The 115,343-nt window shown below is 41.3% G+C and carries 81 protein-coding genes (1 of these 81 running past the window's edge); 37 read left to right on the forward strand and 44 right to left on the reverse strand.

Annotation, left to right across the window (positions count from 1 at the left end):
- Positions 1-257: 257 nt before the first annotated feature.
- The 9 genes from G4420_RS20060 to G4420_RS20100 form a co-directional block, all read right to left on the reverse strand.
- Positions 258-641 (reverse strand): VOC family protein, encoded by a 384-nt coding sequence (locus tag G4420_RS20060; protein WP_163325735.1) that lies wholly within the window; start codon positions 639-641, stop codon positions 258-260.
- A 297-nt stretch (positions 642-938) separates the two neighbouring features.
- A complete protein-coding gene (locus tag G4420_RS20065) occupies positions 939-2,588 on the reverse strand; it encodes a DUF4998 domain-containing protein (RefSeq protein WP_204273767.1) in 1,650 nt (549 codons plus the stop codon).
- A 34-nt stretch (positions 2,589-2,622) separates the two neighbouring features.
- Positions 2,623-3,897: a DUF4959 domain-containing protein gene (locus G4420_RS20070; protein ID WP_163325736.1), complete on the reverse strand. Its 1,275-nt coding sequence runs from the start codon at positions 3,895-3,897 to the stop codon at positions 2,623-2,625.
- A gap of 129 nt (positions 3,898-4,026) precedes the next feature.
- Positions 4,027-5,991, reverse strand: a complete 1,965-nt coding sequence (locus tag G4420_RS20075; RefSeq protein ID WP_163325737.1) for a RagB/SusD family nutrient uptake outer membrane protein — start codon at positions 5,989-5,991, stop codon at positions 4,027-4,029.
- Positions 5,992-6,009: 18 nt separating this feature from the next.
- Complete coding sequence (locus G4420_RS20080) at positions 6,010-9,462, reverse strand: SusC/RagA family TonB-linked outer membrane protein (RefSeq protein WP_163325738.1); 3,453 nt, start codon at positions 9,460-9,462, stop codon at positions 6,010-6,012.
- Between the two features lie 75 nt (positions 9,463-9,537).
- Entirely contained in the window at positions 9,538-10,722 is a 1,185-nt protein-coding gene (locus tag G4420_RS20085) for a FecR family protein (RefSeq protein WP_163325739.1), read from the reverse strand.
- Between the two features lie 50 nt (positions 10,723-10,772).
- Positions 10,773-11,393 (reverse strand): RNA polymerase sigma factor, encoded by a 621-nt coding sequence (locus G4420_RS20090; RefSeq protein ID WP_163325740.1) that lies wholly within the window; start codon positions 11,391-11,393, stop codon positions 10,773-10,775.
- Between the two features lie 442 nt (positions 11,394-11,835).
- A complete protein-coding gene (locus G4420_RS20095; RefSeq protein WP_163325741.1) occupies positions 11,836-14,136 on the reverse strand; it encodes a GH92 family glycosyl hydrolase in 2,301 nt (766 codons plus the stop codon).
- Between the two features lie 72 nt (positions 14,137-14,208).
- Positions 14,209-16,431 (reverse strand): GH92 family glycosyl hydrolase, encoded by a 2,223-nt coding sequence (locus G4420_RS20100; RefSeq protein ID WP_163325742.1) that lies wholly within the window; start codon positions 16,429-16,431, stop codon positions 14,209-14,211.
- A 347-nt stretch (positions 16,432-16,778) separates the two neighbouring features.
- Between G4420_RS20100 and G4420_RS20105 the strand changes: the two genes are divergently transcribed.
- Together G4420_RS20105 and G4420_RS20110 are read left to right on the forward strand one after the other, a co-directional pair.
- On the forward strand, positions 16,779-18,818 hold the full coding sequence (locus tag G4420_RS20105) for a DUF3857 domain-containing protein (protein WP_163325743.1): 2,040 nt from the start codon (positions 16,779-16,781) through the stop codon (positions 18,816-18,818).
- Between the two features lie 84 nt (positions 18,819-18,902).
- A complete protein-coding gene (locus G4420_RS20110; protein WP_163325744.1) occupies positions 18,903-20,810 on the forward strand; it encodes a DUF3857 domain-containing transglutaminase family protein in 1,908 nt (635 codons plus the stop codon).
- On the opposite strand, the gene G4420_RS20115 is transcribed toward G4420_RS20110, so the two are convergent.
- Positions 20,805-23,216 carry an alpha-ketoacid dehydrogenase subunit alpha/beta gene (locus tag G4420_RS20115; protein WP_163325745.1) on the reverse strand — a complete coding sequence of 804 codons (2,412 nt, stop codon included), beginning with the start codon at positions 23,214-23,216 and terminating at the stop codon, positions 20,805-20,807. The two genes, G4420_RS20110 and G4420_RS20115, sit on opposite strands and share 6 nt — an antisense overlap.
- A 462-nt stretch (positions 23,217-23,678) precedes the next feature.
- Between G4420_RS20115 and G4420_RS20120 the strand changes: the two genes are divergently transcribed.
- The 3 genes from G4420_RS20120 (at position 23,679) to G4420_RS20130 (ending at position 29,116) form a co-directional block, all read left to right on the forward strand.
- Positions 23,679-27,473 (forward strand): glycoside hydrolase family 2 TIM barrel-domain containing protein, encoded by a 3,795-nt coding sequence (locus tag G4420_RS20120; protein ID WP_163325746.1) that lies wholly within the window; start codon positions 23,679-23,681, stop codon positions 27,471-27,473.
- Between the two features lie 122 nt (positions 27,474-27,595).
- Positions 27,596-28,090, forward strand: coding sequence for a ribonuclease HI (locus tag G4420_RS20125; protein WP_163325747.1), 495 nt, complete (start codon positions 27,596-27,598; stop codon positions 28,088-28,090).
- A gap of 180 nt (positions 28,091-28,270) precedes the next feature.
- A complete protein-coding gene (locus G4420_RS20130) occupies positions 28,271-29,116 on the forward strand; it encodes a class I SAM-dependent methyltransferase (protein WP_163325748.1) in 846 nt (281 codons plus the stop codon).
- Positions 29,117-29,159: 43 nt separating this feature from the next.
- On the opposite strand, the gene G4420_RS20135 is transcribed toward G4420_RS20130, so the two are convergent.
- Positions 29,160-31,466, reverse strand: coding sequence for a glycoside hydrolase family 20 protein (locus G4420_RS20135; protein ID WP_163325749.1), 2,307 nt, complete (start codon positions 31,464-31,466; stop codon positions 29,160-29,162).
- A 27-nt stretch (positions 31,467-31,493) separates the two neighbouring features.
- Entirely contained in the window at positions 31,494-34,664 is a 3,171-nt protein-coding gene (locus tag G4420_RS20140; RefSeq protein ID WP_163325750.1) for a glycoside hydrolase family 2 TIM barrel-domain containing protein, read from the reverse strand.
- 322 nt (positions 34,665-34,986) lie between these two features.
- On the opposite strand from G4420_RS20140, the gene G4420_RS20145 reads away from it, so the two are divergent.
- The 8 genes from G4420_RS20145 to G4420_RS20180 all read left to right on the forward strand — a co-directional run bounded on the left by G4420_RS20145 (position 34,987) and on the right by G4420_RS20180 (position 43,160).
- The gene (locus G4420_RS20145; RefSeq protein ID WP_163325751.1) at positions 34,987-36,234 is read left to right on the forward strand and encodes a tagaturonate epimerase family protein; all 1,248 of its coding nucleotides are present in this window, start codon (positions 34,987-34,989) and stop codon (positions 36,232-36,234) included.
- 59 nt (positions 36,235-36,293) lie between these two features.
- Complete coding sequence (gene uxaC / locus G4420_RS20150; protein WP_246241716.1) at positions 36,294-37,682, forward strand: glucuronate isomerase; 1,389 nt, start codon at positions 36,294-36,296, stop codon at positions 37,680-37,682.
- Positions 37,683-37,772: 90 nt separating this feature from the next.
- Positions 37,773-38,873 carry a sugar kinase gene (locus G4420_RS20155; RefSeq protein WP_163325753.1) on the forward strand — a complete coding sequence of 367 codons (1,101 nt, stop codon included), beginning with the start codon at positions 37,773-37,775 and terminating at the stop codon, positions 38,871-38,873.
- Positions 38,874-38,966: 93 nt separating this feature from the next.
- The gene (locus G4420_RS20160) at positions 38,967-39,638 is read left to right on the forward strand and encodes a bifunctional 4-hydroxy-2-oxoglutarate aldolase/2-dehydro-3-deoxy-phosphogluconate aldolase (protein ID WP_163325754.1); all 672 of its coding nucleotides are present in this window, start codon (positions 38,967-38,969) and stop codon (positions 39,636-39,638) included.
- 43 nt (positions 39,639-39,681) lie between these two features.
- A complete protein-coding gene (locus G4420_RS20165) occupies positions 39,682-40,665 on the forward strand; it encodes a TRAP transporter substrate-binding protein (protein WP_163325755.1) in 984 nt (327 codons plus the stop codon).
- Positions 40,666-40,685: 20 nt separating this feature from the next.
- Positions 40,686-41,156 carry a TRAP transporter small permease gene (locus G4420_RS20170; RefSeq protein WP_204273768.1) on the forward strand — a complete coding sequence of 157 codons (471 nt, stop codon included), beginning with the start codon at positions 40,686-40,688 and terminating at the stop codon, positions 41,154-41,156.
- A complete protein-coding gene (locus tag G4420_RS20175; protein ID WP_163325756.1) occupies positions 41,156-42,619 on the forward strand; it encodes a TRAP transporter large permease in 1,464 nt (487 codons plus the stop codon). The genes G4420_RS20170 and G4420_RS20175 overlap by 1 nt, the downstream gene beginning before the upstream one ends.
- Before the next feature lie 82 nt (positions 42,620-42,701).
- Positions 42,702-43,160 (forward strand): magnesium-dependent phosphatase-1, encoded by a 459-nt coding sequence (locus G4420_RS20180; protein ID WP_163325757.1) that lies wholly within the window; start codon positions 42,702-42,704, stop codon positions 43,158-43,160.
- Positions 43,161-43,862: 702 nt separating this feature from the next.
- On the opposite strand, the gene G4420_RS20185 is transcribed toward G4420_RS20180, so the two are convergent.
- The 3 genes from G4420_RS20185 to G4420_RS20195 all read right to left on the reverse strand — a co-directional run bounded on the left by G4420_RS20185 (position 43,863) and on the right by G4420_RS20195 (position 50,978).
- Positions 43,863-47,246 carry a GEVED domain-containing protein gene (locus tag G4420_RS20185; protein WP_163325758.1) on the reverse strand — a complete coding sequence of 1,128 codons (3,384 nt, stop codon included), beginning with the start codon at positions 47,244-47,246 and terminating at the stop codon, positions 43,863-43,865.
- 154 nt (positions 47,247-47,400) lie between these two features.
- A complete protein-coding gene (locus tag G4420_RS20190) occupies positions 47,401-49,125 on the reverse strand; it encodes a M14 family metallopeptidase (protein WP_163325759.1) in 1,725 nt (574 codons plus the stop codon).
- 2 nt (positions 49,126-49,127) lie between these two features.
- Positions 49,128-50,978 carry a M14 family metallopeptidase gene (locus G4420_RS20195; protein WP_163325760.1) on the reverse strand — a complete coding sequence of 617 codons (1,851 nt, stop codon included), beginning with the start codon at positions 50,976-50,978 and terminating at the stop codon, positions 49,128-49,130.
- Positions 50,979-51,293: 315 nt separating this feature from the next.
- On the opposite strand from G4420_RS20195, the gene G4420_RS20200 reads away from it, so the two are divergent.
- On the forward strand, positions 51,294-54,020 hold the full coding sequence (locus tag G4420_RS20200; RefSeq protein ID WP_163325761.1) for a glycoside hydrolase family 78 protein: 2,727 nt from the start codon (positions 51,294-51,296) through the stop codon (positions 54,018-54,020).
- 183 nt (positions 54,021-54,203) lie between these two features.
- Here the strand turns inward: G4420_RS20200 and G4420_RS20205 are convergent, their stop codons facing one another.
- Positions 54,204-55,223 (reverse strand): pirin family protein, encoded by a 1,020-nt coding sequence (locus G4420_RS20205; RefSeq protein WP_163325762.1) that lies wholly within the window; start codon positions 55,221-55,223, stop codon positions 54,204-54,206.
- A gap of 394 nt (positions 55,224-55,617) precedes the next feature.
- Between G4420_RS20205 and G4420_RS20210 the strand changes: the two genes are divergently transcribed.
- Entirely contained in the window at positions 55,618-56,328 is a 711-nt protein-coding gene (locus G4420_RS20210) for a hypothetical protein (RefSeq protein WP_163325763.1), read from the forward strand.
- Between the two features lie 392 nt (positions 56,329-56,720).
- On the opposite strand, the gene G4420_RS20215 is transcribed toward G4420_RS20210, so the two are convergent.
- The 7 genes from G4420_RS20215 to G4420_RS20245 form a co-directional block, all read right to left on the reverse strand.
- Positions 56,721-57,590, reverse strand: coding sequence for a sugar phosphate isomerase/epimerase family protein (locus G4420_RS20215; RefSeq protein ID WP_163325764.1), 870 nt, complete (start codon positions 57,588-57,590; stop codon positions 56,721-56,723).
- Between the two features lie 133 nt (positions 57,591-57,723).
- The gene (locus G4420_RS20220) at positions 57,724-58,917 is read right to left on the reverse strand and encodes a tetratricopeptide repeat protein (RefSeq protein ID WP_163325765.1); all 1,194 of its coding nucleotides are present in this window, start codon (positions 58,915-58,917) and stop codon (positions 57,724-57,726) included.
- 333 nt (positions 58,918-59,250) lie between these two features.
- A complete protein-coding gene (locus G4420_RS20225) occupies positions 59,251-61,272 on the reverse strand; it encodes an LTA synthase family protein (RefSeq protein ID WP_163325766.1) in 2,022 nt (673 codons plus the stop codon).
- 11 nt (positions 61,273-61,283) lie between these two features.
- Positions 61,284-62,522: a YaiO family outer membrane beta-barrel protein gene (locus G4420_RS20230; protein WP_163325767.1), complete on the reverse strand. Its 1,239-nt coding sequence runs from the start codon at positions 62,520-62,522 to the stop codon at positions 61,284-61,286.
- A gap of 6 nt (positions 62,523-62,528) precedes the next feature.
- On the reverse strand, positions 62,529-63,953 hold the full coding sequence (locus G4420_RS20235) for a glycosyltransferase family 2 protein (RefSeq protein ID WP_163325768.1): 1,425 nt from the start codon (positions 63,951-63,953) through the stop codon (positions 62,529-62,531).
- 3 nt (positions 63,954-63,956) lie between these two features.
- A complete protein-coding gene (locus G4420_RS20240; RefSeq protein WP_163325769.1) occupies positions 63,957-65,417 on the reverse strand; it encodes a hypothetical protein in 1,461 nt (486 codons plus the stop codon).
- Positions 65,418-65,448: 31 nt separating this feature from the next.
- Positions 65,449-65,817, reverse strand: a complete 369-nt coding sequence (locus G4420_RS20245) for a response regulator transcription factor (protein WP_163325770.1) — start codon at positions 65,815-65,817, stop codon at positions 65,449-65,451.
- Between the two features lie 1,400 nt (positions 65,818-67,217).
- Here G4420_RS20245 and G4420_RS20250 point away from each other — a divergent pair.
- Complete coding sequence (locus tag G4420_RS20250) at positions 67,218-68,381, forward strand: DEAD/DEAH box helicase (RefSeq protein WP_163325771.1); 1,164 nt, start codon at positions 67,218-67,220, stop codon at positions 68,379-68,381.
- A 48-nt stretch (positions 68,382-68,429) separates the two neighbouring features.
- The gene (locus G4420_RS20255) at positions 68,430-68,621 is read left to right on the forward strand and encodes a cold-shock protein (RefSeq protein ID WP_038563374.1); all 192 of its coding nucleotides are present in this window, start codon (positions 68,430-68,432) and stop codon (positions 68,619-68,621) included.
- Positions 68,622-68,784: 163 nt separating this feature from the next.
- Here the strand turns inward: G4420_RS20255 and G4420_RS20260 are convergent, their stop codons facing one another.
- The 4 genes from G4420_RS20260 to G4420_RS20275 all read right to left on the reverse strand — a co-directional run bounded on the left by G4420_RS20260 (position 68,785) and on the right by G4420_RS20275 (position 73,781).
- Positions 68,785-69,534 (reverse strand): CPBP family intramembrane glutamic endopeptidase, encoded by a 750-nt coding sequence (locus G4420_RS20260; RefSeq protein ID WP_163325772.1) that lies wholly within the window; start codon positions 69,532-69,534, stop codon positions 68,785-68,787.
- A gap of 144 nt (positions 69,535-69,678) precedes the next feature.
- The gene (locus G4420_RS20265; RefSeq protein WP_163325773.1) at positions 69,679-71,232 is read right to left on the reverse strand and encodes a glucuronyl esterase domain-containing protein; all 1,554 of its coding nucleotides are present in this window, start codon (positions 71,230-71,232) and stop codon (positions 69,679-69,681) included.
- A 176-nt stretch (positions 71,233-71,408) separates the two neighbouring features.
- Positions 71,409-72,281 (reverse strand): PIG-L deacetylase family protein, encoded by an 873-nt coding sequence (locus G4420_RS20270; protein ID WP_163325774.1) that lies wholly within the window; start codon positions 72,279-72,281, stop codon positions 71,409-71,411.
- 99 nt (positions 72,282-72,380) lie between these two features.
- Positions 72,381-73,781: a glycoside hydrolase family 140 protein gene (locus tag G4420_RS20275; RefSeq protein WP_163325775.1), complete on the reverse strand. Its 1,401-nt coding sequence runs from the start codon at positions 73,779-73,781 to the stop codon at positions 72,381-72,383.
- 347 nt (positions 73,782-74,128) lie between these two features.
- Between G4420_RS20275 and G4420_RS20280 the strand changes: the two genes are divergently transcribed.
- Positions 74,129-75,265 carry a cellulase family glycosylhydrolase gene (locus G4420_RS20280; RefSeq protein WP_163325776.1) on the forward strand — a complete coding sequence of 379 codons (1,137 nt, stop codon included), beginning with the start codon at positions 74,129-74,131 and terminating at the stop codon, positions 75,263-75,265.
- Positions 75,266-75,500: 235 nt separating this feature from the next.
- Here G4420_RS20280 and G4420_RS20285 read toward each other — a convergent pair whose 3' ends face one another.
- From G4420_RS20285 to G4420_RS20320, 8 genes are all read right to left on the reverse strand, one after another.
- On the reverse strand, positions 75,501-76,115 hold the full coding sequence (locus tag G4420_RS20285; RefSeq protein ID WP_163325777.1) for a hypothetical protein: 615 nt from the start codon (positions 76,113-76,115) through the stop codon (positions 75,501-75,503).
- A 275-nt stretch (positions 76,116-76,390) separates the two neighbouring features.
- Positions 76,391-77,143, reverse strand: a complete 753-nt coding sequence (locus tag G4420_RS20290; protein WP_163325778.1) for a hypothetical protein — start codon at positions 77,141-77,143, stop codon at positions 76,391-76,393.
- Positions 77,144-77,385: 242 nt separating this feature from the next.
- Positions 77,386-79,071 (reverse strand): energy-dependent translational throttle protein EttA, encoded by a 1,686-nt coding sequence (ettA, locus tag G4420_RS20295; RefSeq protein ID WP_163325779.1) that lies wholly within the window; start codon positions 79,069-79,071, stop codon positions 77,386-77,388.
- Between the two features lie 310 nt (positions 79,072-79,381).
- Positions 79,382-79,900 (reverse strand): hypothetical protein, encoded by a 519-nt coding sequence (locus G4420_RS20300; RefSeq protein ID WP_163325780.1) that lies wholly within the window; start codon positions 79,898-79,900, stop codon positions 79,382-79,384.
- Between the two features lie 119 nt (positions 79,901-80,019).
- Positions 80,020-80,952, reverse strand: coding sequence for a TolB family protein (locus G4420_RS20305; RefSeq protein ID WP_163325781.1), 933 nt, complete (start codon positions 80,950-80,952; stop codon positions 80,020-80,022).
- Between the two features lie 77 nt (positions 80,953-81,029).
- Positions 81,030-82,310 carry a cryptochrome/photolyase family protein gene (locus G4420_RS20310; RefSeq protein WP_246241718.1) on the reverse strand — a complete coding sequence of 427 codons (1,281 nt, stop codon included), beginning with the start codon at positions 82,308-82,310 and terminating at the stop codon, positions 81,030-81,032.
- A gap of 29 nt (positions 82,311-82,339) precedes the next feature.
- Positions 82,340-83,758 (reverse strand): SDR family oxidoreductase, encoded by a 1,419-nt coding sequence (locus tag G4420_RS20315; RefSeq protein WP_163325783.1) that lies wholly within the window; start codon positions 83,756-83,758, stop codon positions 82,340-82,342.
- A gap of 103 nt (positions 83,759-83,861) precedes the next feature.
- The gene (locus G4420_RS20320) at positions 83,862-84,332 is read right to left on the reverse strand and encodes a hypothetical protein (RefSeq protein WP_163325784.1); all 471 of its coding nucleotides are present in this window, start codon (positions 84,330-84,332) and stop codon (positions 83,862-83,864) included.
- A gap of 268 nt (positions 84,333-84,600) precedes the next feature.
- Between G4420_RS20320 and G4420_RS20325 the strand changes: the two genes are divergently transcribed.
- The 4 genes from G4420_RS20325 to G4420_RS20340 all read left to right on the forward strand — a co-directional run bounded on the left by G4420_RS20325 (position 84,601) and on the right by G4420_RS20340 (position 88,364).
- Positions 84,601-85,098, forward strand: coding sequence for a hypothetical protein (locus G4420_RS20325; protein WP_163325785.1), 498 nt, complete (start codon positions 84,601-84,603; stop codon positions 85,096-85,098).
- A 334-nt stretch (positions 85,099-85,432) separates the two neighbouring features.
- Positions 85,433-86,524: a sensor histidine kinase gene (locus G4420_RS20330; protein WP_163325786.1), complete on the forward strand. Its 1,092-nt coding sequence runs from the start codon at positions 85,433-85,435 to the stop codon at positions 86,522-86,524.
- Positions 86,496-87,533, forward strand: a complete 1,038-nt coding sequence (locus G4420_RS20335; protein WP_163325787.1) for a histidine kinase — start codon at positions 86,496-86,498, stop codon at positions 87,531-87,533. Before G4420_RS20330 ends, G4420_RS20335 begins: the two co-directional genes overlap by 29 nt.
- 108 nt (positions 87,534-87,641) lie before the next feature.
- Positions 87,642-88,364 carry a LytR/AlgR family response regulator transcription factor gene (locus G4420_RS20340; RefSeq protein WP_163325788.1) on the forward strand — a complete coding sequence of 241 codons (723 nt, stop codon included), beginning with the start codon at positions 87,642-87,644 and terminating at the stop codon, positions 88,362-88,364.
- On the opposite strand, the gene G4420_RS20345 is transcribed toward G4420_RS20340, so the two are convergent.
- A complete protein-coding gene (locus G4420_RS20345) occupies positions 88,361-88,936 on the reverse strand; it encodes a hypothetical protein (RefSeq protein ID WP_163325789.1) in 576 nt (191 codons plus the stop codon). The two genes, G4420_RS20340 and G4420_RS20345, sit on opposite strands and share 4 nt — an antisense overlap.
- 48 nt (positions 88,937-88,984) lie before the next feature.
- Here G4420_RS20345 and G4420_RS20350 point away from each other — a divergent pair, with 48 nt between their 5' ends.
- Positions 88,985-89,800: an aminotransferase class IV gene (locus tag G4420_RS20350; RefSeq protein WP_163325790.1), complete on the forward strand. Its 816-nt coding sequence runs from the start codon at positions 88,985-88,987 to the stop codon at positions 89,798-89,800.
- 590 nt (positions 89,801-90,390) lie between these two features.
- Here G4420_RS20350 and G4420_RS20355 read toward each other — a convergent pair.
- Complete coding sequence (locus G4420_RS20355; protein WP_163325791.1) at positions 90,391-91,545, reverse strand: iron-containing alcohol dehydrogenase; 1,155 nt, start codon at positions 91,543-91,545, stop codon at positions 90,391-90,393.
- Positions 91,546-91,615: 70 nt separating this feature from the next.
- Here G4420_RS20355 and G4420_RS20360 point away from each other — a divergent pair, with 70 nt between their 5' ends.
- The 3 genes from G4420_RS20360 to G4420_RS20370 all read left to right on the forward strand — a co-directional run bounded on the left by G4420_RS20360 (position 91,616) and on the right by G4420_RS20370 (position 95,322).
- On the forward strand, positions 91,616-92,203 hold the full coding sequence (locus G4420_RS20360) for a hypothetical protein (protein ID WP_163325792.1): 588 nt from the start codon (positions 91,616-91,618) through the stop codon (positions 92,201-92,203).
- A gap of 115 nt (positions 92,204-92,318) precedes the next feature.
- Positions 92,319-93,011 (forward strand): head GIN domain-containing protein, encoded by a 693-nt coding sequence (locus G4420_RS20365; RefSeq protein ID WP_163325793.1) that lies wholly within the window; start codon positions 92,319-92,321, stop codon positions 93,009-93,011.
- Positions 93,012-93,237: 226 nt separating this feature from the next.
- Entirely contained in the window at positions 93,238-95,322 is a 2,085-nt protein-coding gene (locus tag G4420_RS20370) for a S9 family peptidase (RefSeq protein WP_163325794.1), read from the forward strand.
- A gap of 59 nt (positions 95,323-95,381) precedes the next feature.
- Here G4420_RS20370 and G4420_RS20375 read toward each other — a convergent pair whose 3' ends face one another.
- The gene (locus G4420_RS20375) at positions 95,382-96,635 is read right to left on the reverse strand and encodes a M14 family metallopeptidase (protein WP_163325795.1); all 1,254 of its coding nucleotides are present in this window, start codon (positions 96,633-96,635) and stop codon (positions 95,382-95,384) included.
- Positions 96,636-96,647: 12 nt separating this feature from the next.
- Positions 96,648-97,868, reverse strand: coding sequence for a TlpA family protein disulfide reductase (locus G4420_RS20380; RefSeq protein ID WP_163325796.1), 1,221 nt, complete (start codon positions 97,866-97,868; stop codon positions 96,648-96,650).
- Positions 97,869-97,949: 81 nt separating this feature from the next.
- Between G4420_RS20380 and G4420_RS20385 the strand changes: the two genes are divergently transcribed.
- On the forward strand, positions 97,950-99,074 hold the full coding sequence (locus tag G4420_RS20385; protein ID WP_163325797.1) for a Gfo/Idh/MocA family protein: 1,125 nt from the start codon (positions 97,950-97,952) through the stop codon (positions 99,072-99,074).
- Positions 99,064-100,545 (forward strand): 4-alpha-glucanotransferase, encoded by a 1,482-nt coding sequence (gene malQ / locus G4420_RS20390; protein ID WP_163325798.1) that lies wholly within the window; start codon positions 99,064-99,066, stop codon positions 100,543-100,545. The genes G4420_RS20385 and malQ overlap by 11 nt, the downstream gene beginning before the upstream one ends.
- Positions 100,546-100,913: 368 nt before the next feature.
- Here malQ and G4420_RS20395 read toward each other — a convergent pair whose 3' ends face one another.
- Both G4420_RS20395 and G4420_RS20400 read right to left on the reverse strand, forming a co-directional pair.
- The gene (locus G4420_RS20395; RefSeq protein ID WP_163325799.1) at positions 100,914-101,717 is read right to left on the reverse strand and encodes an alpha/beta fold hydrolase; all 804 of its coding nucleotides are present in this window, start codon (positions 101,715-101,717) and stop codon (positions 100,914-100,916) included.
- A gap of 32 nt (positions 101,718-101,749) precedes the next feature.
- Entirely contained in the window at positions 101,750-102,463 is a 714-nt protein-coding gene (locus G4420_RS20400; protein ID WP_045030752.1) for a pyridoxine 5'-phosphate synthase, read from the reverse strand.
- 69 nt (positions 102,464-102,532) lie between these two features.
- Between G4420_RS20400 and G4420_RS20405 the strand changes: the two genes are divergently transcribed.
- The 9 genes from G4420_RS20405 (at position 102,533) to murI (ending at position 112,751) form a co-directional block, all read left to right on the forward strand.
- Entirely contained in the window at positions 102,533-103,195 is a 663-nt protein-coding gene (locus tag G4420_RS20405) for a CBS domain-containing protein (RefSeq protein ID WP_163325800.1), read from the forward strand.
- Positions 103,196-103,208: 13 nt separating this feature from the next.
- Positions 103,209-104,099 (forward strand): NAD kinase, encoded by an 891-nt coding sequence (locus G4420_RS20410; RefSeq protein ID WP_163325801.1) that lies wholly within the window; start codon positions 103,209-103,211, stop codon positions 104,097-104,099.
- A 305-nt stretch (positions 104,100-104,404) separates the two neighbouring features.
- On the forward strand, positions 104,405-105,199 hold the full coding sequence (locus G4420_RS20415; protein WP_163325802.1) for a DUF6089 family protein: 795 nt from the start codon (positions 104,405-104,407) through the stop codon (positions 105,197-105,199).
- On the forward strand, positions 105,199-105,942 hold the full coding sequence (locus G4420_RS20420) for an isoprenyl transferase (RefSeq protein ID WP_163325803.1): 744 nt from the start codon (positions 105,199-105,201) through the stop codon (positions 105,940-105,942). Before G4420_RS20415 ends, G4420_RS20420 begins: the two co-directional genes overlap by 1 nt.
- A 4-nt stretch (positions 105,943-105,946) precedes the next feature.
- A complete protein-coding gene (bamA, locus tag G4420_RS20425; protein WP_163325804.1) occupies positions 105,947-108,655 on the forward strand; it encodes an outer membrane protein assembly factor BamA in 2,709 nt (902 codons plus the stop codon).
- 64 nt (positions 108,656-108,719) lie between these two features.
- A complete protein-coding gene (locus tag G4420_RS20430; RefSeq protein WP_163325805.1) occupies positions 108,720-109,232 on the forward strand; it encodes an OmpH family outer membrane protein in 513 nt (170 codons plus the stop codon).
- A 114-nt stretch (positions 109,233-109,346) separates the two neighbouring features.
- Complete coding sequence (locus tag G4420_RS20435) at positions 109,347-109,871, forward strand: OmpH family outer membrane protein (protein ID WP_163325806.1); 525 nt, start codon at positions 109,347-109,349, stop codon at positions 109,869-109,871.
- 193 nt (positions 109,872-110,064) lie between these two features.
- Entirely contained in the window at positions 110,065-111,903 is a 1,839-nt protein-coding gene (locus G4420_RS20440; protein ID WP_163325807.1) for a glycosyltransferase, read from the forward strand.
- Positions 111,904-111,923: 20 nt separating this feature from the next.
- Positions 111,924-112,751: a glutamate racemase gene (murI, locus tag G4420_RS20445; protein ID WP_163325808.1), complete on the forward strand. Its 828-nt coding sequence runs from the start codon at positions 111,924-111,926 to the stop codon at positions 112,749-112,751.
- A 12-nt stretch (positions 112,752-112,763) separates the two neighbouring features.
- On the opposite strand, the gene G4420_RS20450 is transcribed toward murI, so the two are convergent.
- The 3 genes from G4420_RS20450 to G4420_RS20460 all read right to left on the reverse strand — a co-directional run.
- Positions 112,764-113,861, reverse strand: coding sequence for a phosphotransferase enzyme family protein (locus G4420_RS20450; RefSeq protein WP_163325809.1), 1,098 nt, complete (start codon positions 113,859-113,861; stop codon positions 112,764-112,766).
- Positions 113,862-113,936: 75 nt separating this feature from the next.
- Positions 113,937-114,836 carry a nucleotidyltransferase family protein gene (locus G4420_RS20455; RefSeq protein WP_163325810.1) on the reverse strand — a complete coding sequence of 300 codons (900 nt, stop codon included), beginning with the start codon at positions 114,834-114,836 and terminating at the stop codon, positions 113,937-113,939.
- Between the two features lie 40 nt (positions 114,837-114,876).
- On the reverse strand, positions 114,877-115,343 hold the 3' portion of the coding sequence (locus G4420_RS20460; protein WP_163325811.1) for a gamma carbonic anhydrase family protein. The gene runs 46 nt beyond the window's last position; the window shows 467 of its 513 coding nt (coding positions 47-513); its start codon lies off the right edge, out of view — the gene reads right to left on this strand; the stop codon is at positions 114,877-114,879.

Here is a 115,343-nt window from a genome sequence, read left to right on the forward strand (position 1 = left end):
CAAATCAAAGGCTTAACGATTAGAAAAAGATGGAAGAACTATTATAAAAAAGAAATAAATTTACAGTAATAACCTGTAAACTTTTTTTAGGACGAGTCAAAGCATGCCCCCGTTTTCGCAAAGCCGTCCCCAAGGGGCACAGAATAAAAAGATAGGGGCACACGCTTCGCCCCAAGGGGCACGATCTGAAAAACCAGGGGGAAATTGTAAAATTCCGGAGGACTAAGGCAGATTGCCAAACGCGCAAAATGCCAAATCTACTCCCTTGAGTGCAAAGCAATCCGGTTGCCCTCGGTATCGATAAGCAAGGCCATAAAACCGTAATCGTCCGAGATTTTTGTTTTGGGCTGCAGCACCTGACCTCCCGCTTCTTCAACGCGCGAAAGTTCGTTGCTCAGGTCGCCCGAGTGCGCGGTAAAATAAATAACCACACCATTGGTTGACGGGGTGTAGTATTCGGGATGGCACACCAGCGATCCGGCCGAACCGTAACTTTCATCGGTCATCGGGAACCACGCCATATCCAGCGGTCCCATTTGGTTACGGTCGAGTTTGATGTTTAATACTGTTTCGTAAAATTTTATGGCCCGGTCCATGTCGGTTACCGGCACTTCAAACCAGCCTACTGCGTTACTTTGCATATTCGTTCATTTAAAAGGTTGTTGATGTAAAACGCAAATCAGGACATTAAGGTTTAGTTGGTGGTTTATTTATAGCTCTTGGAGTTAATTGAAAAATGATGATCGAAAGAGTAGGGAGGTGTTTTGCGAAAGGACATTAATTAGAAAGTACTTTCTCCGATAAGGGAATGGGTATTCAACACGAATATTTTCTTTGAACAATAAGGTAATAAAAAGAAAATTCCCTCCAGTTACCTGGAAGGAATCGCCTTATAATTAGAATTTAGTTGGTTTGGGAGCGTTATATGTTATTCTTATTTATTCTTTCTCGAAACGTATGTTTGCGAAATAATAAACTAAATCAACTGGCGGATTGAAATCAACCCAGGGTTCTCCTCCAATGTTGAGTACAATAACCCTGTTATGTCTGTTCATTGCCTCAGATAAATCCAGAGTAATTTCAGTCCATTGGTTAAGTTCATTATCCGGAATATAGAAACGAGGTATTTCCCAGTATTCTTGTCCGTAATTACTATTGCCACCAAATGCCCACATGTTATTCATGATTCGTGGCCATAATCTTTTGAAAGGTTCATAAGTACCAACAAGATCACTTTCTTTCGGAGTATAAACACTAAATTTTAAGTATTTATATTCTTCAACATTAAACTGGTACTCTTTAGGCAATGCAAAAATAAACGACGCACTTGTTCTTCTTGGAATGATTTTATAGATATTTTCAAGTCCATCTCCTGCAGGAGCATCTGTTGCCGGATACTCGTAATCCAACCACCAGTTCCAGTCCTGAACGATACCATCTAAGTGGAACTGGTTATCAAGTAATACCGATTGAGGTGTTTCAACCAATTCAACCACGCCACTTTCAACATAAGGAGCAAGCAAATCATCCAATCCCATTGAATGTGGATAATAGTACACTTTGTCAAGAATACCTGCTTCCAAAAGGTCTTTTAATGCTTGTTGGTCGCCCGAAGATATGTTTCCGGCTTTTCTTATACATGGAGAATAATCGCCTCCACCAACAACGTCCTGAATTGTGTTCCTGTCGTATGCCAGTTCAGGTAATTTAAATAAATCGCTACCCGTGAGATCCAGTACTTTCAAATTCGGAAAGTAAAAAATATCCTGAAGCGAATTCGCATGAACCGGATATACCAATTCCTCAATGTCAGAAACTCCATCAGCAGTAAAAACTGTTACACCATTTGCTTGTAAAATATATCTCTCTGCCGGAGAAAATTCTGACGAGCTCGTTGGCATATTGATGCTTAGTACATCATTGAAAATAACGGTATCCAGAATAGGAGTGCGGTTAACAATTGGAACTATTTTGTATTCCATGTCAATGTTAACAGGTTCTCCTGCTTCAAGATTTCCAACAAAAAATCTTGAATCTTCACCTCTTTCTCCACTTTGTGTTTCGCCGTTCTTATCAGAGTAGCTAAATTTTAAACCGTAGTAGTTCATTAGCACTGATGATATTCCGTTTGGCCAGTCTACAACTGCAGCCGAAGGTGAGGCCATTACTCTTGGCGGGCTAACTGCAACGCGAGCTAAATCGGTGTTGGTATATGGAATCAATGCAATTTCCTGTGGAACAGATTCGTTTCCGTATTCATCAACCGTAGTTATATGGAAACGATAAAGCTTAGATTGAGCAAGCCCCGTAATATTTACCCACGACACCAAAGAGTCAATAATGATTTCCTGATCGTCGTATGTAATTTTAGTTTTTACAGCTTTTCCCAGTTTTATCTCGCTGCTTGGAATTCGTCCAGCACTCATCAGGTCAATCTCAACCCTTTCATATCCGATATAACCAATAACGGTATCGTATTTGGCAGGATAAACAACTTCACCTTCATACATTTCCTGCTTTTCGTACATGTCTTCGCATGACCAAATAAAAGCAGCTAAGATTATTAGTGATAATATTATATTTCTCATATGTTCAGATATTTTTATTCATTGTTAGATAAAACTAACTGCCACTTTTTTTACCGTAGTATGTAATTTCAGACAGACAGTTTCCATTATCAAGCGTATAGTTTCCTCCAAATCCTTTTACCGCCCTGTATCGCACCCAACGTGTAGGTTTTGTATACTGAGGATCATCAGGGAACATGTAGGCCATATCGCCCTCTTTTCCTTGTTTCACGATTTCGAGTTCACTCAATCCAACAGGTACTTCGATTTTATGTTGGGTAACAAGTTCCCATTCCTGGGTTGTATCGTCGAAGATGTAAATTTCGTAGATACCTACGTTTTCACCTCTGTAGTACTGCCCCTGACAAAAATCGCCACAGAAGTCCATGTGTCTTTGATGTGTCACAATGCGACTTAACTCATAGTGGTCACCCAGATCTATAATAATATTCCATGGCATATTACCATCTGCACTGTTACCTGTGCGGCCTCTTCCTCCGGTGTGTATGTAGTTAAGGTTGGTACCTTCATCGATTACTCCATCAACGGCGAGTACTAATCTACCTTCTGAGTTACTTCCAAATCCTTGCGGTATGCCTCCGATTGAATCGTTTGTGAGAGGCAGAAACCAATTGGATTTATCAATTTGGGTGTCTTCCAGAAGTGTGACTTCTCCCATGTCAACCGGATCTGAAATGTTACCGTAAATATCAGAAACACGGATTTCTACATTCACAGGCTCGTCCTGCCCGAGGTTAAGATCTTCAACATAACGACGGTCGGTTTCCAGATTTGAGGAGAATACAGAAGTGAATTGTTTTTGTTCACCATTCTGGGTATAACTAAAATCAACGTAAACATTTATACTTTGTTCCAGCTCGTTTTCCCAATCGATAAAGAAAGCACCAAACGCCGGTTTCAGATTAAGTGATTTTGTAACACGGGCAATAGCCGATTCCAATGGTTTTACAGTAACAATAACCGGTTCTGATCTATTTCCTGCCCTGTCTAAAGCATATAACTCAACGTCGTAGTCGATCGTATCTCCAAATCCGTATATGTCAAGTGAGTCAACAAAATACGATGCTGCAAAAGAGAAAGACTGTCCATCTTTGTTGGTATACCTGGCTTCAACACTCAAAAGGTCTTCATCTTCAGGAACAGTATAGTGAAACCTGGCTCCACCGTAGAGGGGAGTATACGAAACCTGAGTAGGCTGGGCCGGAGGAGTATTATCGTCACTTGTTGCTAAACGCATTGTCTCCTCTTCGCAGGAGAACAATAGGATTACGAATGCAGCAAGTATTAAAAAATTAATTTTGATTTTCATAATATCGCATATTTTATCTTCGAAGAACTTAATGATTTTAGTTACTTGTACACAAGTGGTTTTGTCGATGTATGTATAGAAGTGTTTTATCATCTATTCTCTTCGATCATTAATTAAAATGAATTTTTATTACCATCCAGGATTTTGAACGAGTTTAGAATTGGTATTCATTTCATTCAAATCAATAGGCCATAAACAATCGGTAATTGTAAATCTTCTCGACTGTTTAACTTCAAGATTAAAGAAGTTGGCTCCTGTAGTTCCTCTGTAATCCCAACCCCAAATCGGATTTGAGAATTCCATAACAGCTCTTTTTGTACGTAACATATCCCAGAAACGGCTTCCTTCAAAGGCCAATTCGTTTCCACGTTCTGCGAGAATTATGTCTCTCATACCTTCCTTAGTTGTATGCTTGTTAACTGATTTTACGATACTTGCATCAGACCACACTGTTTCAACATTCGGAACACCAGCTCTTTCGCGTACTAAATTTATGGCGTCGTAAACTTCCTGTGTCGGAGCGTCATAATACTCATTTAGGGCTTCTGCTTTCATCAGGTACAAGTCCGCCAAACGGATAATAGGGTAAGGGTATTTAACTGTTCTTGCCCAGTGTCCCGATTTGGATTCAGGATGAACAAATTTCTTGATACCAATACCGGTTTCAAAGTAGTCGGTAGTATGTTGCGATGAGTTAAAACCGCCATCACTACCTGCATACATTTTTGTGTTGATACGAACACCGTGAGTACGCCAGTAACCTCCGGTAACTGCCAGGTTGGCGTAGAAGCGAGGTTCACGATTCAGGTACAGATTTATAGTTTCGGCACCTGGTTGCATAATGCCTTTCATCTCAGTATATTCCGGATCATCAGCACCGGGAGTTGTCGTGATTTCCCACTTTTTGTCTAGTTCAAAAGTAAGGTCTTCTTCAATTGGTACACCATTTTTTGTGTAATACCTTTCTGCCATGCGGTAGGTTGCAGCCAACCATTGCCATGAATACTGAGGAGTATTGGTTATACCACCACCGTAACCGTCAGGCAGTCTCATGTTTGTTGCGTGTCCAATCTCGCCCTGTTCATATATATCAAGGTTTGAATACCCCCAGATTAATTCGTCATTCCAAGGATCGGTAATGGCCATTCTAAGGTCGTATATTCTCTGTACGTTCTCATCATTTTCAGCATAATCTTCACGATCGAAAACATAAGGCTGCGTATCATAATGATATAACTGAATACCGTTGGCTTCGCATGTTTCGATAGCATCTTCAATCGCATCAATAGCGTCTTTCCATTTTTCTTTATCGTAAACCAGAGGGAAGAATGGTTGGCCATCCTTGTCCATGAAGTCACCAAAATATTCCATGTTCCCATTGTAAAATGGGCTAGCCCTGAATAACATAACCCTTGCTTTCATTGATTTGGCAACAACCTGGTCAATCTGACCGGCCAGGGTTGAAGGAACTTTTTCAACTAAATCAGGAATAGCTTCGTCCATGAGCGTGATAACGTAGTCAAAGCAGTCTTCAACTTTCGAACGTTCCTGGAATAATTCTTCTTTAGAAGCATCCGGCGAGATCAGTTCGTCAGCAATAACGATGGGACCATACTTACGTACCAACAGGAAGCTGTAATAGGCTTTCAGGAATTTTACCTGGGCTTTCCAGTCCGCTTTCTCCTCTTCGGTCATATCCGGGACATTATCAATATTACTAAGAAAAACGTTTGCCTGACGGATTCCTGCATATAGTCTTTTGCCGCCATTTGTACCCGACCAGTTTCCTAACAACGGGTTGTTGGCAGTTTGTAAACCGCGTGTTATTCTTATTCCTCTTAAATCCCCTGTGTTGTCGTTATAATCCAGTCGTCCGATATACTCATCACCGGCCAGCCACATGGTTTCGTGTGTTTTTTCTATCCTTGGCATATAGTTATAAACTTTTGCCAGTGCATCCCATGCCTCTTCTTTCTTTTTAAATAAATCTTCCAGTGTAATGGTATTATCAGGAACAACATCCAGATATCCAGTACACGAAGGTATTATGGAAAGAATGTATATGATTGCGAATATTTTTTTCAAAATTTTCATATCAAATATTTTTAAAAATTAAAATGCTAATTGAACACCAATGTTAAACCTTCGGTTCGGCGGATATCCTAATCCGGCACGTCCCATTTCAGGATCCCATAACTTAAATGGACTGACAACAAACAGGTTTACTCCACTACAATAAATTCTTGCATTTTCGAGTCCTATTTTTTCAAAACCCTTAGTTTTGATGTTGTAGCCCATTTCTACTGTTTTTAAACGTAGAAAAGCACCGTTTCTTAACCACCATGTTGATGTTTGCGTGTTGTTTGCAAGCGGATCAACAGATAAACGCGGCCAGAAAGCGTGTACATCAGGATTTGTTTCAGACCAATGGTCTTCAGCAATTAATGAAAGGGCATTTCTTCTTGATGCAAATGGAGCTATACCATGCCGATTGTTCACATTATCGCTGGCATCGCTGGCATCAATAAAAAATGAAACTCTGGCATTACCCTGGAAGAAGAAGGACAAATCGAAATTTTTGAATCCTCCTGATGCTCCGAAACCATATTGAATCTCAGGAACTGTTGGAAGGCCTAGAGGAACACGGTCGTTCGAGTTTACGATACCATCACCGTTAACATCTTTGTATTTGATATCACCGGCTTGATAAGTTCCAAAGTCTTGTTTTGGAGAATTGGCGATTTCTGCTTCGTCAACAAATAGTCTTTCGGCAATTAATCCCCACCATTGATTAGTGGAATGGCCTTTTTGTTTTAGGTATTCATCGGCATATTCTTTTTCGTCCAGCTCAACATATTTGTTTGTTGCGAATGTAATGTTGGCACGGCCGGTTAGCCACCAGTCTTTGGGTGAAATGTACTGGTAATCCGCAGATGCTTCATATCCCCATGACTCTACTTTACCAACGTTACCACTAATTGCTGCTTCTAAGCCGGCAGAGGCGGGGAAGTTTTGTCTTTGGAGATAGATTTGGTCGCGAACGTCCTTAAACAGGTCTCCCTGGATTTTTAGTGCATCATCAAGGAAGGTCATTTCAAGTCCAAGGTTCATCTTTGTTGATACCTCCCAGGTTATGTCCGGGTTGGCATAACGGTTAATATTGTATCCACCGTATTCATTCATAAAAGTTGTTCCCCAACGGTATCCATTACCGCCTTTTGAAATGTCAGAGAGATAGAAAAAACGATCCTGACGTCCTGCAATAGCATCGTTACCAACCTTACCCCAGGTAGCTTTAAGTTTTAGAGAATTAACAATATCTTTCATTGGAGTCCAGAAGTTTTCGTTGGAGATCAACCAACCACCACCAAAAGAGGGGAAGAAACCATATCTTTTTGATCCGCTAAATTTTTCTGAACCATTGTAACCGTAAGCAAATTCAAAGAAATACCGCGTGTCATAGTCATAGGTTAAACGTCCTGAATTACCCATGTTTCTTTCCGGTAATGTTTCGTAGATTGAAGTACTGTTACCAGCTGTTAGTAGGTATTCTTCGAACATACCCACGGTCATTACGCCAATGCTGTGGTTTCCAAATTCTCTATCCCAGTTCAAGCGTGCTTCATAATAATAATGGGCACTTGCATCTCTACCCGGATCAACATCACCCAGATATACCTGGCCACCTTCCGGATTCAGCTCAAATAATTTATATTCTCCGGTAATTTGGTTGTAGCTTTCCAGGTCATAAAAGAATGGACTGTAAGTTCTTCGGCTTGAATAATAGCTCCAGGTGTTTACCGATGCTTTGGCCTGAAGTTTTAATCCTTCAGTAATAAAATCAAGCTCTTGCGATAGAGTTGCCATTGCAGTGATTGAACTCTCGTTTCTGTCTTCATAACCTCTAACCATTTCAGCATATGGGTTTTGTTTTAGGCCACCATTTACAAAAGTATTTCCAAAAAGTATATGGTCAGAGAGCAGGTGCGCTTCGTCTGGTTCGTAAACTGCCGGAAAGTCAACCGGGTTGGAGTTCATTACCATTCTGAATATGTCGCCTGCTGATGAATTTGGTCCGTTGTATCTTTCAAATCTTCCTTGTAATCTTGTGTCAAGTCTTGTAGTAGGCGTAATTTTTATAATAACGTTGTTACGCAACTGCACGCGATTAATATCAATATTATTGTTGAAATTGTTTTTAGAATCAACTTTTAACAGACCGGTTTCGTTTTCAATTGATCCTGCAACATAATAGGTCGCCACTTTTCCACCACCAGATACATTAAAATTCGCTTTTTTGTTAATTGTCGATTTTTCAAAAAGCTCATCGTACCAGTCGATGTTCGGATAGATCATTGGATCAACGCCATCAGCAGTCGATTGTATTTTTTGCTCGCTGTAATAGGTACCCAGTAATGGATTGCGCGAAATACGGGCCTCGTTATATAGTTTCATGTATTCTACTCCATCCAGCAGCTCATTCATTTGTGTAGGCGTTGCAAGATGTGATTCAAGACGCACATTGATCTTAGCCGGACCTTCACGACCCGATTTTGTTTCAACGATGATAATACCGTTTGCACCCCTTGCTCCGTATAATACGGTTGCTGACGCATCTTTCAAAATTGAGAAACTTTCGATATTGTCAGGTTCCAATCTCGCAAGGTCATCTGATGAGGCTTCAAATCCATCGATAAGGATCAAAGGATTTGTTTTGTACCCGAATGTGGTTACCCCACGAACGAAGAACTGCGCATTATCGGCTCCCGGTTCTCCCGAGGTTTGGTACGAAATAATCCCTGGGATTTTACCGGCCAAAGCAGTTGTTAAGTTCGATGAAGGCTGTTTTAGTTCAGCCGGGCGAACTGTTTCAATTGAAGAGATTACACTTTCTTTTTTCTGCTTACCAAAAGCCACTACCTGTACTTCTTCCAGTTCGGTTTCGTCATCGTAAAGCGTAATGTTTACAACATTCTGATCTTTGATAACTACTTGCTCCGGTTTTTTTCCAACAAAAGAAAATTGCAGGGTATCGCTAACCGAAACACGGATGTTATATTCTCCGTTTACGTTGGTTACGGTACCTCTGGATGTTCCCAGAACCATAATTGAAACACCGGGAATTGGAAATCCATCCACTTCAGTAACAACTCCGCTAACTACTTTTTGTTGGTCTTGCTGGGCTGGAACAACAGCTTTGGCAGGTTTTGCTTTTCGCAGAATAATCTGGTTGTCTTCTATTTCGGCAGTAACAAAAGCTTGTTTGCATAACTCTTCCAGTACATAGTTAATACTTTTGTTTTCAGCCTGAATAGAGATCTTCTGTCCTTCTTGAAAAACCTCGTCCTGATATAAAACGTAATATTCTGTTTGGCTCTCAATTTGCGTGATTAATTCTTTAACAGTAGCATTTCTAAGGTTGAGATTAAGTTTTGCCTGGGCGGCAGAACTTACCCAGCCGGTACTACACAGCAAAATGGAAAGCAAAAGCGTTAGCTTTAATTTTTTAAAATTAAAAACATAATCTTTTCGATCGAAAAGATGTCTCTTTCGTGATTTTCTCATAAATTTGATGGTTTATTAAATTAAGATTAATACTCTTAAAGCCTTAGAGTATTTGCACATACTCTTTGGCTTTTTCTATTTTATGGCATATTCTGTTTCATTTATTTTTACAATCTCTACTGATGCTGTTTTAGCTATTACATTCAACACACTTTCTTTATCCTCTTTCAATTCAAGTTTTCCGCTAATTCGCAGTAAGCCCAGATTCGGGTCGGCGTAACTGATTTTAATGTTATAATACCTTTCCACTTTTCTGAAAATCCGGTTTAAATCCTGAGTCTCAAAAAGTAAAAAACCTTTTTGCCAAGAAATATAATTGTTGACGTTTACTTCGGAAATTGAGGTTTCTTTAGAGTTAATATCAAAAGCAGCTCTTTGATTTGGGGAGAGAATGTACTCTTTTGACGAAAATTGGAAGCCATGCTTTATCATTTTTACTTTTCCTTCAACAAGAATTGTTTCCACAATATTATCTCCGGGGTAAGCCGACAGATCGAATTTTGTGCCCAGAACCTCAATATTTATTTCTTTTGTTTGCACAATAAATGGCATATCCGGGTTGTGAGTAACATCAAAATATCCTTCTCCGAGAAGTGATACAACCCGGCTTGAACCTTCGAACTTTGAAGGATAAATAAGACTCGACCCTGCATTTAAATGTGCAACGGTACCATCAGATAATTTTATAGAAGCACTTTTGCCATAGGGAACAAACAATTGGTTTAAATCATTTTCAATTACTGCTTTCCCTGACTGAACTGTATCTCTCTTATTGATAACAATTTGTCCCTGGTTATTATAAACAATCTCTGATTCTTTGTCAGGTATTTGAACATTTTTTCCATCAGAAAGCGTGAGTGTGGAATAAGGGTAATTATTATCGTTCTTCCCAAAGTATTCAAACTCATTGAAACGAGGCGATTTGATATACTGGTTAACGCCTATTCCCAGTACAAAAAAGATTAGTCCGATGGCCGCATACTTCGAAATGGTAAGCACTAACGTCCGTCTTTTTGTTTTTACTCTTGATTTTACAATTGCCTGCTGAATTGCAGAATAGATGTCTTGTGCGGTTTTTTCGGTGTCGGTAACCGGTTTTGATTTAAGAGATAAAATAAAGGTCCGGGCGAGTTGTATTTGTTCCTTTTCAGATTCATTGCTTTCAATATAAGCAATCCAGAATCTGTCGAGCTTTTTTGAAGGTTTGTTGACCCATTTTACAAATTTTGGATCTTCTAAAAATTTTAATATTTCATTCATAAGAATCGGATATACACCAATAGGTTCCCCTGATTCTTAAAACATGGACATCAAATTGAATTTATTTTTCGAAAAAAGACAAAAAAGATAGTTTTAAACTCTTTTTTATCAATATAGCTTCTTAGTGAAAGCATCGCTCTGTAAAATAATTTACGTGCAGATTCAACGGAGATGCGCATGATTGAGGCGATTTCTTCATAGCTCATTTCTTCCTCAAATTTGAGGTATATAATCTCCTTTTGTTTTGATGGTAGCTTTGCTGTAGCTTGTTGAAGAAGATTTTTTATTTCCTCCGAAATCTCCTCTTGTTCGAGTTTCTCCTGGTAGCTATATTCTATATGAAAATCAAGTTCAACATTTTCTGTACTTGTGTCTAATGTCTCTATCCTGGAATTACGTTGAAGTCTCTTATATATTCTGTTTCGAAGAGCAATGAATAGATATGCTTTGAGGTTTTTTATTTCCGTTTTTTGCTTTTTGGGTTTTAAGAAAAGATCAATGAATATTTCCTGAATACTATCACGAACAGTATGCTGATCCGGACATAGTTTTGAGCCATAAGCAATTAACTGATATATATAGATATTGTAAATGGCAGTAAAACTGTCACTATTGCCCGTCTGAAAGGATTGCCATAAATTGTTTATATCCTTATCACTACTCCGTTTCATAAAATTATAGTTGACAGGTGACGTAAAGATGAAATTTTTTTAATAAATACCAATCTTTACTATGTTTTTTTATAAGAAAATACTCCTGTAATTAGCCTTCTCGTACCATAGTGTTGCAATCTGTTAGGTTTTGCAGAAGTCTTATTGCTGTTAGACAGCCCAATGCCAGCAGTTTACCGTAAAAAAAAAAAGTTTAACAGGTGTTTACTTTTTGTTTGTTTTCAAGTTCGAATTTATTCTAAGTTTATTCAGGTTAATAGGTTTTTAAGAAGCTTTGATCTGTCGCTGCTTGTTCTGTGTATATCGCAAGAAATAATGCCGGATATGGCTAGCGGTTAAAGGGACACGATATTGAATAAACAGGCCTTTTATGCAAACGATACATATTATAATAGATTTTCCCGGAGTAGTAATAGACTACATCCGGGAAAATATTGGTGTTTTATTTTTCGTCAAAAGTCATGGAGTAGGGGAAACTGCTTGTTTCCGTTCCACGCGATTTGTTGGGATGGCTGGCCATGTCAAAAACAATTTCTCCGCCATTTTGAATAGTGGCGTGTTTCAGGAAGTTTTTGTTGTACGATTCGCCGTTCAGCACCACATCGTTTACATAAACGTTTTCCTTTGAGTTGTTCGTTGCATCGATTACAAACTCATTACCGTTTTCAAGTGTAAGTGTAATTTTGTTGAACAGCGGCGATCCCAGCACGTACTCGTCGGTTCCAGGACAAACAGGATAGAATCCCATTGAACTGAAAACATACCATGCCGAAGTCTGGCCATTGTCTTCGTCGCCACAATAACCATCAGCCTGGTAAGAGTACAATTTGGTTAGTACTTCGCGAACATGCGCCTGTGTTTTCCAGGGCTGATCGGAATAATTGTATAGGTAAATCATGTGCTGAATTGGCTGGTTGCCGTGTGCGTAGTTACCCATTCCGGCAATCTGCATTTCACGAATTTCGTGAATAGTACCGCCATAATATGAATCGTCGAAAATAGGTGGAACAACAAATACCGAGTCGAGCATTGCCACAAATTCATCGTTTCCGCCCATCAGTTGTTTCAGGCCTTCAATATCCTGAAAAACGCTCCAGGTATAGTGCCAGCTGTTTCCTTCGGTAAAAGCATCGCCCCATTTGTACGGGCTGAATGGCGACTGGAAAGTACCATCTTCATTTTTACCGCGCATAAGTTTGCTTTCGGCATCGTAAACATTGTGGAAATTGCGGGCACGTTGTTTAAACAGGTCAATCTCTTCCTGTGGTTTTCCCAGTTCCTGCGCCAGTTTCCAAATGCAGTAATCGGCATAAGCATATTCCAGCGTACGGGCAGTATTTTCGTTAATGCCAACGTTGTAGGGCACATAACCCAGCTCGTTGTAATAATCTGCTCCATAACGGCCAACAGAATGAATCTGCTCCATATAACCGTTGGTGTTTTTTATCATGGCTTCGTACAAAGTTTCAATGTCGTAACCACGGATTCCTTTTAGGTACGAATCGGCAATCAATGATGCCGAGTTAGAGCCGATCATACATCCACGGTGACCCGGACTTGCCCATTCCGGCAGCCAGCCACTTTCTTTGTAAGTATTAACAAGGCCTTCCATGATCTGGCTGTTCAGATCAGGATACATGAGCGTAAAAAACGGGAATACGGCTCGGAACGTGTCCCAGAAACCATTGTCGGTAAACATATATCCGGGCAATACTTCGCCGTTGTACGGACTGTAGTGTACGATATTATTGTCGGCATCAAATTCGTAAAATTTACGCGGGAAAAGCAATGTGCGGTACAGACACGAGTAGAATGTTTTTTGTTCGGCTTCGCTGCCACCTTCTACTTTAATCCGGCCCAGTTCTTTCTCCCATATTTGCTCGCCTTCGGCTTTAATCGCCTCAAACGATTTGTCGCCAATCTCCCTGCTCAGGTTCAATTCAGCTTGTTCGGCACTGATAAACGATGAAGCCAGTTTTACATTCACTTCTTCACCTTTTTTTGTTTTGAATCCAACAATACCGCCAACATGGAAACTTTTGGCTTCGGCTGTTTCCTGCAAATCATCGTCTTTCCAGGTTTTTACCACCTCAAAATCTTTATCGAAAACGGCTACAAAGAAGTTCTTGAAATTGGCAGGTACACCGCCGTGATTGTTCTGGCAGTAACCAACAATTTTGCGTTCTTCAGGAATGATCTTCACCATTGATCCGCCATCGAAAGCATCCAAAAGAATGTACGATTCGTCATTTTCCGGAAATGTAAAACGGAACGACACTGCGCGGTCGGTTGGCGTGAACTCGGTAGTAACATCGTAATCGGCCAGGTACACTTTGTAGTAGTGCGGTTGGGCGACTTCGGCTTTGTGCGAAAACCATGATGCACGTTCAGCGCCTTTAAATTTCAATTCTCCGGTAACCGGCATCAACGAAAATGCAGCGTAATCATTAATCCACGGGCTTGGCTGATGGGTCTGTTTAAACCCCTGAATTTTATATGAATCGTAGGTGTAGCCCCAGCCGTCGCCCATTTTGCTGGTTTGCGGTGTCCAGAAATTCATTCCCCACGGACGGGCAATGGCAGGGTAGGTGTTTCCGTTAGAAAGTTTAAATTCCGAATCGGTACCCATTAACGGGTTTACCAGATCCACCAGATTTACTGGCGTGGTCGTTGATTGTATGCTGACTTTTGAAGTGCAGCTAAATAGAATTGCGCCTAGGCAAAACAATAAAAAATACTTCATGGTAGTGAGTTTATTAAGTTGTTGTATAGGTATAAATAAGGCGCAAAAATATAATTATTTTGTTCAAACCTGCTATTCATAGCCTGATTTTGGACGGCTGTCTGCAGCTTGACCAAATTCTTTATTAGGTTCTGCAGCCATAGTAAATTCCAACACTCCACCATTAACAACATCTGTGTGTGTGATATAGCTTTTTGTATAAGGCTCGCCATTCAGTGTAACCGAATCGATATAAATATTTGTCTTATTCAGGTTTTTAGCTTTTACCTCAAATGTTTTCTCGCCCGGTAATTCAATAGTAGCCGATTCAAACAGCGGACTGCCCAAAACATAAACACCATTGGCCGGATTAACCGGGTAGAAGCCCATCGACGATAATACATACCACGCCGACATTTGTCCGCAGTCTTCGTTTCCGCAAAGTCCGTCGGGTTGGTCGGTATACATTTCATTCATAATGAAATTAACTTTTTCGGCCGTTTTCCATTGCTGACCTGCAAACGCGTACATATAAGGGATGTGGTGCCCCGGTTCGTTTCCGTGTGCGTACATGCCAATCAAACCTGAAATGTCGTTTGATGCGCCTTCGTTTAAGGTTTCTTCGGTAGTAAAAAGCTCATCCAGTTTTTCTGTAAAAGCAGTTTCGCTTTCGAAAAGATTAATCAATCCGTTAATATCGTGCGGAACCAGCCAGGTGTATTGCCAGGCATTTCCTTCGCAAAAATCGTCGGCACGATGCTCCGAATGTACCGGGTTAAAAGGAGTACGCCAGCTGTCATCGGCAATTCTACCTCGCATAAAACCGGTTTCCTTATTGAAATATTTTTCGTAATATTTTGCTCGTTTTGAGAATAATTCAAAGTCTTCTGTTTTTCCCAGTTTCTTTGCCATAGCAGCCACACACCAGTCGTCGATAGCATATTCCAGTGCCATTGCAACCGATTCAACTGTTGAATCAGCCGGAATGTAACCTTTCTCTTTTATAAAGTTCAGGCCGCGCTCATCCATCAGCATGGTTGCTTTTACGGCTTTAAAAGCTTTTTCTGCATCAAAACCAGTGTATCCTTTCAGTAAAGCATCGGCAATTACCGGAATGGCGTGGTTGCCCACCATTGTATTGGTTTCGTTGCCGTGCAGGTGCCACACCGGAAGTTTGCCCTGCTGATCGTAAATTGCAAGCATTGTACTTACCATATCGTCAACACGATCCTGATGTACCAGTGTAAACAGCGGATGTGCTGCGCGGTAGGTATCCCACAACGAAAAAGTGGTGTAGGTATCGAAACCCGGATCGGTATAGTTTTTACCATCGGCTCCGCGGTAATCGCCGTTAACATCATCGAACAACGATGGTGCTATCATAGTGTGATACAAAGCGGTGTAAAAGGTAGTTTTAGTTGATGGATCAGTATTTCCAATTTTTATTTTTCCCAGTTCGGTATTCCAATTGGTGCGGGCTTGTGCTTTTGTGGCTTCAAAATCCCACTGGGCCAATTCGGCGTTTAGGTTGTTTTTTGCGCCATCGGTGCTAACCGGAGAAATTGCAGTTTTTACGAGCAATTCACCGTTACCATCAAATTCAATTTCAACGGTGTTAATTCCTTTGTCGTTTTGTCGCAGTATTTCCAGAGTTTTAATGGGTTTCGAAAATTCGGTATGGAAATAAATTTTTTGGTCTGCTGCCCATCCTTTTGAATAGCGAAATCCGCTAATTCTATTGTCGCCTTCCTTTTGAAGATCGGCTTTGGTAAGTGCATCCCAGCCTGTTCCGTAAGCCAGGTCGATAATTAATTTCGAATTGCCCGAAGCGTTAAAGATGTATCGGTGAAAACCTACACGTTCGGTGGCAGTTAGTTCAGCCTGAACATTGTATTTATTGATATTAATGGAGTAATATCCGGGGCTAACCTGTTCGTCGTCGTGGGAGTAAAGGGCACTCCATGGGTACGCATCGTTTGATGCCTGCTCGTAATTGAAATCATCTGAAACGGGCATAAAAAGCAAATCACCAAGATCGCCAATACCTGTTCCACTCAAGTGGGTATGCGCAAATCCGATCAGTACAGAATCGGAATAATGATAGCCCGAGCACCAGTCCCAGGTTTCCTGTGCATTGTTTGGCCCAAGCTGAACGGCACCAAAAGGAATGTTGGCTCCTACAAAAACATGTCCGTGATAATCGCTGCCGATATACGGATCTACATAAGCTGAAAAATCTTCAGGTTTTGGTGCCTGCGAGCACGATAATAAGATGAACGCAAAAAATGCGTTTACAATTAAAAGAAATCGGTTCATTTTGTTGAATTAGGTATGCAATATTAAAAACAAAAAAAGATCAGGACATTCCCGATGCTGCAAAATTAATCAAATTTTGAAACGTGGGGGTGAATCTTGTCATGTAGCGAAATGGTTCGAAAGTAAAATTCTTAATGTTCAGGAAAACGATCGGGTTTCACCTCGTTCTTCATTTCATCAACTTTTCAGAAATTTCAGCAAGAAGGTTTCAGGTATTACCGATGTTTATGTTTAACAACATTTTTCATAAACTTCAAGAAAATAGACCGATTTTATGAAATGTTTCTTTTTTTCGTAAACTTTGTTAGCATAATTAGTCTAATCTTAAAAACCAAAACTTTAAACTTATGAAGTCTTTACTATTGTTACCCTTGTTTCTTCTAATCATTTTATCTGCCAATTGTAACGAGAATAAAATCAAGTTTGGAAAGATCGATAAAGAGGATCTGGAAATGACTCTTTATGAAAAAGACACTACGGCGGTTGCTGTAGTGTTGTATGAGTATGGCGAGAGTGAAATAGAGTACAACCAAGCTGTTGGCTGGAGACTGGTATTTTCGGTACACCGGCGAATTAAAATTTTAAAAAAGGAGGGTGTTGAATATGCTGATTTCCAAATCGGACTTAGTAAAGATGGTATGCACGAGGAGGAGGTAAATGGATTAAAGGCAATAACTTTTAATCTGGAAGATGGAAAAATTGAAAAGACTGAGTTGAGTAATAAAGATGTTCATCTGGATGATGTAAATAAATATTACAAACAGGAAACTTTTTCCATGCCAAACGTAAAGGTTGGTTCGGTTATCGATTTAAAATACTCCATTGATTGTAAGGCCTTTGTTCGAAATATGCGGCCATGGATGTTTCAACACAGTATTCCTACAGTTTATAGCGAGTACATGGTGAAAGTTCCTGAATATTTCAGATACAGAAAGTTTACATTAGGTTTCGAAAAGTATGCAATATTTGAAGAAGATTCGTATCCTGTATCTCAGGTGATAACCTATAAAACAAGTTCCGCAGCAGATTTACAGACTCCCGGGCTCATGAATAACACGCAGTATGACCAAAGTACACTGGCTTTTTCCAATAACAGATACCATTGGATTGCAGAGGATATGCCTGCTTTCGAAAAAGAAGCCTATATTTCAACAGTAGATAATTATATCCAGCAGGTTCAATTTGAATTACAATCTGTTCAGTTTCCGGGTGAAAAGCTTTTTACTTATTCCGAGTCGTGGGAGTCGATCAATAAAAACTTAAAAGAAGATGAAGATTTCGGTAGGATTGTATTTGGAAATGCAAACTTTCTGGAAGATGAAACCAATAAACTACTATCGGGAATAACAGACGATGTGGAGAAAGTTGCTATTCTTTATAACCACGTACGCTCTAACTATAAATTTACAGGCAGAAATTCGATCTATTCAAAAGGACTTCGTAAAACTGTTTCAGATAAGAATGGAAATGTTGCCGATATTAATTTCCTTTTGTCTGCCTATTTAAGAAACGCCGGATTCTCAGTAAAACCAATGGTGCTAAGTACACGGTCTAATGGAATGTTCTTATATCCAACGGTAACTTCATTTAACTATGTGGTTTTGGTTGCCGAGATAAATGGTAAACCGTTACTATTAGATGCAGCTGACAAAGATTGCACAATAAATGAGTTGCCTTACCAGTGTCTTAATGGTAATGGTTTAATTGTTGGCGGTGCAGAACCGGAGTGGGTAAATCTTTACAAGCTGGGAAATGCCAATTCTCAATTTGTGTCAACTATTCAAATATCAGAGGATGGTAAGTTGTCGGGTTCGGTATCTATCGCAAGATTGGGGTACGCAGCTCAGGCATTCAGAACTGAAGTTGGAGAGTTTGCGAATGTGGAAAAGTATATTGAAGATTTTGCTGACAGCAATCTTGACTGGGATATTGAAGAGCACGAGGTTGATGGGGTGAACGAACTCAGAAATCGCATAACCGAGAAATTGGAAGTTAGTCTTACTAATAAGAGCATATCTGCAGGTGACATGATTTATATTACTCCTTTAATTGCCAATGCAACCGACGAAAATCCTTTTAAGCTGGCAGAACGAAAATATCCGGTTGATTTTGGATTTAACTTTAAGGAAAGTGAAATGGTAATATTCAATTTACCCGAAGGTTATGTGGTTGAAGAGATACCTGAAACATTTAATGCAATATTGCCCGGATCGAAAGCATCTTATTTGTTTTCAGTTCAGAAAATCAATGATAAGCAGTTACAGGTCATTTCCAACTTCGCGATAAATCAGCCGGTATTTCAGGCCGAGGATTATGCGGCGTTAAAAGAGTTATTTAATCATATTATCGAAAAACAGAGTCAGCAGATTGTTCTGAGGAAGATTTAATGAAAGCCGTTGGCGTTAAATGCTGAATTTAAATTAACGCTTGTCCGGGGCTTCAATTTGTTCTGTTAAATAATTCGAAAACTAATGAGCTTAAAGCACTACTTTTTAATACTGATTATTGTATGTTCGAGTCTTTCACTTGATGCAAAAGAATCTTTCTATCCGGTTTCAGATATAAATCCGATTTTGTTGCTGAATTCAAACGCCGTAGTTCGCGAGAGCAAAATCTTACTTGAAATATACTCCACAAAGAAAGTGAGTTATAAAGTTAAGGAGGTTATAACTGTGTTAAACGAAAACGGAGAAAGCGAAGGGGTGCTCTATATTCCATATGACTCAAATAGAACTGTGAATATTAAAGAGGCAATTGTTTATGATAAAAATGGATCGTTTGTAAAGAAGTTTAAAAACACTGAAATCTACGATCAGCGTTATTTCGATGGATTTTCTTTGTATAGCGATGCACGTTTCAAACGAATAACTCCAAATTTCAGTTCTTATCCTTACACCGTGATGTACGAGTATACGATAGATCTTAACGGGGTTGTAGACTATTACGATTGGACACCCGTTGATGGCTATTATAAATCAATCGAACAGGCCAGCTATTCGATAAGTTTGCACGATGATATGCAGGTTCGCATTCGGGAAAATAATATTGAATCGATAGAAAAAAATGGAGGGGTAGATGATGATGTTCAGTATTCGTGGCAACTAAAGAATCAACTTGCCATTGAAAGAGAATCTTATGCAATTCCGATTTATGAGCATGTTCCAGCTATTAGTATTGCACCAACAGAATTCTCCTATTTTGGAACGGATGGTGATTTATCGACCTGGGAAAGTTACGGCCAGTGGATATGGGAATTGATAGAAGATAAAACAACATTGCCTGAAGAACGAATACTTTTTCTGAAAGAGCTTGTAAAAGGAGAAGATAATACCTTGGATAAAGTGAAAGCGATTTATAAATACCTGCAGGAAGAAACGCGTTATGTAAGTGTTCAGTTGGGCATAGGCGGTTTTGAACCCCTTTCAGCTGAAAAAGTTGATGAGGTGAAGTATGGTGATTGTAAAGCCCTGGTAAATTATATGCGTGCAATGTTGGAGGCGGTTGGAATAAATTCTTATTATACCCTTGTTAATGCCGGCCGTACGGCAGAGAAAATTGTACCTGACTTTCCGTCGCAGGATTTCAATCATGTTATATTGTGCGTTCCGCTTGAATCGGATACGGTATTTCTTGAATGTACCAGCCAGTTTTCTCCCTTCGGCTTTTTAGGAAGTTTTACTGCTGATCGTATGGTGCTGCTGGTCGATAAAGATAACAGTCGTTTAATCCACACCCCAAAATTCAATCAAAACGACAACCTGTGGAAATCGTCCGTTTCGATTGTATTAGATGCACAGGGAAATGCTGTTGTAAATGATACCGTTGTCTATAGCGGTTTACAATATGAGTTTATTGAAGATCAGTTAAGAAAAACAACCGAAGAACAGATTGAAGATGAATTAAAAGAAGGAGACATTACCGGAGCCGTGTACAAAAATATCGTATATCGTTCCAATCAATCTGAAGTTCCTTCAGCCACACGTATCAGGGAAATAGATGTTGCCAGATTCGCTGCCAAAATGGGTGATCGTTTTTTTATGCCTGTTAATATCATAAATCAGTCATCATCTACTCCAAGGCGGGAGAAGAACAGAACATATCCTTTTCGTATGAACCTGTCATATCGCGATATCGACAAGGTTGAGATTCAGCTACCCGAAGGATACGAAATAGAATATCTTCCGGGAGGAACCACTATCACATCTGACTTTGGTAGTTATCAGTATTCTTTAGAAGCTAATGGACGTACGCTCTCCTACATTCGAATGAATGAGATCAATGCCGGTACTTTTCAGCCCGAAAAATATGCTGCTTTTGTAGAATATATGAAGAATATATACGATGCCGACAATCAGAAAATCATTCTGAAAAAACTATAGCTCCGGAAAACGATCAGGTTCCACTTCGTGCATCATTTCGTAAACATTTTTGAAAAGCAACTCTACGTTTGGTTTTGAGAAATATTCGCCATCGATACCATAGGCCGGACGGTGTTCCTGTGCCGAAAGTGTTCGTGGTGCGGTGTCTAAATAATCGAATGCTTTTTGTTCTTCGATAACTTTTTGCATCATATATGCCGTTCCTCCTCCGGGCACATCTTCGTCCATAAAAATTACTTTTCCTGTTTTTTTGATGGATTCCAGAATGACATGATTAACATCAAAAGGCATCAGAGTTTGCACATCGATTACTTCGATTGAGATACCTTTAAAATCCTGCAACAGTTTGGCTGCTTTCACTGCATGATGTACGTTCCATGCGTAAGTTACAACGGTTACATCCGTTCCCTCCTGCATAATTTCAGGTACACCAAGCGGGATTTTGTATTCGCCATGGTTGGCCGGAAGTTTTTCCTTAACGTTATAACCTTTTAGCGGCTCAATAACCAGCGCCGGGTCGTTACCTTCCAATAACGTATTGTAAAAACCTGCAGCTTGTGTCAGGTTGCGGGGAACACAGAGGTACATGCCACGCATCGATCCCAAAAGCATTTGCATAGGCGATCCGGCATGCCAGATTCCCTGTAACTGATGACCACGGGTACGCACAATCAGCGGTGCAGCCTGGCGGCCTTTGGTGCGGTATTGCAAAGTAGCCAAGTCGTCGCTTAACTGCGACTGTGCATAAATCAGGTAGTCGAGGTATTGAATTTCGGCAATCGGGCGGAAACCACGCATCGCCAAACCAATTCCTTGTCCAATGATGGTAGCCTCACGAATACCGGCATCGTCAACACGAACTTTGCCGTATTTCTCCTGCATGCCTTTCATCCCCTGGTTTACATCGCCCAGTTTTCCGGTGTCTTCGCCAAAAGTTACCAGGTTCGGGTATTTGCTAAACAGGGCATCAAAGTTTTTATTTACAACCACCGAGCCGTTTACATCGGCAGAGTTCTCATCGTATTCTACTTCAACTGCTTTTACATTCAACGCAGCGTCGGGTCCGGTGCGGTATAATTCTCCATTATAAAAACCGGCCGTGCGTTCTTCAAAACGACTGATCCATTCTTTCAAAATGTCGCGTTCATCTTCCAGCTCCGGCATGGTATGAAGTTCGAGTTTTAGTCTTTTTGCAAAACTAAGGTGCGATCTTCGGGTTGGGAAAATCTTATCGGTTACTTTTTCAAACCGTCGTAAACTTTGCAATTCACTGCGTTTATCTATTCTTTTCAGAATTTTGATCAACTCAGTTCGCTCATTCTGGTATCCTTCGGTATAATTGTTCCATGCTTTTTTGCGGGCTTCTTTAGCTCGTTTTTGTGCCGATTTTTCAATCTCATCCAACATATCTTCATCGGCAATTCCTGATTCGAGCATCCATTTGCGCATTTGGTTAACGCCGTCGTACTCTTTTTCCCACTCCAGGCGTTCTTTTGTTTTGTATCGTTCGTGCGAACCCGATGTAGAGTGCCCCTGTGGCTGTGTAACTTCGTTGATGTGGAAAACCACCGGCGACTGATTTTTCCGGCAATTGTCAATTCCTTCTTTGAATGTTTTTACCAGATCAGGGTAGCTCCAGCCTTTACATTTATAAATGTCGACACCGTTGCTGCCTTTTTCTTTGGCAAAACCTTTCAGTGCTTCCGAAATACTTGATTTTGTTGTTTGCAGCTCAATCGGCACGCTAATTCCAAAACCATCGTCATAAACTGCAATGGCAAGCGGAACCTGCAGCACTCCGGCTGCATTTATCGTTTCAAAGAAAATTCCTTCGCTTGTACTGGCATCGCCAATACTGCCAAACGCCACTTCGTTTCCGGTAACATTGTTGTTCAGTTGCTTTTTCAATTCGGGTTGTTGCCGAACCATTTTACTGGCTTGTGCCAAACCCAGCAAACGTGGCATCTGACCTCCTGTTGATGAAATATCGGAAGCAGAATTGAACTGATCAGCAAGATCTTTTATTTCTCCCGAATCGCTTATGTTTCTTGTGCTAAAATGATTATTGAAATTTCGTCCTCCGGTAGAGGGATTAATTTCGTCGTCGGTATCGCCGTAAATCATGGCAAAAAACTCCTCCGGTTCCAACAATTCCAGCGCCAGCATAAAGGTCTGGTCGCGGTAATACCCAGAGCGCCAATCGCCTTTTTTGAAATTCTTGGCGTAAGCAATCTGGGCAATTTCTTTTCCATCGCCAAAAATACCAAAGTGCGCACGTCCGTTATGTACCTCACGGCGCCCCATTATACTTAATTCGCGACTTAATCGCGCAATGTAGTAATCCTGAAGTGCTTCTTTTGCAGATATTTGGTTCTTTGTTGCCGGTTTTTCCTTTTCTAAATACATAAACGATTCTTGTTAATCAGTCGCAAATAAAACGAATATAAGTCAGAAATGTTTAGCTAAGGTGCTAATTTAGAATGCACTAAAAGGTGCATGAAATTAGGGATTTTTGTATAACAGGACTAAAAAGTATCTATTTGAAAATGAAACTAATGTGTATATTTAATTCTGTATGTTTTTTTATGTATTGACTTATGATTAAATATTTACAATTCAATTTTGTTTCACTTCATTTACTTAAATCGCATATCGAAAAATCCTGTTCGGATTATGCTTTACAGGTGTTAATAATTACTGTATCTCAAATTATCTTTATTTCTCGAATGTTTTTGGTTTATAACTGTAAAGGCTGAAGAGGTTTGGGTTATATTCAGCAAATTATGAGCAAAAAACATTTCATTCGCTTAGGTTAAACCGACAATTTATGTGTCTTGCTAAATAGAGAAATTAATTAAACCACATATCATGTTAAAAAATTTCAGTTTACTATTTTTATTCGTATTAGTGTATTCGTCCGTTTTTTCTCAGGACATAAAAGAATGGGAAGACCCGGCGGTTCTTAATATTAATCGCACCGATCCACATGCCAGCTTTTTCCCTTTTGAAAGTGAAAGATTGGCGTGGGACAATAATAAGAATGAGTCGGCTTATTTTCAGTCGTTAAATGGCATTTGGAAATTTAATATTGCCTCAAATCCCGAAGGCCGTCCCGTTGATTTTTACAAAACCGATTATGATGTAAGTAGCTGGGCCGACATAAAGGTGCCGGCAAACTGGGAACGCCAGGGCTTTGATACTGCCATATACGTAAATACAAGGTATCCGTTTTGGATGATTGCAAACGAACGCCCAAATCCGCCACATATTCCATCTGCTTACAATCCGGTTGGAAGTTACCGACGTAATTTTACTATTCCTGTAAATTGGGAGGATCGCCAGATCTCCATACACTTTGGAGCCGTAAAATCAGCGTTTTACATTTGGGTAAATGGCGAAAAAGTGGGGTATAGCGAAGGATCAAAAACTCCGGCCGAGTTCGATTTAACCGAATTTGTAAAACCGGGAGAAAATACACTGGCCCTTGAAGTGTATCGCTGGAGTACCGGGAGTTACCTCGAATGCCAGGATTTTTGGAGAATTAGCGGAATTGAGCGCGACGTATATTTACAGGCCACTCCAAAAGTTCATGTGCGCGACTTTTTTGTACTTGCCGGCCTGGACGAGAATTATAAAAACGGAACATTTTCTCTGGAAGTAGAAGTGGAAAACTATACCGAAGCCAATGCCGGAGATTATACGGTTGAAGCAAGTGTTTTAACCCTGGATAAAGATCAAAAAATAATTGACCTCTCCGAAACTTCATCCATAGGAGAAGAGCCGGCAATGTTTCAGTTTAGTGCCAATGTTGATAATCCAAAAAAATGGTCGGCAGAGCAACCCAACCTGTACAAACTGATGATTGTTTTAAAAGATGCTGAGGGAAATACCGTTGAAGCACTTTCGCAAAACATTGGTTTCCGCACGGCCGAAATTAAAAACGGCCAGTTTATGGTGAACGGAAAAGCAGTGTATGTTAAAGGAGTTAACCGTCACGAGCACGATCCGGATGAGGGACACGTAATCAGCCGCGAAATGATGTTAAAAGATATTCAGCTGATGAAGGAATTTAACATCAATACGGTGCGTACCTGTCACTATCCTGATGATCCTGAGTTTTATGCACTATGTGATTTGTACGGATTGTATGTAATTGATGAAGCGAACATCGAATCACATGGAATGGGTTATGGCGAAGAAAGTTTGGCCAAACATGCCGAGTGGGGGCCAATGCATTTGGATCGTACACGCCGGATGGTGGAACGCGATAAAAACCATGCTTGTATTGTTACCTGGTCGTTAGGAAACGAAGCCGGCGATGGTATTAACTTTGTTGCCACTTATAATTGGATTAAAGAGCGCGATAAAAGTCGTCCGGTGCAGTACGAGCGTGCCGGGTTGGAAGATCATACCGATATTTTCTGCCCCATGTACATGAGTATTGAGGGAATTATAAATTATGCAAAAGGAAATCCCGATCGCCCATTAATCGAATGCGAGTATGCACATGCAATGGGTAACAGTTGCGGTGGTTTGCAGGATTACTGGGATGCCATTGAAATGTATCCGGCTTTGCAGGGCGGTTGTATCTGGGACTGGGTTGACCAGGGATTGCGCGAAGTGGATGAGAAAGGAAGAATGTATTACACTTATGGTGGTGATTACGGAACCAACAAACCTAGCGACAACAGTTTTTGTATGAACGGTTTGGTAAATCCTGATCGGTTGCCGAATCCACAATTGTGGGAAACAAAAAAGGTGTACCAGAATATTTCAATAGCTGCAAATGATTTAATAGCTGGAAAATTTACCATCCGGAACAAGTACTTTTTTACCAACCTGAATGAGTTTAACCTGGTATGGACGGTTAAAAATGCAGAAGGTACTGTTGCCCACGGTATGGTTTCTGAATTAAATCTAGAACCACTGGCTGATAAAGCTTTTAGCATTTCGTTACCCGAATTGCCACAACCCAAAGCCGGACAAAGTTATGTGCTGAAATTTTCGCTGGTCACCAAAAATAGAAAAGGTTTGGTAAAAGCCGGGCACGAACAGGCCTGGGAAGAGTTTGTATTGCCAACACAATCGGCTGCTTATGCTACAGTTGAAAACAAAGGTGAAATCTCAGTTCAGCAAAACGATACAGAATATGTTGTTCTGGGTGAAAACTACCAGCTAAAAATCGATGCTGAATCAGGTATCATTTCATCGTACATTTTCAACGGAAAAGAAATGATGAAACAGGGGCCACGATTAAACTTTTTTCGTCCGCCAACAGAAAACGATATTCGCGACCGCAACGGTTACCGGATTTGGGAAAAAGCCGGGTTGGACAAACTGAAGCAAACAGTTCAAAAACCAGAACTTAAAAATCAGGCCGATGGAAGTCTGCTACTGATTTACCCTGTAACTCTAAAAAGCACTTCTTCCGAATTTTCTGCGGTTATGCAGTATCATATTTTTGGCGACGGAACTTTTAATGTCTCAAGCGAAGTTAATTTGCCGGAGTCGATAGCTGCCGTTGCAAAAGTGGGTTTGCAAATGAAAATGAAACGTTCGTACAATGAAGTTAGCTGGTATGGATTGGGCGGTGTTTCTACGTATCCCGACCGTAAGAGTGGCGGTAAATTCGATTTTTATTCAACTACTGCCGAGCAGCTTTACGATCATAACATTGTTATTCCACAAGATAATTGCAATCAATCGGGTGTCCGCTGGGCTTCGGTTTCGAATAGGGAAGGAAACGGATTTTTGTTGAGTGGATCAACCGAAATGAATTTCAGTGCTTATCCGTATGACGATGCTGAAATAACAAAAGCACGGCACCTGAACGAGTTGGATGAAGCCGATTTTGTTACCGTTAATTTCGATGCACTGGTTACCGGTCTGGGAACGGCCACTTGCGGCCCTGGAATTTTACCTCAGTATGTGGCAACAAACGGCATTTACCGTTTCGATGTTACTTATTCTCCGGTGCAACTTCAGCAAAAAAGCATCTTTGAATATGCCAGCGAAAAATACCCGGTTGCCGAACTTTTATTGGCTCAGGCTCCGGTTTTGGAACAAAACAATAACGGTGTAATTTCAATAAGCAGTGCTGAAAATGCTGATCTTTTTTATTCGGTGAATGATAAAAAATTTAAAGCCTATAAGAAACCATTCGAACTGAAAAAGGGCGGAAAAGTAGCTGTTTATGCGAAGGTTAATGGGAAAATGAATAGTAACCATGTAATCCGGTATTTTGAAATGAGTAAAAAGAAGTGGACTGCCACAGCCGATTGCAGCTACAAAGGAAACGAACCGGAAATGGCCATTGATAACAATCCGGAAACGATCTGGCACTCGGATTGGAGCGATGAAAAACTGGTGCAACCACACTTTTTACAAGTGGATTTGGGAGAGACGCTGGAGTTGAAAGGTTTTAGTTATTTGCCGCGACAGGATCAGTGGAACGGACGAATTGCGACCTATAATTTTGAGGTAAGTGTCGATGATAAAACCTGGGAAACAGCCGTTGAAAATGGTCGTTTTGGTTATTCCGACGATCGTCAGGAGAAAATGTTCGACAAAACATATAAGGTACGCTATATCAGAATTACGACATTACGCGAAATCCAACGTAATTTTTACAGCTCAATTGCTGAAATCGGGGTGATTTTATAATTGAATAATACGACTTAGGAAAAGTAGTCCTTTTCAAAAAGTCTTATAAAATATGTAGTGGATCCGATCCAAATAGTTATTAACTAAACCGGATCGGATCCTTATTTTTTGTAGCTTAGATAATGGATAAGCTGTATTTATTTACGGATGGAAGTGTACATGTTCAATCAAAAATTGGATATGGCGCCTGCCTGCTCCTTGCTGAAAAGGACCTGGCGGCTGATCGCTTAGAACAGCTTGTTCGAACCAAACGTTTTGAGAATACCTCATCTGCCAAACTCGAATTACAAACTTTACTTTGGGCTTTATCAGAATTGCCACAGGATGGTCAGCAAATATTTATTTATACCGATTCGCAGAATATTACGCAGCTCGTGGAACGCCGCCGCCGATTGGAAGATAAAGATTTTTGTACAAAAAGCGGGAAACCGCTGCAAAATGCCGACCTGTATAAACAGTTTTACAAAGTGGTTGATGCTTTAAACTGCGAGATGGTTAAAGTTCAGGGACACCAGCCAGCGCGTTTAAAAAATGAAATTGAGTGCATCTTTACAATCGTCGACAAAGCTTCCAGAAAGGCCTTGCGAAGTGAAACTAGCCTGCATAAATCTTCGTGATCCTAATTAACATTGTCATTACGATTTAAGTGGAATAAGTTTTTTAACTTTGCCGTACTTCATTTATTGAGAGAACATATCGAAAGCGCTTCATTCGGAGCTGAATAGTGCACAGGCAAAACTTCTGCTTGTGGCATTTTTTATTATTCAAATCATTCCAACATTTTAAATTGTAAGAAAATGAAACTCAATAAATTATTAGCTTATACCCAAAAACCAAACCTCTACGAACCGGGAACCGCAGTTATGTGGACCGATGAACACATCTCGAAACAACTTTTGCAAGTACATCTGAACGAAAATGTTGATTTGGCAAGTCGCAAACCGGAAACCATCAAAAATACGGTGGACTGGATTTTGGAAAAGTCAGGTGGAGAAAAACTGAATATTCTTGATTTGGGTTGTGGCCCCGGTTTATATTCAACAATGCTGGCAGAAAAAGGCCATAAAGTTACCGGAGTCGACTTCTCTAAAAATTCAATCGTTTACGCAAAAAGTAAGGTGAAAGAGGACAGACTTGAAATTATTTACCTGCAAGCAAATTACCTGGAACTGGAACTCCCTGATCAAAGCTTCGATCTGGTTCTGCTGATTTATACCGATTTGGGTGTTTTGCTGCCCGAAGACAGAACGAAGTTGCTTGGTTTTATTCATGGAGTTTTAAAACCGGGAGGCACCTTTATTTTCGATGTATTAAACGATAAGGACCTGCCTAAAAAAGTAGTACCAAAAAACTGGGAAGTAGCAGATGCGGGTTTTTGGAAACCGGAGCCTTATCTTGCGCTTTCTGAGTCGTTTTTATATGAGGAGGAGAAGGTAATATTATATCAGCATCAGGTAGTAAATGAGAATGAAAAAGTTGATGTTTACCGGTTCTGGACACACTTTTTTGGACATTCGAACCTGACAAAACTTTTGGCTGAAAACGAATGGGAGAACGTTGAATTTTACGAAGATGTTTTGCCGAAGGGGGATCTGTTTAGCGGAGAGCATGTAACTTTTACGGTTGCCCGCAAAAAGAAATAGAAAGAGAAACGGGCACGAACTAAAATCGTGCCCGTTGAATATTTTACTCTACAATAATTTCATCAACAAATAGCCAGGCCGGATCGCCGGCACCTGCATGACCTTTTGGACATTCGCCGAGGTTTTTAACCGTTACGCGCAAATAGCGACCTGAAGCCTTTTTGTTTACCACAAGTTCTTGAATCTGACGCTCACCATCAGAAATGCTCACTTTGTTTTTTATAGAGCCGATCTTTTTAAAGGTCTTTCCATCTATAGAACCTTCAACAATCATTTGCGATGGATAAAAAATCCATGCGCCAATATTCTGCAGAACTCCAACTTTAACGGCATTAAATTCTGTTTCTTCTCCCAAATCAACAGTGCCCACAAAGTCATTGCCAACAAATCCTTTCCAATTTCCATCAGCGTGGTTCCTTGTCCCTTTTATACCGTTCACCAACGCATATTCTCCGGTTGATTCATAGCTTTTGCTGTTCGGAAACTTCTGGTCCACTTTACAGGCAATAGCTTTGTGGATAAAAAAGTCGGTGGCCAGCGGCTCAGTTTTTAATTCACCATCCTGAATTACTACGGCTTTAACCGTTCCCGATTTACTAATTGAAAACGGTTGGGTGTATTTTTTTGAATTGGCCGTCGGTTTTGATCCGTCGGTTGTGTAATAAATAGTTGGATCATAAGCTTCGGTACTTAATTCAATTTTTATCGATTTGTTTGCCGGATCCAGTTCCGGTTTTGCCGAAACCTGAAATGCACTGGTTGCATAGTTGATTCCCAGTTTGTCGAATCGTTTGTACTGGCTTTCCATTCTTTTCGAGAAATCACCCCAGTCTTTCGCATCTTTTGGCGACCATAACACTTCAGACAGTGCACTCATTCGTGGCATAATCATGTATTCAACATGGCGGCCGTTGGGCATGTATTCTGTCCAGATATTGGCCTGCGCTCCGATAATATGTTTGGCTTCTTCGGTGCTTAATTCTGAAGGAACAGGTTCGTAATTATATACTTTTTTCAAGGTGATATTTCCGCCAAAAGCTTTTGGTTCCAGCGAAGGATCGCCCTGGTAATAATCGAAGTAACAGTGCGAGGTTGGCGACATTACCACGTCGTGACCGGCTTTTGCAGCTCTAATACCCGGATCGGAACCACGCCACGACATAATGGTTGCTGTCGGATCAAGTCCGCCTTCCAGAATTTCGTCCCAGCCAATCAACTGACGGCCGTTTTTATTCAGAAACTTCTCAATTCGTTTGATAAAATAAGCTTGTAATTCATGCTCGTCTTTTAATCCTTCGTCAGTCATGCGCTTCTGACAGAGCTCACATTTTTCCCATTCTGTTTTTGTGGCTTCGTCGCCTCCAATATGAATGTAAGTTGAAGGAAAAAGGCCCATAACTTCTGTCAATACATCTTCCAGAAAGTTAAATGTTTCTTCTTTTCCGGCACAGAAAATATGCGTGATCGGCCATACTCCGCCCGGAGGAACCGGTTGGTATTCGCCGGTGCACGAAAACTCGGGATAAGCAGCCAATGCCGACATAACGTGTGCGGGCATCTCAATTTCAGGAATTACCGTAACATGTTTTTTTCGCGCGTATTCAACAATGGCTATTACCTCTTCCTGCGAGTAAAAGCCGCCATATTTTGGTTCGTTTTCTTTCACCGGTTCTTTTCTCGAGTTCCAGTCCAAATCCTCACGGTCGGCACGCCATGCGCCAACTTCAGTAAGTTTTGGGTACTTTTTTATTTCAATACGCCAACCCTGGTCATCCACTAAATGCCAGTGGAAAACATTCATTTTGTGCAGCGCGATGTAGTCGATGTATTTGTAAATAAACTCAACGGGCATAAAGTGCCGCGATACATCAAGATGCAAACCACGCCAGCCAAAACGAGGATAATCGGTAATATCCATGCAGGGCAGGGTAGTGCCATCGTTTGCCGTTAACAGTTGCCAAATGCTATGCATGCCATAAAATAGACCTGCTGTTGTATTGGCATTTAAAAATACGCGGTCGTTTTGAATAGAAAGTGTATAACCTTCGTTGCCGATTCTTGTGTCGAGTGGATTGTTGAGCTGGATAAGAATATTGCCTTCTTTTGGAGCTGTTGTTGCAACAAACTCAGGAGTGTTACCTGTCGCGCTTTTTAGCAGTTCTTTTGCCAGATCGGAGAATTCTTTTTCAGTTTCATTAGAGGCGTTAAAAAGAACTTTTGTGTTGTCGGTAATTTTAAAAACGCCCTCTTTTTTTACCACCGAAACCGGCTTTGGTACGATGTCGGCAGATTGGGCAAAAATCCCCAAACTGATTGTCATGACGACGAATAAAATGATAGCCTTCTGCATTGTTCGTTAAATTACTGATGTTGCTAATTAAAATATCGGCTCGATTGTAAAACTGTACTGGTAATCTTTTGCCGGAATCTGATACTGCTGCATTGGTTGTGCTCCCCACGAATTATCGCCGGCAACACCCATTTGTATCAGGTCAGTGCGAATAAATACACCGTCTTTTTTCACAATGTCGTTGGTGTGGCGGTAGTCGTTCCTGTCTTCCATGTCAAAATCTTCAAGCGGATTATGCAGGGTAGAAAATCCAATTACCGGATCGCCCGATATTTTTAAGCCCAAGCCGTTTTCGTTTCTCAACTCAAACCAGCGCACATCGGTTTTGTAGCCATTCTCCTGCGGACGAACGTATTTAAAATACTGGTCGGCCACCTTGCTTTCGTAAATACCCACAACAGCACTGTGGTTACGGTCGATGTAGTTTTCGTGTGGCCCGCGACCAAAATATTTCAGGTTGTCGAAATTCACCGGCATTTCCCAACGCATGCCAATTCGCGGAATGTTGGGGAGCTCGGTATTCGACGTTTCAAAAATACTGGTAACCTCAATCTTGCCGTTTCCGTCAATTACCTGAACTACCGATTGTGTCGCATCGATCTTATCAAAATTGTATTTTGTTGTCAGGTAAATTTTGTTGTTGTCGGTTTTTACAGCAGTAACACTTTCGGGTTTTAAGTTCCTTGAAACTTCGCGCCAAACGCCCAATCGACCTAGCATGTTGCTGCCTTTATCATTGTCGTTGGCTGGTCGCCAGAAATTCACCTGCGGACCTTTTTGAATCAACTCAGTTCCATTCATTTTATACGATGAAATTGTACCTGTTTCTTTGTCAAAGTTAATAACGAATTGTGGTCCATGAACTGTAAAATTCTTATTAGTCTCTTCCAGTTTTAATTCCGCCGAAGATGTTTGTTCTTTAGTTGCACTTACCATTTCTATATTAACAGGAAACTGTGCGTGCGTCACTTCAAATCCGGCTTTACGGAATGGTTTATCTTCCTTAAGTTTTACCGAAAAATCGATGAAGAATTCATGAGGTTCCGGATCGCTAAAGTCAATCTTTATTCCTGTATTAAGATCTACATCGGTTGATTCGCCCGGTTTAAGGTCAACGTTTTCCAAAATACCCGAGCTGTAATATTCTCCATCGCGGGTGCATGTCCAGCTGATTTCGTAATCGCTCAGATCAACAAAATCAAACATATTGGTAATTCGGTACCCTTTGTCAAGTTGTTCAATTTTTACATTCTGATAAGCATATTTTACTTCCCACATGGCAGGATGCGGCGTGTAGTCGGCCGATATAATTCCGTTACAAACAAAATTATAGTCGGTTGGCATGTTTTCGCCATAATCGCCACCGTAAGCCCAAAACTCAGTGCCATCGTCCGATTTTTTTACCAACGCCTGATCGATCCAGTCCCAAATATAACCGCCCTGCAACTGGTCGTTTCTGTCGCGGTTAAATACTTCCCATAAATCAACCAGGTTGCCGTTGCTGTTTCCCATGGCATGCGAATATTCGCTTGAAATAAAAGGTTTGGTCTGGTGTTTCGATCCGTAATTCTCCAGTGCTCGTACGCTCGGATATTGCGGGCAAAAAATATCGGTATTATCACCCATAATAGCACGCTCGTAATGCACCGGACGCGATGGATCGCGTTCTTTTATGGCTTTGTAAACGGCAGAGAAAACTTCACCGTCGCCGGCTTCATTTCCCATCGACCAAACAATTACTGAAGGGTGGTTTTTATCGCGCTCAACCATTCGCATATTGCGATCGACGTGTGCCGGTGTCCATTCCGGTTTTTTGGCCAGCGAATGTTCTCCGTAATACATTCCGTGCGACTCTATGTTGGCTTCGTTGGTCACATATAAACCGTATTTGTCACACAGATCGTAAAAACGTTCGTCGTTGGGGTAGTGGCTGGTACGCACCGCATTAATGTTGAACTGTTTCATCAGCGCAATTTCCTTTATCATTGCCTCTTCGCTTACCACATGCCCATTGTATTGGTCGTGCTCATGTCGGTTAACCCCTTTAATAGTAACCGGAACTCCGTTGATATGGAACACTGCATCGATAATCTCAATCTTACGGAAACCAATATTTGAGCGAACCGCTTCAACAGTGTTTCCGTTGTCGTCAATCAAACTAATTATTAGCAGATATAAATTAGGCGTTTCGGCAGTCCATTTTCTTACATCTTTTATTTGTTCTTCCGAAAAATGAACAGTAGCATTTTCATTTCGGTTAATTTTAACTTCCTGTTCACGGCTCAATAGCGCTGAGCCACTTTCATCATAAATATTGTATTTAACGGTGTAGTCGCCCGATTTTAGTTTCGAAGTGTGATTACTCAAGTCAACATCCAGACTAAATACTCCGTTAGTGTATTCGGAATCCAGATCAGGTTTTGCAAAAAAGTCGCGGATGCGAACTTTAGGAGTAGAATAGAGATAGACATCGCGTTCGATACCGCTTATACGCCAAAAATCCTGTGCTTCGAGGTACGAACCGTCAGACCAGCGGTAAACTTCGGCTGCCACAATATTTTCGCCTTCCTTTAAATATGGAGTAATGTCCCACTCTGCAGGCGTTTTACTTCCTTGTGAGTAGCCCACTTTTTCGCCGTTAATCCATAAATAAAAAGCTGATTTTACTGCTCCAAACTGTATAAAAACCTGGCGGCCATTCCAGTTTTCAGGTACGGTAAAAGTTCTGCGGTAAGAGCCTACCGGATTGTAATCGTGTGGAACTTTGCCCGGTTCGGCCGGATAAATGTCATCCACAAATATCATTTCCGGCGACACCGGCTTTTTGTAGTCTGAAAACTCATATTGATGATTTACGTATATCGGTACGCCATAGCCTTCAAGTTCCCAGTTTGCCGGAACGGGAATATCGTTCCAATCAGAAACATCATATTCCGGTTTGTAAAAATTTACCGGTCGGTCGGAAGGTTTTCTCACCCAATTAAATTTCCAGGTGCCGCTCAATGTCTTATAGAATTCCGATTGATGTGGCTTTTGTGTTAAGGCATCATCAACCGAGCCAAATGGCATAAGGCTGGCATGCGGTTTTTCTTTGTTGATGTTGAAAACGGCCGGATTTTCCCAATCTGCTGGTTGATCTTGTGCAGATAGTAAAATAGAAAAGAAAATGAGGGTAAGAAGGACAGTGAAATGTTTCATAGATTTGAAAAATATTTAAAAGTATTATTGATTTAAGTTAATAAATTACAAAGATACACTTTTTTGAGCGTATATATCGGGTTCGGTTTTCAGAAAATATACAACTGTTAAGAATGTGTGTGTTGTTTTAGAAATATCTGAACGTTGATGATAAAAGTTAATAAGTATTAAGTAGTTAAAAAACAGTGTTGTAGGTGTGACGTTGCTTAGCGTGGAATGATTTTAAAGAACAGTAAATATTTGTTAGATTTAAAATATAATTCTACTTTCGTGCACGTACACGGAAATCGATTTTTGAAAAAATAAATACTAGACTTGTATCATGCAATTTGGAAAATATAGTTTTGGAGTGGGCGACCGCTTCAACCACGAAGGACAGGCGCAACTCCGTGCCTTAATTAAAGCGAATAAAAAAGGTATTGAAGTAACTCCGGTTTGGAATAAATCAAATCGCGAACACGATATTGTGCATTCCGAGCCATCGGGCACACGAATTGAAGCCGATGAGGCAGTAAAAGCACTGGCCTGGGAAAATTCCTATTTTGTTGATGCCGATCATATCAATCTTGGAAACGTTGACCGTTTTATCGAGCCAAGTAACTTTTTTACCCTCGACGTGGCTATGTATATTGGTACCGAGGCATCGGTTGAAGATGTGGCTGCTTTTAAAGAAACCTGCAAGTTGCTGGGAGATGAGGTAACTATACCGGGGATAGAGGAACCGATTGTAATTACCAGAGAATTGCTGGAAGAGGTGGCCTCGAAATATCTGGCTGCCGTTAAAGAAGCAGGAAAAATTTACCGACACATTGAGGCGGTGAAAGGAAAAGGCAGCTTTGTTACCGAAGTATCAATGGACGAAGTTGAGGCTCCGCAAACTCCGGTTGACATGTTTTTCATATTAAAAATGATTGCCAACGAAAATATTCCGGCGCAAACCATTGCTCCTAAATTTACTGGCCGTTTTAATAAAGGTGTTGATTATGTGGGTGATGCCGAACAGTTTGCCAAAGAGTTTGAGCAGGATGTACTGGTAATTGATTATGCGGTAAAAGAGTTTGGATTACCGGCTGATCTGAAACTCAGCGTTCACTCGGGATCTGATAAATTCACGATTTACCCGATAATGGCCGGTATCATTAAAAAGTTCGATAAGGGAATTCACGTAAAAACTGCAGGAACAACCTGGCTGGAAGAAGTGATCGGATTAGCTATTTCGGGCGATGAAGGTTTGGCTGCAGCGAAAGAAATTTACACCAAAGCGCTGGATCGGAAAGAAGAACTTTGTGCTCCTTATGCCGATGTTATTGATATTGATGACTCAAAACTTCCATCAGCGGAAGAGGTTGCCGGCTGGACGGGCGAAAAATTCGGAAATACCTTGCGTCATATTCCCGGACATGCGGATTATAATGCAAACTTCCGTCAGTTAATTCATGTAGGCTATAAAGTTGCTGCCGAAATGGGAGAGCGCTACACAGGATTGCTGGAGAAATATGCTGATGTGGTTGGTGCTTGTGTAGAGGAAAATATCTTCGACCGACATTTAAAACGATTATTCGACTTATAAAATAACTCCGGACTTCGGTTTTCCGACTTCCGACTTTTTTATTCATTATGAAAGCTTTTATGGACAAAGATTTCCTTTTGCAAACCGATGTTGCAAAGGAATTATATCACAATCATGCGGCCAAAATGCCGATTTTTGATTACCACTGTCATATCAATCCGCAGGAAATTGCTGAGGATAAAGAGTATGAAAACATCACGCAGCTTTGGTTGTATGGCGACCATTACAAATGGCGCGGAATGCGTACCAACGGTGTTGCCGAGAAATACTGTACAGGAAATGCCAGCGATTGGGAAAAGTTTGAAAAGTGGGCCGAAACGGTGCCGCACACTTTGCGCAATCCGCTTTTTCACTGGACACATCTGGAACTAAAAAAATTCTTTGGAATCGATAAAGTTTTGAGTCCGGCAACTGCAAAAGAGATTTGGGAAGAATGTAATGCCAAATTGCAAACTCCTGAATATTCATGCCGCGGAATTATAAAAATGGCCAATGTGCATACCATTTGCACTACCGACGATCCGGTGGATTCGTTGGAGTATCACAGAGCCATTAAAGCTGATGGTTTTGAAACTGCTGTACTTCCGGCCTGGCGCCCTGATAAGGCGATGGCCGTGGAGAATGCAACTACTTACAATGCGTATTTAAGTGAGCTGGAAGAGGCTGCCAATATTAATATTAACAGCTTTAGCGGTTTGATGGAAGCACTGGACGATCGTCACGAGTTTTTCCATTTAAATGGTTGTCGTTTAAGCGATCATGGTGTTGAAACAATTCTGGCTGAAGATTACACCGAAGCCGAAATTGAAAAGATCTTCATTAAAGTTCGTAAAGGTGGTGCGCTTACAAAAGAAGAAGTGGTGAAATTCAAGTCTTGCATGTTGTACGAATTCGGAATTATGGACCATTCGCGCGGATGGACGCAACAGTTTCATATTGGCGCTTTACGCAACAATAATACGCGTTTGTTCAAAAAACTTGGAGCAGATGTAGGTTTTGATTCGATTGGTGATTTTGATATTGCACGACCGCTGTCAAAATTGCTGGATCGACTGGATATGGAGAATAAATTATCAAAAACGATATTATACAACCTGAATCCTCGCGACAATGAGCTGATTGCCACAATGATCGGTAACTTCCAGGACGGTTCTGTTCCCGGAAAAATGCAATTTGGTTCGGGCTGGTGGTTCCTCGATCAGAAAGACGGCATGGAAAAACAAATGCAGGCCTTATCAAATCTTGGTTTGTTGAGCCGTTTTGTGGGAATGCTAACCGATTCACGCAGTTATTTGTCGTATACCCGTCACGAATATTTCCGTCGTACCTTGTGTAATTTACTGGGTAACGATGTTGAAAATGGCGAGATTCCATACGATATGGAACTGTTGGGAAGCATGGTTGAAAATATCTGTTTCAATAATGCAAAAGCTTATTTTAATTTTTAGTAAAAACACTTTGATTTTAAGGCGATCATTCAAAATATTTTAATAGAAATGTATCTTTGCAATCGATTGCATTAAAGAATAGACTAAATCATGGCAAAATTGGAAATTAAATCAAAATCCGAATGTACATACGACTGTATTTCTCTTGGTGAAGTAATGTTAAGACTCGATCCTGGAGAAGGCAGAATAAGAACAACGCGTCAGTTTCGTGCCTGGGAAGGCGGTGGCGAATATAACGTTTCACGCGGTCTGAGAAGGTGTTTCGGAAAGAAAACAGCAATTATAACTGCATTGGCCGACAACGAAGTTGGTGCCTTAATTGAAGATTTTATGCTTCAGGGCGGTTTGGATACTCAATTTGTAAAATGGGTTGACTACGATGGTTGTGGTCGCACCGTTCGTAATGGATTAAACTTTACAGAAAGAGGCTTTGGCATTCGTGGTGCAAAAGGTGTTTCCGACCGTGGAAATACAGCTGCATCGCAATTAAAACCGGGCGATATCGACTGGGAATATATCTTTGGAACATTGGGCGTTCGCTGGATGCACACCGGTGGTATTTTCGCCGCACTTTCGGAAACGGCAGCAGAAACAGTTATCGAGGCGGTAAAAATTGCCAAAAAATACGGTACCATTGTTTCATACGATTTGAATTACCGTCCGTCGCTTTGGAAAGCCATTGGTGGAGAAGCAAAAGCGCAGGAAGTAAACCGCGAAATTGCCAAGTACGTAGATGTAATGATCGGTAACGAAGAAGATTTCACAGCTTGTTTGGGACTTGAAGTGGAAGGTAACGAAGAGAACTTGAAAGAGCTGGATTTAACCGGATATAAAAACATGATAAAATCTGCTGTATCCGAGTTTCCTAACTTCAAGGTTATAGCCACAACATTGCGTACCGTTAAAACGGCAACCGTAAATTCATGGGGTGCTATCTGTTATGCTGATGGTGTAATTCATGAAGCTCAGCATCGCGAAGATCTTGAAATAATGGATCGTGTAGGTGGTGGAGATAGTTTTGCATCCGGTTTAATTTATGGTTTCCTTGAGTTTAACGATGGTGCAAAAGCTGTTGAATATGGTGCAGCGCACGGTGCATTGGCAATGACCACTCCGGGCGACACAACCATGGCAACACTGTCGGAAGTAGAAAAAATAATCGGAGGCGGAAGCGCTCGTGTTGATCGATAAAAAACAGTAAACAGTCTCAGTTTTCAGTCAGTAAGAATAGTTAGTTCATGATGGAACTGATAACTGCGACTGTGAACTAAAAACTTATAAAAGATGGCAAGATTTTCAAGAATAGAAGTAGCATTAAAAATGAAAGAAACCGGAATGGTGCCGGTGTTCTATCATCAGGATGTTGAGGTTTGTAAAGCAGTGGTAAAAGCCTGCTACGATGGTGGTGTACGTTTATTCGAATTCACCAACCGTGGCGATTTTGCGACACTTGTTTTTGCTGAATTAAATAAATGGGCCATTAAAGAATGCCCGGAAATGATAATGGGAGTTGGCTCAATCGTTGATGAGGCCACAGCTGCCATGTACATAGCTTTAGGAACCAACTTTGTAGTTGCTCCGCTAATTGATGAAGGAACTGCAAAAGTTTGTAACAAACGCAAAATTGCCTGGAGTCCGGGTTGTGGTTCGGTTACTGAAATTGGCCGTGCACACGAATTAGGTGCCGAGGTGGTTAAAATATTCCCCGGATCGCAGGTGGGAGGACCAAGCTTTGTAAAAGCCGTAAAAGGACCGATGCCTTATGCCAGCATAATGCCAACCGGTGGTGTTTCTCCGGATAAAGAGAACCTGAAACAATGGTTCGATGCCGGTGTAACTTGTGTGGGTATGGGATCGCAGTTGTTCCCAAAAGAAGTTTTGGCCGAAAAAAATTATGCCTATATTACCGAAAAATGTACAGAGGCACTGAAAATTATCAGTGACCTGACAACATAAAACAGCCGCCCTAAATGGCGAAACACTAAATCAATTTTATCTAATGAGAACTAAAATCTTTAAAGCTTTTTCGTTGGTTTTTGTGGTAGTATTTCTTTTGGGATGCACCGAAACCAAACAACATAAAGTCTTAAAACTGGCTCATGGTCTCGATCCAACTCACCCGGTACATAAGGGAATGGAGTTTATGGCAGAACGTTTGGCTGAAAAATCAGGAGGAAAATTAACCATCGATATTTATCCCAGCGGACAGTTGGGCTCCGAGCAACAATGCGTTGAATTGTTGCAGATTGGAAGCCTGGCAATTACCAAAGTTTCTGCTGCGGTAATGGAAAGTTTTACTCCAAAATTCAAAGCGCTGGGTTTGCCTTATGTTTTTCGCTCGAAAGAACATTCCTTTAAGGTATTTGATGGGGAAATCGGCAAAGAGTTGTTGCTGGGAACGGAGGAATACTGGATTCGAGGTTTGTGTTTTTATGATGCCGGTTTCCGTAGTTTTTACACCATCGATAAACCCATAAATACACCTGACGATTTAAAAGGTATGAAGATCAGGGTGATGAAAAGTCAGACTGCCATGGAAATGGTACGTACTTTAGGTGGTTCTCCAACTCCAATTTCGTGGGGCGAATTGTACACTGCACTTCAAAGTGGAGTGGTTGACGGCGCCGAAAACAACGAGCCAAGTTTATATACTTCGCACCATTACGAGGTGTGTAAACAGTACTCATTAGATGAACACACCTGTGTGCCCGATGTGCTGATCATCAGTACAAAAGTGTGGAATACACTAAGCGATCAGGAACAAAAATGGTTACAGGAAGCTGCCGACGAATCGGTTCCGGTAGAGCGGAAATACTGGGCCGAATCGGTAGAAGAATCGTTGCAGATCGTTCAGGAGAATGGTGTTCAGATCAATTATCCTGACAAAGAATTATTTGCAGATAAAGTTTCCGATCTACTTGATAAATACCGTCAGGACGAAGTTTTGGGAGACATATTACGTCGCATCGAAGCCGTTAAATAGAAACCGATAAGAAAAAGATAATGACTATCAGAGAAAAAATAGATAAAGTAATCGAGATCTTGTTGATTTCGATTATGAGCATATTGGTACTCGATGTGCTCTGGCAGGTTTTTAGCCGCTACGTTTTGTCCGCACCTAGTTCGTTTACCGACGAGCTGGCCGGATTTCTTCTAATTTGGGTAGGTATGTTGGGGGCCGCTTATGTGGCCGGAAAAAATGAACACCTGGCCATCGATCTGATGTTGCAAAAAATGAAAGGTGCCAAAAAACGCCGTTTGCAGATTATTATTAATTCGCTGGTTGGCCTTTTTGCCTTGTTTGTTATGGTTGTTGGCGGATCGTGGCTGGTTTATACGCGTTTTTACCTCCAGGTAAAATCAGCAGCACTGGCGCTGCCTCTGGGGTATGTTTACCTCATTGTCCCACTTAGCGGACTGCTTATTATTTATTATGCTATTGATAATTCACTGAACCAAAATATTGAAGAGTAATGGAATTTTTAGGAGTAATTGTACTTGTAGTAAGCTTTATAATTTTACTTGTAATTGGAGTTCCTATTGCTATCAGTATCGGAATTTCAGGGATTTTAACCATGCTGGTAACCATTATGCCACTGCCTGCAGCAACAACATTTGCGCAGCGGATGGCAACGGGGCTGGATAGTTTTGCACTGTTGGCGATTCCGTTTTTTATACTGGCGGGGAATATAATGAACAAGGGTGGGATAGCTATCCGGCTTATTAATTTTGCCCGGGTTTTGGTTGGTCGCTGGCCTGCCGGACTGGCTTTTGTTAATGTTTTTGCGAATATGCTTTTCGGTGCCATTTCAGGCTCGGCTGCTGCTTCGGCTTCGGCGATCGGTAGTATTATGATGCCTGAAATGAACAAAGAAGGTTACGACAAAAACTTTAGTGCGGCGGTAAACATTACTTCGGCAACAACGGGATTGTCTATTCCGCCAAGTAATATCCTCATTGTATATTCGCTCGCCAGTGGTGGTGTTTCCATTACTGCGCTTTTCCTTGCCGGCTATGCCCCGGGTATTTTAACAGGACTGGCAATTATGGCAGTGGCTTTGGGAATGTTTTCGTACAAACATTTTGGATTTAGCGGAATGGTTCGCAACCTCGGTAAATTTTTTGCCGTTATTGCATCCCTTGCTTTGGTAATTGTTGGATTGATAAAAGTAAACAGTGCATTTTCGACAGGAGTAGCCACTGCCATTTATGGCGGAATCGGCGCTTTGTTTCTGGGAGGAATTGGCTATTACGGCAGCAGGCATAAAAAAGGTGCATTAAATGCTTTAAAAACTCTCTGGCACGCTCTCCCGAGTTTGATGATGCTGGTGATCGTTATCGGTGGTATTGTGGCCGGTTTCTTTACAGCAACCGAAGCTTCGGCAGTGGCTGTTTTATACGCGCTGATACTGGCATTTATTTACCGCGAAATGAGCTGGAAGGACCTTCCTGATGTAATTCTGCGCTCGGTAAAAACAACAGCGTTTGTGCTTTTGCTTGTGGCCACCTGTATCGGTTTGTCGTGGATTATGGCTTACGAGAATATTCCACAGAATGTGAGTGAAGCTTTATTGGCATTGAGCGATAATAAATTTGTAATTCTGCTGATCATCAATTTGATTCTGCTGTTTGTGGGCGTATTTATGGACATGACTCCGGCAGTACTGATCTTTACTCCGATATTCTTACCTATCGTTACCAATTTAGGATTGGAACCGGTTCACTTCGGAATTATTATGGTACTGAATCTGAGTGTAGGTTTGGGAACGCCTCCTGTTGGATCGCTGTTATTCATAGGCTGCAGTGTAAGCCAGGTAAAAATCGAAACGGTGATAAAACCACTTATCCCGATGTTTATAGCAATGATCGTTTGTTTGTTGCTGGTAACGTATATTCCTGAAATCTCGATGTGGCTGCCTCAAAGCCTGGGATTTTAGCGACTTAAAATTTGTGTTTTATATTGGCTCTGAGGAGTTGATATAAAACACAAATCTCCATACTTTCTCTATTTTCGCTCCCATGAAGTTATTCGTTTTTGATTTGGATTTTACCCTGTGGGATTCCGGTGGAACCTGGTGTGATGCCACAAATCCGCCTTATTACTGGAGCGACGGCGCCTTACTTGATCAATCAAACAGTGAAATTGTATTGTATCCCGATGTGATTCCGGTATTAGAGGAACTCAAAAGGAATAACCGGAAAATTGCTGCGGCGTCAAGAACTTTTGAGCCATCCTGGGCACAAGACCTGCTCCACTTGTTTGATATCGATAAATATTTCGATCTAAAAGAAATTTATCCAGGCAGTAAAATTCAACACTTCTCAAAAATCAAAAAGTATTTTGGAATTGATTATTCCGACATGGTTTTCTTCGACGATGAAGACCGTAATATTCTCGAAGTAGGGAAACTGGATGTTGAAACAGTTTTTGTTAACGACGGACTTCGGAAAGGGCAGGTATTTCAGTATTTGAAATAGACTTGTAGGTATTCGAATAGCTTGCGATCAGCATTTTAAACCGTTAAATATCAGTTTAATCTTGTGTGCTTTTCAGTAAATAATATCGTGCTGGTTCATCTACAGCAGGTATATTTGTTGCATACAAACCCTGTAGATAGTTTAGTTAAAGGTTTTAGAAACCCGTTATATTGTGATAAAATAAATATCCCGGATTGGACGCCCGGGATTTTTTATGCCGAATAAATAAGCCCAGTGTCGATCCAATATGCAAAAGGTTTTGAAAATACCTTCAAAAATTATCTCTGCAGTAACTCTCTTCATAACTACGAACTTCTGCGTCAGCATTTCGGCAGTAGTAATTTCAGCATTTTGGCTAGTTGAATTCAGTAGCTCACGTAGTGCTTTAAATTGTAACATAATTACTTTTGAATTATACAAACCCCGCTAGAAATAGAGGAGGAGAATTTAAAAATTCATTTAGTTGTTTAAAAAGACTGGATTGAAAAATCCCGGAGTGGACGCCGGGATTTTTTTTTAGTTCAAGTATGCCAATTGTTTTCAGCGTGAGTATTAAGCAAAACAATGAAATTACAATGGTAAATACCGATAGCATAGCAATAAGAATTTGGGAATTAATGCACTGGATTTGAACTGGTGGCTATTCGGTAAAATTAAATTCTGTAAAGAAAGAGTGCTCACGGACGCGAGCACTCTTTCATATTATTGTTTTATAAACTTCTTTATTTTATTGAATCCTTCACCACTTATTCTAATATAGTAACTTCCTGATGATAAGTTGCTAATGTTTATTTCCTGCAGATTTGATACAAGTGGTTCTTTCTTTACAACAGCTCCATATGCATTAAAAACGGTAATTGTGCTTTCCGATTGTATATTATGGCTGATCGTTATAATATCATGCGCCGGATTAGGATAAATAATCAGTTCGGTATCTTCATTTTCTGCGGCTTTTACTTCTGTGTAGGCACTTTTATTCGAAATAATGGTTACCGAATAGTCTTCTACTTCACCGCGGTCAAAGATTTCGCAACTTGAAGAATAGGCATTAGCCTTCATTGCAACACGCATTCGGGTGGTGCCAGGTAAGGCATCTGCAGGGACGGAAATATTCGCAGAAACAACAGATTTTGAGTTCGGAACAGCGAGAACTTCTTCGCCTGCATCGTCAAAATCCTTATCCTGGTTGAAGTCAATCCAAACCTTCCAGAATTCGCGCTCGCTTTTACCGGAGAAGCCTGGTGAAAGTTGAATTGGTTGGGCAGCACCGGTGGCCAGGTTTGTGTTGATTGATGTAAAATCTGAATAGGCCGATCCTTCAGAAGCATTGGAAATATCGCCCAAATTTACACCGGCAATCCATTCTTTCTGTATGGAAAGACTTTCCGAGTCGCAATAATTATCGGTAATAGAATCGTTAACCGTGATGTAATTAAACAGGATGAGTGAATCGGTACCAACGTCATTTGTAACCCAGAGAATTACATCAAAAATTCCCTCCGTATTGTAAATTACAGCAGGGTTTTGTTCGGTACTAACACCCGAGTCAGCACCTGGAAAACTCCACTCCCACGAGTCAGGATTGTTTAAGGATTCATCGTAAAATTGTACTGCTTCGCCAGCGTTTATCACAGTTTTATCTGAACTAAATGCTGCTACCGGAGGTTGGGGAACAGCCGCGCCAATTACTACGGTATAGTCTTCCACCTCGCCATTGCCGATGTTTCCACACGGAAGCGGAGAACCATCGCTGCTTATTGCTACGCGCATGCGGGTTTCAAGATTGTTTACGTTAGGTATTGTTATTGAACCCGTAACTATCGATCGTTTTTTATTCGCGGAGAAAAGTAATTCATTATCAGAGAATGTTCCGTCGGTGTTTAGGTCAATCCATACGGACCAGTATTCAAATGTTGCTTTGCCTGAGAGTCCGGGAGTTAAAGTAATGGTATAACTTTCGGCAGAGGTTAATTTGAATATAAAAGCAGTAAAATCTTCATATCCTGCAGCCCCTGAGCTGTTGGTCTGGCCTCCGATATTCACTTCTGCAATCCATTCGTTACTTGCATTTGCTGTAGCAGTGCAGTATTCAACAGGTTTTGGTAACACATTGAATGAAGTTGAGGTTTGTGCAGTGTTTCCGCATGAATCGGTTAGAGCCCAAAGATAGGTAACCGGGTAGCCTGCCTCATTAATGGTGAATGGCAGAACTGTGGTTGAAAGTTCTGGAGTGCCGCAATTATCATCATATTCCAGGCTTTCGAACAATGGAAATTCATCATCAAAATTAATGTCATTTATCGTCTGGGGCAGGCTCAGAAAAAAAGGTGGGGTTGTATCATTTACTATTATTTGCTGTTGCCATAAACTCGTATTTGCGCAAGCATCACCTATTTCATAAAAACGATTGATGATAGTAGGGCAGTTCCCTGTAATTGTTTCGCCAACAAAACGGAAAGATGAGTAGTCTATTTCGCAGTTATCATCAGCAGTTCCTCCTGCCTCAGCAAATTCTTCAAATGAGTTGTAGTTGGCCGGAATGTCCCCGGTACATTCGATAAATATGTTTGACGAACCGGTTATTACGGGAGGCAATGTGTCGTTAATCATAAATAGTTGAGTAGCATAGGTCGTATTGCCACAAGTGTCTTGTATTTCGTAGGTTCTGGAAACAGTTTTTGGACAACTGCCGTCAGTGGATTCAGACAATAGACTAAATGAATGTTTCATTAAAATACCATTATCGGATGCTGTACCTCCGGCCTGCTCAAAGGCTTCAAATGACAGGAAAGCCTCTGGTAATTCATCAGCACACGATAATACGGTGTCGTTAGGTAGTTGCAATACGGGGGCTTCTTTATCTTCAATAATTATTTGTTGTTCTTTACTATAAAAAACTCCGGCATCGTCGATTATTGTAAATACCCGGTTTATACTTATGGGGCATAAATATGGATACGAATAATAATCATTATACTCTATCTGGATGTATGAATAAGCTTCAAGGTAACACGTATCGATGAAAGAACCTCCGGCAGCCTGAAACTGCTCGCTTGTTATTACTTTGGGCTGTAATGAAAGTGGCAGTGTAGTTAATGCTTCAAGATTTGCAAAGTCTCCGTCGGAAGGACTAAGATGAATATCTTCCGGAATAGTAAAAAATGGTTCTTTTAAATAATAGTCGAAATATTCGAGATTGTTTCCACAGTTATATTCAGCAAAGTAGGCTGTTTCTACCATAAATTTATCCCAGAATTCATCGTAGAAGGAATACATTGAACTCGTAAAACTAGTTTCATTCACCGGGCATTCTGAAATGATTTTGCCACCAAACATCTCAAATTCCTGGTAGTCCCAAACCGGAATTACCTGTTCGTTATTACAAACGTTGATGAACGTGTTGTATGGTGGGATGATTTTTGCTGACAAAACCACAGGATTGGGATCGTTGAAAACTATCTGTTGCTCCATGGTGTAGAAAAGCCCGCTAAACTCGTCAAAAATGGAGAAGATTCTTATAAAACTCTCTGGTAGTCCGTTTTCATTTAAAACAGCATTCCAGTCTTGATATTCGATGGTGCTGTTTATTGGCTCCATTCCGCAAACGTCGTTAAAAAAACCTCCGGCTGCTATAAATTCTTCAGGGGTAATTTGATTGTAGTCGGAGAAGGGCAAACCGGTGATCGAATCAATTTCTTCTATTTGCTGAATTTGATGATTGGTGATTACATCGTCGGGAATGTAGGTGGTTGGCCGGTACATATAAAAATCAGTGGCGGTTAATGTATTCGAACATGAGTCCATGATCGTATAAACCGTTTCGATAACTAATTTCTTAAAAAATTCATCGTAGTAGGTGTTGAAATAGTTGTTCAAACTACTTTCAACAATGCCACAATCGGAATAGGCGGAACCTCCGTTGGCTATGAATTCATTATAGTCAAAGGTGGGAAGCATCATTAGCATTCCGCACGGATCAGTAGTCCAGGTTTGGGGAGCTTTCATTTCAAGAGAATTTTCCTGAGAAATTGCATTGGTTGTTACTATTGCAAGTAACACAACGGTTAACAGAAGTTTGGTTTTCATAACGTAAGTTTTTATTCTTTTTGTTTTGGTAATTTGAGATAAAAAAGATATTGATAATTAGAAAATAACAAAAAGAAATGACGTCCCAATTTGAGAAATAAAAAAGGGGCTTTTTGTGATACAAGCCCCTGTAATATAGTATTTAAAGTGTTTTTTATAAAGATACCGAAGTACTTGTAATACCTGCTTTTTGCGAGATGTATTCCAGTGTTACTTCTCCTTTGCCTTGAACAATAAATTCATATTCTGTCGAACTGTGTCCCGGAATGGCAAAGAACTGAACCTCAGGTTTATGTTCTTTATAGCTAACCTGATCGAGACGGTAATCGTTAATTTTGCCACCGGCAATAACTTTGGCACCCGAAACTTTCAGGTGGTCGATGGTATACAGTTTATCTTTCACCGCCTGGGCTGTCATGGTCGACAAACCGTTTTTGTTTGTCAAGCGAACCCGAATTCGTTTCAGGTTATTGTCCAGCTCTTTTACCTCAAATACTTCCAATTCGACCTTTGGTGTTTCGTTGGCTGCCAGCAATACAACCGAGGCATTGCGATGAACCAAATCGGGCAACATAAACGGATGTGGTAAACGCGAGCTCATTTTCACCCAGCCACCAATTTCAATTTCGCCATAAACAGGGTGATTAAACGGTTTCCAGTCTTTATACAATTCGCCCTGCACTACGTTGTCGTTAAACTTTAGTTGTTCACGGTTACGTTCGGTGCGGTCATTTTCGGAAGCGGTTGCAGGTTTATCACTTTTCTCTTTGTAAGTTTCATGCTCGCGCACGAACAATTCGCCAACAAAAGTATACGAGCCGTGTACAAAGAACATTTGGCCATCTGAGTCACCAAAAGTTGGGTAAAGTTCAACCGAGGTCATATAAACATATCCGGGAGTTATTTTAATGGCTTCTTTACCGATAACATCGTAGGCGGCAATATCCGAAGCCGGAAGAACTGTTGTATTATCAGCCGGAACACGCAACCACATCCCGCCTGAGTTATGGAATGAAAAGTTTACGATGATATTGGGGTGTTTGGCTGCAAATTCGTCAACCGCTTTTATGCCAACCCCCGAAAACGGAAAGTTACCTGCTCCCTGCTGTACGTACTGAGGCTGCCAGTGGTAGCCCCAGTTACGGTTCGGATCGAGATAACCTTCGGCATCTTCATTAAATTTGCCGTCGCCATCGTTGTCAATTCCTTCCGAGCCTAAAATGGTGTATTCTCCTTTTTCGCCGGGTTTTACACGAACCATAATACGTGGATCTTCCGGATCCGGTTTATAATCACCGTTCGGATCTTTTATGCGCATCTGGCAAATGCTGCCGTCTCCATCCAGGTCATCAGGGGCGTCTTCATCAAATAAACCGTCGCCATCATCATCTTTCGGAATACGGATACTTCGGCTTGAACTTGGCGTATGAGCATCCTTAAAAAAGTGGTTACGGCCATCAACATTTACCACCGGAATAATGTAGTGCACGTTGCTGTCGACCGCTTTTGTAACCTGCTCGTTTTTGCCATATTTGGTAAGGAGCATATTGGCATAATACAGGCACACTTCACCGGCCTGAATCTCATTCCCGTGAATGTTTCCATCAACCCAAACACCCGGTTTATCATGTTCGGCACCTGTTTTTTTGTTGTTGATGGTAAGAGCGTATATTTTTAATCCTTCTTCACTTTCTCCAACCGATTCAAGTTTCGTCAGCTCAGGATAAGCCTCATGAAGTACTTCAAGTGCTTCTACCACATCATTGTAATCGTAGTAACGGTCGAAACGCAGCGGTACTTCAATTTTTGGTTCGTCGGCGGCAAAAACCGCAACTGCCAACGAGAATAGTGCTACTAATGAAAATATTTTGCGTATCATGATTAACCTCCAATTTTAATTTGTTCAACTACATCGGTAAAGACTGTCGACTCAATTCCGGCAGTAATACTTTTGTTTTTGCTTGCTTTCAGCAACCAGGTGTATTTTTTAACCTGGTTGGCACCAATTGCTCCAAGGGGTGTGCGAAGTTTGCCTTCCAGTAGTTCCATATCGCCATCAAGCGTAAGCACTACAGGAGCAGGCTGACCATTTCGCTGTCCCATCGAAATAGGGTAGGGAAGTGCGCCATTGTTGGCTACATACAATTCCAGTTTATAGATACCTCCACCCATATCCGTCACTTTTTTGTCGGCAATGGCAAACTCCGGAAGTTCGGTAGACAACTTGAGCAACCAGGGCAATTGTGTTGCCAGTAACGACTCAATTTTATCTGCTTTCGGCGTTGTTTCCAGGTAAGGTGCATAACCCCCCACTTCTACTTCATCAAAATCGGGATGATCAACTTTTGTCCACGCAACAAATCCTGCTCCGTCCAGTTCAGCATCAGAATAAGCCAGCAACGCTTTGTCCTTTTCACTCAACTCATCTTTTTTCTCCGACTTTTCTTCTTTCTTTTTCTTGTCATCCGAGGCGTCTTTTTCATCCTCTTTTTCCGCTTCTTCTTTTACTTTCGGAACCGAGAATAGTTGCATACTAAACGATGGCACCCCGAGGTGGTAATAGGCCCACAATTCAAACGAACCATCTTTTGCCGGAGTCGGATCCAACGTTTCGGTACTGAAATCTTTTGATTTCAGGTATTTTTTATAGTCTTCGGCATATTTTTTATAAAAAACCAGGTCGTCTTCCAGCGGATTTAATGCCGGCCCCAAACTCAGGTAGCTGGCCACCAACGACGGAGTAACATCCGTACCCGGAGATACAACTGCTTTAAACAACTCGATTGCTTCGTCCATGGTGTAGGTTTTGTTGGCATCGGCGTTTAGCATGGTGGCATAACGGCGCGGAATTTTTATTTTGTCGAGGCTGGCATCACCTTTACGGCCTCCTTTTGGCGGAACCATGCAAAAGTTTGATGTACCCAAGGTATACACCATCGAAATCTCGGGGCGGTCGAAAATAAAACGCAGTATTCCATATACTTCAGGAGTTTGTCCGGCGTATAAACCGGCCTCCTTATTTTCGTATGGGAAAAGGTGTGGAAAGGCAATTCCCACGTTAATTCCGCCAACGCCGTCTTCATTGTATTTTCCGTCTTTGTCGGTGTCAATTCCTTCTGTCAGCAATTTGTATTCGCCTCGTTCGCCTTCTTTTTTATCGGCTACTTTCATCAGGCGTGGATCTTCTTTCGAAACGATATAGCTGCCTTCAATGCTTTTAATGCGCATTTGAGTGATCAGCCCGTCGCCGTTCAAATCGTCCGGACCATCTTCATCGGTGGCCTCGTCTCCATCGTTGTTTATTTTAAAAAGGTTGGTGGCCTGCCCTGTTTTTAAAGCCGAAAAATAAACCGCAGCAGCATCAGGATTGGGTTGTGGCATAATGTACCATTTTACATCTTTGGTATAAGCCGTTGAATCCATTAATAGTTTCGACAGGTACAACGCGCCTTCAGTTGCCAATGGTACATTTCCCTCGAAATTGGCACCCACAAAAATTGCCGGAACATCGCTGAGGTTTGCACCAATTTCCAGCACGGTAATTGGTTCGCCACCCGGGCTTTCGGCAATGGTGTGCAGTTTGGCATTTCCCGAAGAAAATTCTTTTAACAATTGCTGAACTTCCGGGTTGGTATGGTATTTCCCAAATCCGATGTCAGACTGCGCTTTTAGGCCGGAACTCATAACTATAAGCATCCCGGAAAAGCACAAATGAAGCAGTTTTTTGACCATAATAAATGTGTTTTTCTATAAATGAATTTTAAAATTTTGATTCGTCGATTAGGCGCTGGTGCAACTAATGATGAAAGAAATATGTTCGAATTATTGTGTGAAAATTACATTTTTTTCTTAAAATAGTAGAATTTGCTGACATAAATTTGATTTTGTTTTTGTATTCGATGACGATTTTACTTTTTCTTTTATTCTGAAATGTATTTGATAGTGCCAAAAAGTATAAATTTAGTGTCAGTTTATGTATTGTTATTGCTGCTAAAGAGCTTTAATTTTAAATTCTTAAATTTTACTAAACCAAATAAATCAAACAAAATGAAGCATTCAAAAGCTTTACTTAACTCATTCCTTTTAATTGTATTTCTAAGTGTATTTTCATCAGTACTTTATGCAAAAACAGGTGTAACAAAACTCGTTTGCGAGTATCACGAAAATCCTGTGGGCATTGATGTTGAACAACCCAGGTTAAGCTGGCAACTTTATTCCGATCAACAGAATGTAGTTCAAACGGCTTACGAAATCCGAACGGCAGGTTCGGTGAAAGATCTGTCATCAAAAAGCAAACAGTTGTGGAATTCGGGGAAGATAGAATCCGATCAGTCGGTAAATGTTGTTTATGGAGGGCCGCAACCCGAATCGATGCAGCGCGTGTATTGGCAAGTGCGGGTGTGGGATAATACAGGCAAAGCAAGTGCCTGGAGCGAACCGGCCTATTGGGAAATGGGAATTCTGGAGCCGGAGTTGTGGAAGGCGTCGTGGATTGCTTTGCCCAACGAACCGGAGTCAGAGGATTCAAAACCTGCGCAATATTTCCGGAATGAATTTTCCACGTCAAAAACGGTAAAATCGGCGCGGGCGTATGTAACGTCTCATGGCCTGTATCAGCTGTTTTTAAATGGCGATAAAGTTGGCGACCAGCTGTTTACACCGGGTTGGACCAGCTACAATAAACGTTTGCAATACCAGACTTACGATGTAACCAAAATGTTACAAAAAGAGAATGCCGTTGGTGTGGTTTTGGGCGATGGATGGTACCGCGGAAATATTGGTTGGAGTAGTGCCGATGGTTATTACGGAAGTAAACTGGCGCTGTTATTTCAACTAAAAATCAATTATACCGACGGAAGCAGCGAGTGGCTCGTTAGCGATAAAAACTGGAAAGCAAACAATGGCCCGATTCTTAAATCGGATATCTACAATGGCGAGACTTATGATGCGCGTTTGGAATTAAAAGGTTGGGCCAACACCGGTTTTAATGCAGCCGACTGGAAAAGTGTTGAAGAAGTTGATCAACCGAAAGACCTTTTAATCGCTCCTCAAGGCGTGCCTGTAAAAGCTGTGGAAGAGTTAAACCCAATTGAATTTATTACCACTCCAAAGGGCGAGAAAGTGTACGACATGGGCCAGAATATGGTAGGTTGGGTACGTATAAAAATGAAAGGAAAAGCGGGGCAAAAAGTGCAACTTAAATTTGCAGAAGTGCTCGATAAAGAAGGTAACTTTTATACGGCCAATTTACGTTCGGCCGAATGTACCGATACCTATATTTTCGGGAAAGACGGCGAAGCTGTTTACGAACCAAAATTCACGTTTCACGGATTTCGTTATTTGCAGTTGATTGGCTTCGATGAAATCCCGGCAAAAGAAGACATTACCGGCGTGGTTATATATTCGGATATGGAACCGACAGGTACATTTGCCTGCAACGACGAAATGATAAATCAGCTGCAGCACAATATTCAGTGGGGACAGAAAGGTAACTTCCTTGATGTACCAACGGATTGTCCGCAACGTGACGAGCGCTTGGGCTGGACAGGCGATGCGCAGGTGTTTAGTATGACTGCCGGCTACAATTTTAACGTGGCTGCTTTCTATACCAAGTGGATGAAAGATGTGGAAGCCGATCAGTTGGACAACGGCGTTATTCCGCATGTTATTCCTGACGTGTTGAACGGACAAGGTGGTGCTACCGGCTGGGCCGATGTGGTGGCTGTTATTCCGTGGTCGGTGTATAAGATTTATGGCGACACCCGCATTCTGGAAGAAAGTTACCCGGCAATAACCAAATGGGTAGGCTATATGAACGAACGGGCAGGCGACGATTACCTGTGGACAGGCGATAATCATTTCGGCGACTGGCTGGCATTTGCCACAACAAGTTCGGATTACCCGGGTGCTACCACCGAAAAAGACCTGCTGGCAACGGCTTATTTTTATTACACGACTACCCTGACTGCCAAAATCGCACAGATTATTGGCAAAGCACAAGACGCTGAAAAGTACAAACAGCTGGCGGCAAACATAAAGGAAGCGTTTAACGACGAATTTGTAACACCTAACGGAAGACTGGTTTCGCACACTCAAACGGCGTATGTTATTGCGCTTTCATTTGGCATATTGCCCGACAGTATGGTTGACGGTGCTGCCGATTACCTGGCAAAAGATGTGGAGAAATTCAAACACCTTACCACCGGCTTTTTGGGAACTCCGATTTTGTGCCCAACACTTTCGGCAATTGGTCGCGACGATTTAGCCTTTATGCTGCTAAACCGCAAAAACTACCCATCGTGGTTGTATCCGGTAACTCAAGGCGCCACAACAATATGGGAGCGTTGGGACGGACAGAAACCCGACGGATCGTTTCAGGATGTGGGAATGAACAGCTTTAACCATTATGCTTACGGCGCCATTGGCGAGTGGCTGTACAATCATGTGGCCGGTATAAAAGTGGATGAAAATAATCCGGGTTACAAGAAATTCTTCCTGGCACCAAATCCCGGCGGTGGTTTAAGCAATGTTGATGCAACGTTTAGCTCGGTGTATGGCCCCATCAAATCGGACTGGAAGGTGAGCGACGGACAGATGACCTACCAGGTTGAGGTTCCTGCTAACACTTCTGCCGAAGTGGTGCTGCCAAAAGCTAAAGTAGCCGAAATAAACATGGACGACAACTTAAAATCAAGTGCCAAACAAACCGGAGCAGATGTAACTGTTTCGGTAGGGTCGGGGACTTATACCTTTACTTATCCGATGGCGGAATAGGAATAAGTTGATTTTATTTGCACCGTGGCTTTAGCCCGGTGATCAGAATTAAGGACATATAAAAAAGGCTTTAGCCATTAATCTTACCGATTAAACGCTAAAGCCTTTTATATTATCACAAATATCACCGCCCTGAAGGACGGTGCAAAACAGTATTCTTAATTGTTACTTTTTTTGCTGTTATTATTTTTGTTCTTCTGTTCCGTCAGCATAATGGGCAAAGCGACCTTTCGATCGTTCAAATACCTGTTCTTTCATTGGCCAGGGCCATCCACCGAACTGTGTTTTCTGGTACTCATGTATCGTTTCTCGTATTTCCTGTTCGGTATTCATCACAAACGGGCCATATTGTGCTACCGGTTCCTGAATTGGTTTTCCCTGTAGTAATAGCAGAAATGCATCTTTACCGCCATTCACAATCGTCTTTTCTGCTTTTGGATTTAATGTAATTCTGTTATTCACCGCTATGCTTTCGCCTTCTATTGTGATCGCATCTCCTTGGTAAAAATAGAGGTTTATATTCACCTCTTCTGCTTTATCCGGGAGCGTGTAAGTTGCTCCTGCTTCCATTTTTATCGTGAAAATGGCAACTTCATTTTCGGGATCAGCTGCCCACGAATTAGGATTAGGGTTTGGAGCTTTAGCCCCATTCAATGTACCCGCAATAATATTGATTTCCGTTACTTTCCCGTTTTCATTTTTTGATTGAATAACAGGAATCGTTTCTTTCCAAAGCATTTTGTAATGCGGTTCAACCAACTTACTTTTTCGGGGCAGGTTGAGCCATATTTGAAAAAGTTCGAGCGGATTGTCTTTGTCTGCATTAACAAGTGGAAACATCTCAGAATGTTGAACACCATTTCCTGCAGTTAGCCATTGTGCATCTCCCTCCTTATAGCGTCCGGCACCACCGAAGGAATCACAATGGTCAACTACCCCTTCCTTTACAACGGTAACCGTTTCAAAACCCCTGTGCGGATGGTAAGGAAAGCCCGGCACCACTTTTCCATGATACATGCTGAAGCCGTCTTTACCCGTAAAATCCTGACCAATATTTCTACCCTTTAACTGATCGGCATCAAGGCCCATTTTTTCATTTCCCGCGGGGAATTTATCGCGATGATAGGCACAAAACAAAAATGGATCTTGTGCTTTCCACGGAGCTCCCAAAGGTTCAACACGAAGTATTGAATTGTTATTCATAGTTATGATTTTATTGTTTATGCAAATCAGAGTTTGATCTGGAATATGGACACCTAACGAATGAACAAGGATTTTCCCGCTTTCTTCCTTCATTATCGAGGTGAAAAAGGGAGAAAATCAGCATTTCACTGTACTATTTTCAAACCTTGATTTGCATTGTTTCTTTTAAATTGCTGTGGCCCGTTGTTTGAGCCGGCTCAGTACCTAACACAAAAAGCGGGAGAAAATGTTCGGGTTAAGCCTGAAAATAGTGGCGTTTTAACACTATTTAAAAGAGTTGACTACGAGGGCGTGATTTTATAATATATCGGCTGATAAAGCAATTTGCCTTTTTATCAAATCTAAACTATCTTGTGCTTAACAAAAAGATATTGATTCACCCAAATCGAAAAAAATGCCAACAATCAAACAAACAACCCAACCTGACGAAATAAAATCGTCGCGCCCCAACCAACCTGTTGCTTCGTTTTTGCAGGAGGCCGAAAACCTTTATGTATGGTGTATTGATGATATACCTGAGTTGGTAAAGGCCGGAGTTGATGTGGAACTGATTAACACATTGCCGGAAAATATTAAAGCCTGTCGTGATGCCCAAACGCTATGGAAAAAGAAACTACAAACTCCGGGCGAAGCACAGGTGCAATGGAAATTACAGCAGCCGGAGGCCAGTAAATTAGAGGCCGAATTGATACGTGCCTTGCGTTTTGCCTTTCGGAATAATCCCGATTTATTAGTCCGGCTAAAATATATTACAAAAGGTAACAGCTATGCAAATCTTATTCAGGACCTGAATGATTTGGCGCTACTGGGGCAGAAACACAGTCAATTGCTTACGGCTTTTGGATTTGATATGGACTTGCTCAATACGGCAACGGCAAAATCGAAAGAGTTGGCCGGTTTGTGGGCACAGACTAAAAACGAAAATGCCCGTTTAAATGAAACGGCAGTTGCGCGTAATAAGGCGTTCTGGACCTTGCATCAACAAGTATCGGAAATCCGCGCGGCCGGCCAGTATGTCTTCCGCCACCGAAAAGACCGCTATGTGGGTTATGTTAGCCAATTCTGGAAGCAAAAGGATCAACGCAAAAGCAATTCTGCTGGCTAAACCCAGTCATTGTATTAAATATTATAATGCGAGGTACTCGTAATAGAGTGCGAGGGATATTTATATGCATGCGAGGGATAAATAATAAGGTGCGAGGAATAAATAAACAGATGCGAGGGACAAAAAAAGGGATGCGAGGTTACCTCGCACGTGTATATAATTACCTCGTAGGTAAATATTAGTCCCTCGCACCTAAATAAAACTACCTCGCATTATTATATTAGTCCCTCGCGTGATGTTATTAGTCCCTCGCAGAGCAAAATTGTCTGCAGGGACGGGTGAAAATGCAAAAAACAGAAGTAACATTATACCACGCGAAGGGATTCGCGCGATAGCGGTGATTCGGGCGGTAGCGGAGGCCCGGGAGACTTCAATGGGGGACGTTTTATTTCCTACTGGCCGTTTACAAGGTGTAGTTGGTTGGTAACTTCCTGGTAAAAGGTTTTTACTTTCTGTTTGTAATCTCCTTCTCCCAGTGTTTCGATAGGAACGTATCCGCGATATGACGATGCTTTAATGATATGCATAATCCGCTCAAGGTCGGTTTTTACCGGTTCGCCGTTAACATACACCATTTCTTTTAACTGCCAGTTTACGGCGTAGGGTATGCTTGCTTCAATCTGTTGGTAGGGGTCGCCCAAACGATAACTTCCCACATCAAGAACCAGCCCAAACCATTCGGAATGAATCTCTTCAAATAGTTGTAGAACATGATCTGATGTTTTAATAAACTGCCAATGGTTTTGGATGGCAACGATTACTCCATGCTCGGCACCAAACTCAACGCACTCGCGGATGGCAGCAATCATCGAATTAAAAATCTCCTGGTTTTCGAACTGCCCCGGATTTGACTGTCCGGCGAAAATGCGCAGAACCGGTGCGCCCAGTTTTTCGGCAGCAATTATCCAGTTTTTCACCAGTTGAATGTTTTCTTCCAGTGCCTTCGGGTCGCCACTGGTAAAATCGTTACGAACTCCGGTACCACTTATCTCCAGACCCAGTTCATGGGCTTTTCGTTTAACGCTGTAAAGCACCTCGTTGGAGGGAACGGCAGGGTAGCCGGGGAAATAGTAGGCGGTTAAATCCACCGCATCGAATCCGGTTTCAGCACAAAATTCCAGCAGCTCGTCAAGGTTCATTTGCCCTTCCGAAAGAAGGTGATTAAAGGAGTAGGCATTTAAACTGGTTTTTAATTTTGGCGACTGGGCAAAAAGTAAGGAGGATAAACCAAGGCAGAAAATGACAAGTGCTAGATGTTTCATAATTGTAGGTTTTAGGCCACGATAAGATAGAAATATTTTACCGGATCGCAATTCGGAATGGAATAGCGTTCTTTACCTTCACAAACAAGAAACGACAGCACCCTGCACAAATTCCGCAACAAAAATAAAACGTTTAGGAACCGTAGTTTGCCAATTTATTGTTATACGATTCAATTACTTTGAACACCTGATGATCAGCGGCAAATACTTTTTCGTAAGCTTCTTTTGCCAAGCGGAAATTCAATTTGGCGTTCTTAAAATCTTTTTTGTCATGTTGAACTAAAGCGGTATAGAATTTTAAATTTCCGCTTACTGTATAATCGGCAGAATAGTCGCTGGTTTGATCTGAAAAGAACTGAAGCAACTCGTCGGGTTTATTATTACTCCAGTAAAATGTCATCAGGTCTTGATAAATTATTGGAGCTTCCGGAGCTATTAAGAACAACTGCTTTGTGCGCTCCCTGTAAGCTTCCGTATTCAGTGCCATTTCCAACTCAAGCAATGCTTTTACAGTGGAATAATTACCGGGTTGAATGGCATCAGATTTTTTGTAATATTCCATGGCATTTACCGTATCCTCAAGCTCCAGGTACATTACGGCAATCATTCTGGCCACATTCGACTTATTTTCAGCATCGTTATACAGATCCAATGCTTTTTTTGCACTTTCGATGCCTTTTTCAGTTTGATCGGTGTATAAATAGGCATAGGCAAGATTGTAATTACTGTAAGGGTCTTTGCTGTTTAGTTCGATCGATTTTTTAAAAAATGGAATAGATGCTTCGTAATCGAGGTTGATAAGACAGGCATAACCAATACCATAAGCCGACCAGGAGTCGAACACTCCTTTTTTATAGGCAGTCAGGTAATAGCTTTTAAATTTGTCAACCAAAACCGAATCCGGCAATAACCAGTTATCATCGTATTTTAAATGAATCTCATGATAGAAATTCCCTAATTCTTTTTGCAACTCATAATTGTCCGGGTATTTCTCAATCAGGTCGGGCAATACCGTATTTGGCGAAAATTTGTAGTTGGAAAAATTACCTTCACTTTCACGAACAGCTGCTAGTTCCTCGTTCGGGTTTAAGTCTTTTAATGCAAAAATCTGGTGCATTTTAGTCGTAACATAGTAGTTTAACACCAGATTGGTTTTTGCAATTGCAATTTCCGGTTTTTCATTATTCGGATCGGCATTGTCCAGCAGCTTATATGCCGATTCGTATTTTTTTAATTCAATAAGTTTATTCGCTTCATTTATTACTTCTTTTTGGGCAAAGGAAATGGTGACGCAAAAAATCAGAATTAGTGTAAGTTTTAGTTTCATTTTTTGTTGTTTATGTTGCCTAACGGCAGTCTGGATAAAAATACATTTCCGGGGCGATATTATTAAACTTTATAAATCGTTTTGGGCAGCGGTTTTAGAACCAATTGTTTTCATTGTACTTCTCAGTATTTGGTTTCTTTGGCTTAAAAATAGTTTAAAAGATCAAAACTTGATCAAAAATCAGAAAATAATCAAAATGCTCCACGTTGCAATTGATTGTTGGGAAATGAGAAGCTCAATGGAATGAAGGAATGGCTACAATTATCCGAATCCCGGGTATCGTTTTTGCAACACCAAAATTGTTTTATGTTCGCTTAAGCAGTGTCGTTATGCTTATTGCCCGCGGTAAGTATATACTTTCAGCGAATCGGGAATAAGTTTATTGTTTTTGCAGGCATAATCATTCTTTAACAGGAAATTATTGAGTTCAGCTTCCAGTTCTTTTTCCTGATCGGGCTCATTAACGGTCTCGATGTCCATGTTCTCGTAAATCTGGTAAATTTCTTTGTTGGCCAACATTCGCTCGCCGTCGATATAATCAAGGATTTCGTTTTTGTTTCGCATCAGGGGATAGGAATTCGCAACCCTGAATTCTTCTTCGTCGTCGAGGCCATGCCCGATCCATGCTGCTGCCTTGGGTCGCGAAATGATACTATCGGCATCCAGCAGGGCAAGTAACGAAGGTGTAATGTCGAAATGCGTAACAAGGGATGAGAATTTAGCCGGTTTATTAATCATAGGCGAATAAATTACCAGCGGCACATGAAACCTGTCGAGCTGCGTACTTATCGGGATTTCCGGCATACGGTGGTCGCCCGTAATTACAAAAATGGTGTTGTTAAACGAAGGTAGCTTCCTAAATTCACTAAAGAAATACCTGAGGGCATCATCAAAATACAGCACCGTAGAAAACTGTTTTTCATAATGACGGTTAAAAGCTTCTGTTTTTTCCGGAAGTTTCAATTCTTCCATTCGCTCGTTAAATTTCGAGAGGTAATATTCCTGGTTTTCAACTACAAAAGGACTGTGCATCGCCAGCGTAAGAATAACATCCATTCGCGCACTTGCAGTGTCGGCTTTCATTTGATCGATATAACGTCTGAAAATTTCTTTGTCGCCAAATCCCCAGGAAAAACCGCTGGAAGAGGCCGGCATTTTTTCATAACCCGCGCCAAAACCGGTATTGTCAATAATTTTATCGATCCCCTGCCGTTTCAGGAAAACATCCATGTTGTCGAAATGCGCTTCACCACCGTAGGTAAACGAACTTGTATAATCGGCCTGGGTTTTCAAAATACTCATCAGGCTTAAATGATCGGGCATATCTTCGCCGAGCTCGTTAAAACCGCGGTCGCCAAAAGGAAGCGAAGCCAGGGTTGACGGAAGCACCGCAAAGGTTCGGCCCGAGGTGCTTAAACTGTTTTCCCAATACAAACTTTTATCCATCAGCGAATCCAAAAAGGGCGTAAAACTGCCCAGGTAAGCATCTTCGCCACTGTATGCCCGGCCAAGACTTTCAACAATAATAAAAACAATGTTCGGCTTGGTTTCCAGTGGTTCAAAGTATTTACCCAAAACATCGGGTGTTGTTTCTTGGTGGAGGAAAGGGTAGTCTTCGTCGAGGTAAGTAAAAGAACCATCAACAGAGGCCACATTTGTTTTAAAAGTGTAGGTTTGTTTGTCCATCTGCTCGTTGAAGACATAACGCTTTAGTACACTTTCGCTAAAAAAGTTGAGTTTGTTGGTGGCTGCATAAAGCGAAAATTCGTTTTCAAAATCAGAAGGTTGTGGTTTTAAAAATCCGAGCGGAGCCAATGACAAAAACATGGCTGCCGAAATAATAAAGAGCATCCACGGTTTTAGTTTGTAGTAAACATGTTTTATAAAAACCCGCACCATGTAAACCAAAAAGAGGGTCATAAAAATAAATGGCCACACATTCATCTCGCCCGAACTTTGCACGGTTTGGGTGATTTCATCGATGGAATAGGCAAACAAATCGGCGCCCAGCGGAACACCTGCGGCAGAGAAGTACTTCAGCAGCAGCATATCGCCCAACACCAATAATACCGAAGCGGAAATAAAAAAAACACGTGCCGCCCTTTGGCTGAACAAACCCAGCAGTAAAAAAGGAATCATGAGTACGGCTGAAACCCTAAGGTAGAGGATGATGTCGTATTTTATTCCGAAAAGCAGCGTACTAAAACTCCCCGGTGGATAGTTGTGGTAATTGGAGAGGATTACCATCTCGTGTAAACGCACGAGCAAAAACATCACGGCCAGAATAAAACTCAGGCTGATAAAACGCCTTAATGTGCGTACAAGCAAGCCAAATATATCGGTAATTTTCCCCATTTAAATCTCTATTAGAACAACCTCGAAAAACCTATATCGAACGAATAGTAGCCCGAATAATTTCCGGGTTCCAGTTGTTCGCTGCCAATATTAAATCCGGCACTTACAATCCATAATTTTTTAATTAAGCGGTTGTATTCCGCCCTTACCGCCCTGGTTTTTAAGGTCAGGTTCTGTTCTGTATCTATTGGTTTCCTGTTATCGTCGGGCGAAACACCATAACTTAGTTTAAGTCCCAAATAATTTTCAGAATCGGCGAAATAGCGACGTACCGATAAAGCCCCGGAAACCGAAGTTCCGTCAGAATCAGGCGTAACGTACGATCGCAGCGAAATCCAGTAATTCCCCACATATTTTCCAAGAGTAGCGGTATAAATGTCAACTCCCGAAGAACTAAAATCGAGGTAGCGCATTCCCAGCGAACCTTCCCAGGCATTTGGAAAGTTGTGGTACAACTCAAAACCAAAACGGTTTCCCGGGAAAAGCGCATCCGACGAGTACCCGTAATTTACGTAGGCATAATTGTCTTCGCCAATTTTCGGGTAAGCATCTATTTCAAACTGCAGCCCGTTTGAATCGAAACGATTGGCGTAATTCAAACGTGCAATAACAGATCCCAGTTTGGTTTTTCGCCCGTACGACAGGGCCAGAAAATGCCAGGGATCGCGGTTAAATTCGCTGTTAAAGTTATCGAAAGTGTACACCAGCCTGATTCTGTTTTTCATCAGGTCGAGCCGGTATTCTTTTAACTTGAGCAGAAAATCGGGTTCTCCCGGGTTTTTATGCAGGTAGGTTTCCAGCACATCAACTGCTTCCTCGTATTGCTTATCGCTGTATAGTATCCGGGCTTTTTTCAATGCAAACTTCGACGATTCGGGCTCCTGCTTTAAGGCTGCGTTGCAATATTCAATAGCTTTTGCATTGTCATCCGCCCAAAACTCAACATCCGAAAGCGCATCGTAGGCTTCCATATTTTCGGGGCGCTGTATTAAAACCTCCTGTAATACCACTCTTGCCGAATCGTACATTCCATCCCAGGCATAGGTACGTCCCATCAATAAGGCCACATCCGAATTAAAACCTTCGGTAAGAATCTGACGGCAAATGCTACGGGCTTTTTCCCGTTCACCGTTAAAGGCAAAGTTCCGGGCCTCATCAAAGGTTTGTGCCTGCAGAATACCCGCTGTTCCCGTGGCCAGCAAAATAAAAAGTACACTTACTATTTGGAAATACAATCGATTCTTCCTCACTGTATTTTATTTTTTTTGTTTCGAAATGTCAAAGCCGGCACGTGTCATTTTTCCCCACGATTTTTTCTTTTTTATGAAATAATCGTAGTTCCCCCGCAGTCCCCAATACACAATTAAAGGATGGTAGATGAACGGTTCGAGCCAGGTTGTCATCAGCAACTTTATTATCATTCGTTTTTTCTTGTAGCGGTTGTATGAAAGATGGTCGAAAAGGATGGCATAGGTCGAAATCATAATTGCAAAAAAGTAAATAAAACCAAACATCACATAAAAAAACGACCAGTCGGCCAGCCCAAGCAAGGCTATGGTAATGAAATAAGATATGCCTAAAAATTCAACAATCGGGGCCAGCCATTCGAAAAACACCCAATAGGGGTGCGATACCATACCCATAAAACCAAACTTCGGATTCATAAAAATATCGCGGTGCAGCATTATGGTATCAATGGTGCCGCGTGTCCACCTGTTTCGCTGTGATCCGAGTACTTTCAGTGTTGAAGGAGCTTCGGTCCAGCACAAGGGATCGGATATATAAACTACCTTGTATTTTATCCCCTGGTTGGCCATGTATTTACGCATGCGTACCACCAACTCCATATCTTCGCCAACGGTTTTCGTGTAGTAGCCTCCGCAGTTTATAACCACCTCCTTGTCGAAAAGACCCAGTGCCCCTGATATCAGCAACAGACCATCGAGGCGGCTCCAGGCCAGCCTTCCCATCAGAAACGAACGGCTGTATTCGATGACCTGGAAACGGGGAATAAGTTTGTCGGGAACATTTACTTCCACCAACTGCCCGTTTTCGATTACACACGAATTGGCAATCTGAATTACACCACCTGCCGCAATTACCTTTTTATCGCTGGCTTCGAGGAAGGGTTTTATCAGCTTTTTCAGGGCATGCGGATCGATAATCGAATCCACATCAATTGAAATAAAATAATCACCTTTGGCAATGTTTATACCTGCATTTAGCGCATCGGCTTTTCCGCCGTTGCGTTTATCAACCACGGTGAGGTTTGAGTAGGCCTTTGCACGCGATTTATACACACCAAGAATCTCCTGGCACTGAATCTGATAATCAATCGCAAAAGGTACTTTCTCGAGATCAAACGCGGCAATTGTTTTCTCCAGCGAATCGTCTTTGCTGCCATCGTTAATAACAATTATCTCGAAATTCTGGTAATACAGCCCAAGCAGTGCTTTTATGTTGTCGACAATGGTAAGCGATTCGTTGTATGCCGGTGCCAACAGCGAAATTTTCGGAGCAAAAGGAGATGACAGAAGCGCATCGAAGTTGGTGGTTCTGGCTTCGCGAACATTTCGTATCAATTCCCTAGCCGAAACAATAGCAAGCCAAAAATAAAAACTGAAAATACCGATGGTATAAATCAGAAATAACGATTCTATTATAGTTCTTACAATTCCCATAAATTAATTCCGCGGATCCTTTACATGAGCCAATAATAGTTCAAGCTCCGGTATTTCTTCTTTTGTGTGCTGAGTAATTATTTGTCTGCTCTCCTGCCCCATGTAATACACCGAGCGGCATGCCTCAAGCTTTAGCGATGTTGAACCGGTTTTCATTACCTCCTCAAGAAAAGCAAAATCATCGGTATCGCCAATATTTTTAAATGCCTTCAGAATTTCGAGTTTATTTCGGTTTGTTTCGCCATCAAATTTCTTTTTTATCAACTCGCGGCTGTCGTACAAGCGCAGGTCGTTAATGGCTTTGTAGGCCAGAAATCGCGTCTCTTCCATGTCGCTCTCCACCATTTTAATCACTTCCGAAACATCCTCAAGTTGCTGAAAAAAAGTAATCATTTTCAAGCTGAAATTCCGGATATTGTAATGTTTAAAAGACAGGTAGCGGGCAAAAGCAGGCACCGGTATCTGGTTTAGGCGTATGAGGTAAAACACCGACAATTGCGCCCATTTGGCAAAGGGTTGTTTAAGGTTATCGAAAAAACTAAACGGTCTATCGGCGTTTAAGGTAACATATGCAATTTGTGCTTCTGTGCGTACGTAATCGTTAGTGTCGTTAATCAGGGTTTTAATCAATCCTTTTGCACCCTGCGGATAAAGGTGAGTGAGCTCCATTATTCCCTTAACCTTTTTATGGCTGTATCTTGATTTGGCCAGTTTAAGCGAATCTTTTTGCAGATTTAATTTCAAATAAATCTCAGGAATAAAACTTTCGAGCTCGCCCTTAAAGTTGGCCTTGAAATTCATAAGAACCGAGATTAGAATTCTGCGGTTGGCTTTGTTTCTAATTTTTTTGAGTTTAATCAGTGCTTTTTCCCAATCAATGTTTCCGAAAATGTAATCCATAACCACCTCTTCGTACATTTTCCCATAAATCCGTTCGAACCGTTCCTTTTGGTTTTTTCTTTTGATGGTAAATCTTAACGTTAACAGCACAAATGCAATGTTTGCGATAAAGAATAAAATGAGTGCAGCGAAAAGTAGCAGTATGGAATAATCAAAAACTTTTTCAATTATATCGAGGTAAACCTTTCTGACTTTTGACGGTAAATGATTTTTGCCGTACTCAATCAGCTTGTTTTTTAATTGCTCAATTTTTTCATCTGAAACAAAAATATTGAGTACCGAATGTTTAAGAAGCTCCTGTTTTTCCGTTGAACCAATTGTTTTATTTAAGGGAAAGGTATCAGCAGAACTTAATTCCTGATTTTCACCACTTGCTTCCTGACTAAGGGGAACAACCTCATTTTCGGCCTCCGAATTTTCGATGGTATCCTGTTGTTGAATTAAAATTTCGGATTGTACAAATAGCAGGTGCTTCGCCTGAACGGCTTGCGGGAAGGTAACGAAACATAAAAAAATAAAACTATTTACGATCAGTAGATTAATCGCAAAGCTGATATGTCGCATTGATTACAAGTTTCTGATTGAAACAAAAATATTATTTTCTGGCAGCTAATAATCTTTTTACCCTAAGATTTAGTTCAATCAGGCTAAAAGGTTTTACCATATAATCATCGGCACCAAGATCAAAAGCTTTCATCACACTTTCTTCAGCTCCTGCTGCCGAAAGAACCATAACCGGAATTAGCTTTTTATTATCCTCGTTTAATTTCGAAATTACTTCGAGTCCATTTAAATTTGGCATGTACAGATCGGTAATAAGCAAATCCACTTCATTGCTTTCGAGTTTTGTCAGGCAGTCTTTCCCATCTACGGCTTTAATAATTTCATAGCCTTCTCTGGATAAACTATGCGCAACTGTCTCAAGGATTAATCTGTTGTCTTCTGCCACTAAAATTCGTTTCATAATACATTCATTTTAGTTAAACAATAAATTACACAGACTGCAACTTGAAGAGACTTTTACCACACGTACCGAAAATCTGATTAAAATACTGTGATACGTGTAAAAACCCTGTTCTTTTTTAACTTTTTATAAAATATTGTATTGCGTCCTTAGGGCAAATATAATTTTTTTCCAATACATTTTAAACTTCTTACCACCTTTTGTATTTATTTGATTATGAAACTGACATATTCAGCTTTACTCTATAAGAACATGCAAATTTGAAGTGTTTGATCCGCAATTTTGAAGGAAAATTCGTTTACAATTCTATTTTAAAGAATAAAAGAGGGGAAGGGTTTCACGCGGCAGAGGAGATAGCAATATTCTATCCGAAGCAGGCAAGCCTGTAGCCCTGTTTTTTGCCCCGACAAACAGGGATATGTAATACATATCTTTGGATATTGCCTCAAAAAACATGGATGTGAACACAATATCCAGTACTGGCGATATCATATCCAAGGATATCGACATTCTATCTAAGAATTTTGCCTTTAAAAAGTGGGCTAGCGACATTCCAGCCTTGGATATTGTCATCCTATCTCGGGATATTATCACGATATCTTAAGATATGGCGGCTGTAGCTATTGATTTTATTGGGGGTCTGGGAGAGAATACATTAACGTATATGTAACCCAACTTTTTGTATAAATATTCTATTTGAGTGTGTATTCAACGGTATAAAGTTTTAGTGCAATAAATCTAAACATAATATCGTAAACGCAATAAGCGTTGAGGCACAAATAATTAACATTGGGAGTTGTTTTGTCAATTAAATGACAAGAATGATACGTTTTGGTGGCTATTTTCGGGCTAAATGCTTTTTAATTTGGTGGTTGGGATTATTTGAGTAGCTTTGCAGCGCTGATTTTTATTCAGCAGTTCATAGTTTAGTAAAATATTCTGCCATTAAAAAGGCACAACAGTATCCGTTCCAGGTTTAATTGTTCACAATAATTTTCTGAAGACGTTTCAATTTTACTTATTTCTTTGAAATTGAAATTGTAGAAATTAATTAGTTGAATTATTAAAAATTTATCACACTTACCATCACTGGTTTCCCTTTATTTCGCAGCATTAAAGCAGGTTAACAAATTATACAGCATAAAAAACAATTGTCGTACGTATAAATATGGCAATATGTTGAATCTCCGGCCTTTATATATTCTTAAAAGTTTATTGGGCCACAATGTTTCAGAAAACACCTTATTGACAGTACAATGTGCGGAAATTAAAACACCGCAGCCATTGTTTAAGCAGCACCAACTGCCAGGGCGTTAATACTTCCTTCTGAAGCATATTCCAAAAATAATAATGAATACAAAAACGATTGTCCGGATAGGCCGGATAATAAATTAAAGAACATGAATAACAACAGATATAAAAACATTAGCAGAAATCGCGCTCCACGAAAGAAAGCCGTTTCTACTATAAACCCAAATTTACTGGTAAAACAGGCTGTAAGCGTTGAAACGGCTCCTTTTGTAGCCGAACAAAGCTTTAGCGAAATGCCGCTTAGCGACAGTTTAAAAAATAATATCCGCCTGAAGGGCTACACGGAACCAACCGAAATACAACAAAAATCGATAAACGATTTGATTGCGGGCCGTAACATGATTGGTATTGCAGCCACAGGAACAGGTAAAACCGGCGCTTTTTTAATTCCGGTAATCGAAAAAATGCTGGCTGATGATACTACCACGTGTTTGGTGGTTGTACCAACCCGCGAACTTGCCCAGCAGGTTGAAGATGAATTTAAATCGTTAACCAGGGGGCACAAACTGTTTTCGGCCTGTTTTATTGGCGGAACCAGTGTTAACACCGACATGGGCAAAGCCCGGAGAAAACAAAACCTGATCGTGGGTACTCCAGGCCGTCTTAACGACTTAACCTCAAGAGGGACGTTGCGCCTTGGAAACACACCGATATTGGTGCTCGACGAATTCGACCGCATGCTGGATATGGGATTCATTAACGATATTAAGAAGATTATTGCACTGATGAAGAACCGTAAGCAGACGATGTTATTTTCTGCTACCTACGAAAAAGCGCAGCAAAATCTCATAAAACAATTCGTTCAAAACCCTGTACGGATAAACATAAGCAGTTTAAATAATGCCGCTGATACAGTTGAGCAGGATATTATCAGGGTTGGGGTAAACGAGAATAAATTTGAGGTGCTTTATAATTTATTAAGCGGCGAAGGTTTTGAAAGGGTGATTCTATTTGCCGAGACAAAACGGAATGTCGACAAAATAAGTCAGCAGCTCCGCAAAGTGGGCATCAATTCGGATGTAATACACGGGAATAAATCACAAAACTACCGCACAAAAGCTATACGCCTGTTTAAGATGGGTAAAACGCGGGTTTTGGTAGCTACCGATGTAGCAGCCCGTGGTATCGATGTGGATGGCGTGACGCATGTTATCAATTATCAACTTCCGCAAACAATGGATAGTTACATCCACCGTATCGGAAGAACCGGCCGCGCCGGAAAAAAAGGAATGGCTTATACGTTCGTTAATTAATAAACGAACAAGCACATATATATAAATACAATTTTTAAGATTACGATTATGATTGAAGGAACAGTAAAGTTTTTTAACAACGACAAAGGTTATGGTTTTATCACAGCAAACGAAACAGGTGAAGATATTTTTGTTCACCACACAGGTTTGATTGATGAAATTACCGAGAATGACAAGGTAAAGTATAACAAAGAAATGGGCAAAAAAGGCGAGAACGCCGTGAATGTTGAGCTTGTTTAAGAGTAAAACACTATACGAATTAAAAGGATTTTGGCTTTGCCGGAATCCTTTTTTTGTGTTTGACATTTTCAATTCTTACGAATTGTTTACTGACTGCAAGATCGGTGCGAGTGTCGGAATTTATTTGGCAAATCATTTCAATTTGGCAGCGGGGCTAACGGTTTTAGTTGCTTGCCAGGTATACACCTATCATAAGAATAGTGTCCATATATGCATGTGCTAAAACCAAGATCCAGAGCCTCCTTTTTAATTTAATATAGCAGATACCCATAACTAATCCCATACATGCTGTTTGAACTATTCCCGCAGATCCCCAATCATAATGAATAAATCCGAAGATAATTGAACTAAGCAGTACGGCAACGATTGTTGCTTTTTTAGAATCGTGCCCCAGTTTTGAGATTCTGCTTATCAGAAATGCCCGATAGATGACTTCCTCACCAAAAGAAGAAACAATATAGACTCCAATTAAGGTTAAAAGAAGCATCCCGATATTATTTTTCAGGTAATCATAACCAGCCATGTCTGCCGTTTCGGGAGTGCCTGTTATACCGGCCATAACAATACCTCCTAAAATATAGGCTGCCAGGCCCAAAACTGTAACCAAAAGAGAAAGCAGAAACGTTTTAAAACCTTCGCTCCAGGAAAGGGAATTAAAAGTCAGGCCCAGCTCTTTCCAACTTTCACCACGGAGTTTAAGGCCTATCCATACATAAATCAACAACAGAATATTCGCAAACCAAACCACTATTTGTTTTAAAATAAGGTTCTCTTCAAATAGGGGAGTTACCAATTTGACGAATCCCAGGCCAATAATGAACAGCAATAAGATTTCGCCGATTATATAAACCGGATTTATCTGCAGTTGCTTGCCGAACGTGGAGGGATGATTACCAGCTTCTTTTTTGCTCATGTTGAATTCTATTAAGTTGATTCTCGATTATTTTCCCAACATCGGAAACAAAGTTCGTATCTCTTCATCAGAAGGATGCCGGCCAAATTCACAAATTTCAAAAGCTTCAACGGCGCTTGCTTTTTCAGCGGTTTCGGCGGTATTTTATCTTCTCATTACAGGAACTTTTTCATAACCAAGGAACTTACTGGCCCAGGAAATAAACGTTTCAAAGTTTGGAGCATCGGTATGGCCACCATCATGTTGTCGCCAGGCCAGTTGTCCGTCAAGTAAACCTTTTAATACAGGGGGCATTTCCTCTGTCATATAGTCGTTTGAAACTCCCAGATCTTTTGCCCCCACCAATTTAAAAACCGAACCTGCCGCAATGGTTGCCATGTAACTTCCTTTTTGATCGAGCCATTTTGCATCGCCCTGCTCCGGAATTCCATAACTAATGAAGGTAAGTCGGGGAGCGCACAGAGCAATTAATTCATGCGAATCTACCGTTAGGTCGCAACCGGTTTTCCGGCCAAAAGATGCCTCTTCAGCGCCATATTTTAAATAATTTCCGGCCATCCAGTGATATTCACCTGTTCCGGTAAGGCTTTCCACCGCTTCACCAAAAACTCTGCGATGAAGAGCGGCACCTCCTTTACCTGAAGAGCCTATTAAACCAACAGCAAAACGCGGTTCGAAAGCAAGTGTAACCAATGCAGCTTTTCCATAACGTGACACGCCTTCGATCCCAACTTTCTTTGCATCCACCAACGGATCTGTTTCAAGATAGTCCAATGCCCGGGCTGCTCCCCATGCCCATGCACGAAGCGATCCCCAATCTTCCGGTTTTCGGGGCTGCCCCTTATTTACCAACCCGATTATTCCCCTTGTCAGCCCTGCTCCGTTGTCGGCCTGAATGCTACCCGGATCAATGGTCAGATATCCCCAGCCTGCGGCAATTAACCGTTCGGCAGGAGAAGGTTCCTGATCACGGCGCTGCATAAAAGCAGCAAACGGATCTTCGCGTTTTATCGGTTCATATGCCGGGTAACGTTTAAAAACGTCTTCCAATTCAGGATTATCTTTTATGAGTACTTCTTTAAATGTTTTGTTGATTTTGCCTAAATCTTCTGCAGAAGGCTGGGCAGGAGCCGGTAATGAAGGACGACCGAACATCATTAAAACGGGCACCGGACCTTTTACATTTTGCGGCACCACAAGAACCATATTGATGTCAACATTAATCAGGGGATATTCACTGTTGTCGACATGCCCAACAATTTTTTTGGCAATTACCGGAGTAAATCCGATGCGTTCGTAATCGGTAATTTCAACCTCCCATTTTACATCCGGAATATTTTTTGGTAGACGGCCATAAACTTCCTTCTCGAAACCTTCAACTATTTCAGGTCGGCGCTTATTCCACCACATTTCAGGAGTGCTTACTTTTTCCCCGTCGTTGGTTGTCAGAACGGCTGGTAATTCAGGACAGGGATTAGCTATCGATTCATCATAATTTGCATGGTTGGGTGCCGATTCGTTGCCACTTGGCCCCGGGCGCAAGGATTTTATTCCCAATTGCTCCATCATGTTGGCATGATCCTGCTCTGCCGTGAAGGTTACCAGCGGTGGGTATTTACTTTTATCAATTTTCGTTTCCTGTGCTTTCAAATTCACTGAAAAGATTAAAGCAATTACAAAAGTTAGGATCATTTTCATTAGTGAGTGTTTTAAAATTGAATAGTCATAAGAATTAAATCTGTTGCTCCTCAGTTTTAGCGTGAGGAGTTTGGTCAGATTTAGACTTGCCGGGTTCGAAATCGTTTAACCGGATTCGTACAATGGTTGAAATTGAGCAGAATGTTAAACTGTTTCCAAGTTTTTTGATTTCGAGATTATTTTCCCAACATCGGAAATAAATTTTGTATTTCTTCATCGGAAGGATGCCGGCCGAATTCGCATATTTCAAAGGCTTCTACTGCCGATGCTTTTTCTGCGGTTACGGTGTTGTACCATTTCTCCAACGATTTACGCATGACAGGAGTGACGGTTATTAAACGCATTTTTCCCAGCCATTCCAGTCGGTCTTGCTCACTATCCGGAACATCTTCCAGCACTCCATTCAACCATGGAAGCCACTCGAAGAATTGCGACTCGTGCGCGGCCATACCATAAACTTTCTTATCGTACACGGCTGAAATATCAACAGCAATGTCGGGTTGAAAAGGATTGGGCTTTTGGAAATTATCGTGCGAATACAAAAATACCGGATTCACTTTTAGTGCCGCAACATCGGGAGCCACATTCGGTACTGTTACCAGGAAAGCTGCATCCTGAACGGCGATGGCTGTATTTCTGTGGTCGGGGTGGTAATCGTACGGGCGGTGTGTAATTACCACATCGGCATTCCAGTTTCGGATGATACGGATGATATCGTGGCGTAATTTAAGTGTTGGCATCAACTCGGCATCGTGGTTATCTAAAACTTTATACGTCACGCCAATTCTTTTCCCTGCTTCTTCAGCTTCCTTTATCCTTATTTTGGCCAGTGCGCCACCGCCCTTGCTAAAATGTCCCGCATCGCCGTTGGTCAGCGAAACAAACAGTACGTTGTGCCCCATTTGCGCAAACTGGTATGCGGTGCCACCAACATCAACGTCGGCATCATCGGGGTGGGCGCCAATAACAACAACATTTATTTTTGAGTGCTGTGCATGGGTGATAAAAGCAAAAAAGCAGCATAAAAGGACTAAAATCGAAGTTCTCATAATTAGTTAGTTTAGTTTTATTTAGGTTTCTAAGTTATGTTTTTTTTGGGATTATTACATAAAATTTATGACACGTTAAACGCTTAAATGAGGAGACTATTATTTGTGGTAAACCATCTTTCCGGGTCTGTTATAAAGCTCCTGTGCAGAATCCACAACCAGCACCCAATCGTGTCCTTTACCGAACGTTGGTGGTTTTATTTTTGTTTTAGTTGATTTATCAATTGATGGTCCTTCGAAGGAATTTCCGGTACGGGGATCGAACCACCAACTGTTAAAAGTTGGCCCTCTAAGCTCCGAGAAATCAAGGGCTGTTGTTTTTCCGGTCGGAAAATAAATCATAGCATAAGTACCATTATCATCTCGCGTAGCAATAACATAATTGTTATCCTCAGGCTGTGAATCCAAAACCATGGATTGATCAGGTATCCGGGTTAAGACAGGCCGCGAGAGCATTAAGTTTTTTAAATATTTCATTTGATTCGCCATTGGCAAATCAAGCGCTTCGGGCCAGGGACGTAAGGGTTGGTTTACCGGAGTTTTATCTGGTTTATACATTTGCCATACATCATGACATCCGTATGTTTGACCAAAGGCACCAGCAAATACATTCCAGTACATTATTCGCCTTATGTCGTCAGGTATACTGTAACCTAATTCTTTTGCATTAAAACAATTGGGATGATCTTCGTAAAGCGGTTCGCCATCCAATACCGGTTTTATTGGACGAAGATTGTAGTCGTGATTAATATGCAGGTAAGTACCTTGATTGGCACAGTGTCCTGTTTGATGCATGTTAAAGTCGAGCCATTGCTCATTGTGGAACCAGGTAGAAGAACCTCCGCCTTCTTTTGGTTGAGGATGATAGCTCATTAAGGTCTTTTCATATCCGCCTGCCATTGATGCGATTCCTTCTGCCATTGCATTCCATATTGCCACATCCTGTGAATCTTCCCGGGGATTTCTGTCACCACCGATAATCCAGATTACATTGTCGCAATCCGCATACCTGGCTCCAATATATTCACCAAATGATCTGGCGTTAGCTAAGTTAAACACCTCTGGTCCTTCCCCCCAGCTGTTCTTATTGAGTTTATCACCCCATGTCGGCAGTAATGCAATATACATCCCCAATTCAGAGGCTTTTGCGATTGCATAGTCGACATGTTGAAAATAGCTATCATTTGGATAACGGGGGTCATTGTCTTTTAGAGGAGTGTTTCCATAAGGGTTTGGGGTGTTGAGTCCATCCAACTCAGCCAAAACAACTGTTTGTACAACATTGAAGCCCTGAGATGCTCTTTTTTCCAGGTATAGATGTATCTCATTGCTGTCACATCTGTGCAATAGCTCCCAGGCAGTATCACCTAACCAAAAGAAAGGATCTCCTTTTTCGGTTACCAAATACCGACCATTTTGGCTAACCATTAACCTCTGTGCATTTAAATTAGCAACAAGTGTAAAAAGCGAAAAGGCGATAATGATGATAGTCTTTACCATGATTTTTCAGGATGATGTTTTTAGTCGAAATAATTGTCTACATCGGTTAATCAATAAAAAGAACAAATTAGATAGGAGAACAGTGGTACTTCAATAACCGAATTAGAAATTTTTGATACCAAATTAGCAAATTTTAGTTCTTTAAAAATAATAAAATTGAGTTGTTTCAATTACTTTGATTTATAGTACAAATGTTCTTCTCCTATAAGGAGAGCTTGTCTCGACTCTACGTCGGGAAGGAGACCGCGTATACAGCGGTGATGTGGTGAACGCATTTAACAATACCGAAAAACAATGAATTTAACAGAATCTGATATCTTTGAGAGTAAAACCAATTTAAACCTACTATGCAACGACGAAATTTTATCAAAACTACCGGGCTGGTAACTGCCGGAGTGAGTATGGCGGGCACTTTGTCCGCTCACCAACAACAAATTACAAATGATTTACCACATTGGCGGGGATTTAACCTGCTGGATTATTTTTCGCCCGCCCGAGGCAGTAATTCCAACGGCTCGACAGAAGAGGACTTTAAGTGGATGGCCGACTGGGGATTCAACTTTGTTCGCATCCCGATGGCGTATCCGCGCTACATCAAATTTGATTCTTCAAAAGATATTACACCAGATGATGTAATGAATTTTGATGAGAAAGAAGTGGACAACATTCAGCAATTGGTTGACAAGGCCAATAAACACGGACTGCATGTAAGTTTGAACCTGCACCGCGCGCCGGGATTTTGCGTGAATGCCGGCTTTAACGAGCCCTACAACTTGTGGCAGAACCATGAGGCGCAGGAAGCTTTTTATGCGCACTGGGGAATGTGGGCTAAACGTTTTGCTTCGTATTCCAACAAGCAGATCAGTTTCGATTTGGTGAACGAACCCTGTACCCGTGAAGATATGAACGACCAGTTTTCGCAGCGCGGACCAATTCCCGGGTCATTGTACCGCAAAGTGGCCAAAACAGCGCTTGAAACCATTCGTAGCTATAATCCGAACCATTTGGTGGTTGCCGACGGAAACAATGTGGGATCCGATGTAATTCCTGAGATTTTCGATTTGGAAATTGGTCAGAGTTGCCGGGGATACTATCCGCATTATGTGTCGCATTACCGTGCTCCGTGGGTATGGGAAAACCCGGATGATGCGCCAATGCCGGTGTGGCCGGGCGAGATTGACGGAAAAAACTTTAGCCGCGAAACCATTGAGGAGTTTTATAAACCGTGGATCGATGCGGTGAAAAATGGGGTAGGCGTGCATTGTGGCGAATGCGGATGCTGGCGCGAAACACCACACGATGTTTTTCTGAGTTGGTTCGGAGATGTGCTCAGCGTGCTGGCTGAAAATAAAATAGGTTTTGCCTTATGGAATTTCAGAGGCGATTTTGGATTGCTTGATTCCGGACGAAAAGACATTGAATACGAAGACTGGCATGGCCATAAACTTGACCACAAGTTGTTGGAGTTGTTGCAGAAGTATTAGCAGAAAAGCTGCTAGCCTCTAGCTTCAAGTTACAAGTTTTTTACGCTTGGTGTTCAGGATTTATTTCATCATCGCCATAACGGACTGCGCTTTAAAGTTCCGGACTTTCAGTCCTAAATAGAGGAACAAAATCCCGATATGTAACAGCATAGTCCGTAAAGGGCGATGAGTTTATTTTCGTATGTGGTCTCCCGATATTGAGCTCGTTTTTACAATTAGCACGGATTTACTCAATCTAAAACTTAAATCCGAAATTCAGGCTTGGTTCAAAAATATATTTGGGTGCTCCTTTTTCAACTTGTGCAAAATCATCGGGGAAATTGGTGTCAACAGGCCAGTATTTGAGTGCGTAAGCAGGTTCAATATAAATCCGCTTTTTAGCAATTTCAAAACGGTAACCGGCAATAAGCTGCAGATACAACTGAAAGCCTTTCTGGATTTTTTCATCGTTAACATCGTAATATTGTTTGATAAAAGGGGTGGCCTGGATGGTGGTAAATACACCCTTCCACAAAAATCGCTGGTAACCGGCACCAATACCATAGGCGCGTACAAATCCGGGATATAATTCGTCTGAATCTCCGTAAGTGCCAAGTGGTTCTTCGTATTTCCAGGTGTTAAACTCCACAAAAATTCTATTCTTCTGATCAATCTGGTAGCCATAAGTCAATAAATAGTAGTCGGCAGCATCAGGAAAAAAATTATAGAGCATAAACAGGGATGCTCCAATCGAATGTTTGTACATAACATTATCTTCGGAAGAAGATGAGCTTGTAGTTGGATTATTTTGCCCAAATACAGCGGTTGTGGTCAGCGCAAAAGCGATGAGAAGGTTTAGTTTAAAATTCATTGTTAGATTTTTGAGTTTTTAATCGGTTTTTAAGTTGAAGTCAATGATATTCTTTTCAGTTGAGAAGTTAAACTTAATAAAAAATGCTATTCGTTCAATATCATTGAGTTATGATTGTTTGAGTACCAGTTTGTCGTCGGTAGGAATTTCATAGGATATTTATTAAGAGGAACTTCAATTTTCTTTGTATATGGAAGTGTTAGAAGTCTCTACATAAAAAGGCTCCATAAGAAAATTATGGAGCCTTTTTAAATTCAGCGTTTCGTCCTGAAATTTTAGTTTTTGCTATAGCTCAAATCCCTTAAGTACCAGGAATCATGTCTTTCTACCGTTCTCAGGATTTTAAGGAAGTCTTTATTCAAATCCTCAAAGAAGTCCTTGTATTTTTCTGAAAACTCTTTATCGTATTCTAAATATTCCACCTGGTTTTTCCCGAACGACCATCCGATAAAAACCGGTCCGTTGTAGCCCAGTTCTCCTGATGCAACCCGCCATGTATCGTTATGTCCTTCAGCTTTCATATGATCAACCGCTTTTTTCATAATTCTTCTGAATTCCTTTTGTTTCCCCGGAATGATATAAAATTCCTGGAATTCCATGTAGTTTACACTGTCCATTGGGATGCGGTTAACCTCGGGGATTATACTCAGTTCAGCATATTCGGTAATTGTTTTCGAATAATTTGATTTCATGGTTTTTACCCATTTACCTGTTTTTTCTTCACCAAATTTTTCCATAATCCTATCCCAATCTTTCTCCAGTTTATCAATATCGGCCAGAGAATTGATCGGATGCCAATACTGGTACTTAAAATCACCGGTTGTCCAGGCATAAAATTCGTATTTGTAATTTTCATCTTTGCACAGTTGGGCCAGTTCTTTACTGAATTCCCAGTACTCGTTTATGTGCTCGGGATGCACTTCTTCTTCCCAGCAATACCAGAGTTGTTTACCATTTTCCTGTGCTTGTGTGGTGTGGATGGTACAAACCAAAAGGATTACGATCAATCCTAAGCCAATTCTTTTCATCTTATTAATTTTTAGTTACTTAAGTAAGTTACCGCAAATCAATAAGAAAACAAAATAAAAATACGAATTGGTGTTTTTATCGAGGATGAAAATAAAAAGACCCGTTCTGTAATCGTCAAATCATACAGAACGGGTCTTAACTTCAGACTCCTGACTTCGGTTCCCGACGCGTTGGTCGGGACTAGTGATACTTCGCATTTTTGTTTCGCTATACTCACAAAAATGGAGAATCACTGAGCTTCTTACGCCATCAGCTTTTTATATTTAAAACGTTTTGGTGTTTCGTTGCCCATACGTTTTTTGCGGTTTTCTTCGTATTCCGAGAACGAACCTTCAAAGAAATGCACATGTCCGTCGCCTTCAAACGCCAGAATATGCGTGGCAATACGGTCGAGGAACCAGCGGTCGTGCGAAATAACAACTGCACAGCCGGCAAAGTTATCCAAACCTTCTTCCAGCGCACGCAGTGTGTTCACATCGATATCGTTGGTTGGCTCATCGAGCAGCAACAGGTTGCCTTCCGATTTTAATGCCAGTGCGAGGTGTAGACGGTTACGCTCACCACCCGAAAGTACACCACATTTCTTTTCCTGGTCGGCACCGTTAAAATTAAAACGGCCAACATAGGCGCGGGCATTGGCTTGTTTGTTGCCTAACATTATGGTTTCCGTTCCGCCTGAAATAACCTGGTAAACTGTTTTCTCCGGATCAATGGCGGCATGGGTTTGATCCACGTAACTTACTTTTGCCGTTTCGCCGATGTCAATACTTCCGGCGTCGGCTTCCAGTTGTTTCATTATCAGTTTGAAGAGTGTGGTCTTTCCGGCACCGTTTGGCCCGATTACGCCAATTATTCCCGCAGGCGGAAGTTTAAAACTCAGGTCTTCAAACAACAGTTTCTCGCCAAAACCTTTCTTCACACCTTCCATTTCAACTACTTTATCACCCAGGCGCGGACCGTTCGGAATAAAGATCTCCAGTTTTTCTTCTTTCTGTTTGGCGTCTTCATTCAACATCTTATCGTAAGCACTTAAACGGGCTTTGCTTTTAGCCTGACGTGCTTTTGGTGCCATTCGAACCCATTCCAGCTCGCGTTCCAGTGTTTTTTTGCGTTTCTGACTGCCTTTTTCTTCCTGTTCCAAACGTTTTGATTTTTGCTCCAGCCACGAGGTGTAGTTACCTTTCCACGGAATACCCTGTCCGCGGTCGAGTTCCAGAATCCAGCCTGCAACATTATCCAGGAAATAACGGTCGTGCGTAATACAGATAACCGTTCCTTTATACTGATCGAGGTGCGCTTCCAGCCACAAAATACTCTCGGCATCGAGGTGGTTGGTAGGCTCATCAAGCAACAGCACATCGGGTTCCTGTAACAATAACCGGCACAGTGCAACGCGGCGGCGCTCACCACCCGAAAGTTCGCTTATAGGCTGATCGTTTGGCGGACACTGCAAAGCATCCATCGCACGTTCCAGTTTGCTGTCGAGGTTCCAGGCATCCAGTGCATCCATTTTTTCCTGCAATTCGGCCTGCTCCTTCATCAGCTCGTCCATTTTATCCGGGTCCTCATAAACCTCCGGCAAGCCAAACAACTGGTTGATCTCTTCGTAGCGGTTTAATACGTCAACAGTTTCCTGCGTACCTTCTTTTACCACATCGATAACGGTTTTGCTTTCATCCAGTTGCGGCTCCTGATCGAGTAATCCTACCGAATAACCCGGTGCAAAAACCAGTTCGCCGTTGAAGGCTTCATCCTGTCCGGCGATAATTTTTAGCAGGGTCGATTTTCCCGATCCGTTTAAACCGATGATACCGATTTTGGCTCCGAGAAAAAACGAAAGCGAAATATCCTTAATAACTGTTTTACTTGGTGGGTAGGTTTTACTCACCTTATACATCGAAAAAATTATTTTCTTGTCGTCGCTCATTTTGTTTGTTTTTATTCTGCCGCAAAAATAAGAAATAGTTTAGAGAGAAGCTACCAGACAGAGTTACCGGCTACGAGTTTTTATAATCCGTAATTATTCCCAAATAGTCAGAATTTTGTCTTCACAATCTTTTTCAACCTGTACCATAAAGTTTCACAAAGGAGGCTCAGAGTTACATGTAGAGAAAGGCAAAAGTAAAAAGTGAAAAAGGTATAAGTTTCAGGTTTACAATAATATCCAATGACCAATGACTAATGACCAATGACTTAAATATAGCATGTCCTTCAATCCCTCAATCCCTCAATCCTTATTACATCGGAATTCCACCACCTGCGGCTCCCAATCCTGAGAATATTCCAAATAGCACCATTCCAATTATCATGATGGGGTAGAGACACATAATTACAATCATGATAATGCCAAAGGTTTTGTAATGCGCACGCAGATTATTGAAAGCAATTGACAGTTGATCCTGCCTTTTTAGTGCAACGGCTTGTTTAATACTGTTTGAAAACCGGAACAAATACAAAATGGGCAGGAAATATACACCTGCAAAAACGATGTATATTACTCCGAATAAAGCCATCGGAAACGGGAAAATGTTTGGTTTTGTGTCAGGAATAAATGCTGTCATTATGCTCACGCTGATTCCTCCCAATACCATAAATCCGGTTCCTATAAATCCGAGAATGGACAAAAACTGGCTCCATTTTCCGGCGCTGTGCAGGTTGTGGTTAATTTCTTCGGTAAGTTCCAGTGTTTCTGGTTTTGTTTCCACTTGGTTCTCTGTAGGTAATGTTTCTTCGTTAAAGGTGTTGTCTGTATTCATTTTTTATAATTTGAAAAATTTGATGTTCGTAAATATTATGAAGTAAATGACAGCTTGCCAGCCGCAGTTTAGATTGTTTTAGTTTGGGTGCTTCATGTTTTATTAATTATTAACAGCGTCTATTTGTTGAAGTACGCATAGGTGACAAAAGCAAAACGTGAGCCATCGGGCGACCATGAAGGTACGTTAATGGTTCCCTGTCCGCCGGTGAACGAGCACAATGTTTTTACCGATCCGCTGGCGAGGGTGAGCAAACGTAACGAAACAGCTTTCATACCCGGATGTGCACTTCCCTGATCCTCGTGATAACTGATGTACACAAGGCTTTTTCCATCGGGTGACGGGTGTGCAAACCAGTTGGAGTATTTATCGTTGGTCAGTTGTTTTTTATTCGAGCCGTCAACAGCCATCTGCCAGATCTCCATTTTTCCGGAGGCCATTGAGTTGTAATAAATGGTTCTTCCGTCGGGCGAATATTCCGGGCCGTCGTCTAAACCGGGTGTCGTGGTTAAGCGAGTTTCTTCTCCGCCATCCACAGAAATGGTATACACATCGTATTCGCCATCGCGCTCGGCACAATACGCTACTCGTTGCCCATCGGGCGACCAGCCGTGCCAGTAAGAAGGAACGTTTGGTGTTACAGCCTTCGGCGTTCCGCCTTCAAGGGGTAAAATATAAATTCGCGAGCCTTGTTTTGTCGGTTGTCCGGCAACAGGTTCAGACGCTGCCTGATGACTGATCGCCAGCCATTTTCCGTCGAAAGAAATTCCGTGATCGTTGTTACACCGATCAGCAAAGCCGGTGTTTATAAGCGTTTTTTTGTTTGACTCCAGATCTACTTTATACAATTTTCCTTGCTGATTGATAATCAGAAAATTTCCGTCGCGGCTCCAGTTGGGTGCCTCAAAATGAGCCTCTTCGCTGTGCACTGTATCACGTTCACCGGTATCGATGTTATAAATTTCGAGTGTTGAACGAACATTATCCATTTGTTGTGCAAACGACATGTAGGGAAACAACAGGAAGAGGAGTAGATATCGTTTTATGTTCATAGCAGATTAATTTAGCCGGATGCTAAAGGTAATAATTTGTTTGAAGTTTTTATGTTATCTAAGAACAGTGTGAGGAATTAATCGGCAATGCCTTTTTTGTAGGTTTCCAGTGCCCGGATACGGGCCATTTTATGGTCCACCATTGGAGCAGGGTAGGTAAGATCCTGAAATTCGGGAACCCATTTTTTGATGTACAGCATTTCTTTATCGAACTTTTTTACCTGTTCAGTTGGATTAAAAACTCGGAAATAAGGTGCCGCATCGCAACCGGTTCCTGCTGCCCACTGCCAGTTTCCATTGTTTGATGAAAGCTCGAAATCGAGCAGTTTTTTTGCAAAATATGCTTCGCCCCATCGCCAGTCGATTAGCAGGTGTTTGCACAAAAAGCTGGCCGTGATCATACGCACACGGTTGTGCATGTAGCCGGTTTTGTTTAGCTCGCGCATGCCGGCATCAACAATCGGGTAACCGGTTTGGCCGTTGCACCAGCGCTCAAATTCTTTTTCGTTATTACGCCACTCAATGCCATTGTATTTGGTTCTGAAATTCTCGTTCACCACACGGGGAAAATGAAAAAGGATCTGCATGAAAAACTCGCGCCACACCAGTTCGCTCAGGAAATCGGGCGATTGTTGATACACTTGCTGAACAATTTCGCGGATGCTTACCGTTCCAAAACGCAAATGAACACTTAGGTTGCTGGTTCCATGAACAGCCGGGAAGTTTCGTGTTTCGCTGTAATTTGTCACAACCGACAGGTCGTAGTCTTTTATAGTAATAACTGATTTCTGAAAACCGATTTCTTCCAATGTAGGCAGCGAAGAATCAATGGCAGCGAAAGCGTCTGTTTTTAGCTTTTCCTGAACCTTTATCTGTTGCGGATCAAAGTGCTCAAGCCATTTGTTTTTATAGGGGGTAAAAACCGTGTAAGGCGTTCCATCTGCTTTTAGTACTTCGTGAGGTTCGAAAATTACCTGGTCTTTGTGTGCGAATACTGAAATGTTGTTTTTCTGCAGGAATTGTTTAACCTGATCATCGCGCTCAGTGGCATAAGGTTCATAATCGCGGTTAAAATGCACTTCGCCGATTTCAAATTCGTTTACCAGTTCCTGCCAGATCTGCAGAGGCTCACCGGTTTTTACCAGCAATCCTGAATTCATTTCACGCAGTTCTCTATCCAGTTTTGTAAGTTGCTGATGAATAAAAGTTACCCGGGCATCGTTCTTATCCAGCTCCTCCAGAATATTGGTGTCGAATATAAAAAGCACCGCTGTTTTGTTAGCACTTTTCAGGGCTTGTTGCAATGCGGTATTATCAGTCAGTCGTAAATCGCGTCGTAACCAAACGATGTTAATCATATTCATTTTCTTTCTGCAAATGTAAGTTTTCAGCATTTAACAATATTCGCTATCATTCGTTTAAAAACAAATGAACGAAACGGTTTGAACAGGTACCAGTAAATTCGTCCCCAAAGTCCTTTTGGTCTGAAAGTGATTGCTTGAATAAGCTGTTTGTTGCGAATTTTAAATTCGAGCCATACCTCACCCGGAATTTTCATCTCGGCATAAAGCAATAGACGCCCTTCCTTTTTGTTGGCATAAATTACCCGCCAAAAATCGATGGCATCACCGGCACTTATCGTATGCATGTTGGTTCGGCCCCGGCGAAGTCCTACACCACCTGCCACTTTATCCATAAATCCACGAAATTTCCAAAGCCGGTTACCGTAATACCAACCGTTCTCTCCTCCTATTTGCCATATTTTTTCAATGGTATTTTCCGCCGAGGGCGTTTCTGCTATACGTACATCTTTGAAACAACCAAACTTCGGAACGTTTATAAAATCCGAAACCTGTCCGTGCAATTGCCCGCTTACAAACGAATCTTTCCAACTCGAAATAATTTCATTCTGCTCGATCTTTTTAAATGCCTGTTGCAAACTCTCTTCGTAGCTTAGTAATTGCAGCTTAAAAAGTTGGTTCAGCTCATCGTCACGTGCAATTACTTCAACGCGCATGCTGTCGACCAACGTCGTAGCCAGTTTGTAGGAGGTTGAGGTAACAAAATACAACCAGTACGACGATAAACGCGGAGTCATTACCGGCACGGAAATAATCCGGCGTTTTAAGCCCCGCACTTTTGCAAAGCGCAACAACATTTGTTTGTAAGTAAGAATTTCGTTGCCGCCGATGTCAAAACTTTTATTGAAAACGGCCGGGTTGTTTATTGAGAGTTCCAGAAAACGAATAACATCGGAAATAGCGATGGGCTGGCAGCGTGTTTTTAACCACTTTGGAGCTACCATAACGGGGAGTTTTTCAACGAGGTCGCGAATAATTTCGAAGGAAGCACTTCCTGATCCAATAATAATTCCTGCCCGTAAAGTGGTTAGCGCATAATCGCCTTTTGCCAGTTCTTGTTCAACGTTTAACCGCGATTTCAGGTGTTTGGAAAGCGACTGGTCGTTAACAATGCCACTTAAATAAATAACCTGTTTGGTGGTTGTTTTATTTATTTGCTCCCTGAAGTTTATGGCCGACAATTTTTCCTGTTCTGCGTAATCGCGCGAGTCGGACATGCTATGCACGAGGTAATAGGCAATGTCTATGTCTTCCGGTATTTTTTGCAGGCTTTGTTTGTTCAGCAGGTCGGCCTCAATAATGTCAATCGATTTTTCAATGGTAGTGCCAAATGCAGCACGTTTTTTGTCTCTTACAACACATGTTACATGGTGCCCTTTGTGTACCAATACGGGCAGCAGTCTTTTTCCTATGTATCCGGTTGCTCCGGTTAAAAGAATTCGCATGGCGTTTATGGTTTAAACAATATCGTTTACAAACCTTAACACAGTAACGTATTTAATAATAGGATGTTCGGACGGCTTTTCAGAATGAAGGAGAATTGTTGTTTTATAGCGCTTCCAGTTCTTCGCGGTAATCGTATTGTAAATCTTCATGAAGCATGGAAATAACTTTTTGAATCCGTTTTACCTGGTTCAGGTACATGTTGAATACAACCCGGCTGCGTTTATAATCCAGGCGCGAGCCTTTTAGCTTCTTGCAGAAATATAGCAACAGTTCAATTTCCGTTTCTTTTTTGCCCGAAAAACGAATATGCTTATTGGTAGTTTTTAAAACTTTACGAATTGTTTTTTTTGCTAAGTAAAAGCTGCTGCGGTTCAGGCTCATAAATTCCAAGTCGATTTCTTCTTTCACCTGCCTGATGTATTCATCTTCGTTATGAGCTTCAAACAATAGATAACTAAGTAGCTCTTTATTGTCTTTTTTATACTTGGTCAGCCGCGTAATTACATCATGTAAAACCTCGGGCGGCAGGTTCTTTAATTCCTTTTTTATGTTGCTCAGCGAAGCAATTTCCATAGCATGCAAAGTAAAATAAAACTTTCTTTTTCAGCCAATCACAGGCTAAAACTTTTACCGAAGGTGAGCAATGATTGATTTCGTAGAACAGCCAACAGCACAATTTTAAGGGCAACTGTAGCAGAATGCGGGTGAATAACGGTTAACGAATTTTGCAGAATAAAACCTGACGTTTATTGGCGATTAATTACTGAATGCTGAATTAAAAAGCATCGCATCAGTTAGTTACATAAATTTGAAGTATAAGAACAATTAAAACAATAATAAGATGAAAACAAAACTAGTTCTATTAAGCATTTGCCTTGCAATTTTAAGCATGGGCGCCACCGCAAAAATAAAAGACGGAAAGGCGATGACCGGAAACTCACTTACCGAATTTGGTATGTATACTATAGTAAATTCAAGCTCACCGATGGTTTACAACGATCAGGTATTGGAAACTTACGAATTAACGTACGAAAATATTACCAATCCTATACGAATTGGAGTTTTGTGCGAAGATGATAAAAAATGTACAACCTTTATTGTACGCACCGACGAGTTTGAAATTGAATATGCCTGCAGAAACCATGTGTTTGGAGTAAAGAAAATGGAACCTCGTTTCCAGGAACTACCAAAAGAAGAAATGGAACTGAAACTGGATAGAGTTGCCTACTACTCACAACGGGTAATTTGCCAGAACAAAAAATCGCAGGATGATTTACTGGGTTTGATTGCATGTTATTTCCCTGATTTGGTGAAAGACGAATATCAAGCCAGTTTTTAAAAAGAAATTATACAGCGCAATTTTTTTCATAGAAGTATGAAAAGCTAATCCCCGCCAGAGGGGCGGGGGTTTTTTCTCTCTACAGAAAAACAAAAAACAGAAACCATTGAAAAGATAGAGCGAGTAAAATATGAAAGGGTAATATAAAATTAGTGAGAACTTTACTCGAAAGCCCTGCGTTGTTTCAGCGCAGGGCTTTTCAATGAATGGAAGTTTTTTGGCTGCAAAATGGCAATTCTCGTCAGTCAACGACAGTTTTTCGCCGACAGTCTGATGTTAAACTCCAAAGTGCTTTTATAAATGTTTTTACCTTTATGATAGGGGAGTTAATGGTATGAACAAATTGATGTACAATAACAGTGTGCTTTACCGGGGAACAAGGCATCTTTTATTCTTTGTAGTTACCGTGGTATTGTTTACAGGTATTTTATTTGTTCAGACCGAAAACGGCAGTCTTATCCAGGTTTTTAGTATCACACTTGGCAACGCCTTTTTCTTTTTTGGCTATGCTTACATCACTATTTTTTTGCTTATCCCCGAGTTGTTGTTAAAAGCCAAGCCCTTTTGGTTTATTGTAGTATTTCTGCTGGTTGGAATTGGCCTGTCGGCATTAAAATTATTATTCTCCGATTATATATTTTATGCCTCAATTGCCCCCGAGAATATATCGGGTAACGGAGCTTTTAATCTTCGTTTAATTGTGATGAATACAAAAGACATGACCTTTATTGTGGCCTTGTTTTGTATTGCCAAGTATGTAAAAGATTACATTCTTACCGAAAATCTCAGGAAAAAATTGGAGCGGCAGCATCGGAAAGCACAAACAACACTTTTACAATCACAGTTCGATCCGCATTTCATGTTCAATACCATTAATAATTTGTATGCGCTGTCGTTGCTAAATCCCGGCAAAACCAACGAGGTGATCAGCCGCATGAAAATTGTGCTTACCTACATTATTAACGAAAGCCTGAAAGAATTTGTGACGCTGAAGGATGAAGTAGAACTGGTTGAAAATTACCTTCAGCTGGAGAAATTACGTTACGGGAAACGTTTGAAGGTAAGTTATAATACCGAGGGAGATCTAAGTACGGCACAAATTCCGCCAATGGTATTGTTTCTGTTGGTTGAAAACAGTTTTAAACACGGCAGTAGCCTGGACGCCGGCACGCCATGGATAAATATTTTTGTGCAGGCTACCGATGAAAAAATAATTATTGAAACAGAAAACAGTAAGCCTGAAGGATTGCAGAAAAAAACAAAAGAAATTGAGCGGGGAAGTGGCTACAGCGGATTAAAAAGACGCCTGAATATTATATACGACGGACAAGGATACAATTTAAAAGTGAAAGATATGGGCGACAGGTTTAAAGTGCGCCTCGAGTTAAAAAATACACATGAAGACAGGCATATTACATATCGCTAAAAGGAATTATATTTTACATGGCCTCTTTTGGTTGGCATGGGTAATATCGTTCACGTTTATTCAAACTTTGAATGAAGGAATTACTTCGTTGCATGTCTGGCTAATGTATTATCTCATTACTTTGCCTGTATTTGTAATACACACCTATTTAATTGCCTACTGGCTATTGCCTAAAACATTTTTTCTGGGGCGTTATTTGCTGTTTGCTCTAGGTATAACCGTTTTTTTAATCGTATTTTCAGTAATCGAGTTACTATGGAGCAACTACCTGGTTTTTTATCTTTTTGATAGAAGCAGAATGTTTGCTCCCGGATTTCTGAATCTTAAAAATATTGTAATCAGTGGCGTGGGGAATCATTACATCATTCTGGTTTTTTTGGCTATAAAAGCCGGTAGCTCGTGGTATAGGGCCGAATATCAGAAGGAGGAATTGCTGCGTTCGAAGCTCGAAACCGAACTGGAGATATATCGTTATCAGTTGCAACCCCGCATTGTTCTGGAATTGATTGAGGAGCTGGAGGTTTTGTCGTTAAAAAAGGTGGAAACGGCACCGGAAATGATTATTAATATTTCGAATTTCCTCAACCGGTTTCTTTACGAAGGAAAAGAAGAATTGATACCGCTGGAACTGGAAGTAAAGTTGCTTGAGGAGTTTATGACCATTCATAACCATGCGTTGGGCGAGCGGCTAAGCAGTAATTTTATTGTTAGCGGCAACCTCAAATCGTATGTAGTTCCGCCACTTTTGCTGCTTCCGTTCATAAATTCTGCAATAAAAATAGCCTACGAATGTAACGAAACGTATGAAAGTACAGTCATTATTAAAGCAGAGCGAAAGTATTTGCTGTTTTCGTTTACCTTTTGGAGCGAAAACAGTTTTAAGATAGCCGACGATGAAGACAATAAAATTACCTACCGGCGTTTGAACTATAATTTTCCGGGTAAACACCGGTTGGTAGAGAACATTGATGACAATTTTAGAGAATTTAGTATAGAAATTTACCCGTAAAAGTGTAACACTATTCCTATTTCTCGTACTATTTTAGTAACAGATTGAAAACAGACTGAAGCAGGTGCTTCGGATTTAACAGAAAACAAAAGCTAATTTCGTATTACCATGAAAACAAAGTGCCTCATTATCGATGATGAGCCTCTTGCACGTGACTTGATGCGCTCGCACATTGAAAAACTAGATAACTTTGAAATTTGTGCAGAATGTGGCGATGCCATGAAAGCCCTGCAGGAACTTCATAATCACAAGATTGATCTGATGTTTATGGACATTCAGATGCCCCAGATAACAGGAATCGAATTCCTGAGAACATTAAAAAATCCGCCAAAAGTTATTATTACCACTGCTTACCGCGAGTACGCTCTTGAAGGGTTTGAGCTGGATGTGGTCGACTTTCTGCTGAAACCGATAACTTTCGAGCGTTTCTTAAAATCGGTAAATAAATATTACCAATCGGTACAAGACGATGTACCGGCTGCGCAACCTGTTCCTTCAACAAATGGAAATTCCGATGAAGCCTTTATTTATGTGAAGGAGAATAAAAAGGTCTTAAAGGTTCATTTAAACGAAATTCTTTATGTTGAGGGTTTGAGCGAGTACGTGCAGATTTATACCACCGAGAAAAAGATTATCACAAAAACCAGTATGACGCACATGTCGGAAAAACTGCCCGAAAGTGGTTTTATGCGTATTCATAAATCGTTTATAGTGTCGCTGTCAAAAATCGAAGCATTTACATCGACCAGTATCGAGGTTCCGGGAAAAGAATTACCCATCGGGCGAAGTTACAAAAATGCGGTGCTCGAGGTTTTGCAGCTTCAGGGCTAGGAAATAGCTCCTGCATTTACAAATAGTTGCCATAGTTTTATGATTCCGGAGTCTTCTTCTTCCAACGATTTTATTGGCGAAAGTTGCAAGTACGAAATTCGTTGATCGTTTACGGACTGAAGATTTTGTTCCGTGTCATCACTAATCGGAATTTTATGCACACATAAAGTAAGTACCGTTTTTAGTGTGGTGGCGCGTACCCTGATGGTGTGTTTCGAAAACTTTGCCGGATGAATGTGGATATAACGGTCGGGCTGATTGCCCTGTTTTATCAGCCATTTTGATTCGTCGGGTAAGGTTATCTTTTTCCACTCTGCATTTCGCAACCAGTTGTTGAAGTCGGTTTGGGTGATAATATTTTTTGTTTCGAAATAGTTGAGGCTGGCCTTACAAACCTGTTCCGGCGTTAGTTCTCCAAGGTAAAAATCGAACAGGTTATTCCCAATCGAAAGAAGTGCTTTTTCGATAACGTTCCAGTTGCCTTTTTGCCATTCAGTAAGTTCGTTCAGTAGAAAGTGAAAATGATGTTTGTATGGATTATATTGGATCGGTAACGGAATTTCTGGCGGCATTTGAATTGCTTTTGAAACATTTCAATAAATTTACCACAAAAGAAACAGATGGCACTTTTTCCAATCCATAAATATTTTGTTTTTAACGGTAGGCTTGTGCCGGTTTCTACTTTTGTGCCGGCCGAAAACGAAGGCGGGATCTACGAAGTTTTACGTGTTGTAGATGGCATCCCACTATTTTTAGATGAGCACCTGCAACGTTTTCAACATTCGGCTGAACTGGCCGGAAAAGAGATTCGATACAGCTGCACGCAGTTGGAGGCGTTCTTGAATCAGCTGATCATTAGAAACGAGGTAGATGAAGGAAATATTCTTATTTCGTGTAAAACCAACCTGAAAGCTTTTTTTATAGCCCATAATTATCCTTCCGCTGAACAGTACAAGTCGGGAATTCGGTGCGGACTTTTACACGCCGAGCGCATGAATCCGAATGCCAAAGTTTTTCAAACCGAAGTACGCAAACAAGCCAACCAGCTGATGGAAACCTTAGGTTTTTACGAAGTGTTGTTGGTCGATCATGAACAGCGAATTACCGAAGGAAGCCGAAGCAACGTGTTTTTTATAAAAGGCGATGAAATAATCACGCCTCCGGGTAAACATGTTCTGTTGGGGATCACACGTCAGAAAACAATTACCTGTGCCAATCGGCTTAACCTGAAAATACGTGAAGCTGAAATACCACTGGATAGATTGACCGGTTTGGATGCTGCATTTATCACCGGTACTTCACCCAAAATACTCCCAATAAAAGAAGTTGACGGGCATTCGTTTGATGTGGATAATAAAGTATTACGAAGTTTGATGAACGAATACGATAAAGTCATTCAGGAAGACATACAAAATAGGGTTAGGAAGTCCGGATAAAATCAATAATAATAAGAGTATATATTGTTTGTGTTTGATATATAGATTGTGATTCATTTGTCTTTTCAGACAGAAAATACTTTTTCCTATAGCTGAAAAAGTATTCAAAAAAGCCACCGCTGACGATAAAAAGCTAAAAATAAATTCCTTTCACTAAAATCAAGAAACTTCCCGATGCTACGATCGGGACAGGCTCTCCTTTTAGTCCTTCGTACCTCAGGCCTAACGATCGTCAAACAGACTTGATTTTTAACGTTCTATCCATTCATTTTCTTAACGCTTTTTCTCGAAGGCGGACTTTGGCAAATCTGTTGCGGGCGCGTCAAAAATCCGTCAGTCGGGCTAATTGGCCGCATTGAAAAAACGCAGAGGTTATTTTTTGATCCCGATAAAATCGGGACTTTCTTTTGATCGATTGCAAAAGAAAGAGCCCGTCTGGCTTGAAGACAAAAGTCACCTAATTAATTTGTTGTTTCGGGTCTTCAGGAATTCAGCATACAGAGATTATTTTAATACATAAAAAAGGTTGTCAGGGATAGTGGGTGATTAAACACCGGGCCTGACAACCTTATATTTTATCTGGAAAGCTATTACAATCGGTTTCTCAAAATCTTCTCAATTTCAAGGTAATCCATATCCTGTTTCTCGCCAATTTTTGCCTCGCTTTGTTTAAAGCGGTCAACAATTTTAGTTATGGTCGATTCAGGAACATCATAATCCGGCAAACGGCATGGTACGCCTAACGATTCAAAGAACTCAACAGTTCGGGCAATAATGGCGTCGATTCTTTCATCCTCGTTACCAGCTGTAATGCCCCAAATTCGTTCGCCATATTGTAAGATCTTATCTTTTTTGTTATCGCGCTTAATGTGCATCACACCCGGCAAAACAATGGCCAGTGTTCGTCCGTGGTCTATTCCGTGGAAAGCCGTTAATTCGTGACCAATAACGTGTGTCGACCAGTCTTGCGGTACACCAACTGCAATCATGCCGTTCAGTGCCATTGTTGCACACCACATAAAGTTGGCGGCAGCGTCGTAGTTTTTACGGTCGGCCAGAACCTTCGGACCTTCCTCAATAAGCGTGGTCAGGATACTTTCTGCCAGCCTGTCCTGAAGCGGCGAATTCACTTTAAAAGTCAGGTATTGCTCCATTACGTGAACAAAGGCATCAACAACGCCGTTGGCCACCTGGCGGTCGGGCAGGGTAAAAACACATTCCGGATCGAGTACCGAAAACTGTGGCATTACCAGCGGTGAGCCAAAAGCTTTTTTCTCCTGCCTTTCAACACGTGTAATTACTGAATTTCCGTTCATCTCCGATCCTGTTGCCGGCAGGGTTAAAACCGCACCCAAGGGCAACGCTTTTTCAACTGGTGCACCTGCAACCAGAATATCCCATGGATCGCCGTTTTCATACAAAGCAGCAGCGGCAATAAATTTTGTGGCATCAAGTACCGAACCTCCGCCTACTGCCAGCAGAAAATCAATATTTTTCTTTTTTACAACATCTACTGCTTCCATACAGGTTTCGTAATGCGGATTGGCCTCAATTCCGCTAAATTCTTCAACCGTGCAACCTTTTAAAGCGGCCATTACCTGGTCGTAAACTCCGGTGCGTTTTATGCTTCCGCCACCGTAAATCATTAAAATGTTTGCATTAGCAGGAATTTCACCGGATAGTTTTGAAATCGATTCTTTTCCAAAAAGAATTTTAACCGGATTTCTGAATTCAAAATTGTACATGAAATTTATTTTTGGTTATTTCAACTGTCATCTGAAACAGGCGTGCCTGTTCGTTGTTCAAAGATATAAAATGTGGCAGAAAAGATATTCAAATAGAGAGCTTGATTTCCGGGAAGACATTCCGAACTATTCCGACGAACAGCTAAAGGAGGTGCTGAAATTGCGCGATCATTATCAGCCGGAAGCTGCGCAGCTGGCTATTCAGGAAGCCCTGAAACGTGGGATTATTCACTCTGAGCAGGATCTTTTTTCTGAAGAATACAGATGCGAAGAAATACAGTTTTCGCTGTTCCCAAAAATTAAAAAAGACCGAATCCGAATAAAAATAAGAAAGAGTATTGCGCGCAGTTTGGTAATATGTTCCGTGCTTCCGGAAGTGTACGGTTTAGTTGAAATGAAAACCGGGAAAAGTTGGGAAGGAGCCGGGATTCTGCTTTTTGGCTTGCTGTGGTTGTTTTGTTCTGCACAACTCATCAAAGTATTTCATGTGCTTTTTATAAGGTGTTTAATGGCGGGAACTATACTTGGGGCCATGTATATTTTTTATCGCCTCATATCATCGCATACCTATGTTTTTATGGATTTTTTCCTGGTTCTGGTTCTCGACGGTTTAATTTTTTATGGGTTGCTTTTTATGCTGAAAAATGCCCGGGAGTAAAACCGAAGCTGTTCTCAAATCCTCCATTTATCTGGGAAAAGCACGCATTCATCGAAATAAGTACAAAATACAAAAGACGAAACCTTACTTTTGAAGCGTTATAAAAAGAAAGACTATGAAAACAATATTGCTGTTTACCTTATCAATTCTATTTACGTTCAACCTATCAGCACAAAACGACGACGACTGGGATTCGCGCCGTTACGATATCGACAATTTTTCGGCCATTTACCTCGAAGGCAGTTACAAAGTGTTTTTATCGCAGGGTAACGAGAGTGCCTTAACGGTAAAAACTCCCGATGATGATGTTTTGGATGAACTGGATGTTGAAAACTGGGGCGATGAACTGCGAGTGGTCGTTGATCGTGATTTTATTAATTACGAACGCATTCACTTGTATGTAACTTTTAAAAATCTGGATAAGATTAAAGTGCAGGGCGGTTTAAATTTAAGCACCGATGGTTACCTCGATTTGAATGATCTATACGTGCAAGTTGAAGGTGGAGCTAAGATCGATCTGGAGGTAAAAGCGGAAGATATTGAGCTGGTTGGCGAAGGAGGCGTACTGGTGCAATTGAAGGGAGTGGCAGAGAAACTGGATGTAAAACTTTCGGGAGCCGGACACGTGGATGCAGAAGATCTTCGCGTTAATGATGCCCGTTTTAAAATAGAGGGAGTTGGAACCGGCTCGGTGCATGCTGTTGAAACACTGTACGCCAAAATTGAAGGTGTTGGCAAGGTTCGCTACACCGGAAATCCAAAAGTTACCCGCGATATTGAAGGGCTTGGAAGTGTAAAAAGAGATTAAAAATATACTACTCGTACCTTCCAAAAGGTACAAATTTTCTTAGGTTTGGTTTAGGTTTATAAAAGGCTATCATAGGGTAGCCTTTTTTCTTTTATGGGAAACCTAACTTCAAACCAATTCCCCACAGATTTTTTTCATTCGATATTTACGGTTTTTGTATAAAAATCATTGCCCGAGCACTTTAAATATGTTTATTTTGGATTCACTAATTTTTCAAAAAAGTAAAATGAAGAAAATTGCACTTTTTATTTTAATTGTCATGACGATAGTTAGCTGTACGCAAAAAGAGTCGGGGCAGGTGGCAAAAAACTATGTGCCTGAAACGCCGAAATTAAGTTCAGATGTGATGACTCCTGAGGTTTTGTGGTCGTTTGGCCGCCTGGGAGGAGCGACGGTTTCGCCCGATGGATCTACGGTTCTTTATACGGTAACCTATTACAATATCGAGGAGAATAAGTCGTACCGCGATATTTATACGATTCCGGTTACGGGGGGAGAAGCAAAAAATCTCACCAACACCGCCAGTAACGAATACAATGTTGTTTGGCGCCCCGACGGTAAGAAGATCGGTTATTTGTCTTCAGCATCCGGCAGCGTTCAGTTGTGGGAAATGAATCCTGACGGTAGTGAGAGGCAGAAGGTTTCGGAAATTGAAGGTGGAATTTTCGGATTTCAGTATGCGCCGGATATGTCGAAAATATATTACCTGCAAACGGTAAAACTCGATAATGATATTCACGATCTTTTCCCCGATCTGCCAAAAGCCAATGCGCGCCTGGAAACAGATATTATGTACCGCCACTGGGATACCTGGCATGATTACACCTATAACCACATTTTTATTGCCGATTATTCGGATGGAAAAGTAGGAGCAGGAACCGACATTATGAAAGGTGAACGTTTTGATTCGCCAATGAAACCTTTTGGAGGAACGGAGCAAATTGTTTGGAGTCCCGATTCAAAAACGCTGGCTTACGTTTGTAAGAAAAAGGTTGGTAAAGAATATGCGGTTTCTACCAATTCTGATATTTACATGTACGATGTTGCAAGTGGAAAAACCAGCAACTTTACTGAAGGTATGATGGGCTATGACCAGAATCCGGTTTATTCGCCCGACGGAAAATACCTGGCTTGGGAAAGTATGGAGCGCGACGGTTACGAAGCCGATAAAAACCGTTTGTTTGTAGCCAATCTGGAAACTGGTGAAAAGAAAGACTATACCGCCGATTTTGATCAAAATGCCGCTGCATTGAGCTGGAGTGCTGATTCAAAATCGATCTATTTTATCAGCGATATTCATGCAACCGATGAAATTTACCAATTGGTTCTAGCAGATAATTCAATTACCCGTTTGACGGATGGAGTTCACAATTATCAAAGTGCAATTCCGGTTGGAAATCAATTGCTGGCACAAAAAGTTTCGATGTCGCAACCGGCTGAATTGTATTTGGTTGATCCGGCTACAGGAAAAGATAAGGCGTTAACCACTGTAAATAAAGGAATCCTTGATCAGTTAACCATGGGGAAAGTGGAAAAACGCTGGATGGAAACCACCGACGGAAAACAAATGGCTGTTTGGGTGATCTATCCGCCACACTTTGATCCGAACAAAAAATATCCGGCTCTGCTATACAATCAGGGAGGTCCGCAGGGAACGGTTAGCCAGTTTTGGTCGTACCGCTGGAATTTCCAGATGATGGCAGCCAACGATTATATTGTTGTAGCGCCAAACCGACGTGGATTACCCGGCTTTGGCCAGGAATGGAACGAGCAGATTTCAAAAGACTACGGTGGCCAGAATATTAAAGACCTGCTGACTGCCATCGATGAAATGGCCAAAGAGCCTTTTGTTGACGAGACAAAACTGGGTGCCGTTGGTGCCAGCTACGGAGGTTATTCGGTAATGTACCTTGCCGGAAATCACGAAAAACGTTTTAAGGCTTTTATTGCTCACGATGGTATTTTTAACTTCGAACACATGTACACCACAACCGAGGAAATGTGGTTTGTGAATTTTGATTACGGTGGTGCCTACTGGGATAAGGATAATGCCGCAGCGCAACGTTCCTACTCATTTTCGCCACACAAATATGTTCAAAACTGGGATACGCCGATTTTGATTGTGCAGGGTGAAAAAGACTACCGCGTACCTCCGGAGCAGGGAATGGCAGCATTTAATGCAGCTGTATTACGAGGAGTGCCTGCACAAATGTTATACCTGCCGGAAGAAAACCACTGGGTGCTGCAACCTCAAAACGGAATTTTGTGGCAGCGTGTATTTTTCAACTGGTTGGATAAGTGGTTGAAGTAACATTCATAGCCTAAAAAGAAAATGCCATCCGTCAGCTGACGGATGGCATTTTTTATGGCTTAATCTTCAAGCATAATTTTCATAAGATTGATGGCTGTAAATTCGCCTTTTTTCCTGATCAATTCCCGCGGAGTGTCGTCGCCAACTTCGTAAGTAACTGCCTCGGCACCAAATTCATGAAAAATTGAAACCGTAGAGTTGATCCGCTCAACATCTGCAGCGTTCGGACGGATATTCGGATCGTAACCGGGAATATCTTCCGCCATGGCTTGTATAATTTTAGGAACGATTCCCGGCATATTTCCTTTTAGCTCCGGAGCGATGGTGTAGTAAATATCTTCATAGGTAGAATGAAAATCGATGATAAAATAGAATTTGCGCTGCTCCGCAACTTTGTCTTGCATAAATTTTCGGACGGCTTGTGTCTCCGACTGGTTAAAATCTTCCCAGTCGCGGTTTAAGTCGATCCCGCCGGCACCATGGCGCCAGTGACCATTGTCCACCCCGTCGGGATTTACACACGGCACCACGTAAATACAATATTCGTCTCTGAACTTTTTAGATAATGCGTTGGTAGCACATAATTCCTCGGTAAATGCTTTCATAGCCAGCCAGCCGGTAACTTCGGGCGGGTGTTGGCGCGAAAGAACCATCAGCATCTTTTTACTTTCCGGGTTGCCAATTTGTAGGTATTTTATCGAGCGGCCTTCTTTGCTTTTTCCCAATGCATCAAGACTTACATGTGATTTCTCTGCAAGTACACCGGCCCACTCATAAATGTCTTTTGACACAATGAGTTCCTGTGCGGCAATCCATGTAGTATCGCTGTTTATCGCTAAAGTAAATTCGCAAAAATTGGGCGATTCACCTCTTGCTACCGATGCTGTGTCGGCTAAGTAAACGGTAGAATCAATTGGTATCCAGTTTTTTCCATCAGTGCTGATCTTCGGATAATACCGGTGCCCAAATCCTTCGTTGTAAGTGATTTTTAGCAGAATTTCTTTTTCTGTGTCCGACCAGATTTTAAACGCATACCACGGACTTTCATTTATTGGTGTATTTTCAGGAGTGATCAAAACGGTAACTTCATTTTCGCCGGTAAGCGCAACCCCGTTTAGTCGGGCACCATCGAATTCATTTGACAGAAAAATGCCGTTGCCCACATCAAATGTCTTTTTTAGTTGGTATTGAATGGGGCGGGTGAGGGTGCTCACTTTTTGAATGGGCTCCTGACCTTGCCATTTGGTGTCTTTTGGTTGGCACGAGCATAGAAAGAAAAGGATTGAAAGAGCGAATATAAGGTGTTGTTTCATAACTATTCAGGATTAGATCGTTTCGTTCAATAATGTTTCAATCAAAGCTTCGGTTTCTGTTTTGTAATGCTCGTAAGCTTCGCCTGTCCCAGGGCCCGAAAAACCGGTGTGTATTTCACGTATTTCGCTTTTTCTGTCGACAAAAATGGCAGTAGGATACGAAATTATTTTGTTCAGCATCGGCAGTGCTTCCGCTGCTTTTTGCTTGTTTGATGTTCCTGCCAGAACCAGCTCCCACGAAACATTCAGATCATTTCGGTAACGTTCAATGCGTTGTTTGAAATAGTCGAAATCGGGTTTTACTTCAAAATCAAGACCGATGATTTCCAGTCCGGCGGCATTATATTTTTCATACATCTCAGCCAAAAAGCGCGTTTCGTCCATACAATTCGGGCACCAGGTGCCAAATATCTGAACGATTACAGCTTTTCCTTTATATTTTTCATCTGCTAATGAAATAGTATCGCCCTCTTCATTCGGGAAAGCAAAACTCAATTTATCGTAGCCCGGTTTCAGGAAAGTAAGCGTTTTCATATCGGCGAGTTCAGCGCCGTCGGCTTTTACTGCACTCCATTTTTCCTTATAGGTATTGCCGGAGTAAAACCAACCGTTTAGCGTGGAATCATTGAGTTCGGCAGTAAACAAAAACACGTGCGCACCATCAAAACACGAGAGTTGCATGGTGTTGCCATTCACCACACCTTCCAGGTAGCGGTAATCACCTGTTTCGGTTTGGAATGTTCCGGTAATGCGATTGCCATCTTGCTCAAAAATCCCAATTGCCGGACTGTCGTTCTCTTCTTCGCCAAAGTTTACTTCCCATTTGCCCGAAAAATCAGCGGCATTTTCATCAGTAATTTCGAACCGTTCTTCAGTGTCGTATTCGGCTTCAAAAGGTATGGGCAGAACTTTACTTTTGTTGTAGTTGAAGTATTCGCCACTAATTTTATTACCACTGATTCTGCCTTTGAATTCAGAACCAAAAACGGGCATTTTTATAAACACGGAATCACCTTTGTAAGCTATTTCCTGAACGTCAATCTGTTCATCGGCATTTGAAACCACGAGGAGCTTTTCATTGAGCACTTCAACATTGAAAGGGATTTGTTGATCCGGATTTTGATCATCGATTTGGAAAGCGAACCGCCAGTTCCCCGTATTTAACACAGAATCGGTTTTGGGAGTGCAGGCACATAACATTCCCACTAAAATATACAGCGCAGTTTTTTTCATCTCAGAAGTATTTTGCCTTAAATCTAAACAAAAATTAAAGAGTTGGCCAAGGCCGGGAATATATTGATCAAAACATTATTTTTGACGAAACATTTGAAACAAACCATGCAAAAAATACATGTAGGATTTATTGGTGCTGGCGGGATTGCCCGTGCTCACGTTTATGCGATTCAGGCTCTGAAGTTTTATTATAACGAAGTTCCGGAAATTGTTTTGGAGTCGGTGGCTTCGGCAAGAGTGGAAAGCCGCGAGGCGTTTGCCAAACAGATGGGGTTCGGAAAAGCCGAGTCGGTGGAGGATTTTGCAAAGAATGAGAAAATTGAAGCGGTATATATTTTAGGGCCGAACAAAGTGCATTTCGAGCATTTTAAACTGGCGCTGCAAATGCCAAACGTGAAATATATTTACCTGGAAAAACCGGTTTGTTCTTCGTTGGAAGAGGAAGAAAAAATGAAAGAGCTGCTGGAAGCGGCGGGTCATGATGTTCGTATTCAGGTGGGTTTTCAATATTTGCAGACTTCATCGGTTCGCGAGGGATTAAAATTCTGGCGCTCGGGAAAAATAGGAAAGCCCATTCATTTTGATTTGAAATATTACCACGGCGATTACCTGCAGGAAAGTTACCGTAACAAACGTGTGACACGTTTAACTCCCGCTCCTGATGGCGGTGCGATGGCCGATTTGGGATCGCACGGAATTAGCCTGCTGATGGCTTTTATGGGAGAAGAGTTACAAATTACAAGCGGCTTGCAGGCAGGAGATTTTGACGGTGTGCCGGCCGGATCGGATTTGTTTAGTTCGCTGTCGTTGTACGAACCAAAAACCGGTGCTGTGGGAAATATGTCGGCCAGCAGAATAAGTTCAGGTTCCGGGGATTTGGTGTCGCTGGAGATTTATGCTGAAAATGGTGCCTTCCGTTACTCATCACAAAATCCGGAGTACTTTGAATATTACACCGAAGGCTCTGATCAATGGGTAAAACAAGTGGTAGGCAGTAACTATAAACCGGTTACGAGTTTTCCTTCGGGGCACGTTCCGCCGGGATGGTTGCGCTCGATGGTGCACGCGCATTACCAGTTTTTTACCGGCGATGACTCGGAGGCTGTGATTGCCGACTTAAAACACGGCTTGGCGGTGCAACGCATCGTTCGCGAAACTGCCGATCATTTAAAACAATTCAGAGAAAACTTTAAGAATGACAACTAGAAAGAGCGGAATTCTGCTGCATATAACTTCGCTGCCGGGACAGGAAGGTGTTGGTACATTGGGGAAAGAGGCCTACGCCTTTGTTGATTTTCTGGAGGAGAGCGGTCAGAAACTCTGGCAGATACTGCCGCTTGGGCCGGTTGGTGCCGGAAATTCGCCGTACCAGTGTTATTCTGCTTTTGCCGGAAATCCTGTATTGATCGATTTGGAACTGCTTTTGGATGAGGACCTCTTGAGTGCTGATGACCTTGAAACAATACCGGCTTTCAAAAAAAAATCAAAGGTGGAATTCGAAAAAGTTTCAGCATGGAAAAGCTCGCTGTTGAAAAAGGCTTTTCAGCATTTTCAGGAGAAAAAGTTTGATCATTTCCGCGATGAGTATTATCACTTTTTGAATGAGCATGGCTGGTGGTTAAACGACTATGCCTTGTTTATTTCGGTGCGTGAATATTTTGGTGGATTGCACTGGAGCGAGTGGGACCGTGGTATAAAATTCAGAGAGTCGGAAGCTATAAACGATCTGTCGCAAAAACTGGAGCCGCAGATCGCTTTTGAGAAATTTGTTCAGTTTATGTTTTTCAGGCAGTGGCACAAATTGAAACGTTATGCCAACGAAAAAGGCATTCAGATCGTTGGCGATGTGCCGCTTTACGTTTCGGGCGATAGTTCGGATGTTTGGACCAATACCGATATTTTTCTTCTGGATGACGAGTTGAATCCGACAGAAGTTGGAGGTGTGCCTCCTGATTATTTCTCGGAAACAGGTCAGTTGTGGGGGAACCCGGTTTTTGACTGGCAGCGCCTAAAAGAACGTGATTACGACTGGTGGATGGCACGCCTGCATTTTAACCTGAACATGTTTAACCTGGTGCGTATCGATCATTTCCGCGGACTGGAATCGTTTTGGTCGGTTCCGGCAGACGAGGAAACTGCTATTAACGGAAAGTGGGTGCCGGCGCACGGTTACGAAATGCTGAGTTTGATAAAAAGCCAGATTGGAGTTTTGCCATTTATCGCTGAAGATTTGGGAATAATTACCACTGAAGTGGATCATTTGCGCGAACGTTTTAACTTGCCGGGAATGAAAGTGTTGCAGTTTGCCTTTGCCACTGATGCGACAAATCGTGATCTGCCGCACAATTACGAACGAAACTATGTGGTTTATTCGGGTACGCACGATAACAATACCACTTTAGGTTGGCTGAATGCGGTTGAAGGGGAAGAAAAGGAACTGGTGGCAAAGTATGTTTCAGAGGAGCATGCTGCGAAACAAATTATGGAAATGGCTTTGGCATCGGTAGCTGACACGGCTATTTTACCCATGCAGGATGTGTTGGAGCTGGATGAAAAATCGCGAATGAACACGCCCGGAACTGCAACAGGAAACTGGGATTGGCGTTTTCAGTGGAAGCAGTTGAAAGTGGGGCAGAAGAAATTTTTGAAGGAAACTACGGAAAAGTATAATCGGTAGTTTTTTTAAGGTAAAAGTAGAAAGGCAAAAGGTAAAAGTTGAGCTTCGTGAAATCCCGGTGGTAGCCTTAGTAGCAATAGTGAATGAGTAATTGAGTTTATGGGGGGCAGTAGGCAAATACCACTAGGCAAAAAGCCCCATCGGGGCGAAATCTAATAGCCCGGTGCGTAAGCGCCGGATTTTGAATTCCAGTCTATAGTTCAATAGTTTTATTGAAGAGTTAACCGCAGAGTTGCACTAAGTAGTGCACAGAGTTTCACAAAGAAAAGTTCAGTATTTCGAATACATTTTTGCAATTTAACAGATGTACAGTTTTCACGTTTTCAATCTCACTCAATCTTAAAATCAATCTGACTCAATCTATGGAACTAGCAGCATAAAAACACCGCTTCAGCAAACTTTTGTGGTTGTTCGGCATGCAGCCAGTGTCCGGCATCGGGAATATCAACAATTCGTGCTTCCGGATAAATTTCTTTTATCAGTTCTATATCCTCGTCCTGAATGTACTTCGAAAGTAAACCACGGATAAAAATTACCGGGTAGGTTGTTATCGGAATTCGATCGTCGAGCCAGTGAATATTTACCCCACTAACAATTTCTTCCAGGTAATCATAAAGCACTTCTGCATTTACCCGCCATTGAAACTGTTTGGTTTTTTTATTTTTCTCTACATTCTTCAGAAGAAACATCCTGATGCGTTCATCATCTATTTTTTCTGCCAGAAAATCATTCACATCGTTACGCGATTTCACCATCGAAAAATCAATGTCCTGCATGGCCAGCAGAATATTTTGATGCAGGTAAAACTGTCCCTCTTGTTTGAGTTGCAGGTAGTCTTTTGGGGCAATGTCGGCAATCACAAGTTTTTCTACCTTTTCAGGGTAATCGGCAGCAAACCACATGGCTGTTTTCCCACCCATGCTGTGCCCAAGTATGGTGGCTTTTTCGATGTTGTGCTTCTCAAAAAACTCCGCCAGGTCATCGCGCATGTCGTTGTAAGTGTGCGATTCTGTAAATCCCGATCGCCCATGGTTGCGCTGATCGATCATATAAATCGTATGCTTTTCGGCCAGTCGTTTCGAGATGTTCATCCAGTTATCCGACGATCCGTAAAGTCCGTGTATAATTACCAGTGGCGATCCACTGCCTGTCTTTCGGTAATATAAATCCATAGTGTGTTAACTGCTGCTGCTGCCGTTTTGTTCTATTTGAGGCAGTCGAGGTATTTCTGTATGGTAGTTTCCAAACCTAAATAAAGTGCATCGGCAATAAGTGCATGCCCAATTGAAACTTCTTTTAAGTTCGGGATTTTATGATACATGTAATTCAGGTTTTCCAAACTTAAATCGTGACCGGCATTTACATCAATACCCAGGTTCTCCGCCATTTTGGCCGCCCTAACAAATGGTTCAATTGCTTTTACATGATCAATAGGGTATAGCGTTGCATAAGGTTCGGTGTACAATTCAATACGGTCGGTTTTAATCTCCGCTGCACCTTCCACCGCTTTTTCATCCGGATCGACAAAAATAGATGTACGGATGCCGGCTTCCTGTAAGCGGGCAATCACATCTTTCAGAAAACCAAGGTGTTTCCACGTGTCCCAGCCATGATCGCTGGTTAATTGAGCGTCGGTATCCGGTACCAGAGTAACCTGGTCGGCCTGCACTTCAATAACCATTTTCAGGAAATCTTCACTGGGGTAACCTTCAATGTTAAATTCAGTGGTTATCAGTGGTTTTATCTCGTAAACATCTTTACGTGTAATGTGCCGCTCATCGGGGCGTGGATGGATGGTAATTCCTTGAGCACCAAATTTTTGACAATTGACAGCGGCATCCTTAACGCTGGGCATTTTGCCACCGCGAGAGTTTCGCAGTGTTGCAATTTTATTTATATTTACACTAAGTCTGGTCATAACTAAAAATTTAAAGACGCAAGTTACTATTTTCAGGCTGAACGATTAACATTAAACAGTAAAGTTTTGTTGGCAGAAAAACTAATATCAGATGTAATTCCGTCGGTAAGCAGTTCCGAAACAGGGCGTAAAGCGCTGAGTCATATGGATGTTTACCGTGTGTCGCATATTCCGGTGGTTGACGAATCGAAATACCTGGGACTTGTTTCTGATAAATTAATATACGATCTGAACCTGGTTGAGGCGCAGCTTTCAACCGCATTAGATAAGCTAAACACAACACATGCGCACAGCGATCAGCATATTTTCGAGCTGGCAATCGTAATGTACAAACTAAAGATTAGTGTGTTGCCGGTGCTTGATGAAGACCACTATTACCTGGGAGCCATTACATTGTATGATTTGGCCCGGCGCTTTGCCAGCCTGTTTTCGCTGCAGGAAGTGGGCGGTGTGTTGGTTATCGAGATGAATGTGAGCGATTATTCTGTAGCGCAGATCAGCCAGATTGTGGAAAGTAACGATGTGAAAATACTCAGCTTCTTTATCGATCGTAAACCCGGAGCGAATGTGCTGGATGTTATAATTAAACTTGACTCAGAGGAATTGTCGGGAGTTGTTCAGGCGCTTATGCGTTACGATTATAATGTAAAAGCCATTTACCAGGATCGGTCGATGTTGAATGACCTGTACCAGGATCGTTTCGATCAGTTTATGAAATTTATGAATATTTAAATCCAATCGAATAGTGAAAGTTGCAGTATTTGGTACGCTGGTTTCCGATGATTTTGTTCCTGTTTTGCAGGAGTTTTTTGCCTTTTTGCGCGCAAAAAATATCGAAGTACAATTATACAAGCCTTTTTATTCTCACGTGGTTGAAGAGTTAAACAGTTCAACCTATTATACCTCGTTTTTTCATTCGTATTCCGATTTTGATCCCGACAATGATTTTATTTTTAGTGTTGGGGGCGATGGAACATTTCTGCAGTCGGTGTTGAATATTCGTAATTTCGATATCCCCGTAATTGGACTGAACGGAGGCCGTTTAGGATTTCTTGCTGATATTTCGGAAGACCAGGTGCATAATGCTCTCGAAAGTATTTTTAGCAAGAACTATAAAATCGTTGAGCGTTCGATGTTGGAGATTGAGTTTTCGAACCAGGAAAACCTCGACTTTAACTATGCATTGAATGAAATGACGGTGCTGAAAACCGATAACTCATCGATGTTAAATGTTACGGCACGGGTTAACGGCGAGTTTCTCAATAATTACTGGGCCGATGGTTTGATAATTGCCACTCCAACCGGATCAACGGCTTATTCCTTAAGTGTTGGTGGTCCCATTTTAACACCCAATTCGGCCAACTTTGTAATTACCCCGCTGGCACCACACAACCTAACTATCCGACCGATTGTGGTTCCCGACACCAGTGAAATAGAACTTACCGTTGAAGGCCGGGGAACCAACTACCTTACTTCACTCGATTCGCGTTCGTTCGCCGTTGAGTTTTCTACCAAAATAAAAGTGAAAAAAGCCGGGTTTAATCTCAAAACATTACAACTGCCCGAACAGCCCTTTTTTAATACCTTACGCAATAAGCTAATGTGGGGAATGGACCGAAGAAACTACAATTCATAGGCCTACTTAACAATTTTTAATCTTTGTTTCGGTTTTATAATAACAAAGGAGCATGTTATTTTTAGAATTATATTACTTTTGTAGCTTTTGAAAGCAAAAGATAAAACGTTTTTATACGTTTAAGTTCATTGATATTCAGTTTGTTATGAGTTTGATTTTTGTTCGTAGATTGGTGTGTTTTTGTAGCATTTCAGGCCAGAAAAACCATATTGAAACGAACAGTAATTTTTTCATTTCAAAATGAAGTAAGTGATAAAAATAACATGTCTGAAACCATTGTTAAATAAACGAAATTGAATACCAAGATGAGAAAATTATTATTGGTGTTTGTTACAGTTTTGCTGACTGTTTCAGTACATGCACAAAAAACAGCTGACATCGGAATCTGGGGAGGTACATTAACATCGGTACATGGCGACATGGATGAAGATGCCCCGTTTCAATCGTTCAATTTAAATTTTGGAGCTTATTTCAGGTATAATTTTAATGCCCGCGTAGCCGTGCGCGCCATGTTTCTTACCGGCACATTTGCCAGCGAAGGAACAGTAGAAAGTGCGCCATGGGAGTTTGATAAATCGGTTCATGATTTAAGCCTGCAGGCAGAAATTAATTACCTGAGGTATATTTTAGGTAAGCAAAAACTGAGGTTTAGTCCGTATGTTACATTCGGAATTGGTGTAGCATTTTTTCCCTACACATTTACGTCGGGGAGATTAGCGACTGATCCGTTAGGGCCTGCAGGAATATTAGGATTTAATCCTGATCATCCGGAACTGCGGTTTGATGCGGCAGGTGATCCGATAGATGTTGAATACGAAGAGTCGGTAGCAACGCCAACCATTCCGTTTGGAATAGGATTTAAATATACCATTGGCGAACGTTTGGGGTTAGGAGTTGAGTACCAGATGCGCAAATATATGAGTGATCAATTGGACGATTTGGATGATCCGCTGGCACATGTAAATGGTTTTGGTGAAACCATCACTTATAATGATGGTTCGCATAACAACGACTGGGCAGGATATTTGGGGGTACATCTCACATATATGATTTTTATAGGCAAAAAGGCTTGTCCGGCCTACGATGCTAAAAATTGGTGATGAAAACAGTTGACAGATTAGATAGAAATAATATTCCAAAGCATATTGCCATTATTATGGATGGCAACGGAAGGTGGGCCGCAAAACATGGCAAACCCCGCGTTATGGGACACGAGAATGGCGTTGAGTCTGTTCGTGCCGTAGTGGAGGGAGCCGGCGAAATTGGCGTAAAACACCTCACTCTTTATGCATTTTCTACCGAAAACTGGGACCGCCCAAAAGAAGAAGTTGAAGCACTTATGGCGCTTTTGGTGCATGCCATTGAAGCCGAAACACAGGAGCTAAACAAAAACAATGTAAGGCTTAGCGTTATCGGATGTGTGGATGTGATGCCCGAAAATGTGCAGGCAAAACTTCAGGGTTGTGTTGATGCATTACAAAATAATACCGGGTTGAATCTGGTGCTGGCTTTAAGTTACAGCGGAAGATGGGATGTGCTTAATGCCGTAAAAAAACTGGCCGACGATTTGGCTAATAACAAGATTACACAAGAAAAAATAAATAACGAACTGTTCCAAGATTATTTGTCTACCTCAGAATTGCCTGATCCGGAGCTAATGATAAGAACCAGCGGCGAATATCGGATTAGTAACTTTCTGTTGTGGCAGATAGCTTACTCTGAGTTGTATTTTACGAACAAATTATGGCCCGATTTTAGAAAAGAAGATTTATATGAAGCCATTCTTGATTATCAGAACAGAGAGAGAAGATTTGGAAAAACAAGTGAACAGTTAACGAGCTAATTTTATGACTAGAATCAAAAGACCATTAGTCGCCTTTTTATTCCTTTTTGTAGCGTTTGTGCCACAGCTTTTTGCACAAGAAGCTGATAGTACAAACTTTTCAATCTACTATTCAAGCGCACGCAAGTATACAATTGCCGATGTGCAGGTTTCAGGAATCCGCTATCTGGATAAAGATGTGCTTATCCAGCTGTCGGGTTTAAAAGTAGGCGATGAAATAATGGTACCCGGAGATGCAATTACAATTGCGATAAAAAAACTCTGGCAACAGGGCCTGTTTTCCGATGTAAAAATACAGGCAACTAAAATTATCGGAAATCAGATTTGGATAGATATTTATTTGCAGGAACGGCCTCGTTTGGGGGATGTAAATTTTTATGGTGTTTCAAAATCGGAAAAGGACGACATTACCGAAAAGGTTTTACTCTTGCGGGGAAGTCAGATCACCGATCACCAGGTAAACAGTGCCGAACGAACAATTATGAATATTTTCCACGGTAAGGGTTTCCTTAACACCGAGGTTAACATTGTTCAGCGCGACGATACCACCCAAAACAACAGCGTAATTCTGGATATTTACGTTGACAAAAAAGAAAAGGTAAAGGTTAATAATATAGATATTGAAGGCAACGAGGCACTTTCGGATGTTACATTGGAACGTGCCATGAAGAAAACAAACGAAAAATCGTTGCGAAATTTCTTTAAAACCAAAAAATTCCTTCAGGAAGAATACGATAAAGATCAGGCAAACCTAATCGATAAATACAACGAAAAAGGTTACCGCGATGCGATTATTGTCGACGATTCGGTTTACCAGGTAGAAGTTGGGCGAAAAAACAAACCCCGGGTTAATATCGATTTAGACGTTGAAGAAGGCGATAAATACTACTTTGGAGATATTCGCTGGGTGGGTAATACTGTTTATCCTTCCGATTATCTCGATTTGGTTCTGGGGATTAAAAAAGGAGATGTATTTAACCAAAAGATACTGGATAAACGCCTGTTCGATAACGAAGAAGGTTTGAACAATCTTTATCTCGACAGAGGTTACCTGTTTTTTGACCTCGATCCTGTAGAGGTGAATGTTAACGGCGATACCATCAATTATGAAATGCGTATTATCGAGGGTGAGCAGGCAACAATAAACGAAGTGCGTATTGTGGGTAACACAAAAACACACGAACATGTTGCCCGTCGCGAACTTCGTACTTATCCAGGAGATCTTTTCAGTAAAACATTGCTGATGCGTTCGTACAGGGAATTGGCGCAGCTCGGACACTTCGATCCGGAAGCCATTAACCCCGATGTTCAGCCTCACCCCGAAGATGGAACAGTGGATATTGAATATCAACTACAGGAAAAAGCAAACGACCAGATTGAGCTTTCCGGAGGTTGGGGAGCCGGTATGTTTGTTGGATCGGTAGGTTTAAAATTTGCCAACTTTTCGGTTCGTAACATCTTTAATAAAGAAGCCTGGCGTCCACTGCCTACCGGCGATGGACAGACACTGAGTTTGCGTTATCAAACAAGTGGTAAATATTATCGTACGGTAAGTTTGTCGTTTATTGAGCCGTGGTTAGGTGGTAAAAAACCTAATTCATTTTCGGTGTCCTTATCGCACTCGCGAATTAATTATAGCGCTAACCGATATACTCAACGCTATAATCCATACGGTTATGGCAGCAGTTATGGCTATTCACCTTATGGTTATGGTGGTGGTTATGGTGGCTACTCTCCATATGGCGGCGGCTATTCTCCTTACGGCTATGGTGGTTATAATTCATACCCGCAATACCAGTATAACTACGATTCGGAAAATGAGAACGAAGATGATGATCAGATATGGGAAACCACGGCATTGGCTTTGGGTTACGGATATCGTTTATCGTGGCCTGATGACTACTTTACTGTGTATCATGAATTGTCGCTGGAGCATTATAACCTTCGAAACATGGGAAGTATGTTCTATTTTATGGCCGACGAAAATGGCCAGGTAAACGGAACATTTAATAACCTGAGTTTTAAAACGGTTTTCGGACGTAGTTCGGTGGATAACCCACTATACTCGCGAAGAGGTTCAAATCTTTCGCTGGCTTTAAAAATGACACCACCTTATTCGTTGTTTAATGGTAAAGATTATTCGGACGAAAGCATAACCAATGATGAGCGATACAAATGGATTGAATATCATAAGTGGTTGTTAAAGGGTGATTGGTACACCCCATTAACAAATCCGAGCGGAGATCATACACTGGTGTTAAGAACTGCACTTGAAATGGGGTTCCTTGGTTATTTCGACTCAGGACGTAAATCACCTTTCGAAGGTTTTATTGTTGGTGGTTCCGGTATGTCGGGATACAATATTTATGGTACCGATTATATTGCGCTGCGTGGTTACAAAGACTACAGTTTGAGTCCGAGAAATGGTTCGAACATGTATTCTAAGTTCACTACAGAACTTCGTTTCCCGATTACTTTGAAACCGAGTGCTACTATTTATGCGCTTGCTTTTATGGAGGCAGGTAACGCAGGAATCAGTTTCCAGAATTATGTACCGTTTAAGTTGCACCGTTCAGCTGGTGTTGGTGTACGTATCTTCCTGCCAATGTTCGGATTAATGGGAATCGACTGGGGGTATGGATTTGACGAGGTACCGGGTGTTTCCGATGCTGCAGGTAGCCAGTTCCACTTCGTAATTGGTCAGCAGTTCTAACAGAAAATAGCTTTGGCATAAAATATGATAGACAAAAACCAGTTTAACTAAAAAAGAATTTGCCATGAAGAAAATTATTTTATCAATTGCAGTAATATTTTCAGTAACGTTATTTGCAAACGCTCAGAAATTCGCGTTTATCGATTCTGAATACATTATGGAAAACATTCCATCGTTTAACGCTGCTCAGGAGCAACTGAATCAGTTGTCGTCGCAGTACCAAAAAGAACTGGAATCGATGCATGCTGAAATCGAACAAATGTACCAGGATTTTCAGGCCGAAAGTGTACTGTTGTCTGAAGACATGAAACGCAAACGCGAGGATGTGATTATAACTAAAGAAAAAGATTATAAAACATTGCAACGTAAGTATTTCGGACCAAGTGGCGACCTTTTCAAAAAACGTCAGGGATTGATTAAGCCTATTCAGGACGACATCTTTAACGCCGTTCAGGAATTAGCTACCGATGGTAGCTATGCCGTGATTTTTGATAAGGCCGGCGATGCTACTTTATTTTATACCAATCCACGGTACGATTTGAGCGATGAAGTGCTTAGAAAACTGGGGTATAAATAAATAAATAATTCGGTTTTTAAAATAGAACGATTCAATCTAAATCAATTGTTCATTTTAATTATTAATTGGTATTAAATACTATATTTGCAAGCAAAAATTAAGACCACTTTGATTATGAGAAATTTAATGAAATTAATGGCAGTGCTAGTGTTCACTGTAGCATCATATACTGCTGCCAATGCTCAATCTTTAAAATTCGGACACATCGACCTGCAGGCATTAGTTCAGGTTATGCCGGAAAGAACTGCTGCTGAAGCCGAGTTTAATGTATTTCAGGGGGAATTGGAAGAAATTCTTGGTGAAATGCAAAAAGATTACCAGGCAAAATTAGGCGAATTTGAAGCAATGGGAGAAGAGGTTTCGGATATTAAAAGAAATGCAAAGATTGCCGAAATTCAGGATGTACAACAACGTATCCAGAATTACCAGATAACTGCACAACAACAGGTGCAACAAAAACAAGCCGAGCTTTTAGGACCTGTTTTTGATAAAGCTGAAAAAGCAATTGAAGACGTAGCTAAGGAACAAGGTCTGATTTATGTTTTCGATTCAGGTGCTGGAAACAGAACTATCCTTTACAAGTCGAACCAAAGTGTTGATGTTTTACCTTTGGTAAAAACTAAATTGGGTATTCAGTAAGAAATTGATTTACTACAATATTGAAAACCGCTTGTCGAAAGATAAGCGGTTTTTTTTATGCGCTTTTCTTTTTAAACATATTGGATTGATAGGAGATAAAAACTATATTTATTGATCTCAAAAATCCTGACAGCGGGTTGTTCAGGAAAAAGAGGAAGGTGATAAAAACCAGACATCTAACTAAAATAAACATATGAAGGCAGCGAAGATAAACAAGGAAAATACCAAAAAGGAGCGGATAGAAAATACTAAACTTTTTGAAATTGCCTGGGAGGTTTGCAACCAGGTAGGAGGGATTTACACGGTAATTCGCTCAAAAGTGCCATCGGTGATTGATAAATGGGGCAATGAGAATTATTTCCTTATCGGGCCTTATTTTGCCGAGCAGGCAGCAGCACATTTCGATCCGGCAACCGATTTCTCGACACCCATTGGTAAGGCCGTTTTGGAAATGCAGTCGCGTGGCTTCGAAGTGTATTACGGACAATGGATCGTCTCTGGTCGGCCGAATGTGATTCTTTTTAACCCGTATTCGATTTACGACAAACTGGGTGAAATAAAATATTACCTGTTTAAAGATTATAATATTGCCATTCCCGATGGTGATGAGTTGCTGGATAAAGTGGCAGCTTTTGGATTTCAGGTGAAAGAGTTTTTTCATTATTTGTGCGGAAGCGATTTTTGTAACGAAAATATTATCGCGCACTTTCACGAGTGGATGGCTGGTTTGCCAATTCCCGGAATACGAAAATCGAATCTGAATATAAAAACGGTATTTACCACTCATGCAACATTGCTGGGGCGTTACCTGGCCATGAATGATCAGGAATTTTACAGTCATTTACCATTTTACAATTGGGAAGAGGAAGCCAATAAATTTAATGTGGCGCCCATTGCAAATATCGAACGCGCATCGGCACACGGTGCACATGTATTTACCACGGTAAGTGAAGTAACAGCTCGCGAGTGTACGCATTTATTGGGCCGAACACCGGATATGATTCTGCCAAACGGATTGAACATTGAACGATTCGAGGCAACTCACGAAGTGCAAAACCAACACGTTCAGGTGAAGAAAAAGATCCATGAGTTTGTAATGGGGCACTTTTTTCAGAGTTATTCTTTCGATCTGGATAAAACCCTTTATTTCTTTACTTCGGGGCGCTACGAGTACCAAAATAAAGGTTACGATTTAACGCTTGAAGCGCTGGCTCGTTTAAACTGGAAAATGCAGCAGGCCGGAACTGATATGACGGTGGTTTCGTTCTTTATTACCAAAAGGCCGTTTTATTCATTTAACCCTGAAGTATTGCAGTCGAAAGCACAAATTGAGGATGTTGGCCGCGTAGTGGAAGAGATTAAAGAACAGGTAGGGCACAGGCTGTATAACGAAATTACACGAATAACAGGTAGTTATCAGTTTCCGGATTTAAGAGATTTGGTTGACGATTACCTGCGATTGAAATTGCGACGTAACGTACAAAGTTGGAAAACACAGAACCTGCCAAAGGTAGTAACGCATGCTTTGGTTGACGATGCAAAAGATGAAATATTGAATTTCCTGCGTACCTCGAACCTGGTAAATAACCGGCATGATAAAGTTAAAATTGTATATCACCCTGATTTTATAGCAACAACGAATCCCTTGTTTAAAATGGATTACACACAGTTTGTGCGCGGATGTCACCTCGGTATTTTCCCGAGTATGTACGAGCCTTGGGGTTATACTCCACTTGAATGCCTGGCAAGTGGTCTGCCATCGATAACCAGTAATCTGGCAGGATTTGGCGATTATGTGGTGAACAATGTTGAAGATCACGATAACAAAGGAATGTTCATTATCGACCGGACCGATGGTAATTTTAACCGCGCAGCAGAAGAGTTGGCGAACATGTTGTTTGAGTTTGTAAACTTATCGCGCCGCGACCGGATAGCCTTGCGTTATCGTTGCGAGGAAGCGGCTATGCATTTCGACTGGTCGAACCTTGGTAAATTTTATGATGAAGCTTATAAACTGGTTTCTGAGCGTTAAAATATAATCCATTTGAAAGTATGAAATCCTCTCCAATTGGAGTTTTTGATTCCGGGTACGGTGGGCTTACCGTTTTGAAAGAGTTAATAAAATCGATGCCCGAATACGACTTTTTATACCTTGGTGATAATGCCCGGACACCTTACGGCACACGGTCGTTCGATGTGGTTTACGATTATACGTTGCAGGCAGTAAAATATTTGTTTGCACAAGGATGCCCACTGGTTATTATTGCCTGTAACACCGCCTCGGCAAAGGCTTTGCGTAATATTCAAATGTTGGATTTACCGCATCTGGCTCCCGATAATCGTGTGTTGGGAGTAATCCGTCCGAGCGTTGAAAAGGTTGCGGAAATAACCCGGAACGGGCACATTGGTGTTTTGGGAACTGTTGGTACAGTGGTTTCGGAGTCGTACCCAATAGAACTGGAAAAGTGGTCGGAAGGACATGTCAAGTCAACCGTGCAGGAAGCTTGCCCCATGTGGGTACCCTTGGTAGAGAATAATGAAATAGATAATCCGGGAGCCGATTATTTTGTGAAAAAAAATATTGACTCCGTATTTCAGAAAGATAATTCATTAGATACCCTTATTCTGGGGTGTACGCATTATCCATTGTTGATTGATGTGATTAAAAAGTATGTGCCCGAAAATATTAATATTTTAACCCAGGGAGCCATTGTTGCCGAAAAACTGGTTGATTATTTACAACGCCATCCTAAAATGGAAGAACGTTTAACCAAAGGAGGAAGTCTGAAATACCAGACTACAGAATCAGCTGCCACTTTCGAAAGCAAAGCCGCCTTATTTATGGGTAGTGAGGTGAACGCCAAAACGGTTCACCTCTAAAAAGAGTATTTCCTAATTCTGTAATTCAGAGATATACGATTTTACAAAATCATCCATTTGCTCAAACTGCTGCTCCATGCTTTGCAATAGCTTGTATTGTGCGCGTGCACGAACCAGGTTATGATCGGGCGATTTTGTTTTGTAATAATTATCTCCGTCGATATAGTCCATCAGAAATCGCAGAACCTGTTCATAAGTAATGTGTCGAGCCGAAAATGCCAGGTATTCAATTTCTTTCGGGCTTAAAAATGAGGCCGTTTCTTCCAGATATCCCTTGGCAAAAGCTTTAAAGATTTCCAAATCCATCGAAACATTATCCAGGTTCTTGTCGTCTTCCAAACCGGTGTTGGTGTAAAAACGCATGGCATCGCCAAAGTCGTTTAAAACTGTGCTGCTAAGTACGGTATCCAAATCGATCACACAAAGCACTTCGCCGTTTTTATTGAAAAGAATGTTGTTTATTTTGGTGTCGTTATGGCTGATACGTGTTGGAATTACGCCGTTTTCCACCAGTTCCCAAAACGCCAGCATTTCCTCTTTTCTGCTTTCAATCCACGAAATTTCTTCACTCACTTCAGCTTTTCTGCCAACCGGATCTTTTGCCAGCACTTCATCCCACTGTTTAAAGCGGTAGCGGATATCGTGAAAGCCCGGAAGAATATTTACAAGTGGCTCTTTTAAATCGGCCACCAGCGACTGGAATTTGCCAATTCCTTTACCACCAGCATACGCCAGTTCTGGATTTTCTGCAGCTTCGTAGGCAATAGTGTCTTCTATAAATAGACAAACTGCCCAAAATTCCTCTTCGTCATCCAGAAAATAAAGCTTTTCATCGTTTGTGGGAATGATGGTCATTGCCTCGCGCAACGGATCGCCACCGGCATCAACAACTTTCTTTTTAATATGCGTGCAAACTTTTTGAATATTCTCCATCATCGCAGGGATGGGGGAGAAGATGTTCTTGTTTTTGCGCTGTAAAATATATCGGGGGCCACTGTTTTTGGTCGAAATAATAAAGGTGTCGTTTATAAAACCTTCTCCCAACGGTTTTACGTTTTCAATTTCACCCTCTAGTTGAAAGTGTTGTGCAATGTTCGTTAGATTCGTCATGATGGTTTAGCTATGTTAGAAAATGAAGTCGGAAAATTCTGGTTTCCGACTTCTTGTTTTATATAATTATACTTTCTACCAGATTTTCTCCGGGTAAACGCCTTCTTCAATTAAGGCGTTAATTTTATTCACCACAATTGGTTTGTCCTCCTGGTAGGTAACGCCAAACCACGGCGAGTTGGCTTCCAGTACCTTCACTTCCACTTCTTTGTCTTCGATCATTTCGAAAACAACCGAAGGAATGTACATTTCCGATTTTGGTTTGTCGATCTCGGTTTCGAGGAATTGTACAAATTTGCTTTCCAGTGCCTTGAAAATTGAAGGATGAAATCCCCAGAAGTTCATTGATACTCTTTCGTTTCCTGTTAAAGGAGTTTCCGAACCATCTTCCGCAATGGCAACCGCAGCATCTTCTTTTTTGAATATGTTGTGTGTTTCAACAATCTTTACCAGGTTGTTGCTTTTATTCACGGTACACATACCACGCGAAACCGATCCGTGTTCCGACAATGTGTTTTTAAGTTGGTAGCCGATCATCGAAAAAGTTTGTTCCTGCACCGCCTTGTTCAGAAAGTCGGCCATAATCTTGTAAGCTCCCTCTCCGTAAAAGTCGTCGGCGTTTATAGCGCAAAAAGGTTCGTTAATCACATCTTTGGCAACCAGAATGGCATGTGCTGTTCCCCACGGTTTTTCGCGCCCTTCAGGCAATGTAAATCCTTCAGGTAGGTTGTCCAACTCCTGAAAAACATATTCCACATCAATTTTACCACTTAATTTTGCTTCAAACTTTTCTTTAAATGCATCGGCAAAACTTTCGCGAATCACAAAAACTACTTTGCCAAATCCGGCACGAATAGCGTCGAAAATGGTGTAATCGATAATTGCTTCTCCGTTCGGGCCAACAGGTTCAACTTGTTTAAGGCCTCCAAAACGACTTCCCATTCCTGCAGCCAGTATGAGTAAGGTTGGTTTCATTGTTCTAATTTTTGGTTCTTATTTATTATTTCTTCGTACATTATTTATACCAGCTTGAATACATGTGGTAAGCATTTGCAATTCGTTCCACCTCGCCATGCAACAGTTCGGGGCTAATATCTTTTACTTTTTTAGCCGGAACACCTGCATAAACGCTGCCCGATTCAACACGGGTATTTTTGGTAACCACTGAGCCGGCAGCAATTATCGAATTACTTTCAATAATTGCATTATCAAGTACAACAGCGTTCATCCCAATCATTACATTGTCCTTAATGGTACAACCATGAACGATGGCACCATGCGCAATAGTTACGTTATTGCCAATATTGGTAGGGCTTTTTTGGTAGGTAGCGTGTATGGTTGCATTGTCCTGCACATTGGTATTGTTACCTATTTTAATGTAATGTACATCACCACGAATCACAGCATTGTACCAAATACTGCAGTTATCGCCTATCTCCACATCTCCAATTAGTGTTGCTGTTTCAGCCAGAAAGCAGTCTT

Origin of the sequence: Draconibacterium mangrovi (genome assembly GCF_010586825.1) — a bacterium.
GTDB lineage: Bacteria > Bacteroidota > Bacteroidia > Bacteroidales > Prolixibacteraceae > Draconibacterium > Draconibacterium mangrovi.

Excerpts from the sequence above, each read along its gene's own strand:
- G4420_RS20075 (WP_163325737.1), bottom strand. The coding sequence starts at position 5,991 with ATGAAAATTTTGAAAAAAATATTCGCAATCATATACATTCTTTCCATA.
- G4420_RS20120 (WP_163325746.1), top strand. The coding sequence starts at position 23,679 with ATGTTAAAAAATTTCAGTTTACTATTTTTATTCGTATTAGTGTATTCG.
- G4420_RS20240 (WP_163325769.1), bottom strand. The coding sequence starts at position 65,417 with ATGCGACATATCAGCTTTGCGATTAATCTACTGATCGTAAATAGTTTT.
- G4420_RS20380 (WP_163325796.1), bottom strand. The coding sequence starts at position 97,868 with ATGAAAAAAACTGCGCTGTATATTTTAGTGGGAATGTTATGTGCCTGC.
- G4420_RS20275 (WP_163325775.1), bottom strand. The coding sequence starts at position 73,781 with ATGGTAAAGACTATCATCATTATCGCCTTTTCGCTTTTTACACTTGTT.
- G4420_RS20420 (WP_163325803.1), top strand. The coding sequence starts at position 105,199 with ATGAAAACAGTTGACAGATTAGATAGAAATAATATTCCAAAGCATATT.
- G4420_RS20335 (WP_163325787.1), top strand. The coding sequence starts at position 86,496 with ATGAAGACAGGCATATTACATATCGCTAAAAGGAATTATATTTTACAT.
- G4420_RS20395 (WP_163325799.1), bottom strand. The coding sequence starts at position 101,717 with ATGGATTTATATTACCGAAAGACAGGCAGTGGATCGCCACTGGTAATT.
- G4420_RS20220 (WP_163325765.1), bottom strand. The coding sequence starts at position 58,917 with ATGAAACTAAAACTTACACTAATTCTGATTTTTTGCGTCACCATTTCC.
- G4420_RS20345 (WP_163325789.1), bottom strand. The coding sequence starts at position 88,936 with ATGCCGCCAGAAATTCCGTTACCGATCCAATATAATCCATACAAACAT.
- malQ (WP_163325798.1), top strand. The coding sequence starts at position 99,064 with ATGACAACTAGAAAGAGCGGAATTCTGCTGCATATAACTTCGCTGCCG.
- G4420_RS20065 (WP_204273767.1), bottom strand. The coding sequence starts at position 2,588 with ATGAGAAATATAATATTATCACTAATAATCTTAGCTGCTTTTATTTGG.
- G4420_RS20165 (WP_163325755.1), top strand. The coding sequence starts at position 39,682 with ATGAGAACTAAAATCTTTAAAGCTTTTTCGTTGGTTTTTGTGGTAGTA.
- G4420_RS20135 (WP_163325749.1), bottom strand. The coding sequence starts at position 31,466 with ATGCAGAAGGCTATCATTTTATTCGTCGTCATGACAATCAGTTTGGGG.
- G4420_RS20260 (WP_163325772.1), bottom strand. The coding sequence starts at position 69,534 with ATGAGCAAAAAAGAAGCTGGTAATCATCCCTCCACGTTCGGCAAGCAA.
- G4420_RS20185 (WP_163325758.1), bottom strand. The coding sequence starts at position 47,246 with ATGAAAACCAAACTTCTGTTAACCGTTGTGTTACTTGCAATAGTAACA.
- G4420_RS20190 (WP_163325759.1), bottom strand. The coding sequence starts at position 49,125 with ATGATACGCAAAATATTTTCATTAGTAGCACTATTCTCGTTGGCAGTT.
- G4420_RS20100 (WP_163325742.1), bottom strand. The coding sequence starts at position 16,431 with ATGAACCGATTTCTTTTAATTGTAAACGCATTTTTTGCGTTCATCTTA.
- G4420_RS20320 (WP_163325784.1), bottom strand. The coding sequence starts at position 84,332 with ATGGAAATTGCTTCGCTGAGCAACATAAAAAAGGAATTAAAGAACCTG.
- G4420_RS20215 (WP_163325764.1), bottom strand. The coding sequence starts at position 57,590 with ATGAAACATCTAGCACTTGTCATTTTCTGCCTTGGTTTATCCTCCTTA.
- G4420_RS20140 (WP_163325750.1), bottom strand. The coding sequence starts at position 34,664 with ATGAAACATTTCACTGTCCTTCTTACCCTCATTTTCTTTTCTATTTTA.
- G4420_RS20305 (WP_163325781.1), bottom strand. The coding sequence starts at position 80,952 with ATGAACATAAAACGATATCTACTCCTCTTCCTGTTGTTTCCCTACATG.
- G4420_RS20070 (WP_163325736.1), bottom strand. The coding sequence starts at position 3,897 with ATGAAAATCAAAATTAATTTTTTAATACTTGCTGCATTCGTAATCCTA.
- G4420_RS20360 (WP_163325792.1), top strand. The coding sequence starts at position 91,616 with ATGTGGCAGAAAAGATATTCAAATAGAGAGCTTGATTTCCGGGAAGAC.
- G4420_RS20265 (WP_163325773.1), bottom strand. The coding sequence starts at position 71,232 with ATGAAAATGATCCTAACTTTTGTAATTGCTTTAATCTTTTCAGTGAAT.
- G4420_RS20205 (WP_163325762.1), bottom strand. The coding sequence starts at position 55,223 with ATGAATAACAATTCAATACTTCGTGTTGAACCTTTGGGAGCTCCGTGG.
- G4420_RS20415 (WP_163325802.1), top strand. The coding sequence starts at position 104,405 with ATGAGAAAATTATTATTGGTGTTTGTTACAGTTTTGCTGACTGTTTCA.
- G4420_RS20365 (WP_163325793.1), top strand. The coding sequence starts at position 92,319 with ATGAAAACAATATTGCTGTTTACCTTATCAATTCTATTTACGTTCAAC.
- G4420_RS20440 (WP_163325807.1), top strand. The coding sequence starts at position 110,065 with ATGAAGGCAGCGAAGATAAACAAGGAAAATACCAAAAAGGAGCGGATA.
- G4420_RS20110 (WP_163325744.1), top strand. The coding sequence starts at position 18,903 with ATGAGCTTAAAGCACTACTTTTTAATACTGATTATTGTATGTTCGAGT.
- G4420_RS20090 (WP_163325740.1), bottom strand. The coding sequence starts at position 11,393 with ATGAAACGGAGTAGTGATAAGGATATAAACAATTTATGGCAATCCTTT.
- G4420_RS20340 (WP_163325788.1), top strand. The coding sequence starts at position 87,642 with ATGAAAACAAAGTGCCTCATTATCGATGATGAGCCTCTTGCACGTGAC.
- G4420_RS20430 (WP_163325805.1), top strand. The coding sequence starts at position 108,720 with ATGAAGAAAATTATTTTATCAATTGCAGTAATATTTTCAGTAACGTTA.
- G4420_RS20210 (WP_163325763.1), top strand. The coding sequence starts at position 55,618 with ATGCCAACAATCAAACAAACAACCCAACCTGACGAAATAAAATCGTCG.
- G4420_RS20375 (WP_163325795.1), bottom strand. The coding sequence starts at position 96,635 with ATGAAACAACACCTTATATTCGCTCTTTCAATCCTTTTCTTTCTATGC.
- G4420_RS20225 (WP_163325766.1), bottom strand. The coding sequence starts at position 61,272 with ATGGGGAAAATTACCGATATATTTGGCTTGCTTGTACGCACATTAAGG.
- G4420_RS20060 (WP_163325735.1), bottom strand. The coding sequence starts at position 641 with ATGCAAAGTAACGCAGTAGGCTGGTTTGAAGTGCCGGTAACCGACATG.
- G4420_RS20245 (WP_163325770.1), bottom strand. The coding sequence starts at position 65,817 with ATGAAACGAATTTTAGTGGCAGAAGACAACAGATTAATCCTTGAGACA.
- murI (WP_163325808.1), top strand. The coding sequence starts at position 111,924 with ATGAAATCCTCTCCAATTGGAGTTTTTGATTCCGGGTACGGTGGGCTT.
- G4420_RS20145 (WP_163325751.1), top strand. The coding sequence starts at position 34,987 with ATGCAATTTGGAAAATATAGTTTTGGAGTGGGCGACCGCTTCAACCAC.
- G4420_RS20435 (WP_163325806.1), top strand. The coding sequence starts at position 109,347 with ATGAGAAATTTAATGAAATTAATGGCAGTGCTAGTGTTCACTGTAGCA.
- ettA (WP_163325779.1), bottom strand. The coding sequence starts at position 79,071 with ATGAGCGACGACAAGAAAATAATTTTTTCGATGTATAAGGTGAGTAAA.
- uxaC (WP_246241716.1), top strand. The coding sequence starts at position 36,294 with ATGGACAAAGATTTCCTTTTGCAAACCGATGTTGCAAAGGAATTATAT.
- G4420_RS20250 (WP_163325771.1), top strand. The coding sequence starts at position 67,218 with ATGAATAACAACAGATATAAAAACATTAGCAGAAATCGCGCTCCACGA.
- G4420_RS20270 (WP_163325774.1), bottom strand. The coding sequence starts at position 72,281 with ATGAGAACTTCGATTTTAGTCCTTTTATGCTGCTTTTTTGCTTTTATC.
- G4420_RS20095 (WP_163325741.1), bottom strand. The coding sequence starts at position 14,136 with ATGAAGTATTTTTTATTGTTTTGCCTAGGCGCAATTCTATTTAGCTGC.
- G4420_RS20330 (WP_163325786.1), top strand. The coding sequence starts at position 85,433 with ATGAACAAATTGATGTACAATAACAGTGTGCTTTACCGGGGAACAAGG.
- G4420_RS20180 (WP_163325757.1), top strand. The coding sequence starts at position 42,702 with ATGAAGTTATTCGTTTTTGATTTGGATTTTACCCTGTGGGATTCCGGT.
- G4420_RS20310 (WP_246241718.1), bottom strand. The coding sequence starts at position 82,310 with ATGATTAACATCGTTTGGTTACGACGCGATTTACGACTGACTGATAAT.
- G4420_RS20170 (WP_204273768.1), top strand. The coding sequence starts at position 40,686 with ATGACTATCAGAGAAAAAATAGATAAAGTAATCGAGATCTTGTTGATT.
- G4420_RS20200 (WP_163325761.1), top strand. The coding sequence starts at position 51,294 with ATGAAGCATTCAAAAGCTTTACTTAACTCATTCCTTTTAATTGTATTT.
- G4420_RS20085 (WP_163325739.1), bottom strand. The coding sequence starts at position 10,722 with ATGAATGAAATATTAAAATTTTTAGAAGATCCAAAATTTGTAAAATGG.
- G4420_RS20155 (WP_163325753.1), top strand. The coding sequence starts at position 37,773 with ATGGCAAAATTGGAAATTAAATCAAAATCCGAATGTACATACGACTGT.
- G4420_RS20115 (WP_163325745.1), bottom strand. The coding sequence starts at position 23,216 with ATGTATTTAGAAAAGGAAAAACCGGCAACAAAGAACCAAATATCTGCA.
- G4420_RS20125 (WP_163325747.1), top strand. The coding sequence starts at position 27,596 with ATGGATAAGCTGTATTTATTTACGGATGGAAGTGTACATGTTCAATCA.
- G4420_RS20105 (WP_163325743.1), top strand. The coding sequence starts at position 16,779 with ATGAAGTCTTTACTATTGTTACCCTTGTTTCTTCTAATCATTTTATCT.
- G4420_RS20280 (WP_163325776.1), top strand. The coding sequence starts at position 74,129 with ATGCAACGACGAAATTTTATCAAAACTACCGGGCTGGTAACTGCCGGA.
- G4420_RS20255 (WP_038563374.1), top strand. The coding sequence starts at position 68,430 with ATGATTGAAGGAACAGTAAAGTTTTTTAACAACGACAAAGGTTATGGT.
- G4420_RS20300 (WP_163325780.1), bottom strand. The coding sequence starts at position 79,900 with ATGAATACAGACAACACCTTTAACGAAGAAACATTACCTACAGAGAAC.
- G4420_RS20315 (WP_163325783.1), bottom strand. The coding sequence starts at position 83,758 with ATGCGAATTCTTTTAACCGGAGCAACCGGATACATAGGAAAAAGACTG.
- G4420_RS20235 (WP_163325768.1), bottom strand. The coding sequence starts at position 63,953 with ATGGGAATTGTAAGAACTATAATAGAATCGTTATTTCTGATTTATACC.
- G4420_RS20080 (WP_163325738.1), bottom strand. The coding sequence starts at position 9,462 with ATGAGAAAATCACGAAAGAGACATCTTTTCGATCGAAAAGATTATGTT.
- G4420_RS20455 (WP_163325810.1), bottom strand. The coding sequence starts at position 114,836 with ATGAAACCAACCTTACTCATACTGGCTGCAGGAATGGGAAGTCGTTTT.
- G4420_RS20195 (WP_163325760.1), bottom strand. The coding sequence starts at position 50,978 with ATGGTCAAAAAACTGCTTCATTTGTGCTTTTCCGGGATGCTTATAGTT.
- G4420_RS20350 (WP_163325790.1), top strand. The coding sequence starts at position 88,985 with ATGGCACTTTTTCCAATCCATAAATATTTTGTTTTTAACGGTAGGCTT.
- G4420_RS20160 (WP_163325754.1), top strand. The coding sequence starts at position 38,967 with ATGGCAAGATTTTCAAGAATAGAAGTAGCATTAAAAATGAAAGAAACC.
- G4420_RS20285 (WP_163325777.1), bottom strand. The coding sequence starts at position 76,115 with ATGAATTTTAAACTAAACCTTCTCATCGCTTTTGCGCTGACCACAACC.
- G4420_RS20400 (WP_045030752.1), bottom strand. The coding sequence starts at position 102,463 with ATGACCAGACTTAGTGTAAATATAAATAAAATTGCAACACTGCGAAAC.
- bamA (WP_163325804.1), top strand. The coding sequence starts at position 105,947 with ATGACTAGAATCAAAAGACCATTAGTCGCCTTTTTATTCCTTTTTGTA.
- G4420_RS20355 (WP_163325791.1), bottom strand. The coding sequence starts at position 91,545 with ATGTACAATTTTGAATTCAGAAATCCGGTTAAAATTCTTTTTGGAAAA.
- G4420_RS20290 (WP_163325778.1), bottom strand. The coding sequence starts at position 77,143 with ATGAAAAGAATTGGCTTAGGATTGATCGTAATCCTTTTGGTTTGTACC.
- G4420_RS20450 (WP_163325809.1), bottom strand. The coding sequence starts at position 113,861 with ATGACGAATCTAACGAACATTGCACAACACTTTCAACTAGAGGGTGAA.
- G4420_RS20370 (WP_163325794.1), top strand. The coding sequence starts at position 93,238 with ATGAAGAAAATTGCACTTTTTATTTTAATTGTCATGACGATAGTTAGC.
- G4420_RS20175 (WP_163325756.1), top strand. The coding sequence starts at position 41,156 with ATGGAATTTTTAGGAGTAATTGTACTTGTAGTAAGCTTTATAATTTTA.
- G4420_RS20325 (WP_163325785.1), top strand. The coding sequence starts at position 84,601 with ATGAAAACAAAACTAGTTCTATTAAGCATTTGCCTTGCAATTTTAAGC.
- G4420_RS20130 (WP_163325748.1), top strand. The coding sequence starts at position 28,271 with ATGAAACTCAATAAATTATTAGCTTATACCCAAAAACCAAACCTCTAC.